This is a genomic window from Myxococcales bacterium (assembly GCA_016706225.1).
Classification (GTDB): Bacteria; Myxococcota_A; Polyangia; order Polyangiales; family Polyangiaceae; genus JADJKB01.
In genome coordinates this window covers 401594-516936 of the sequence record JADJKB010000024.1, presented here as the reverse complement: position 1 = coordinate 516936, position 115343 = coordinate 401594, and the positions used below count along the sequence as shown (strand labels likewise).

Here is a 115343-nt window from a genome sequence, read left to right as displayed (position 1 = left end):
CCGAACAGGCGTCGGCGGAACCGGGGTTGCCCTTCGTCGAGCAAGCGCTCGGCTCGAAGCGCTCATACCAGTGGTTGTGGCTGGTCATCACCACGTCGACGTGGTGTTTGTCGAACACGGGGATGAGCGCCGCGTTCTGTTTTTCCTCGTTCGGCGCGTGGGAAATCGAGAACGCCGCAGCCGTCGTGTAGTTGGGCTTGTGGTAGTAGACGAATTTCCATTTCTTGGGGTTGTTCGTCAGGACCGAGTCGAGCCAGGCCGCCTGATCGGCGAAGGGAATGCTGCCTCCCTTGAAGCTCTCGGTAGAGAGCGCCACGAAGATCGCGTTCGCGTAGGTGAAGAAGTAGTAGTCCTCGGTGCCGCTGGATTTGGGCCCCGTCGAGCGGGGCAGCGCGAAGATCTGGTTGTAGTTTGCGGTGTCGCCGGCACCCGGACCGGTGTCGTGGTTGCCCATGGCCGGCATGAAAGGAATGCTCTTCGCGACGGTCGTGGTCCAGCCGAGCAGCTTGAGCCACTGATCGATCTTGTCCCCGTCGATCACCAGATCTCCGCCGTTCAACATGAACGCGGGCTTGTGCTTGGCAGCCTGATCCATGATCTGCGGCCAGTTGTCGCCTCCGCCAAAAATGGGGTCCGGGCGGTTGTCCGCCAGGAACGCGAACTTGAGGCTGCCGCAGCTCGGATCGGGGCTCGGCCCCGTGACGAAGCTCGCTTCGGCGGTGAACCCGTCGCTCGTGCTGCCCGCGATGTAATAGTACTTGGTCGAGGGCGCGAGACCCGTGATTGAGGCTTCGTGGATGTAACCCAACCCGGCGGTCGCTTGGTTGGAGGTGGCGGTCACGACCTTCGAATAACTGCCTGCGCTCGTGCCGTAGTGGACCTCGGCGGTCGTCGCTGCGGTCGTGTTCCACGTCACCGTCATGTTGGTGTCGGGTGCGTCGACGTACGAGAGCCGCGCGTACGTCGGTGCGGCGCGCGCCGGCAGTGACGTCAGGGCGGCGGACAAGAGCACGGCTGAGGACAGAGTTCTTCGCAACATTGTGGCCCGTTCGCGCCGGCGGAATGCGACGCCGATGCCGGAGCAGTGTCGCACGAACTCGCGAGCGAGGCACGCCCGCTGATTTCATCCAGGGAGCGTGGCGCCCCGGGCGGTCGCTGCCACGGCGTTCCGGGCTTGTGCGGTGGCGCTCGTCGCCTCATCCCCCGCGGCGAGCGCGAGCGCGCGCGTGGGCAGCTCGAGCCGGCGCTCCAGCACCCACACCGGGGCGCCACCTCGCTCGGCGTGGAGCTTGGTTGCGCACTTGGGCGTCGTGAGCCAGACGTCGAGACCGCGCGCCAACCCGGCGGGCATGCGCGCGTGGTCGGCGTGAAACTCGACGCGAATGGGGTTGATCCCGTGACCGGCGAGCTCCGCGAGCACACGCTCGGGTCGCGCGATGGCGAGCACCAAGCCGAGCCGCGTTCGCGCCAGCTCCGACAGTGAGACGAATCTGCCGGATGGCGTCCGGGCGCCGCGGACTCGAGCACGAAACCAGAGCACGCGGGAGACGTCTTTGCTGGATGTCACGTGATGCATTGGCTCGCCGCCGGGCCCGAGCAACACGCTGTCGCAGGCTGCGAGTAGCAAGTCGGGACTCGCCCGCAGATCACCGGCGGGCGGACAGCGCCGCGCACCCCACGGCGCGGCATCGTCGAGCACCAGGAACGAACAGGCGAGGCGCTCGGGGGACGTCTGGAGGAGACCGTCCACGATCACCACCTGCGCATCCCGCGCGGCGCACGACAGCGCGAGCTCCCGGCTCGGCCCGACGAACACTCTCACGCTCACGTCGGCGAGCGCTCGCGCGAGCCACGCGGCCTCGTCTCCGACATGCTCGGCGTCGTCGCTGGGCTCGACCTGTCGTGTGCTCCGCGTCCGCGCGCGGTATCCGCTCGCGACGACCGCCACTCGATGCTTCGCGGCGAGAGCACGGGCAAGCGCGAGCACGACCGGGGTCTTGCCGGAGCCACCCAGCGTTGCGCCCCCGACACCAACCACCCGCGCGCCGGGTGGCAGACGCACGGGGCGCACGGGGTTCGAGCAAGCTGCCCAACCCCGCCCGAGCAAGCGCGCCGAGACTCCGTCGAACACCCCCTGTTCGAGCGCGCGGGCGACGGCGCGCCGGAGCATCAGGAGAGCCTGAGCTCGCGCCCCAGCTCCGCACCAAAGCGGGCCGCCTCGGCTTCACTCGTGGGAAACGCAATGCGGGCTTCACGACGCCGCAGCTTGGTCCCGTCCGGCTCGGCCAGGAACCCGCGCAGGTAGAGCTCGTCGCCCGAACGGATGGAGTAGGCGGCGACCGGCATCTGGCAGCTGCCCTCCACGGCCTGCATCACCCCGCGCTCCGCCGCCACGCAGATGGCGGTCTCGCGATCGGCGAGCACCGAGAGGATCGCCGCGGTGCTCTCGTCCCCGGTGCGCATCTCGACCGCCAACGCACCCTGGCCCACTGCCGGCAAACACACCTCCGGCTCGATGATCTCGGTGGCCCGGTCGGCGAGGCCAAGCCGCACCAGCCCCGCTCGTGCGAGCACGATGGCATCAACGACACCCTCGGCGCACTTCCTGAGCCGGGTGTCGACGTTGCCGCGCAGGGGAACAATCTCGAGATCCGGCCGCGCCAGCCCCAGCTGAATGGCCCGCCGGAGCGACGACGTGCCGAGTTTTGCGCCAGAAGGCAGCTCCGCGAGCTTCTGCCCGCTGCGGGTCACGATCACGTCGCGCGGATCCTCACGCACCGGAATGCACCCGATGGTCAGCGAAGGCGCCAGCTCCGCCGGCACGTCCTTGAGTGAGTGGATGGCGACGTCGGCGCTGTGATCGAGCAATGCCTCCTCGATCTCTTTGATGAACAGTCCCTTGCCGCCGATCTCGGTGAGCGGGCGATCTTGGATCCGGTCGCCAGTGGTCACCACGTGTTTTTCTTCGATCAAGAGGCCGGCATGCTGCTCGGCGAGCAAGCGCAGAAAAGCGCGGGCCTGGGCCAGCGCTAGCTGACTCTTGCGCGTAGCAACAACGAGCTTCTTTTCGGTCATTTTCCGTTGGTTCCAGTGGCGCGCCGCGCCTCGTCCTCGGCGCTCGGGGCAGGCTCATTGGCCTCGGCGGTCGATTCGGGGGATGCCGGGCGCGTCGACGGCACCGACTGGAGCGAAGCAGGCTCCGCATCCAGCTCGAACAACTCGGTCAACGCGACGACGAGCTGCTCGACCCGGGGGCTCTCGTAGTCCTCGTCGCTGACCACCTGACGCAAATGCGTGGTCGGAGCGTGCAGCATCTTGTTCAGCGCTGCCTCCAGCATCGCCTCCAGCGCCGCGCGTTCGGGCTCGCCCAGGTGTTTGAGCTTCGTGCGCAGGCTGCGCTCCAGCTCGGCGTGCAGGAAGCGCTCGAGCCGAGAGCGCAGCGCGACCACCACCGGCGTGACCTGTGCGACCTCGGCCCAGCGTTGCCAGCCCGCGGTCTCCTCGCGCACGATGCGCTCCGCCGCCTCAGCTTCTCGCTGCCGGCTCTGGCGCGATTCACTGACGACGCGCTCGAAATCGTCGATGTTGTAGAGGAACACTTCGCCCAGCGTCTCGACCTTGGGGTCCACGTCGCGGGGCACTGCGAGGTCCACGAAGAACAAGTTTCGCCCGCGGCGCTTGCGGCGCAGCTTCGCGATGGTCTCGTAGTCGACGACGAACCCTGGCGCGCTGGTGCTGGTGATCACGACGTCGGCGTCAATCAACGCCTCGGGCAGATCCGCCCAGCCCCGCGCCTCGCCGCCGACAGCGGCGGCCAGCACCCCGACGCGCGCCTCGTTTCGACCCACGACCAAGAGCCGCGTACCGGCGTGATGCAGGAGCTTGGCGACCGTCTCGGCCATCTCGCCGGAGCCGATCAAGACCACCGTGCGACCGCGCAGCTCTCCGAAGATCTGCCGGGCGAGATCGACGGAGACACTGGGCACCGAAATTTGCCCGACCCCGAGCTGGGTCTCGGTGCGCACGCGCTTGGCGGCGCGCAGCGCCCGCGGCACGGTGCGATGCAGGCAGCCACCCACCGTGCCGGCTTTTTTGGCCGTCTCGAACGCGTCCTTGAGCTGGCCCAGGATCTGCGGCTCGCCCAGCACGATCGAATCGAGGGACGACGCCACACGAAACAGGTGGCTCACGGCCTCGCTGCCTTCGTAGACATACAGGTGCTCGCGCACGCCGGGCGCCAGTCTGGACAGCCCGTCGAGGGCGGCTCGCCCCACCTCGGCCGTATCCGACTGCGGACCCGAGCGCCCCGCTGCGACCAGCTCCACGCGGTTGCAGGTCGAGATCAACATCGCCTCGCCGAGCTCGGGTCGCTCGACGAGCTGGCCGAGCACACGAGCAATGTCTGCCTTCGGCAACGCGATCTTCTCGCGGACCGCTACTGGCGCGGTCCGGTGCGACAGTCCGACGACGACGATCATCCGCGACCTCCGCCGATGCGGAATGCGTAGAGCAAGATCACCGTAGTGACGCAGATGACACCGGCCAACGTGCCATAGGCCGAGCGCCGTCCGCGCCAACCCACCGCAGCCCGCAAGATCAGCACCGCGGCGAGCACCACCCACGTTCCATATCCAAGGGCCGTGCGCAGCATCTCGACGCCCCCGGTCACGCCGCCCCGACTGGCGAAGAAGCCGCCAGTCACGACGCCGAAGGTCAGCAACGGAAAACCGATGAGCAAGAGCCGGTGCTCGGTGCGATCGAGCGCGTCGAGCGGCGGCAGCTTCGCGGTCAGCCAGGTCGGCCGCTTCTCCTTGAGGCTGCGCTCTTGCACGAGATAAAAGGCGCCCGCGGCCCCGGCGAGCAGGAAGAACCCCACCCCCATGAGGTTGGCCGTGATGTGCAAGATGAGGAGCGGCCGCGAGACTCCGGCGATGCTGCTCTGCTCCGCACCCACGAACTGCGCGCCAATCAGGAAGGTCAGCGCCAACGGCGCGACCACCGCACCGATGGCCTGCAGCTTGAAACGCACGCGGAGCGCCAGGTACATGCCGGCCAGGATCAGCGCCGACAAGCTGAGGGAGAAGTGCAGCGACTCGACGGGGCAGATGCGGGAAAAGAGGCTGCCAGTGACCACATGGACGGCGTGCAGCAGCGCACCAAGGGCGAGCGCGATGGGAGCGGTCCGAGCGGCGGACGCGGAGCCTTCGCGGCGCGAGAGGTCCAAGAAGAACAAGATCGCGGCCGCCGCGTAGGCCGCGGCACCGAAATAGAAGGCCAGGGTTGCGGCTCGTTCCATGTCACCCGAGGTGGCCGGCGAGATACTGCGCCAACATCTCTTCGTCCGAACAGGGGATCGGGCCGTCGCCCGGCGGAGTGCTCACGGCGCGATGTTCGGCAAAGCTGCCGATCGGCGTGCCGGCGAACCCAGGCACGATGTCGTACGCGAGGTCTCCGAGCACCATCGACGTGTCCAGGAGTTCGGCGCCCAGCTCCTGCATGAAGCTGACGGACTTCACCTTGCCCACGAGCTCGTGCAGGTCGACACCGCCGGTCACCTCTTTGACGACCCGGATGGCCTCGACCACGTGGTACTTGCGTCCCTCCGCCCGAATCACGAGCTCGTTGCCCACGAGGTCGACGCGGTCCTTGCCCAGCCACAGATCGAGGGCTCGTTGGGGGAAGAAGACGCGGTTTTTCATGCGCGACTTGGGATCTTACACGGGGAAAAGCGAGGGGACGACTCGCAGGCGTGTTGCCCGCGAGTCCCACTACGCGGCCGCGTGAGGGTCGGCAAGCGATCCCCGCACGAAAGCCGATATTTCGAACGATTTTGGCCGCTCGGCACCAGAAATTGGGGGCACCGCTAACATTCCGCAGTTCCGCCACGTCCAATCCCCGTGAGACCCCGCTTGGCCCGGGCGGAACCAACCGCCGACGCTCCGACCGAACCGCGCGTCGAACCGGCGCCACCGTTCGTGGCCATGGTCGAGCGGGCCCAGGCCGGCGACCGCGCCGCCTTCGCCGAGCTGTACGCACAATTCGAACCCACCGTGCGCGGCATCGCCCTCTCGCGAGTCTCACCGGCAGAGGCCCGCGATGTGCTCCACGACGTGTTCGTCACTGTGCTCGGGCGCATCGGCTCGTTGCGGGTCGCGCTCGCGTTCCCGACTTGGCTCGCGAGCATCACACGCAACCGGGCCACTGATTACGCACGCCGTGACAAGCCAAATCGCGAACCCGATGAGCTCGCCCTCGGAGTCGTGTCACTCGACGAACGAGCCCTGGGGATCTTGCGGGAGATCCAGGCGCTGCCCGAGAGTTACTCCGAGATCCTGGTGCTCCGCTTCGTGGAAGGCATGACCGGTCCGGAAATCGCCGAGCGCATGGGCATGACGGAAGGGTCCGTGCGAGTGAAGTTGAGCCGGGGCATGAAGTTGCTCCGAGCGCGGCTTCAAGATCGAGGTGAGCATGTCGGATGACTACCTGTGGGACCGCGCGGGCACGCCGGCGCCCGACGAGCTCTTCCTGGAGCGGCTGATGCCTCGCCTGCGGGACCAGGTTCGGCGCGCCGCGCCGAGTGAGCTCGAACCTCCGTTCGCGATGCGGCGCACGCAGCGTCGACCCCTGCTGTTCTTCGGGTTGGCAGCGACGCTCGTGTTGGCGGTGGGGGCCGTCGCGGCGCACGGCTACCTGGGCTCATCCATTCCGATCGGGATACGGGGTGAACCACCCACCAGCAACCCGGCGGGAGCTCCGATCACCGCGAGCGCCGAAGTGGCACCCACCACCCCCACGACACGCCTGGTGCCGTCACCGAGCGCGGCGCATGCCGCCCGGGCGATTCGGCCAAACGAAGCGCCGAGAGCGCCCGTCGTACCCCAACCGCGAAGCGATGAACCCGAGAAGCCCGCGCCGGCTGCCATCCCGAGTGTGAGCGACGCTCCGCCAGCGACGGCCGCAGAACCGCAGGGCAACCAGCGGGGGCACGCGGAGATCCAGGCCGTGATCGCCGGCCATCGAAGCGAGGTCCGCCAGCGATGCTGGGAGCCGGCGCTGGCCAAACGCAGCGAGCACGCCGCGACGACGGTGCGCCTCACCGTCCGCTTCACCATCGAGGCGAACGGCAAGACCTCGGGTGCGAGCGCTGGACCGGCCAGTCCGGACTACCCGGCGCTGGCTGGATGCATCGCAGCGGAGACGCGCGGCTGGCGCTTCGGACCGGCCGCCTCTGCCATCGCCGTGAACGTGCCGTTCGTGTTCACCGAGGCACGCTGAGCTGGCAAAAGAGCACCGAGGCTCAGCCGGCGAAGATCCCGCGGCGACGCCGGCTGCGTCAGAAACCCTTGCGCGCGACCGCACGGTCGCCCGGTTCGATCTCTCGGTGTGAGACCGTCACCAGACACACCGAGCTGTACTTGTTCGCTCGCAGCACCCTGACCTCACCCACGATCTCTTCGGGGAAGTCCTTCTCGTTGCCCTTGAGCGGTGTGGTCTCCACACTCGCACTCTCGGGCACCTCGATGCGCAAGCGGTCCCGCGCCGAGCGGGTCGCCGTCTTCAGCGAAGCGCGCCACGCATCACCCTTGGCAACGATAAAAAGGCGATTGCCAGAGCTGAGACCGTCTTCGGTGCCGCGGTCGATGAACACGACCTGGTTTTGTCCCATGAGCTCGTGGGGGTAGACACTCGTGAGCACGCGCGCCCAGCGGTTGACCCGCGACGGTTTGGGGGGAACCACGTCGATGCGACGACCGACGTCGCCGATCAGCGCGCCGCGCTCGATGACGTCCGTCGACTCGACGATCTCGCCGCGAGCCAGGCGTTTCTTGTCGTCGAAATGATCGATGCGAACGGTGCCCTTGATGGCGATGATCTGCCCCGGCGGTCGCCGTGCGCCCTTGACCGCCGCCGGCTTCCTGATCGCGGTGAAGATGGTGAGCTTCTGCCCAGGGACGACGTTCACCCCTTTGCGGATCTTCAAGTAGACGTGGTTGCCATCGGCCAGCAGCATCTGATCTTCGCGGGAGCCGAGCAGCTCGCCCCAGACCTGCCGCTTGGGATCATCGATGTAGCCGGTGCTGCGCAGGAACACGGTGTTGCGCGGCACCGCCGCGCGCCGGTCGACCAGACCGCCGCCGTCGCCGAGCGTCCCGCCGTCGCGGAAGTCTCCCGCGCCACCTTGTTTCATGCGCACCTGATCGCCGGGATAGATCCAGTGCGGGTTTGTGACCTGTGGGTTGTAACTCCACACCTTCGGCCAGTTCCACGAGTTACCGTAGTAGTAACCGGACAGCCCCCAGAGTGTGTCGCCGCGGCGCACGGTGTGGAACGAAGGCACGCGCATCGCTCCGCCGCGGCCGAGCACCGCGCTCGACCCCTTCGTGCCGCGAATTGACCCGCCCGCCCCGGAGCCGCGACTGAGGTCGAACCCGTCGCCCTTGGTCGGGTCGGTGGTCGGTCGCGAGCTCGACGGTAGGTGTTCGTTGGGATCTCCCGCGCCCGGTTGAGGGAAGCCAGGCGGCGGTGTGCTGTAGGTCGTCACGTTGGTCTGGCTTGGCGCGACCTGCACCTGTCCGCTGCCATCACCACCGGCGGGGGCGCCTCCACTCTCCTGGGCTAGCGCGAGTGGGCTCACGAGCCCCGCTGCGACGAGCGTCGACACGCACCAGTAAGCCCTCGGTCCCTTGCGCATGGTTTCAGGTCCCTTGTGGAGCAGCGGGTTTCCCCGGCTTATTCTGGCCCATTGGAGCGCCGATCGCACGGCCCGCAGGCCGCCAACCGAAGGGTTTTGCGGCTCCGGGTTTGGCGCCGTACTCCTTGAGCACGGGTCGCGGCCCCTTCTCCTCGGCCGCCGGCGCTTCTTCTGCCTCGGGTTCGGCAGGAGCGGCCGCTGCGCCGGGTCCCAGCTTGACCACCTTCAGGGTCGGCCGGGCAACACGCGTCTCCTCCGGCTCTGCGGGCTGTGACGGAGCTTCCGCCGTCCGCTGCCCTCGCATGCCGATGATTTCGAGCGCCTGCATGCGCTCTGCCAGGCGGTCGTTGGTGTTCTGCACCCGCGTCAGCTCCTCCTGCATCGTCGCGACGCGTTTCTCGAGGGCATCGCGGTTGCTGCCGCCGCAAGCGACCGCAAATAACGCGCAGGGAACGACGACTAGGCCGAGGGCCGAGCGCCGGGCTAGGGACAGAAGGCTCCGCATCGGGGAAAGTCTAGGTTTCACTGGCCGGCCGGGCCAAAAACTCCGGGGTTCGATCCGCGCTAGAGCTGGCATGGATGTTGGCGCAGGTGCGCCTACACGCCCCAATCTGGACGGGCCGGACCTCCGAAGGTAGGGTCGAGGACGTGAAGCTGAGGGCCCGAAAGGGAGGGGAACGCCGCAGGCGTTTGGACCTCAAGAAGACGTTATTCGTCCTGCCGAACATGATCACCATGGCGGCGGTGTTCTGCGGTTTCAACGCCATCCGGCTGTGTGCCAAGCCGGGCGCGGAGATCGAGGACTATCACCGCGCCGCAGTGCTGCTCATGTTCGCGATGCTGTTCGACATGCTCGACGGCCGCGTCGCTCGCCTCACCAAGACCCAGAGCGCGTTCGGCCTGCAGCTGGACTCCCTGGCAGATCTGGTCTCGTTCGGCGTCGCACCAGCCCTGCTCGTTTATCAGTGGGTGCTGCACCGCCACCCGGTCCCGGGACTCATCGTGGCGTTCATCTACGTGGCCTGCGCCGCCGCACGCCTCGCCCGGTTCAACGTGCTCTCGTCGGCGCCCAGCGGCGCCCCGGTGAAACCCGGCAAATACATCGTAGGTTTGCCGTCGCCGCCGGCTTCGGGCGTGCTCATTTCGCTGGCGGTCGCCGACTCCGCCGTCGGTGGCTCTCTCGGCGCGGAGCAAAACACGCTCGTCTTCTTCGCGGTCACGCTGATCGTCGCGCTGCTCATGGTGTCGAACGTGCGCTTTCGCTCGTTCAAGGATCTCCGGCTCAACCCGGCGACGATCTTGTTCGTGTTGTTCGTGATGGGGTCGTGCCTCGCCGTGTCGCAGATCTGGAAACCCCAGTTCGTGCTGGTCTGGTTGCTCGGCGTGTACATCACCATCGGCGTGGTCGAGTCGGCCCGCAGTCTGGCTCGCTGGTTGCTGCGCGAGCGCCCGCGGGACACTTTGCCGCCGGCGGAGTGAGGCGTTCGTACCCGGGAACGCCGGGGCCCGACCGAGCCGCTTGGCAGTTGGCCGAACCCGCCTGCCGGCCCCCCTGAATCGCACTTAAGAGCTCCCCCACGGAACCGTTGGGCTCGAGCAGTGGCCCACCAGTGGAAATTCCATTAGCAATCTCGCCCCTTGCCCTTGGCGACGCCGCGATCGCAGGCGCGGCGCTGGTGCTGACCACGTACGAAGCGTGGCTGTACGCGCGTCGGCGGCAGAACCCCGAACACCTGTGGATCGCGGCCATCTGCGCGTCGGCGGTGGCCTACGCCGGGCTGATGGCCATCCACTACAGCGTGGGGCAGGAGGCCGCCGTGATCCTGTCCAGGCTCGAGGGAGCGGCGCTTGCAACGGCAAGCTGCGCAGCCCTGGCTTGGGCCCTGGTGCTGGGTAGCGCGGCCTCCGTCAAAAATATTCGACTCCTGCTCATCACCTGGGGGGTGCTCACCACCCTGGTGCTGTCCCCGTGGGTGATCACGAGCACGTATCCGGTCGAGCCGTTCTTGGGCCACTCGCTCTTCTGGCGGCGGATCCAGACCCCGCTGGTCGCTGCGTTCCAGGCGACCGGACTCGTGCTGGTGGTCGCCGGATTGTTCGTGTCGATGCGTGCTCCGCCCGAGCGTCGCTCGGCGGCCCGTCACTTCCAGGTGGGCGCCGGACTGTGGGGCGCGGCAGGGCTCTACGCGGCTGCAAGCGGGCTGTTCCATCGTGCACCCTCGTTCTCGGTGATCGAGTACGGCTTCTGCGCGTTCGCCGTGAGCCTGGTCGCGCACGACGTCCGGCGATTCATGTTGGCGCTGGCTTCGAGTGAACGCGCCGCGGACACCGCTGAGCAAAAACACCGAGTGCTCGAGGCGCTCCACCGCGACGTCGTGGCTTCGGTCGGTGACGGCGTCGTGTTGCTCGACGCCGACGGGTGTGTGCGACTCTGGAACCCGACCCTGGTGCGTCTGACGGGAGTGACCGAGGCCTCGGCCCTCGCCCGGCCCCTGTGGGATGTGCTTGGCCTCGACGACCCCGACAGGCGCCTCGCACAACAGGGGCTCGACGCGGCCATGCGGGGCGAGACCTTCACCACGGCGCCGATCGCGATCGGAAATGGCCAGCATCGGGTGAGCACCGTCTGGACGGTGGCGCCGTTCGACTCTGACTCGACCCGAGGCGCCATCGCGGTGCTGCACGACGTCACCGCCGTGGAGGACGCGCGCGCGGCCGTCGTCAAGAGCGAGCGCAACCTGAAGGCGCTGATCGAGAGCCTGCCGGATGCCATCGCGGTGCTGTCGGGACCGAAGATCCTGTACATCAACGCGGCGCTCAGCACGCTGCTCGGCCTCGAGCCCGCGGAGAGCCTGGGTGGCCTCAGCGCGAGCCGCCTGGTTCACGCCGCCGATCGGCAGCGACTGCAGGAGCTCGAAGCCAACGGACCGACGGTCCAGCTGCGGTTGAACGCCAGGCACCGGACGCTGGTCGCCGAGGTGCAGAAGGTTGCCATCGAGTTCGACGGCGCGCCCGCCGAGGCGCTGCTGGCCCGCGACGTCACCGAGCGCAACGACGTGACCGCTCGAATGATGGAGCTCGACCGAATGGTGGCGGTCGGAACCCTCGCCGCGGGTGTGGGTCACGAGATCAACAACCCCCTGGCCTACGTCGCGGCCAACCTCGAAGAGCTCCGATTCAAGCTGCGCCCTCCGACCCAGGTCGACGCCGAGACCCGCAGCCTGGTCGAGGACTCGCTCAAGGGCACCAAGCGCATCCGGGACATCGTGCAAGCCATCTCGGCCTTCTCGCGCTCGGGCGCGGAGCGCCACTCGACCAGCCTGGCCGAGGCGGTGCAGTCGGCCGTTGCCATGGCGGGGAACGAGATCAGACACCGCGCGCGGCTCGAGCTCGATCACCGCGGGGAGCTCTACGTCGTTGCGAACGAAGCTGAGCTGGCTCAGGTGATCCTGAACTTGCTGGTCAACGCCAGCCAAGCCGTCCGGGACGGCGGGCCCGAAAGCAACCGAATTCACGTCCGGACCTTCGGTCGTGATGGGCGGGCGATCTGCGAGGTGACGGATACAGGGATCGGCATGTCACCCGAAGTCGTTGCGCGGATCTTCGACCCGTTCTTCACGACCAAACCCGTCGGTGAGGGGACCGGGCTCGGGCTGAGCATTTGCCGGCAGACGCTGCGGGCTCTGGGCGGCGAAATCGAGGTCGAGAGTCAGCCCGGAGTCGGTTCGACATTTCGCATGGTGCTCCCGGTCTCCGAGGCCGTCACCGAGCCGATCCGCCTGGTGAAGACGCCATCCGAGCCGATGACACGCAGGCTGAGGGTGATGCTGGTGGACGACGAGTCCGACCTGGTGCGTGCGCTGGCCCGACCGCTTCGCCGCGAGTTCGAGCTCACCGAATGCGCCTCTGCCGACGATGCGCTCGAACATCTGGCGCGGAGCGCGGACTACGACGTGATCGTCACGGACCTGATGATGCCGGGCAAGTCCGGCATGGATCTCTACGCTCTGATCAACGAGAACTACCCGCGCCTGGCCCCGCGCGTACTCTTCACCACCGGCGGAGCGTTCACAGCCGAGGCCAAGACGTTCTGCGCAGAGATGGCAGGGCGCGTCCTGTCCAAGCCCGTGGTGGCCGCCGAGCTCCGGCATCGGATTGCCGACGTCGCGGCGCGGGCTACTGCCGACGAGGCCAAACTGAGCTCGGCGGACACGGGGACCGGAGAGCCGGGTCGGGTTTGACGGGCATGAGGCGGGCGGTCGCGCGACGGGCGCCTACGCCCGCGCCACACGTGTCAACGTCGCGGCGACCTCGAGGTGCTCGGTATGCGGAAACATGTCGAACGCATGCACGGCCTGAAGTCGGTAGTCCGACGACATTCGCCCAAGATCACGCGCCAGAGTCTCCGGGTTGCAGGAGAGCAAGAGTAGCGTGTTCGAGCCCAGACGCCTCAGCGCATCCGTCACGCTGCCCAGCCCAGCGCGCGGGGGATCGGCGATGACGAACGCACGGGGCTTCGAGCTGAGCTGTTCCAGGGCCGACTCCACAGTCGTGTGAAGCACGCGCAGGTTGTCGAGTCTCGCGCGGCGCGCGCCAGAAGCGAGAGATTGCGCCGACACAGCGGACGACTCAACCGCCGTGCCCGACAGGCCTCGTGCACCCAGCGGCAACGCAAAGTTCCCGCAGCCCGCGTACAGATCCACGAACTCATCGGCCTGGGCGCGGGTCGCTTCGCCGAGCACGTGGTCCACCAACAACCGGTTGATGGCGTGGTTGACCTGCAAAAATGCGCCCGTGGCCACGGCGACCTCGACGCCACGCGAGGCGAAGCGCTGGAGCGGCGGCTCGGTTTCGCCGAGCACACCAACCAGAAAACGCTCGCCGAGCTGGCGCCGGAGTGCGCCGCGAGCCAATTCGATCGCGTCGGGCACATGCTTGGTGATGGGAATCGTCGGGGCCAGACACACGGCTTGAAAACCGTGAGAGTCCACGCCGCGCACCTCCAGCCAACTGAACGCGCGAAGCAGCTCGGGCTCAGCCGCGGCCGCGAGTCCGAGCTCCGTGATTGCTTGGCGCAGCTCGGGCTCGAGCACCAGGCAGCTCTCGTCCTTCTCTGGATTGAAGAACAGAACGCGCCCGTCGGTGATGCGCAGCCGCAAGCGATTGCGATAGTCGCGGTCGCGCCCGGCTACCCATGCAACCTCCGTCCGAGGAACGCCGGCTCGTTCGAAGACCGCCGCGAGGCGTTCGAGCTTGATGCGCCGCTGCTGTTCCGGCGAGATCGCCATGAGCGGGCATCCCCCACAGCGCTCCCAGACGTGACAGTCGCCGGTCTGCACTCCCCGGGTCTCGGTCGTCTCGGCGGCGTGTGTCATCGGGGGCCTGTCATTGCGGGACTCCCCTACAGGGCGCCCGTCTCCCGATACCAGGCCACTGCGTCGGCGAGGGACTGCGCGAGCGGTCGCGACTGATACCCGAGCTCCGCTTTGGCCTTCGCGCTCGACAGGCGCACCCGAAAGGCCGATTGCACCGCCATCTCCCGCGACAGCAGCGGCGGCCGACCCGTCAGGTCGGAAACCACATCCAGCGAGCGCCCCAGGCCCACGATCAGCGTGTCGGGCAGGGTGAACGTCGGACGCGAGCGCCCCAGAGCCTGCCCGACCGCGCTGAAGAGCTGCCTCACGGTGACCCACTCTCCACCCAGGATGTAGTGGGCGCCGCTCTCTGCCGATGTCGCAGCGACGACGTGCGCGTGAGCCACGTCGCGCACGTCGCAGGTGGTGCGCATGCCGTTGGGAACCGGCAGCGGCGCGCGGCCGCGGGCGGCTCTGAACAGCGGGAGCAGGTTGTGTTTGAAGTCCCAGGGCCCGAAGATCGCAGCGGGGTGCGTGGTCACGGTGTCGAGCCCGCGCGCCGCCGCGTCGGCAACGGCGCACTCACCGAGCCATTTGGTGTGGGGATACACCATGGCCTGCGCGGCCAGGTTGTACTCGGAGCGCTCGTCGACCAGGGTTCCAGACGGTGCGTCGAATGGTTTTCCGATGGTGGCCGCACTGGAGGTGTACACCAACCGCTCGACCTGCGCGCGGAGCGCCGCCTCGGCCACGTTCTTCGTGCCAATGACGTTGGTCTCGACGCTCTGGCTCCAGCGTGCGCGCCACATGTTCACGTCCGCGGCGACATGGAACACCAGCGAACAACCGCGCATCCCGTCACAGAGTCGTGCGACGTCCCCGAGGTGGCCGCGAAACACCTCGGCGCCCCGCGCGGACAGGTCCCCGGCAAGCGACCCGGTCCGACTCAGCGCCACCACCGTGTGTCCAGCCTCGAGCAGCTCCCGGCCGAGCGCGTACCCAAGAAAACCCGTAGCGCCGGTGATGAAGACCCTGAGCATTGTCGTCGCGCGGCTGCCACGAGGGGGGCGGCCATCCCAGCGCCGGAGAGAAAGTATCATCCTTCAGCTTGACCGGCGCGGGGGGTTGACGTGACTCCAGTGCGGCGTCCCACGTTTCTTCCAGCGAGCGGCGACGTCTAGCCCAGGCAGAGCGATCGTGCGAAGTTAGCGGAGAGGCCGGGCTAGACGCTCGCCGACGGAGACCACGCATGCCCGCGAAACGCCAGAAGCTCGTTGTCCGATGTCTCATGATGTCAGTGGACGGCTTCGCCGCGGGCGTCGACCAGCGACTCGAGCAACCGTTCGGAGACCACACCAAGGGCTTCACCGACTGGGTGTTCGCGACCCGCTCTGGATGCCAGATGCTGGGCATCGATGGGGGCGAGGTCAACGCCGACGACCACTACGTCGCGCACAGCTTCGACGACATTGGCGCGACCATCCTCGGCCGCAACATGTTCGGACCGTCGCGCGGCCCGTGGACCGACGACGGCTGGAAAGGCTGGTGGGGACCCAACCCGCCGTATCACGCTCCGACGTTCGTGCTCACCCATCACCCGCGCGCACCGATCCCGATGGACGGTGGCACGACGTTCCACTTCGCCACGCAGGGGATCGACGACACCCTCGAGCGCGCGTTCGCCGCCGCCAATGGCATGGACGTCCGGCTGATGGGCGGCGCCGCGACCATTCGCCAATACCTGGCTGCCGAACTGATCGACGAGCTCCACCTCGTCGTCGTGCCGATGCTCATCGGTCGCGGCGAACGCATCTTCCCCGAGTCCTCCCCGCCGCCCGGCTACGTCTGCGTCGAGCACACCGCCACGCCGGCCGTCATCCATCTCCGCTTCGAACGTGCCCCGACACCGCTCCCGGCCGGGTGAATTGGAGCCCCGCCGCGCGACGTCCCTCGACAGCTAACGCCCGCAGGTTCCGGCGACTGTCCGCGGCACGCTAAACGGGACCTTCCCACTCTCACGGGACCCGACTAAACATCGTGGGCTGGAGAGGGTGGTCATTGATGGCGAAGACTCCGTTGTTCGGCAGGCTGAGGCGTGTGGCGCGTGAGGTCCTCGACGGGCAGGGTCGCGCGCCAGGTCGGCGCAGCGTGGCGATCGAAGGGCTACCAAGGCGCGATTTCGTGAGCTTGGCTCTCGCGCTCGGCGCGACGAGCCTGCTGGGCACACCCGGCTGCAGCGACGACGAGGGCGTCACCCCCAAGCCCGGAGGCAAGCGCATCGCCATCGTCGGCGGCGGCGTCGCGGGTCTTCACTGCGCGTATCGACTGAAGCTCGCCGGCGTGGCGTCCACCGTATACGAGGCGTCCGATCGCGTCGGTGGCCGCATGTACACCGGCCGCGGGCTGTTCGACGGCGACCTCTTGTGCGAGCTCGGCGGAGAGCTCATCGACACCAACCACCTCACCCTCTTCGGTCTCGCCGACGAGCTCGGGATCGCCCTCGACGACCGCCTGAAGGACGCCCCAGCGGGATACAAGACGGATGTGTTCTTCGTGAACGGCAAGGAGGTACCCGACACCACCATCCTCACCCAGTTCGCAAAGGTCGCGCCGCTGATGGCCACGGCGGTCACCGACGCCGAGGCGGACGACGCCAAGTTTACCGCGCTCGACGAGACCAGCTTGGCTGCCTGGCTCGATCAGAACGTGCCTGCCGCCACCTATCCGGAGCTCCATGGCGTGCTCTCGACCGCCTATCGTGGAGAGTTCGGGCTCGAGAACGAACAGCAGTCAGCGCTGAACCTCCTCTATCTGATCGACTACGAGACGACCGACCCGTTCCACATCTTCGGGGACTCGGACGAGCGCCACCACACCCACCTTGGCAATGACACCTTCACGACCAAGCTCGCCGAGGCCATTCCGGGCCAGATCGAGCTCGGGCACAAGCTGATCCAGGCGGCGGACTCCGGGGGCGCCATCAAGCTCACGTTCGCCAAGACCGCAGGCGGGGAGCTCGAGCTGAGCGTGGACCACGTGGTCTTTGCTCTGCCGTTCACGCTGCTGCGCGAAGTGAACCTGGATGGCCTGACACTGAGCGCAGACAAACGCACGATCATCGCCGAGCTCGGCTACGGGACGAACGCGAAGGTGATGGGCGGCTACAAGACTCGCCCTTGGCTCACCCAGCACAACGCGAGCGGCAGCGTCACCACGGACCTGCCGTTTCAGCAGACCTGGGACAGCAGCATCGGGCAAGCCGGCACGGCCGGGGTGCTGACCAACTTCCTCGGGGGCACGCAGGGCCTGAACAGCGGCCAGGGCACACCCGAGGCCTGGTTCGCCCAGGTGGCGACAGAGCTCGATCAGGTGTTTCCGGGATCGAAAGCCGAGCACGACGGCAAGGCGGTGCGCATGCACTGGCCCACCGTCCCGACCATGAAGGCCAGCTACACGTGCTACCTGCCAGGACAGTGGGCCTTCTCCGGCAGCGAGGGGCTGCGCGAAGGCAATGTCCACTTCTGCGGTGAGCACTGCTCGCTCGACTTCCAGGGCTGGATGGAAGGCGGGGCCGAGACGGGTGGGCTTGTCGCCGCCGAGCTGCTCGATCAGATGGGCGTGAAGAAGCCGGCAGCCCACGAGGCGTTCGTCGCGCTCAAGACCGTCGTGCCGCAGTCTTGCTATCGCGCGACGGACCGACAGGCCCTTCGCTTCCGCGCTCGCAGGCAGCTGTTGCGCGAGGCGAGAGCCGCGCGGCAGCGCTAGGGTGCGAGGTCCTTGGCGAGATGCCTAGGACCGGCGTTCGCGTTCCACGCTGGCGGGATTCGCTTTCGCCAGCGCAAGTTGCTCGGGGCGGTCGACACGGCTAGATCTGGCCGCGGCAGCACCAACGGGACAGAGCGATAGCGCCGTAACCAGTCCGTGAACTGCGTGCTGGGCGAAGGCTGACTCCCGTGGTTGGCGCGTGCTGCGGGGTGAACCCCCCAAAAGAAAAGGCAGCGCCCTCTCGAGCACTGCCTCTCCGTCAGCCCTCTCGGGCTAGCTCACCTCAGCTCCAGCTACGCGGGGCGCCGTTGCCGGTCGCGTGGGTGGGCGGCGAGATGTCCTTCGCGCGGTCACCGAGGATGGTGGCGCGGTGGTTGATCCAGCGCTCGCGGTCGTAGTTGTCGAGGTTCTTGTTGAGCACGACCTGGAAACAGGCCGCGTTGCCCTGGCGCGCGATGATCGATGACCACGCCAGGAAGAAGTTCCAGATGCGGTACCAGCGGTCGCCGTAGGCCTTGAGGACTGCCTCTTTGTTGCTGACCCAGTTGTCGTGCCAGTACTTGATCGTCCAGCCGTAGTGCGTGCTGACGTTCTCGACGCTGTGCGTCTCCCAGCCGGCCTTCTCCATCGCCTTCAGCATCGGCGCGGGCGGCAGGCTCGCGTCGGCTCCGGGGAAGATGTACTTGCCCATGAACATGATCCAGATCATGTCCTCGGCGCGCATGCCGCGACGCAGACCGGTCCACTGCAAGAGGAACAGGCCCTCGTCCGTCAACAGGTCCCGGACCTGCTCGTAGAACGTCACCAGGTTCTTCACGCCGACGTGCTCGACCATCTCCAGGCTGACGATCTTGTCGAATTTCTGGTTCGGGATGTCGCGGTAGTCCTTGCACAGGATGCGGGCCGTCTTCTCGAGACCCCAGTCCGCAATGCGCTTGTTGCCGAACTCGGTCTGGTTCTCCGAGATCGTAACGCCGGTCGAGTCGACGCCGTAGTGTTTGGCGGCGTGGCGGGCGAGGGTTCCCCAGCCGCAGCCGATGTCCAGGAGCTTCTCGCCCGCGTCCAGCTGGAGCTTGCGGCAAACCAGGTTCATCTTGTTGTCCTGGCCCTGCTCGAGGGTCTCGTTCCGGTTCTCGAAGAACGCGCAGGTGTAGACCATGCGCTCGCCGAGGAACCAGCCGAAGAAGTCGTTGCCGCGGTCGTAGTGCTCGCGGACGATGCGCTTGTCCTGCTCCTTGGAGTGGATCAGCGCTTCCGGCACGAAGTGGGTGAAGGCCCACTTGAAGTGATCTTGGGTCAGCGTGTTGGTGACGTACTGCTCGCGGTTCTCCAAGAACGCGTAGATGTCTCCCGGAATGTCGATGTCTCCATCGAAGTAGGCCTCGTACAGGAGGGCCATCGGCATCCTCTTGTTCGCGTACTTCGCTGCGAGCTTCTTGTCGTTGAATACGATGTGATCAGTGAGCTTGGGCATGGAGAGCCTTTCGGGGAGGGCGCGGACCATAGTCGGGAGGCGCCGGGGCGCACCCAGGAAATGCGCCTTTTTTGCACACTCCGAGGAAACCCTTGGAAATCGTCTCGGTTTTTTCTTGGACAATTTGCAGACTCGGGGACGCGGCCAGGCCGTTTGGCCGGGGTGGCGCCGGTTGGCGCCGCCCGCGCCGGTCACTCCGGGGCGACCTCTCGGGCGTCCCTCCGGGCCAAACCCAGCGTGAGTCCACCCAGCACGAGTACGGCGATCACGATGGCCGCCCACAGCACCAGATCGGGGGCGGGTGGACGCGGCCGGATGTAGCGCGGGTTCGGCTCGACGGGACCCAGGGTTGCCGCGCCCACGGGAACGGCGAGCACCAGCCCGCGAGCTCGCTCCAGCTCGTAGCGTGCCGGCTCTCTGGCCGAGTCGCCGAACAGCATCGAGTAGGTCCCCGCCGGCGCTACCAGGTAGACGTCCGCCGCCGTGACGTGCGCGCTGGCGCGCTCCACCTGGAACGGTGCATCGCTGCCGTCGTCGATCACCAGCGTCAACGTGGTGAGCCGTGCGGCATCGAACGCGAGGCTGAGCGGTCCCGTTACGCCGGGTCGCCGGCTGAGTCGCCCGCGGAACAACACTCTCCGCTCGCCGCTCTCGGTGGTGCCCACGAGCTCAGCGGCTCGATCGACGTACTCGGTGCGACTCGCAAGCTCGATCCGATCCAGACTCAGGGGTGACCGAGGCAGCTCGAGCGCCAGTTGCGATTTTCCATTCGAGCTGACCGCACGGATCCCGAGCTCGACATCCCGCGCGACGCCACCACGCTCGACGACGTAAGGCCACTGCCGTCCGTCCCCGTCGACGAAGCGCAGATCCGTCTGGTCTGCGTTCGCCCGCGACAGCTCGTCCGGTCCGAGCGAGATGCGAGTGAGGCCTTCCGGCGCCGACTCGACCATGACCCGGCGCCGGTGTGAGAACCGACTCGTGTCGACGCTCGGGCCCGGACGCATCCCGAAGGCGAGCGCAGGTTTCGGATCGAACAGCGGGTTGTCGCGGCGGTCGCCGAGCACCGCTTCCGTCGCTGCCCGCTCGATCACCGCCTGCCCGAGCGCGGAGCCCTCGAAGCGCTGCACGTCGTAAGCACTCGGCGCCGCGCGCCCACCCCCGAACCGCAGCAAAACACCCTTGTCGGCCGCGAATACCAGCATGGGCTGGCTCACTACGGCCTCGAACGAAAGCTCCTCGAGCGGCGGGCTCTCGCCGTCATCGATGCTCAGCGCGATGCGATCGCTGCGCGGCGCAGTGTCGAGCCTGATCTCGTCGTCGCCGGCGTCCGGCACGCTCTCGGCACGAATGAAGCTGCCCTCCCCCAAGAGCCGATCCTCACCGCCGGGGCCAGCATCGCGAACGGTCACGGCTCGGTGAAAGGTCCGGGAGCGAGAGACGAGCCGCAAGCGGTCCGGCACCACTCCCCGGGGACGCGCCAGCTCGACGCGCGTGTGTCCTCCGGAGGTCTGGCGCGCGATCTCCACGAGCGCGATGCTGAGCCGGCGCTCCGGTGCCCTGGGTTCGCGCGAACGCAGGGCAAAGGTCGGCGACAGGTACTCCCCCTCTCCCTCGATGCTGACCTCGAGGTTCGCGGGCAGGTTCGCCGGCAGCGCCAGAGTTCGCCGTTCGCGTCGGGGGTGCTCGAGGCGAAACACGGAGCCGCTGGCAAGGAGCGGTGTGACGGACGTCGAGCTGGCATCGCGTACGACCAGCGTACGCACGAACTCCGGCTGTGAGCTCTCGAGCACGAGCTCGTAGGCTTGCGACGCCGGCAAGGCATGCGGCATCGGCACGCGGTAGACCTCCGTAGAAACGTTCGCGAGTCCGGGGCGCGCGCGGCTGTCACGACTGACGTTGACGGGCTCGAGCCGCTGATCGTGGACACGCGCCGAGGTCGGCAGCACCGGTCGCGCCGCGCTATCGATCAAGAACGGCACCTCTCGCCCCGCCGCGTCGAAGACGCGCACGTCGCTCAGGTCGGACGCGGTCGCTCCGAGCACGTCGCTGGGCAAGAGGAGACGCGCGAGGCCGAGTGGCGCCGCCGGTGTGATCACGGCTTCGCGAGGAAAGAGCCGCACCAGCTCCTCGCTCCCCTGTGCCTGGGCCACGCCCGCCGAAAGCACCGCGAAGAGTCCGCAGAAAATCGCAATTTCACGTCGCATGCAGTCCCCAATCTCGGTTGCGGAAAACGAAGCGCTGATAAGACAGCGAGACCACGATGAGTGAGAACGCCAGGCCTACCAGCGAGGCCACTCGGTACAGGTCGGCGAGGTGCGACAGGTCGTACAAGAAGACCTTCGCGCAGGTGACGAGCAAGAGCGCCAGGCTCAGCGCGCGCAGGCCCAGGTTCGCGCGCCACACGCCGAGCGCAAGCAGCGCCAGCGCATAGACCGCCCAGGCGACCGACAGCGTGAGGTCACGTGCAGGCCGATGCTCGAGCGCAACGCGCAGGGTCGGCCCGGTGGCAAACAGATCGATGATGGTGAGGTTGAGCCACACGAAGCCGATGGCGATGGCGAACGTCACCGCGAGGCGCGCGACCAGAGGTTGCATGCGCCCGGGAATGAAACGCTCGGCCTCGCGCAGACGCACGACCTCGAGATCGCGCACCAGCCACCACGCGCCGAGCATGGCCAGGGCCGGCACCAGATAGGTGTACGAGAGCCAGCCAAACACCGGCACGGGCCCGCGTGCATGGTACTCGAGGACCGCCGGGTTCGCGATCAACCGGAGCGTGGCGGCGCCGAGCAGCGCCAGGGAGAAATACTTGAGCCCCAGGTGGTCGATGCGCCGCCAGAGGGCCAGCGTCAGCGCACCCTGGAGCGCCCAGGCAATCGTGACCCACTCGTTCTTCAGCTGCAGCGGGATGGCGGCGGTCACGAACGCGAGCGTCGCGGCGCCGAGCCAGACACGTGCAGTCCTTCGCACCTTCGACTCGGTCGGCCCGGCATGACTCACCGCGAGGCTGAGGAGAAGGCTGAAGACCGCGAGGCTGATCGGGACGATGGCGATGGCAGCGTCGCCGAGGAGCCCGACGTAGAGGTGGCGCAGCGGGAAGAAGAACGCCGGACCGATCAGGGCGGCGGTTCGCCAGGTGGTGCCGGTGTTTTTCAGCTCCTTCGGCAGGAGCAGCGCCCAGCCGCCGAAGGCAAATACCGACAGGACCTGCAGGCCGAGCACGGAGCTCCGAAGTGCAGCGGGCGCCGCGTCGAGCTGCCAGGCGAAGCGCGTCTGGATCAGCGCAGTGCCGAGCACCGCAGACAGGAACCAGAGGCTCGTCCTCGAGCGCAACGACGCAATACAAATCAACAGCCCGAGCACGAGCGTGCCGGCGAAGAGCTCGGTCGGACGCAGACCGAGCTCACGCGACGTCGAGCCGTAGCCGACGAGCATCAACGCAATCGAGAGCGCGGCTCCGTGGGCCGTGAAGCGCCGACCGCGGTCGGTCGAACGCAGGAGCACGACCGCACACACACCTGCGCCGAGACCGAGCACGCTGAAAAGCATGAGCGGCGGGGTAGTGAAGCCAGGCTCCGCTGCGTGCGTCGCCGTCAACAGCCCAACCGCGGCGCCCAGGGCAGCCAGAGACACCGTGGCGAAGCCCTCGCGCTTTTGCCTCGCGGAGAGTCGCAGCGCAAGCAAGCTGAGGCTGGAGAAACCAACCAGCCAGGGCCAGGCGGCGATCGCCGGGCTCGCTACCGCCCAGATGGCCGTCGCAGCGAGCGCGCCGAGTGTCCAGACGAGAGCCAGCGGTGAGCCCTTCTCGGCTTCACGCTCCGCGAGCCCCAGGAGCGCGACCGCGAGCACGCTCACCACACCCATCACCTCCCACGCCGTTGCCAGCGTTGGTGCATGCGTGGCGAGCCACGCGCACAGCGCACCCAGGGCCGCTGCAACAGCGCCGAGGCCGACAGCGCGCGCCTCGGACGGCGCAGGATACCAGGCCGCACCGAGCACGATCAGACCGAGGTAGGCACCGGGCAAGAGAAAGTGCTGGGACAGCTCGGCGTTCAAACCGAAGTAGAGCGCGAACAAGAACGGCAGGAGCAGGGTGGCCAGGCGCGTCAGGCGCAGCACCACACTCTCCTCCTCGTCTCGACGCCGCGTGGCGAAGGCGAACAGCCCGGCGAACACGAGCAGGATCCCGATCCCCAGCCCGAGCCGGTCTGCTTCCATCCGACCCCCGATCCACAGCGCTTGATAGAGCGCGGTGCCAAGCAAGCTGAACAGCGCGAGCGCAGGCCAGCGGCGATGGCGTGCGACCGAGAGCAGCGCGACGTCGAGCACCAGCAGGTAAGCAAAGAGCGCGACGGGGCGATCACTGCCCGTCGACAACAGCAGCGGCGTCGCGAAACCACCGACCAAACCCAGGAGCGCCACCGCCACCGAGCGGCGCTTCACCGCCAGGAGACACGACGTCGCGGTGACGAGGATCATCAACACCGACGCGAGCGGCACCGACACCAGGCCATACAGAGCAGCGGCGGCCCAGAAGCTCAGATACAGGAGCGCGATCCCCGCTCCAGCAATCCAGTGCGACAGCGGCTGAAAGCGCCGGCGTAGGGTGGTCTCGGAGAGAACCAGACAGCCGGTCCCGAGCAGCGTGCCGAGAGCAACACGCAGTGCGGGAGTGATCAGCCCTTTTTCGATCGAATAACGGAAGAAGTAGAGACCCGCGATCACCAGCACGATGGCGCCGAGAGCCGCGGCACCGCGTACCCCGATCCACTGCTCGAGGCCGGGGCGCGCGGGTTCCGGGGCGCCGAGGCCCGGCGCGGGAGAAGGTGGCACGAATGGCGGTGGGGGCGGCGCAGAGGCAACGTCACTCGGCGCGGCGACTGCCGACGCAGCGGCTACCTCGCTCGTTGCTGCGCTCGGCGGCGCACTCGCGGAGGTGACCTCGCTCGCGGCAGGCGCCACGTCCGGAGCCGCGGCATCCGCAGCGGGCGGCGGCGCCGCTCCATGAATCGTACGCAGCGCTTCCCGCGCGGACTCGCGGCGCGCCGCCAGGTCATCCTCCGTCGCGCTCGCAGGCGCATCCGCAGCGGGCGCTCGCTGCGTGCCCGGCATCGCGACGCTGCGTACGTGCTCACTCAGATGCACGAGCTCGGCGCGCAAGCGGTCGTTGTCGCGCTTGAGCGAGAAGCACCAGACCAGCGCCGCGGGTCCGCTGATGAACAGCAGAACGACGACCGTGAACAGCAGAAGGATCAGGCTCTCCATGCAGGGACTTCCGCCGCGCTCCGAGTGCATCGGCCATGCCTCGAGTGCCCGACGGGTGGCACACATCCTGCGCGCAGGGGAACCGCGCCCGTTTCCGCGACATCTCAGCGTTCGGCCCACAAAGTGCAGCGGTCGCCCTCGTTTGCTCTCTCGCATAACCTCCTTCGCAACGCCGCGCGTAAGGCCGTACACGTGAGGGGCGCCACGCGCAGCGCGCTTCTCCAGCTGCTACCCTCGGCCCACATGCTCCCCCCGGGCCCGTCCTTGCCAGCCGCTTTGCAGACCCTGCTCTGGATCCGTCGACCGATCGAGCTCATGCGCTTCTGTCGCGCGCGCTACGGCAATACGTTCGTCTTGCGCATCGCCGGCACGGGCAACCTCGTCGTCACCAGCGATCCCGAGAGCATCAAGCAGATCTTCACCGGCGATCCGGAGAACCTGCGCGCCGGTGAGGTCAACGCCGTGCTCGAACCCATCGTCGGTGAACACTCGGTGCTCACACTCGACGGTGCTCGTCACCTGCGCCATCGCCGCATGTTGCTGCCCCCGTTCCACGGCGAGCGGATGCGCCTGTACGGCGTGGAGATGATGCAGATCACCGAACGTGATCTCGACACCTGGCCCAGCGGCTCGCCTTTCTCCCTGCGCAACCACACTCAGGACATCACGCTCGAGGTGATCTTGCGCACTGTCTTCGGCGTGGATCAGGCCGGCGCGCTCACCGAGCTCCGTCGCCGCCTCGAGAAACTGCTCTCCATTGCCGACTCACCCTTGGGTGTGCTGGGCATGATCCCGGCCATGCGCCGCAACTTCCCGCTCTCGCCCTGGCGGCGATTCCTGAACGATCGCGCCTCCGCCGACGAGGCCATCTACGCCGAGATCTCCCGTCGACGGCGCTCCGGTACCGAGGGTCGCAACGACGTGCTCTCCCTCATGATCGACGCGGTGGACGCGGACGGCAAACACCTGGAAGACGTCGAGCTGCGGGACGAGCTGATGACACTGCTCGTGGCGGGCCACGAGACCACCGCCACAGCCATGTGCTGGGCCTTCGAGCGCATCCTGGACTCGCCCGGAGTGCTCGACCGGCTGCACCAAGAGCTCGACGACGCCACCGACGGCAATCCCTTCGACGTCGCGCACGCAAACAACCTGCCGTACCTCGACGCCACCATTCAGGAGGCGCTGCGCCTGCGCCCCGTCATTCCCATGGTCGGACGGCGTTTGCATGCAGAGTTCACGCTGGGTGAGCTCGAGATCCCCAAGGGGTGGGTGCTCGCGCCCTCGATCTACCTGACCCACGTCAACCCAGCGCTCTACCCCGACCCCGACGCGTTCCGCCCCGAGCGCTTCCTCGACAAACGTCCCGACCCGTATGCCTGGCTGCCGTTCGGCGGAGGGATCCGGCGCTGCCTGGGCATGGCCTTCGCGCTCTACGAGATGAAGATCGTGATGGCGACCATTCTGAGCCGGCGACGCCTGGAGTTGGCCCAACCGGCGCCGGTCCCCACCGTTCGCCGCGCCATCACGTTTTCACCGAAACACGGCACGCTGGTGCGGGCGTGGGGGCGCTCTCCGAAGACGCGGCCCCGCGCCGCGTGAGCCTCACTCGAGCGCGGAGAGCTCGGTCTCCAGGGACTCCCACTCCGCGGTCAGCGCCGCGAGCTGTGCCTCGAACGCCGTGCGCTCGGCTTGCAGGCGCGAGACCACATCCATCGGCGTCTTGTCGAAGAAACCCGGCGTGGAATAGGCCGCGTTGATCTCGCTGAGTTTTGCCTCCACCGCCGCGATCTTGTCGAGCACCTCGTCGCGCTTCTTCGGCAGCGCCTTCTGACGGTTCGTGCGCTGCCCGGGCGGCGGCGGGGCCACCGACTTGGACTTCGCGCTCTTGTTCGCCTTCGCGCGCAGCTCCGCGTAGTCGGCGTCCAGGTGATCGTCACCGAGCCGCTCCAGATACTCGCGGTAGGTCCCGTTGAAGTCGTTCAGGCCGTCGCTCTTGATCTCGATCACCCGCGTCGCGAGCCGTTCGACGAACCAGCGATCGTGGGACACGAAGAGCAGCGTGCCCTGATAGGCATCGAGGGACTCGACCAGCGACTCGATGGACTCGAGGTCGAGGTGGTTGGTGGGTTCGTCCAGCACGAGCACGTTCGGCTTCTGGACCATCAAGCGGCTGAAGATCAGGCGCGTCGCCTCCCCTCCACTGAGATCCCCGACCGCTTTCTCTACGTCCTCGCCGGAGAACAGCAGGCGCCCCAGCACGCCGCGCACGAAGCTGGTTCCCTCCTGCGGGCAGGAGTCCCACAAGAAGTCGAGGGCAGTCTGCTTGGGGTTCGTCAGCTGATCACGGTGGTCCTGAGCGAAGTACCCGACGTGGGTCTCGTGCCCCCATTTCACGCTGCCGGCATCGCGAGCCAGGTTTTCCGTGACGATCTTGAGCAGCGTGGATTTTCCGAGACCGTTGGCGCCAATCACGGCCACACGCTCACCCCGGCGGATGGTGAGCGACACCGACTTCAGCACCTGGTTTTCGCCGTAGGCCTTGGAGACCTCGTCGATCTCGAGCACGTCCTTGCCGCTCGGACGCTTGAGGTCGAACTTCAACTTGGGGTAGCGCCGCGAAGAGGACGCGAGGGTCTCGACCTCGATCTTCTCGATCTGTTTGACCCGACTCTGGGCCTGGCGCGCCTTGGTGGCCTTGGCCCGAAAGCGCTCCACGAAAGCCTTCTTCTCGGCGATGATCTTCTGCACCCGGGCGATGGCGGCTTCCTTCCGCTCCCGGGTCGCGACCTTCAGCTCGTGAAACGCCTCGTAGTTGCCGGGGTACTCGATCACGGTCCCGTAATCGACGTCCAGGATGTGCGTGGCGATGGTGTTCAAGAAACGTTGATCGTGACTGATCACCACCGCACAACCGCGGTAAGAGTTGAGGAAGCGCTCGAGCCAACGGATGCTCAGGATGTCCAGATGGTTGGTCGGCTCGTCGAGCAACACGGCGTCCGGGCGGCTCACCAGGACCTGCGCCAGGAGCACCCGCAGCTTGAATCCGCCGCTCAGGGTCCGCAGCGGTTGGCGGATGGCGCTCTCCGGAATGCCCAGCCCCATCAGCACCTGCGCGGCCCGGGCCTCGAGGGTGTAGCCGTCGTGCGCCCGCAAGATCTCGTCTATTTCCGCGATGCGGTGCGGGTCCGGCTCGTGATCGGCGCTCAGCCCGTCCTGCTCGGCCAGTGCCCGGTGCACGATCTCGTCGCCCATCATGGCAACGTCTAGGATGATCTGATCGTCGCTCTCGAAGCGATCCTGACGCAGCACCCCGATGCGGGCGTTCTTCGCGAACTTTACCTCACCGCCGCTGGCCGGCTCGCTCCCGGTCAGGATCTTGAGCAGGGTGGTCTTGCCCGAGCCATTGGCCCCGACGAGCCCGTAGCGGCTGCCGGCGTTGAGCTGCAGCGTCACGTCCTCGAACAGGGTCTGGGGGCCGAAGCCCTTGCTCAGATTGGAGATGCCGATCACAGCGGCAGCCACCTAGCACGATCAGAGGGCGCCGGGGCAGCGTCGAGGAATTCGGGAGCATCATGGCCCCCGCGCGGGCAGCACGGGGCGCGCGCTGCTCACTTCGGGCGCCTGGGTGGACGCATGCGACGCCCGCGCTCCGTTGACGCAGGTAATGGTCGGCGCGCCCGCGTGGGGGTATCGTCCCCCGCACGGCGATGACGATTCACGCGCCCGCTGACCTGGTTCAGGACGCCCAGCTCCTCGAGGCCACTCTTCGTCCTCGGCTCGAAGCCATCGGGGTAGAGAGCGTGGACATCGTCGTCCAGGGCAGTAGGAGCAAGGCGGCGTACTACGTGGGGTACCGGCTCCGGCCCGGAGCCACCTGTTCGGCGAGCGACATCAGCGAGGTGGTGAGCCTCTACTTCCCGGCGGCCGTCTCGTACTTCTCACTGCAAGTGCTCCGCGCCGAGCGGTTACCCGAGACGGATCCGAGCGTGCTCGAGGCGCAGCGCAAGCTCCGGCGCCCCACCGCGTCGATGCTCATCTTCTTCGGTGTGTTGCTGGCGATCCCTTTGGTTCTGGTGCTTGGCCCAGCGGTCTCCGGTCGCGGTGACTTGCTCGTGACCGCAGGACTTCGCGGGGCTGGCAGCGCCGAGGCGAGGTTCGTGGCCAACGGCAAACCCATCGCGCTCTGGGCATCGCTGGACGGCTCCTGGTCCAAGTCCTCCAGCAGCAAGACCCTGCGCAAGATCCTGCCCGTTCACTACGAAGTGGACGCCTTCCTCGACGGCAAGCTCGTGCACCACTGGTCCATCGACACCCAGACCGGTCGAACCCAGCAAAAACTCTTCTGCACCATGGCGCCGGACTGCGAAATCTTCCTCGAAGAGACGCCGCCCCTCGGGCCCGGTCCGGTGCTGTTGAAGGTGACCGGAACGCCTCGCGACGACGTGGTACGGGTGGACGACATGTCGCTCAACGTGAGAAAGGCGACCTTCTTTTGAACGCTACGCTCGGCTCGGGCCTCGCTGATCGCGACGCGCTGCTGTCGACGCTGACGCGGGACTTCGCGCTACGTGCGCCCGACTTCCTGTCCTTCCATCAGTGTCATGAGTGGACGACGGCCGTGTATCGAGCGCGCGAGTCCTGGACCCCCGCCTTCGACGGCGAGCAGTTTTCGCTCGGGCGCGCCTGGTACACTCACCTGGAGGAAGATCTCCCGGACGACTACTTCGAGAACGCCGCGGCCTCCAACCAGCTGGTCGAGGAGACCCTGCCAGGCATGCAGCAGCAGGTCGTCGAGGCGGTCGCGAAGCTGACCGGAGGCCACGCGCAGCGACGCGAGGCGTGGTGCGGCCCAGGCGTCCACGTGTTTCCGAATGGTGAGTTCGTCTCGCGGCGCGGAGGCGTGCTGCACTTCGACACGGAGGGGCTCACCGAGGAGCACGTTCGTGAGCGGAAGCCAGCGCTCTCGCTGCTCGTGATGCTGCAGGCACCCCAGCGTGGCGGTGGCATCGCCATCTGGGACGCGCATTACTCCGGGGCCGACGAGGCCTCCGACGAAGACGTCGAGACAGCAAGCACGATCATCGAGTACGGCACCGGAGAGCTGTGTGTCTTCGACAGTTACCGCCTGCACCAGATCCAGCCCTTCGGAGGTCGCCGTGATCGCATCGGCATCACGGCCCACGCGGCAGAGGTCGAACCGGACAAATGGGAAGTCTGGTTCTGACTCCTCACTTGGGGAGCCTGAAATAAACCGTCGTGGCGTGCGCGGGCTCAGGCAATCGGGCGGAGGTACTCGAACTTGGGCAGCGCCAGATCCTGCGGAGTCAGCGCGAACGAGTCGTCCCCGGGGATCAGATACACCACGTCGGCTTGCACGTCCGCGAAGTCCATCGAGGCCACGGCCTGCACGATGTAACCGAAGACGTCGCGTCGCCACAGGTTCTCTTGTGGGATGTTGCAGCGCTGGGCAATGGCTCGATCCGTGGGTGAGCCGTGGACCATCAGGAACGCCATGGTGAAGGTCAGATAACGCGGTGGCCCGTCGTACGCGGGCCCTTGCCGCGCGCCTTCTTCGGTGATCATGCCCTGGCTCCACATCTCGAAGTCGGCGATGGCCTTGTCGTGATCCGGAAAATAGTCCCAGCAGCCGCGCTCGACGTTCGCGAAGTGCATGCCGAGCTGCTGGGCGGCCTGGTAGTAGAGCTGGCGCTTCTGGATCTGTGATTGTGAGGCGGCCTGCGTGTGAATGAGCTCGTGCAAGCGCTGGCGCAGGGGGTCATTCGGATACGTCCGCGCCGCGATCTCGATGGCAAAGATCGAGTTCGACATCAGCTCCACCCCGAGCCCGACGAACGGCCGAACGAGCCGCTGCGTCCGCCGCTACGCGAGCCGCTGGTGCGGCCGGTGCCGTAGCGCGTACCGAGAACGACACCGGTACCCACGGCGACCGCGATTCCGGTCGTTCCGAGGGCGACCTTCGCGCTCTTGCTCATGGACCCCGTCCCGTCGGCATTCGCGCTCGACGCCGACGTGCTCGACCCGAAGGGCGTCGCGCGCGACGTGGGTGCCCAGCTCTTGAACGACGACGAGCGCCGATTGCTGGCGAGCTTCGTCGGGCGAGGCCTGGTGGTGCCGGAGTCCCAGCCGTAGTCCGACCAGAAGCCGTCGGAGGAACCCTCGTCCCCGCCGTAGAGATAGGGCGGCCACTCACCCGCCTGTTCGAGCTTTTGCTGCTCGTCCGCCGGGACCTTGGGGGTGCCCGGAGTGAGGTCCGTGGCCGCCAGCATCTTCACGTCGATTCCGGCCTTCTCGTACTCGACGAAGTCTTGGTTCAAATCGTCCAGCTCGGACGTCTCGGCACCGCCCGGAATGACGTAGAGCAGGCGTTTCACGCCCAGCTTCTTGAAGGCCTCCGCCGGAGGCAGCTTCACGACGTAGCGGTTGTCGAACTGTCGCGTCTCGTCCGTGTATTGGGCCAGGCGCTTGCGATCGAGCACGAACACGGGCAGCGCTGCCAGCGTGCGGCGCTGCTGGGCCTTGGCGAACAGCGGCTGGTAGTACGCAGCTGCGCCCAGCGTGAGGTGGGCGGGCACGACTCCGCGCGGGTGGGGCCAGTTGTCGAACGTCGCGACCGGCTCGAAACCCTCGGCCATGCCCGCGGCCATCGCCACGGCCTCGGGCCCCGGCAAGTCGACGAGGACTGCGGTGTCTGGCGTGGCCTTCTCGAACAAACGCGCGAGCCCCTTGCCTCGCCGGTACGCGGTGTCCATCAACGGCGTGAACACTGGCTTGAGCACCGCCGAGAGCGGTGTGGTCGGAGACTCGCCTTCGATGGGAGTCTTTGGCATGGCCGTGGCGGCCTCGAACAGCGTGGGCCAGTAGAACGGGCGCAACTCACCCTTCACGGGCATGAGCTCACTTCGAAGCCGGGCCAGCGCCGTGCGGTCGAACGGCGTCTTCTGTTCGCCATCGAACACCAGGTTCTCGGTGATGGCGCCGAAGTTCCAGCCGTAGTTGCGCTGCGCTGCGAGGGAAGCCTGGTCGATGGTCTTGAACTCGACCTCGTCGTCGCCGGACGCGGCGACGCCGCAGATGGCCAGGGCGGTTCCGATGACTGCGATGCCACCAACGGCTACGATCAGCGCCGCAAGTGCCGACCGCCGTGGGACCGCAACGGCGGTCTGCTCGACCAGGCCGTCCTGCCACCACTTGGCGCCGACGATGCCTGGTTTCTCGACGCGGTGCAGCTCGCGAAAGCTTGGATCGTTCTGATTCACTCTGTACCTTGCATCAGCTCGGGTTGGCGACTCTGGAGCGCGCGCAGAAAGGCCGGTTCGAACACGCCATCGACTCGGATCGAATAGCGGAAAACCGGTGAGCTTTCCACACCGTGGTAGTCGCTGTCGTTGAACCAGAACGCACGACGCTCGATGAAGAGTTTCTCCTTCCGGTCCTCATCCCACAAAAACAGGCGTTTGTCGCCGGCCGGGCAGAAACTGATGAAGTGGTCGACCGTGGGTTTTTGTTTCGGATCTCCGTCCAGGTGCACCGTGCCGTGGTCGTGCGAGCGAAGTCCCATGACGTTGCAGCGCCCGATCTGCGTGAAGGGCAAGGCCTCGACGAAGGCAATGGTCTTGGGAAAAAACGTGCGCGCTTCGCGGGTGAACGCCTTGCCGTCGGCGCTGCTCTTCTGGTCCCAATAGTGATTCGGAATCATCTCGTAGTAGACCTTCCACGGGAAATAGACGCCGTGGCGGTACTCGAGCCACGACTGTTGGCGCCGCGACAAGGTCCGCGCTCGCTCTTCCCCGAACTCCAGCGCGTCCTCACCGCGCGCAGCGATGGGGTCGTCCGCCAACGCCAAAAAAACCGCGCGCGCGCTGGCCGAGAGTCCCCGGAGCACGGCCCCGTAGTCGACGATCGCGCTGTCTGCCAGGGACGGTGGCATGATGCCCATGGAGCGGTGGCTGCCACCCGTGTAGCTGACCGGCACCTGAGCAAGCCCGAGGCACACCTCGTCGTGGATGGCATCGAGCTCGGACAAGTCCAAGACCGGCTCGAGGTCGATGTAGGGCTGCCCCCAAATGCCGTGAATCACCTGAGCGCTCGAGCCTAACCCGGGCGTCCGTCGTGCTCAAAGGCTTTCGCGTGAGTTAGGCTCGTGAGTGAGCCATGAGCGACGCTTCCTCTCCGAGCTACGACGACTTCGCCGCGCGAGTGGCGGAGTCCGGCATCGTCACCGATCCCTGGCTCCGCGGTAAGCCGCGCTTCGGCGCGAAACCAGTGCTGCTGTCGTCGCAGGAGCTGGCCGCCCTGTACCGCGCTACCGAGCAGGTTGCCGGCGTCTACAACGACGTGTGCCAAATGTGCGCGGACAATCCGGACCTGCTCGACTCGTTCTTCGGCCTGACCCCGTTCCAGAAGGCAATGTGGGAGTCATCGCGCCCCATGTGGCACGGACTCGCGCGTGCTGACGTGTTCGAGACCGACGAGGGTTACGCCTTCGCGGAGCTGAACAGCGACACCCCCACGGGGGAGGCCGAGGCAGTCGTGCTCAACCAGGTGGTCCACCCGCAATACCCGGACACGCTGGACCCCAACGCGGCGCTCGCTGCGACCTACTGCGAAATGGTCGAGGGGCTCGCACGACACGTGCTCGGTGACGACCACCCGCGCGTTGCCGGGCTCGTCTACCCGACGGAGTTCACCGAAGACCTCGGTGTCATCCGTTTGTTCAAGCGTTGGTTCGAGGAGCGCGGCTGGGGTGTGGTGCTCGGCTCGCCCTACAACCTGACCCTCGACGCCCAGGGGCACGCCTGCCTGTTCGACGTGCGCTTCAGCGTCATGCTCCGTCACTACAAGACCGACTGGTGGGGCGAACGGGTGAGCGCGTGGGACGACGAAAACGTGCCCGACGTGGAACCGCTCCGGGAGCCCATGGGCATCGCCCTGGCGGCCGCGCTCGGCGGCAAGCTGTGCATCGTGAACCCCTTCGGTGCCGTGCTGCCGCAGAACAAACGCAGCATGGCCTTCATGTGGGAGCACATCCACCGCTTCGGTCCGGCCGCACAAGAGGTGATTCGCCGCCACATTCCAGCGACTTTCCGCCTGGAGATCCTCGAGTCCGCTGTGCTGGTCACCCAGAAGGACGACTGGGTCCTCAAGAGTGACTACGGCTCCGAAGGGGAAGAGGTGATCATCGGCAAGCTCGCGCCGGCGGCCGACTGGGAGAAGTGCCTCGCTCACGCGCGCCCCGGGCACTGGGTGGCTCAGCGTTACTTCGAAGCGCGGGCAAACGCCGACGGTGAGGTCGTGAACTACGGCGTCTACGTGATCGCCGGCTGCGCCGCGGGTATCTACTCGCGCAAGCACAAGGGCGCGACCACGGACGAGGCGCTCAGCGTGGCGACACTGGTGAAGAAGCCCTGACCTCGCGGCTCACTCGTTTCACGAACGCAGCATCGAGCTTACCGTCGATGCGAATCGAGTAACGGAAGTACGGATCCGACTCGACGCCGTGGTAGTCCATGTCGTTGAACCAGTACACACGCGAGTCGACGAAGGTCTGCCGCTCGCCCTCGGGGTCGATCAAAAAGAAGCGTTTGTCGCCGCGCGGACAGACGTTGACACACTGGGCGACCCCCACACTCGTGCCGGGCTCGCTGTCGCGGTGCACGGTGGCGTGGTCGTTCGGCAACAGACCGAAGATCAGGCAGCGGCCGATCTCCGTGAAGGGCAGCGACTTGACGAACGCCACGGTCTTCGGGAAAAAGCGCAGCGCCTCTGGGTCCCACTGCTTGCCACGCCCGCTCTGGTTGTCCTCCCAGCGAAAGTTCTCGAGCAGGTGGTAGACCACCTTCCAGGGAAAATACACGCCGTACCTGTACTCGAGCCAGCGCACCTGTCGCTGGGACAGCGGATGGTCCGTCTCGTCGCCAAAGCTGAGGCTCATGAGGCGCTCGGGGTCGTAGGCGTTGGGGTCGTCGGCGAGCGAGACGAGGGTCTCGCGCTCTTGCCGGCTCATGCGTTCGATCACCCAGCCGAGATCTTCGTACGGATCGTCGAGCACCCAGGGCGCCGCCACGCCCATCCACTTGAGGCTACCTCCGGTGTAGCCGACCTCGACCTGGGGCAGACCCAGACAGATCTCGTCGTCGAGCTCGGCGAGCTTTCCCTGGTCGACGTAGGGCTCCAGATCGAGGAACGGTTGGCCCAGGATGCCCCACAGCTGACTCATGGGTCCGCCTTCGCTTCGAGGTGGTCCAGGTAGAAGCTCGCGACGCGGCCATCAAAAGCGTGAGTCCCGTCTTCACTCGATGCGTAACGACCTCGGGTGTAACCGCGCGAGGCAAGGCCGAGCTGCTGGCTCTCGCAGATCTCGCGGTCTTCGCGGTTCGTGATGTCCCAGAACTCGTACACGTCCCGGGGCTCGAAACCGTCCACGAAGGCCGCAGGGTGAAACAGCACGTCGGCGATGACTCTGCTCTTCTCCGGCGACAGCGGCCAGACACGATAACTCAACAGATAGTCCGGCTGTGCGCTGAGGAGCAGGTTCGGCCAGCAGAAGTAGTCGTAGACCCTTCGGCGATCGACCTCGCTGGTTCCACCGAGCAGCGGGCGCTCGTGCCGGCGTCCGTCCATCGACACCGTCTCGGCTTCGTCGACGAGCTCCATCGTGCCGCCGAGCCAGGCGCCGTCCGCCACGAAGCTCGAAGAGCGCTCGCACGGTGTCCAGCGCTCGAGCGAGGCGTGCACACGGGAGAAATGATGCGACTCTTGGAAGTTCTCGATCAGCAGCTTCCAGTTCGCAGACACGTCATGCTCCACCCGGCGGCCGAGCCGCAGCTGGCCTACGTGCAGGCGATCGAGGTGTGCCGGGACTGGAGCGAGTGCGTCCGCGAGGGGCGCCGCCTCGGACCACAGATTGACGAACACGTTGCCCTTCCACTCTGCGACGCGCACGCAGCTGAGCCCGTGCTCGGCGGTCCGGAAACCGTCGAGGGCGTCGGTCCCCGGGGCGCTCGAGAGCCGACCGCTGAGCTCGTAACGCCAGCCGTGGTAGGGGCACACAAACGCTTCGCAGCGCCCGACGGGCTCGCGGGTCAAGAGTGCGCCACGATGACGACACACGTTGAAGTGAGCGTAGAGACCGAGATCGGCGCCTCGCGTGACCAAGATGCCCTCCGGCGTGACCGGCGCGAGCACGAACGACCCGGGCGCCTCGACCTCTTCGCTGCGGCAGACCTGCAACCACGCACGATCGAACAGCAGCGTCCGCTCCAGCTCGAATACGCTGCCGTCCAGGTAGGCAGCCTTGGGCAACAGCTCGGCTTGCCCCAGGGGCGCGAGCACCGAGCGGAGCTCGGTCGCCGAGAGCGGGAAACGAGTCACGAGGCTCCGGGAGAAGCATCATCCGTCCCGCAGACGAGAGTCAAGGCGCTGCGCGAGCCGTGATAGCCTCGCGGTGCCATGAACCCCGACAGCCCGCTCTACCGCCTCGCCTTCGTGCTCGGCGCGACGCTCGTCCTGCTACTCCTGTTCCAGCTCGGCCTGCGTTTGTTGTCCCCGAAGCAGACGCTGAAGGCCGACCTGGAGCAGGGCAACGCTGCTCGTGCGCTCCTGCATGGCGGAGACGTGTTCGGGATCTTCCTGATCGCCGCCAACATTGCCACCGGCAGCATGGAAGAGAAGAGCTGGCGTGCGGACGCACTGTGGGTCTCGACCTTCGGCGCGGCGGCCATGCTCCTGTTCTTCGTGAGCTCCCGCGCCGGCGTGCGTGTGCTGCTCAAGTCGCGCATGAACGCCGAAATCGAGGCGGGCAACGTGGCAGCCGGCATCGCCGGCGGCGCGCACTCGCTGGCCACTGGCATCATCGTCGCCCGCGCGGTCGCCGGCAGCGACCTGAGGACCTTGGGGCTGTCCCTGGTGTTCTTTGCGTTGGCGCAGATCACGTTGCACATCTTGGTGCTGCTGTTCCGCCTGTTGACGAAGTACGACGACTCCGCCGAAATACAGTCTGGAAACGTGGCCGCGGCGCTCAGCTACGCCGGCCTCACCATCGCTGTGGCCATCATCGTGGGCCAAGCCGTCGAGGGTACGTTCACAGGCTGGGGCGACTCGCTCTTGTCCTACGCCAAGGCACTCTCCTGGGGTGCTGGCCTCTACGTGGTGCGACAGCTCATCGTGCAGACCATCTTGCTCGGCTCCTTCTCGCTGCGGGGCGGCACCCTCGACACCGAGATCGCTCGCGACAAGAACGTCGGCATGGGCGCCATCGAAGCCATGGCCTACGTCGCGACGGCGTTCGCGATCTTGCGCATCGGCTGAGAGCCGTACTAACCCAGCTCCCCCACCGCGTTTGGATCATGCGGCGGCGCCGCCGCGCTGACGACGCGCAGCAGGTCTTCGAGCGCATCGACTACCTGCGCGCCGATCTGCGTGGGCTGGCCGAGCTCGCGCAGAGTGGCGAGACCACGCTGGTTGGCGGTGATCACTTCGTCGCGCCGGCGCACGAAGGCCGGCGTCCGGGTCAGCGGATGGTCGAGCTCGGCCAAGCGTAGGTGGAACGCCGCGACGGGCACGAACGCGTGCACGGCCAGGAGCACACCAGCGAGCGGACGCAGGTCCGGCCGGACCGGCGACTTCGTCCAGGTCGAGTCGCCGTTGACCAGCACCGGGTCGAACCAGCGCAGCACGTTCAGCTTGCCATGTTGAGTCTCGTGGATGATCGCTTCGGCCAGCGTGAGCGCGGACGGGTGCAGCGTCATGTACACGAGACCCGGCGCCTCGCGGTACGACGCGGACAGGTGTCGCTCGGGCTCGAAGCCGACCGGCACGATGCACTGCAGCGACGCACCGATCTCGGCGCGCAGCGCCGGCAACGTGAGCTCGACCAGCCCGAGCGCCTCGTTCAGCGCATTCTGCCAGGCTTCGACCGAGCTCCCCCCGAGATCGGTGCGATTCCCACTCTTGTCCGGGTGCTCCTCCAACATCGAGAGCGGGTTGCCATCGGCGAGGGCCAGCCGCGTCAGTTCGCCTTCGCGTAGGCGATGGTAGGCGTGTTCGAGTCGCACGCCTTCTGGCAGCTCCGGCTCGAGCCCGCGCGCGAGGCACAGGGTGGCGCCCGAGGCCGTGCGCAGCTCGGCCGCGGTGCCGTCGAAGTAGATGCCCTGCGTCGGCGCGTCGAACGACAGCGCGCGCTCGCCGGCGACGTCGAAGAGCTGCGAGAACGGGACGTCCCAGAGCACGTCGTCCACTCGCTGCCCTCCGGTGAGCTCGCTGGCGAACGACGTCAAGAGCGAGGGGATCGCGGTCTCGAGGGCCAGGTACGGCGGCAGCGCACCGCTGCGGATGGCAAGCAAGGGCGCCCGCACGTCCACCGAACGCAGCGCAGCGCGCAGCGCCGAGCGCGCCGGACTCTTGGCGACGGCTTCGAGCCAAACTCGCAGCCTGGTGTGCGCCCGAACGTGCTTGTGCACGCGCTCCGCCGGAAGAGTGAGCAGGGTCTGGAGCAGCAACAGATCGAGCTTGCTCTCGAGCGCCGGGAGCGTGCGTTCGCCACTGCGCGGGAGCGCCAGAAACCCGGTGACGACCTGCGAGGGCACGGCGAGTTCGAGTGTCCCACACTCGGCGCGGGCTCGGTAGGCGTGCGCTCGGTCTCCGCCTGCTGTTCTTGCGCCACCCGCGCCGCTCAGGGTTGATACTCGTACGCGCCGGAGTCGCAGGCGCCGACCCGGGGTTTGCCTCGCTGATCGAGCTCGGGACACCCCTTGCCAATGTCGATGGCGGGGCTGCCCGCCGGCAGCGGAAGCGATCAAGCGGAACCGCGGCGCTTCGATCGTGCATCCCACCGGGCCCGCGCAGCGGGAATCCCGCTCCGGACGCTGCTGAACGGCATGATCAAATCGCCGCGGATTTCGACGATCGTTTCCAGGCTTGGCGTCGCACGCGAGACGCGCGCGCAGCCCAGGATCCGCGCCCACCGATCAAACGCGAGTCGAGGAACTCGCTGGCCTTCGATGTCGTCGACGTGCATCGCCCGACTCGCATGTTCAAAACCGCGCCTAGGCCGGACCGTCGCCATACTTCTCGCACGGTCGAGGTAGCGCGTAGCCCTGGGGCCGGGGTCAGAAGGGGACACCTCGACAAGGCGGGGCGGCTTCGTTGACGCGGAAGACACAAAGTGACACCTTGAAGTCATGGTCGGGCATCGGGCAAACTTTTGACATTGAGCGCACTGCTCTCGCACGGCTTGATTGCTTGTGCGCCTGACGGAACGGACCCCACTTCTGGTGGCGTTGACGGCTTGCTCTCCACAGCGCCCTCGTCGTGTCTAAACGGCGTGTTCGTGACAGACCATCACCGATTCGAGTACATCGGCGCTTCGGTGACGCGCCTCTTGTGCAAGCCTGGAGGCCTCGAAGCGCCGACGATTGTCACGCTCGATTCCAAGACCGGTGCGGCCGTGGAATTCACACAGCTTGCCGACGCCGATCGAGCGGCGTTTCATGGCTGGCACGCTTCCGTCGACCCGGCGTTCCGTGAGATGCTCGAACAGAAACCGGCGGAGCCGGTCGAGGCCTACCTTTGGTTCTACGTCGACGAGAGCGACGCTCCCAACAAGGAGTGGCTGGTCGCTGAGCCTTCGGCAGCGACGGTCGCAGTGTCGTTGCGCGAGGTCCGAATGCGCTCGGCCGCCGCTGCGCTCGCCAAGAAGTTGCAAGCCTCGCCTGACGTCGAGATCGCGACCGACGTGATCGCGCCCGAGGAGTACGGCATCCCCATCATCCGTGTGCGCGCGAAGCTCGCCGATTTCGAGCAGATCGGGGCCTGGCCGGAGGTATGGCGGATCGACCCCGTGCCCACGCGGTTCACGCCGCAGTCGGATACCTACTACTACACCACGCTCGACAGTTACCTGGACGGACTCTTCGGGCACGACGGCACCGGACAAACCGTTGCGTTGTTCGAGCAGACGCGCCCGGATTCGTGGGCCAACCTCACCGGCGCGGTCGCGGGGTCCTGCGCGGACGACTTCGGTGCCCAGAAGAAGTGCCATTGCGCGGCGGGGGCAAAGCACTCCCACCCTCGATATGTCGCCGGGATCATCCGTCGGTCATCCGGGATCCTTGGGATGGCGAACGAAGCCTCGACCATCGCCGCGAACCACTTCGGTGGTTGCCAGACCAACGGTCCGGACTCGATCTCGAGCGCGCTGAATTGGGCGACCACCAACGGCGCTCGGGTGATCCTGACGACGGACTCGACTGGCCCAGGGACGGCCCTCGACTTCTTGTTCGACTACAAGGCCAGCGTGTCTCCCTACCCGATTGTGGTCGGCGTGGCCGGAAACAACTCGGCGGCCGACGTCGCGTCCCACCACCGGAACGGCCTCGTCACAGGCGGAGCGCTGGAGTCTCCACCGGGAAGCAGCAACAGAGCCTCGGTCACGACGGATCCGGCGAAGTCATGGCGGAACCCCACCGGGACCGCGGGCTTCGAGGTGCCGCACATCGCCGCCATCTCCGAGGATGTCACCGGATACTGTCACGACCTCTGGACCGTGACAGTATCCGGAGGGACGAGCGCCGCGGCGCCGCAGGTCGCTGGCGTCGCAGCCTCGCTCCACGAGGCGAACTCGGCGCTGGTGTCCTGGCCGGAGGTGATGGTTCCCGGATTGATGGTGAGCGCGAACCAGGATCTCGACAACACGCCGCTCAATCTCCACGATGGCTGGGACGATCGCGACGGCGCTGGCCTTCTGAACGCATACCATGCGCTCCTCGTGCTCCAGTCCTCGTCGCGGGTCCACGGAGGCAGTCCAGCGCGCCGCGCGGCTCACGACTACCATGTCCTCACCTCGTCTGGGACGCCCGAGGGAACCTTCTATATCGAGGAATACGCCGCGCGCGTGCCGGCCGGAGTCGAGCTGCGAGCCGAGGCGTTCTTGCAGACCCGGCCCACCTGCCCGCAGAACCCCGGCTCCGGCTCGTGTACTGCCGACCCGTATCCGTTCTTCGGGCTGTTTGTCTACGATAACGCGACACTGGTGCGCGCCGCGTTGAACGCGAGCAGCAACTACCAGTACATCTCCCACTTCAACACGACGGGCGTCCAGAAGGACTACACGGTACGGATTTACATGGGCGGCTGGAACGGTCTCACCCAGACGACGTTTGGGCTCGCGTGGGATTCGTACTGAGGAGGCGCGTGGCGCGAATCGCCAGGATTTGGGTCGCCGGTGTGTTTCTCGCAGTGCTCGGCGCCAGCTGTGGGGACAACGCCAAGGAACCAGGGCCCGGCGGAGTGGGCGGCACTTCTCCATTGGACGGCTCTGCGGAGGCTGACGCGGCGATCTGTGCCACAGAGCAATGGGACCTGATCGCCTTTGTGAAGGCGAACAAGGCGTGCACAGCGGATGCCGATTGCGTGTTCGTCCCAGTCAGGTCGGTGGTGAGAGAAGTTTGCCCGAGCCCGAGCGAAGAGGCGGACGCGGCGGGCGGATTCTATCTGAACGCGGCCCACGACCAGGTCGAGCTCGACACACTGGCCAAAGCCCTCGACGCGTGCCTGCCCCCGCCGCCGCCGTACGCGTGCGGAATAAGCCCCTCCCCGCCCGTGTGCTGGCATGGTCAGTGCTTCGGGAAATTTGATGTCGAGTCGAAGACTCCGTGCCTCGCCGACCTCGGCGGGGAAAATGCGTGCACCCAGTGCGCGTGTGGAACATGCATTTACGATTGTCAGGGCCTTCTGGAGCGCCCCGTCGTCCTGTGCGCGATCAAGGCCGGGTGTCTCGGCACGGCGCAGTGCGATCCGTTTTCCCCCGACTTCCCATGCAAGAAGGAGATGGCGGAGACCGGGGGCGGGACGTATCGTTATTGCAATAACTGCATCGCGGACTGGCAATGCGCGGCGGACTGCGCTGCCGGCAAGTAGCGACGTCGACGGGCGCGCGTAGGTAGGATGAACGCCCTCCCGCGCGGCGCTCGGCCACGATTGCAGGGCGCGACGGGGCACGCGGAAGGTGCGTTCCGACCGGTTTCGGTGTGAGCGCTACCGCGCAAGGCAGCAGCGTGGCGACCCCGGGGCGTTCGGCGGCTCCGCGCCGGTGTCCAGGCGCAACTCCGCGCGTGCGACGCGCGTCAGCGCGCGTCTCGTCGCAAGCCGAACCAGGAGCGCGAGCTGGTCGAGGTCGAGCGCGAAGGTCCCGTCGCTGAAAGGCCTCTTCAGGACCAGGCGCACGACGTCGTTGCCGAGAAGCTGGACACGCTCCTGCGCGATGGGCGGGAACAACATGTACTTGCACAATGCCTCTCGTCCCGCGGCGTCGCCGGCGCTCGCAGTTGTCGCCGCGTGCAACGAGAAGCCGTGCTCGACGGCGACGCGCTTCGTGATCCCCGACGGGGGGCACAGGGCCTTGGTGTGCAGGAGCTCCGCTCCGCTGCCGAGCTTGATGGGGTCTCGACGGCGCGGCGCTGGACCGGCGGGTGCGGTGCCCAGGGTGGACGCTACTGCTCGGCGAGCGCTGGCTCCTTGTCGGCGAGGGCGGAGCCGCTCGTGACGATGCTCGCGCCGCTCGCGTCGTCGTCCGCGATCACGCCCTTGCGCCGCAAGAGCGCGACAATGCGCGCGCGGGCGATCTCCAGCACGTCGGCGACGTCATCGTTGCTGAGGAAAGGCAGCGGGTGGAACGTCAGTTCGGCGTCGGCAAATCCGACGACACGCGTTGTACCGCAGTGACGGCGCCGCTCCTGCCGCCCGAGATGGCGCCAGGAACCCGGTGACGACCTGGGAGGGCACGGCGAGTTCGAGTGTTCCACACTCGGCGCGGGCTCGGTAGGCGTGCGCTCGGTCTCCGCCTGCTGTTCTTGCGCCACCCGCGCCGCTCAGGGTTGATACTCGTACGCGCCGGAGTCGCAGGCGCCGACCCGGGGTTTGCCTCGCTGATCGAGCTCGGGACACCCCTTGCCAATGTCGATGGCGGGGCTGCCCGCCGGCAGCGACAGCGTCTCCGTGGGACCACCGTTGTCGGCCAGCGCTCCGAGCTTCGGATCTGCGAAGACGATGCCTGCCGCGCAGGGCTTGTCGGCGTTGCCGTTGTTCTTCTTGTCGGGCCACTGCAGGTTCCCGCCGCCGTCTTCGAAGGTCTCGTGGCAAGCCAGGGCGCTGAACTCGTTCGCGGTGGTGTTGTTGGCAAACACCACGTTGGTCAGCTTCACCGCTCCGCTCTGACCCTTGAAGATGACCGGCCCGTAATCGGCGTCGTTCGCGGCGAACGTGCAGTTGGTCACGTCGACCTTGCCGTTGCCCGCCCAGAGCGCGCCGGCGTTGCCGGGGGTCTTGTTGTGGTCGAAGCTGCAGTTCTCGACCTTTGCGTCGGTGCCGCCGCCGAGGAACAGCCCGCCTGCGTGGGCGCCGGTGACGTTTCCCGAGAAGGTCGAGTTGATCAGCAGGAGCGGCACGCCCTCGTGATACACGCTGCCGGTGCCGCCGCTCTTGCTGCCGGCCATGTCGTTGTCCTTGAAGGTGCAGCGATCGAACGTCGCGCCGCTGCCCTCGAGGTTGTAGGAGAAGAAGGCGCTGCCGTGCACCTTGGCGTGGTTCTTCTCGAACACGCCGCCGCAGATCACGAAGTCGGTGGGAGCGTCGAGCCACATGCGGTCGATGTAGAGACCTCCGCCGTTGCCGTACTGGCCGCTGTCCCCGTCGGTCGTGGCCGAGTTCCCGTAAAAGACGCTGTTGACCACGCTGAGGTTCGTGCTGCGACTGAGCACGCCGCCGCCGGTCGAGCCGCTGTTGTTGCTGAAGGTGCAGCCGGAGAGCACGGCCTTGGTGAGTCCGCCCGCGTAGATGGCGCCGCCGCCCACATCATGATCGACGCTGGCGCTGTGGTTGTTCTCGAAGGTGACGTCGATGGCCTCGAGCGTGCCGAACCACGGGTGCAAGAGGCCCGCTCCACTCTCGTTCTCACTGCCTGCGGCGACAAATCCGTCCTTGATCGTGAGCCTCTGGACCACGAAGTCGATGTGGTGGTCGAGCTCGATCACACGCACGGCGTTGCCGCCGCTCAGGGTGATCTCACCCCCGCCATCGATGATCATCTTCTTGGAGACGAACGCGGACTTCGTGAGAGTGATGGTGTGCGGTCCGCCGCAAAAGAACAGCAGGGTGCCTCCTCCGGCGACGGCGTTCAGCTTTGCGAGCGTGTCGTGCAGCGCTTGCTCGGTGCAGCTCGCTGCGGTGCCGTCGCCGACGGTCTCCACCTGTCCGGTTGGCTTCTCGGGTTCGAGCTTACCCGTGCACGCGACGTTGGGGTTGGTGCCGGTGTACCCGCCGGTGGACGAAGCGCCAGTGCCGCCCGACGACGTTGCGCCGGTTCCGCCGGAGCCACCGCCACCGCCCGAGCCACCAGCGCCGCCAGCGCCACCGGTGCTGCCGCCGTCGTCGCCACCGCCACCACAAGCCGTCAGTGCCAGCGTCAACACGAACGGCGAGAGCGCCGCCCATCGCCCCGTCTTCATTCTGCTCGAGCTCACGTAGCTCATGTTACGCGAGAAGTGGCGCGCGGGGGAGTGAGCTGCCAGACCTACATCAGCGCGTGGCGACCGCCCGAATCACTTGTACTTCGACACCAGCTGCGAAAACACGTAGCGAGCTCCCTGGGCTTCGCTGAGGCCCCAGAGCTCACCCGTCGACACGTCGATGTAGAGATCTTCGGGTGCATTGGTCCAAGCGTAGGTCGATGAGCTGCCCACCGCGGTGCGGTAGAGCGCTCCCTTGCCGTTCGCTGGGGCGCTCGACGAGAGCAGCCAGCGCCCGTAGGCAGGCACCGCGCCTTGATTGTTGTTCTGACCCGAATAGAACGCTTCCTTCGGCACGAACAGGTTTCCGCCAGCCAGGCGCCCTGTGGCGGGGTCGAGCGACCAGCGGTACAGGCGCCCGTTCGGCTGACCCGCCACGTACTCGCCGGAGACGAGGCTCGGCGGGGAGGTCGCGCGATCCAGCGCCGCGAACGAGAACACCGGGACGCACGCCGATTCGTGTTTGTACGCGCCGATCTGCGGGATGACGTACTTGTACTTGTGCGCGCGATACACACCCGCGCCCGAGCTGTAGCCGATCGTGTCCGCGTCCGTCGCGACCTGCAGGATGCGGGACATGTCGAACACCCGGAAGCCCTGCGAGGTCTGCGCGACGTACAGGTAGTTTCCGTACCAGGCGATCCCGCCCGCGTGCGAGACGAAGGCCTTGAAGTCCGGGCGCGTGCCGTTCATGTACGGCTCGACGAGCAACGCGAAGCGGTACTTCTTGGTCGCCGCGTCGACGAAGGCAATCCTCACCCCTTTGTCGGGCGAAGCACCGTCGTAGTACCAGCTCACCAGCACGATCGATTTGCCACCGATGGGCGCCGCGATGGAGTCCCCGCTGCCGCTGATGCCCTGGGGGATCCAGTAGGTGACGTTCACGTCACCGGTGTCCCAGCGCATACCGCGATGCACGCTGGAGAGGCCGGGCACCGAGGACACCGCGACACCCTGGCGGTTCGCGTCACCCACGACGTACGAGACGCTGCGCTTCGTCAGCACCGCGGCGAGCCCCGAAACGATCGCGCCCTGGGCCGTCCAGACATTGGTGTCGGCCATGGGGAAGGCGCAGGTGTTGATGGCCTTCAGCCCACCCCCCTCTTTCACACCGGTCGGCGCGGGACAGGCGGCCACCACACAATCCGCGGGGCAGGTGGCGCAGCTCTCACCGGTTTCGCAGGAACCGTTGCCGCACGTCGGCAGGCAGGCGCCGCAGTCCAGAGAGCACGTCGAGCAGCTCTCACTGCCGTTGCACGCGCCATCGCCGCAGGTGGGCGGGCAGGCGCCGCAATCCCCGGGACAGCTCGAGCAAGTTTCGCCGGCGTTGCAGCTCGCGTCGCCGCAGCTGGTCGGACAAGCGCCGCAGTCGACGGAGCAGCTTGCGCAGCTCTCCCCGGCCGAGCACACACTGTCACCGCAACCGGGGAGATCCGAGTCGAACACGCCCGCATCGGCGCCGGCACCGGAGCCGGCGGCCCCGGAAGAACCCGCCGCGCCGCCGACCCCCGTGGACCCCGCCTCCCCGGCGATGCCACCAGCGCCCGCCCAGGCATCGGAGGTCGAGGCGTCCTTGGCAGCCGCGCCACCTGACGCCTTGGGCGCGTGGGACTCGATGCCGTTACTGTCCGAGCACGCGGAGGTGACGAGCAGAGCGAGCAGAGTCAGGCCGAGTGCGCTTCGGCAAGATCGGGGCGCCATCGTGATGGATTCTACACGAGAAGGGACGCTTGGCGATTGCGGGCGACGCTCGACGGGTCAATCCCGCGTCGCGAGACTCGGCGCGCTCACTTGTACTCCCAGGTGTCCCCGGCTTGCCAGAGTCCTTCACCCAAGAACCCGCCGAACATTACGAGCGACTGACGTGTCGTGTCGTAGGCGAGGCCGCACATGTCTCGCTTGGCTGGCTTGGTGGTTTGGGGTACCAGTTTCCAGTCAGAACCGTCGTAGTACCAAAGGTCGTCGTAGTAGGAAGTCGGATTAGTGCTCCGGTTTTCGCCACCGAACAGCACCACCACCCCGCGGTCGACGTCGTAGGTCAGATCCGTCACGTCGCCACCTGCAGCCGGTGTGGTGTGTGGCGGCACCGTGGACGTGGCGATCTTGGACCAATTGGTGCCAGCCCATTCGAAGGTCTCTCCCGTCGTCCACGTGAATTGCACCGTGACACCGCGCTTGGAGTCGAAGGCCATCCCTCCGCTGCTGGTTGGGGTTGTCGTCGGCGTGAGTTGGGTCCAGTTGATGCCGTTGTATTCCCAGGTTCGATAGGTGGTGGCCGGATACGTCGGCCCGAACAGCACGGTGACGCCGCGTTTGGAGTCGAAGGCGCACTTGTTGCCAATGGTGTTGATGCTCGTCGCCGTGGTTGCCTTGGTCCAGGTGCTGCCGTTCCACTCCCACGTGTCGTAGAAGAAGGTCGTTGCGTTCTGGCCGCCCACCAGCACGACCCGCTGTCGAGCGCTGTCGTACACCATGCAGTGGCTGTAGCCAGCAGGCGGGCTCACTGCGGGGCTCAGCTTGGTCCAGGTCGTTCCGTTCCAGGTCCAGGTATCGCCATTGATGACGTTACCCGCGCCATAACCGCCGTACAGGAGCGTGTAGCCGTGAGCTGCATCATAGGCCATGACGGTTGCGCGTTTACCCGGGTTGGGCGACGGGTTCATGTTGGTCCAACTGCCCACCGCGCCGTTCGGCGTTGGGTCGATACCGTTGCCGATCCCGTCGCCGTCGAAGTCCGGGTAGGTCGCGAGCTTCGCCCAGCTGACCCCGAGCGGGTAACCACCGACGCCGAGCGGGGTAGCCGTGCCAGTCGCGATGTTGATGGCAACGATTTGGTCCTTGGCCCCCGCCAGATACCGCTGCGCGTACAGCATCGTGTCGTTCCGACCGAACGCGGGCTGGTAGAAGGTGGCGCCGGGCGTCGGGTCCGAATAGACCAGAGTCGGCGTGCTCAGATCGTGGACGTACAGATCCTTGCCGTTGGCGTACGCGAAGCGCGACCCGTCCGACGCCCACTGCGCACCCCGCGCCTTGCCCTGGGGTACGCTCGGAAGCGCGGTCACGGTCTTCCCGGGCAACGTCAGCAGGCGATCCCAACCCCCAGAGGCACACGCCTGCTCGTTGAAGAGGATTTGGCTGTTATTCGTGGGGCGGACCCCCGGATCCGACGCGATACCGCTCACATCGTACAAGGTCGTCGGCGAGCCGGCGTTGACGGCGTCGAGCCGCACAATGTTCTCCGAGCACGTCGAGTGCGGTGAGTAGAGGATGTGGGTGCTGTCGCCCTCCCAGCTGTAGGCGAAGGGGCCGGCGCCGAGCGACGCCACGTCCGTCACTGCGCCTCCGTCGGGGTCGAGCATCCAGAGCCGCCACGCTCCCGACGCCCACGCACCAGGCCCGGTTCGTTTCGAGACCACCGCGAGGTGCTGTCCATTCCAGGAGAAGCGCGGGAAGAGGAGCGCGTTGGTGTCGGTGTTGTTGTTCGAAAAGTCGTTGGTGACGCGGACCTTGTGACTGTCATCGTCTTTGGCGAGCCAGAGCTGATAGGTGCCGCTCTCGTCGGAGACGTAAGCGAGCCAGCCCGGATCGCCGGTGACTCCACCCGTGCCGCCGGTTCCCCCGGTCGCTCCGCCCGTTCCACCGGTCGCTCCGCCGGTTCCGCCAGTGCCACCGATCCCGCCGCCCGTTCCGCCGGTCGCGCCGCCCGTTCCGCCGGTCGCGCCGCCCGTTCCGCCGGTCGCGCCGCCCGTTCCGCCGGTCGCGCCGCCCGTTCCGCCGGTCGCTCCACCCGTTCCGCCGGTCGCTCCGCCGGTTCCACCGGTCGCTCCACCGGTTCCACCGGTCGCTCCACCAGTGCCGCCGGTCGCTCCGCCGGTTCCACCGGTCGCTCCACCGGTTCCACCGGTCGCTCCACCAGTTCCACCGGTCGCTCCACCAGTTCCACCGGTCGCTCCACCGGTTCCACCGGTCGCTCCGCCGGTTCCACCGGTCGCTCCGCCGGTTCCACCGGTCGCTCCACCAGTTCCACCGGTTGCTCCGCCGGATCCACCGGTCGCTCCGCCAGTTCCACCGGTCGCTCCGCCAGTGCCACTGGTACCTCCAGACGAAGCATCGACGCCGGCGTCACCCGCGTCCCCGCCCGTTCCCGAACCACCCGCGAGGCCCCCCGAACCTCCGGCTCCACTCGAGCCACCGCTGCCAGAGCTACCCCCGAGTCCGCTGTCCGTCGGTTCGTCGTCGAAGCACGTTCCTTCGACACACACTTTGGCGCCGGGGCAAGCATGGGTGGCGTCACACCCGGCGCGGCAGTTGCCGTCCGCACCGCAGTACAAACCGGAAGGGCAACTCGTGGGTGAGCAGCCCTTCTCAGCGGGAGTCGTGCAGACGTTCACGTCCGGGTCGCCGCTCGAAGGCACACACGCACCGCCGGGGCAATCCTTGTCGAGCTGACACTCGGGACGGCAACGCCCATACTCGCAGAGGTACGGCTCGCGGCACGCTGAGCTCTCGTCGCACGTCGCGCCCAGCCCACGCCCGAGCTCACCGTCGTGACAGCCATTCGTGATGAGCGTCGTGCCGGCCAACATGAATACGAGAAGTCCGCTTCGCATGAATCACTCCTTCGGACGCGCACCGCGAGTGCGCCCAACTTGATTGCACGACGACACGCTCGAATCTTCCACTGGGGACAGCCCCAATCCGGCCGCGCTCGCCCGAGTTGGCCGGAGTCGGTGCTCGCCTTCACCAGCGGCGCGTGAAATGCAGTCGCGCGCCATCGCGACCGGCGCTCTCCATACTCAGCCCGTCGTATCGACCGGGATCGTCACCGGTGACCCACAGCACGACACCCGTGGCGAGCAGCGCCCCGCCAGCGATGCCTAGACCCACCACACCCTTGTCCCAGGCCTGGATGGAGCTCAGTCGGTCGTCATTCTCCTGCTGCCGCTGCGAGAGATCGGGGGGATGCGGGGGCGACTTCGACCACTCTCCATCGAGAGCCGAGTTTTCCCGCTCCCACTCACTGAAGCGCCCGTCATTCCAGATGAACGTTCCCACCGCCACCGCCCCAAGCGCGAGCCCCGCCCCACCCGCAACCCAAGCCAGGGTGCGCTGCGTCTTCGCGCGTGACTTGTAGTCGCGCAGCGTGTCCGGAGTCGGCACCAGCTGAGCTCGTACACTACGGCGCTCGCCCGGCGACAACGCGAGATCGAGGGTCCACGAGCGAAATCCAGCTCGGGAGACCTCGAGGCGATGCGGACCGACGGGCAACATGCTGTCGGCAGTCACCGGCAAACCGTTCACGAAGACCTTCGCACCCGGCTCGCTCGCGGCCACGCTGACGTGCGCGGCAAGGGAATTGGGCAGCCGAGTCTGGGGCGCAATTTGGCACTCCACCGGATCGGTCGCGCCATCCAAGACGGTCACGGCGGAGCGGCTCGTCGTGTATCCGGGTCGGCGAAACACGACGTCGTGAACGCCTTGCGGCACCAGCAGGGGCGCCGAGAGGGGCGTCTTGGCGAGGACGCGGTCATCCACGACGACGTCCACTCCAGGGATGCCACAGCGGAGCACCAGTTGTCCCACACCGGCAGCTCCCCGCGGGCTGTCTGTCCGAACGAGCTCGATCCGAAGGCTGGTGCGCTCCTCACCGGCTACCGTGATCGAACGATCGATGGGCTTGAAACCATCCTTCCGAATGCTGATCTCATGCCGACCAATGCCCAGGCGGACTGGGGATTCCAGAGGCGTCAGCGCGAGCGGAACGCCATCGAGCAGCACCGACGCGCCGTCTGGTTTCACGGTCACCGTGACCTCGGCAATGCGGGCTCTCTGGCGACCGAGATCCGCCGTAACCTGAGCTCGCCTGGTCTCGGCGATTTCGGCGCCTCCTTCAGACAGGTAGCGTTCGAGGGCGTCCACCGCCTCGACCGGCCGGCCCAACCCCACGTAGGCCATCCCGAGGTTGTAGAGCACCGAATAGTGCGGGCTGATCTCGTAGGCACGCCGAAACTCGACGACCGCCTCGCGTAGCGCGCCTTCGTCCGTCAACTCCAGCGCTCGATCGAAGTGCTTGCGCGCCTGAGCTTTGTCATCATCGGCCCAGGCTGCAGCCCCGGCGCACAGCGTCGCCACCGCAAACAAGAGGGCGACTGCGAAGCGGCGAGACGGCTTGCTCCAGTCGAGAGTTCGAGATGACATCATTGCACGACTACCGGTAGGGGTTTTCTCGATCGAACTTGGGCGGCGGACGGCCCGGCTTCGTCACGGGGGCGGTCGTCACCGGCGGTGGCGAGATTGGGCTGGGCGCGGCAGCATCTGGCGCCTTGCCCTTGGCAACGAGCGGCCCCGAACGGCTGCCCTTTGCGCCCGGCGTGACCAGCGCGTTTTCCGGCTCATCTGCCCCGGCGTCCGGAGCTTGGGGCGAGCCGCTCTCCGCTTCTTGGACCGCGGGTTGCGGGGGCGGCGCCGGCGACGTGTCCAGCGCAGTCGTTGACAGTTCAGGCGCCGCGTTCGGCGCGCCCGGATTCCGAGCGGTCGCGCGAAATACGACGAAGGCCGAGATCGCGACGAATGCAGAAGTGACGAGGCCAATGGTCTGCCAGCGGCGCCGGGGGCGCATCGCGCTTTGGCGGATCCCCGCGGCAACCAGAGCTTGTTGGGTTTCGTTGCCCACACCGCGCTCCGTCGCAGCTGCACTCGCCTCCGAAGACAGTCCGGCAGCGGAGGCCGGTGAGACCAACGCGGTCTCGCCGGCGCCGAAGACTCCCGAGTCCGTTATCGTCTCGACGAGTGGGGCGGACACTTCGGAGGGCTCGACACTCTCCGCCGGCCGCAGCGATTCGAGAGGCGTGATGTGACGGCCCGCGAACGGGATGAGCGCGCGCGCAAGCTCATCGACGCTCGCGTGCCGCTCATGCGGATCGTGGGCCAACGCTCGGCTGATGGCCTCGGCAAGTCCACTGGGGACATCCTGTCTCAGCGCCGCGAGCGGAGCGATCGCCTCGTGCAGGATGTGGTAGATGATGACGTGCACCTGCTCGCCGGGGTGAGGCACTTGCCCCGACAAGAGCTCGTACAGAATCGCGCCCATCGCGTAGATGTCAGCTCGATGGTCGATGTCCTTGGCACCGCGGATCTGCTCAGGCGGCATGTAGAAGAGCGTGCCCATCATGACCCCCGCCCGGGTCGACGCGCCGCTGGTCACACTGCCGCGTAGCTTCGCAATGCCAAAATCGAGGATCTTGAGCAACTCGCCTCCGTCCCCGCGGTGCGTCAGGAACAGGTTCTCGGGCTTGAGGTCGCGATGGATGATCCCCCGGGCGTGCGCCGCGGAGAGACCTCGACACGCCTGGATCACCAGAAAGACGGCTCGCGTGACCGAGAGGCGCCCTTCGCGCGTCAAGACGGACCGCACGTCCTCGCCGGCCAGGTGCTCCATCACCATGTACGGTGCCCCGTCGTCCGCAAAACCGAAGTCCGTGACGGCAACGATGTTCTCGTTCTCCAGCGCCCCAGCGGCCTGCGCTTCGCGCCGGAAGCGCGCGAGCATGTCCTCGCTCTTGGTCAACTCCGGGTGCAGAAACTTCACCGCGAACCGCCGGCCGATCAGCTCGTGTTTGGCCTCGTAGACCGCACCCATTCCGCCGGAACCGAGCTCACGAACCAGCCGGTATTTGCCGGCTAGCAAATCACCCTCCCGAGTGACCAGGCTCGGTCGCTCGCCGCTCACCGTTCCACCGTGCCGGCAAGCCAACCGTTGTTGAGAATTCGTGCAGACACTCGCTCAACCACACATTGGACCGCCAGCGCAGCGCGCCATCTACTGGGGAGACCCCCAAGTGTCGGCAGGCGGCAGCGTTGACGCTGCGGACCTCGATTCACACCCCGCGCAGCACCGCTCTGAGAGGTTCGCAGAGCGTTTCTTCTCACGCCCCGGGGAGCGTTCACGCTCGCTCAGAATTGGGGGTTGCCTCGATTGCGCGCGTCAGGCCTGTGCGAGTGGATCTCGACATGAGCTCCCTCACAGTGTTTCTGCGTGTTTCTGTCCGAACCCTCACGATGGCTGCGCTGCTCGCTTCCTGCCACCCCCCACCTCCGCAACAGTCGGGACCATTCCAAGAGCAGCGCGTGGCCGGCCTCGGGAATCCGGAAATCGTGATCGTCAACAAGGCTCAGCTGGTGGTGCGGCTGGTGCTATCCGGGCCCGAGTCGCGGACGATCGAAGCGCAGGCCGGCGCGACCCAGTCCGAGCGACTCGCGCCGGGACAGTACAGCTTCGAAGCCTCCGCGCCGGGGGTTCAAGGCGCCAGCGGGACCAAGGCGTTCGACGTCGACCATCGGTACCTGTGGACCTTCGACGTGGTCGAGGTCCCACAGGGAGCCCAAGCCGGCGGCCCCGCCGCCCAACGCGCGGCCAGCTGAGCTTGCGCGTGCGCTCCAATCCGATGCTCTCCGCCGCCGAAAATCTTCCCTAGGACGAGAACGGCGTTGAGCGCAGCTTTTGGATGAAGCCGGAGGCTCACCCGCCGTCCCGAACCATCAGCTCCGCCATCAGCTCCGCACGACTCTCCACCCGGGCCCTCGTGAGCAGGCGCGTGACGTGATACTCGACGGTGTTCTCGGCGCACTGGAGGGTCGCGGCGATGGTCTTGTTGGCCTGCCCGCGCGCGAGCAGCCTCAGCACAGCCGCCTGTTTGCTCGTGACACCCCAGCGACGAACCGCGAGCTCGACAGCGAAACCAGCGTCCGCCGGTTTCGGGCGGGACACGACCAAGTAGCGCGCAGGACCGCCTTGAGAACCCAGGCGTGTGAGGCGAAACGACTCACTCTGTCCGAAGCGGGCGGCTTCGACGATTGAACGTCGTAGCTCGCTTCCGTCGCGCTGAAGCTCGAGCAGGGCGACCGAGTTGGCTCGATGCACGACCCCGCGGGCATCTACGACCAGAGCCAATCCGGGGATCGCTTCGAGCGCCGCGCCGAGTGCTTCGCCGACCGCGGCAGAATCCGCCAGCTGGCGGGATGCCGCGAGCCGCTCTCGCAGGGTCGGCACGAGCCGTCGCAGCATGCGTTGGCTCCCACGCTCGAAGCGCCGGGGCGAGAACGTAAATAGAACACCCAGTACCTCTTCCCGCTCACACAGGACCACGCGCAGCTGATCGTGGTGGGCGAGCTCCGACCGAGCAAACACCTCCTGTTGTATCGGGATCGATTCGACTGCCATGCGGCGCGCGACGGCAGCACGACTCGTCACGACGTTACGATCTCGTAGCGCCGGGCAGAGCGCATTGTAGCTCGCGAACCGAGCCGGTGCGCTGCGGAGGAACTCACGAAGCCGGGACTCGAAGGCCCGCGGCGCACTCAGTCCGCTCGAGTCGAAGCGCTCCACCAGCCACCCGTCCCTGACGCGGCGTGGCTCGAAGAACACGGCGCTCGACGCGCCCGCCGCACGCATCGCAAACGGCAAGGCGCTCTTCGCGCACCAGCTTGCCGGGACGAACTGTTCGCACAATTCCGTGCACGGCCCGTCCCGGCCACTTGGCCCGTCTGCCTCGACTCGGCAGTGCGCGTCCTCGTGTCGTTCGTCTGCGCTCAATCGACCATTCGCGTGGAGCAAGGCTGTCCCTCCCGGCACCAGCGAGGGAGCAATTGGTGGGCCAGCGCAGAATCGAGCGGGATGGTTCGCGCTCGCTACCTTGGGGGAGCCCCCAAGGCCGTCCACGGTCGTCCGGCGGACGCCAGCGGACACCACCCCGTCAAAATCGCCCGCGAACCCCGACCCGGGCGGCGCCGGGGGACCAACCAGCGACTGGGGTCGCGGCGGTCGTGCCGCTCCCGAGCCAGAGGGCTCCGCCCGACGCCAACATCACCCCGCCGGTGATCGCCAAAGCCACGGTCCAACCGTCGACGGTCTGCACAGAGTCCAGCAGATCAGCGTTCCGCCCGCGTCGCCCCTCGAGCGCGGATAGGTCGTTCTGCGTGGCGGAGGGCCAAGCGCGATCGATGGCTGCCTTTTCACTCTGATAGTCCGAGTATCGCCCGCGGTTGTAGAAGTACAGCCCGCCCGAGGTCAGTCCCATGGCCAGACCGGTTCCTCCAAGCACGTAAGAAACCGTGCGCCAGGTCGACGCGTCGTCGGCCCGCACCGGCGGCCCCGCTCCCCTTGAAACAACCGGTTTTGAAGTCGCGCCCCGGACGAGCGCAACGTGCAGCGTGCGTTCCTCCCGCCCGGTCAGGTGGACGGAGAGCTCCTGAGCTTCGTAACCGGCGAGCCTGACGCGCAGGCGATGCTCTCCGACCAGCACACGATGCGGGGCGTCGAGAGCCGCCGCCGGAACTTCGCGGCCGTCGAGGGTGACCGCCGCTCCCATGGGTCGCACGTCGAAGCGCACAACGGCGACCCGCATTGCCTGGCCCTTCACCAATCGTTCCACTTCGTCGCGCCTGGCCGTGTCCAGCCCGCCCGCCGCCTCTGCCTCTCGGAGGTACCTCTCGAGCGTATCGACCGCAGCGATTGGATCCCCGAGGGCGATCTGCGCCAGTCCAACATTGTAGAGGGCGACGGGGTGTGGGCTCTCGCGATAGGCCTCCTGGAACTCGGCGAGGGCGCGGGCGTACCGCCGCGCATCCAGATGTTCGAGCCCCAAATTGAAGTGCTCGCGCGCCCGAGCCTTGGCTGCCTCGTCTGCTGCCACCGTGTCACTCGGTTCAACCGGAGGCGGCTCAGCACCAGCATCGTCCGCGGGCTGTGCTCGCGCCTCACTCGAGATGATCAGCAGCGCACAAAGCAAGAGCGCGCTTGCGCGGACCACGCCCATGAATGCGCTTTGCATGGCTCACTCGTAGGGGTTGTGGCGCTCGAACTGCAGGGGCGCGCTCGCGGCAGGCACGGGCTTCAATTCCAACACCGGCGCCTCGGCCTTGGGCGAGACGAGCGAAGCCGTTGGGGGTGGAACCTTCGCAAGAACACGCGGCGTCTCCGCCCTGACCGACGGCGGCGCAGGCCTGCTCTCCGCAGCTGCCGGCTCCACGCTCGGCGGGGGAGGGTCCACCGCACCGCGCGGCGCTGCGCTAGCAATTGCGGGATTCGGAACGCTCCCGCCGACGCTTGGGGAAGACCGTACTGCGGCCTCGCGGGGCGGCGCTGGAGCTTCGCTGCTGCCGCGTCTTCCCGCCCAGACACCGAACCCGAGCGCGCACACCAGCAACACCGGCCACCACCAACTTTTGTTCGAAACCGGCTGCGCCCCGACGACGTCGGCCACCGCGCTCCCGCCTGCACTCGACTGTGACGCCGAGAGCGAAGCCCCTGCACTCGCTGGCGCATCGGTCAGCGTGGCATCGTCCGCTCCGAGCACCGAACGCACCGGCTCACGATCCCGGTGCGAGCCGAGCTGATGCGCGGCAATTTGCTCCAGCTCTTGCAGCAAGGCTTCGATGTTGGCGCTGCGCACTCGCAGATCTTTTTCGGTCGCCCGCTCCACGGCCTCGAGCAGCTCGGGCGGCAGATCAGGCCTCGCGTCTCGGAGCGGCGGAGGTCTACGGTGGAGGACGTGGTAGAGCACTTCGTGTGGTCGCGCGCCGAAGTGTGCGCGCTGTCCGGTGAGCATTTCGTACAGGATGCAGCCGATGGCGTAGACGTCGACACGGCCGTCCAGATCGGGCTCGCCGCGGACCTGCTCCGGCGCCATGTAAGAGAGCGTGCCGAGCAGCGCACCGGATTGGGTCTCCGCGCTCGTCACAAGCTCACCATCCAGCAGCTTGGCAATCCCGAAATCGAGCACCTTCACCCAGTCCGTGCCGTCGTCTCGACGCGCGACGAACAGATTCTCCGGCTTGAGGTCCCGGTGCACGATGCCGCGAGCATGCGCGGCGGCCAGCCCTCGACAAGCCTGAACCGCGAGCTCCACAGCCCGCCGCGTCGGCACCGGCACGGTTCGCGACAAGAGCGCCCGCAAGCTCTGGCCTCGCAAGAGCTCCATCGCGATGAAGGGAGCTGCATCGTCCGCGTGGCCCACATCCCGGACAGCGACGATGTGCTCGTTGTCCAGGGCTGCAAGGATGTTGGCTTCGCGACGAAACCGCGCGACCGAGCTGGCACGCCCAGCCAGCTCGGGGTGCAGGAACTTGATGGCGTACTTGCGTGGGTCGCCGCGGCGTCGTGCCTCGAACACGGCACCCATGCCGCCACGACCGATGAAACGTCGCACGCGGAAGCCTCCGGGAAGCTCCACGCCGAGGCGCGAACGAATCGCTACGTCGGCTTCGAACGACGCATCCGACTCCGCGCCCAGCTGGCGATCCTGGTCGCTCATGTTGGCGAGCGCTTTCCGCGGCCGTTGGTGTTGCGGCGGATCTCGCTGAGCAGCGCGTCGTTGCCCTCCAACATCCGATACGCTCGCTGCCGCGTCACGCCGAGCGAGACCGCGGCGCGCGAGACGTTGCCATCGTGCGCACGAAGCGAGTCGACGAGTCGCTCCAAGCTCGGCTCCTCCGTCCGGTCCGCGCCCGCCCGTTCGCGAGAGAGCGGATCCCGCAGATGCTTCGGAAGGTGAGCGCGACGGAGCAGGGGTTCTTCCCCGTGCAGCGCCAGTATCCGCTGCACGAGCAGCGCGAGCTCACGAACGTTGTAGGGCCAATCATGACAGCAGAGCGACTCGAGTAGCTCGGCCGAAACGGCGGGGGGCCGCCCGCCGCTCTCTGCCCGAAGGATCTCCGCGAACAGATACGGCACGTCGCCGTGGCGCTCGCGCAGTGGAGGCAGCTCGACGACGAGCCCCGCCAGGCGCGCGTGCAGATCCCCCCGGAATCTTCCGTCAGCCACGGCCTCGGCGATCGGCGCTTGGCTGGCACACACGACGCGAACGTCAATCGGCTGGGGGCAGGACTCACCCAATGCCACGACGGCACTTTCCTCGAGCACGCGGAGCAACAAGGCCTGCAGCGGCAGCGGCAACTCGAGCACCTCGTCGAGGAGAAGCGTGCCGTGATTGGCCGCGCGAAAGTGGCCTTCGCTCGCTTGCGTCGCGCCCGTGAACGCCCCGCGGCGATAACCGAACAGCTCGGCCTCCGCCAGTGACTCCGGCAGGGCAGCGCAGTTGATGGCAACGAACGGACCCCGGCGTCCGCTCCAATCGTGGATGGAACGTGCAACGTACTCCTTGCCGGTTCCCGTCTCGCCCTGGAGCACGATCGGCAGCTTGGACGCCGAGGCTCGCTCGACCGGCCCGAGCACGGCGCTGAGCAACGCACCACCGAACACCCCAGGCGCGATTTCTCGGTGCGTCGAGGTTCCGTCGGCGTTCGGCGGCGCGGCCACGACCCCGACGCAGTCGCCGAGTCGGATCACGTCGCCGGGAGCGAGCGGGCACTCGTGCGTCTTTCGACCGTTGATGTAGACGCCGTTCTTGCTCCCGAGGTCGCGCACGATGTGAATCGGACCGTCGCTACGGACGTCCGCATGGTGTCGGGAGACACGCCGGCCCTCGAGTGGCGGCGAGCAGTCCGGATCGCGCCCCAAGCGAATCAACTCACGCGTGAGCACGCTGCGGGTGCGCCGCCCGTCGTCGTTCACCCACAGAATGGCGAGCCGCGCCCCGCCGCGTCCACCCGCGGTGCTGCTTGCGTCCCTGTCGGTGCTGTCGAGTGTAGAGAACACCTTCCCGTCCCCAATCCCGGGCAGATTACCATGTATTTTCAGCTCAAACCGTCGAGAACCGCCACCCGTCTTGCTGGTGACCCCACGAGCCGATTGGTGTCCGCGGACAGCTCTAGAAGTGTCTGCGGACGGTACACCCCGGAGAGGTGTCCACGCTTGTCCGGCGGCGCTAGGATGCCGAAGCAGGACCCAGGCGGGGGGCATCGACGGGCTTGGGAGAGAGATCGCTCTGATGCGCCGCGGGTTTCGACTCTGCTTGCCAATTCTCGCCCTCTTGGCGGACGGGTGTCACTCGAACGACGCTCTTCTCGGCCTCGGGGCCCCCTGTTCCACGACGGACGAGTGCGTGGCCGAGCTGTCTTGCGCGCACGGACGCTGCCGCAAACCTTGCGCGAACGACGCGGTGTGTGGCCCCGGTGTCTGTGCTCTGACGGCGGCTTCCACGATCGGCGCGTGTTCGCTGCCCGGTGAGAACGGCTGCACGGCGGGGCGATGCGCGACCGGTCTGATTTGTGCCGCGGACGACATCTGCCGCTTGCCTTGCAGCTCAGCGCTCGACTGCGCACCAGGTCACCTCTGTTTGCAAGGCGCGTGCTTCAACGGTCTGCCCGGCTCCGACGACGGCTGGCTCGTGTTCACCTCCAACGCAACCGGGCGCGCGGAAGTGTGGGCTGCGCGAGACGACGGTTCGCAGGTCGTGCGCCTCACGGACCAGATGGGTGGGTCAGCGGGAGCCGCCGAGGGCTTGCACTACCCGCTCGCATCGCCGGACGGCGAGCAAATCATCTTCGCTTCCAGTCGCAATCCGAGCTCGGGTGAGCACGACGCACTCGCCCACCTCTACCGCGTCGCGCCGGACGGCACCGGGTTGGCGTTCTTGTCCGACCAAGGCAGCCAGGCCGCCGCGAGCTTCGCGGGCGCCGCATGGGAGTCGGACAGTCGTCACCTCGTCGTCGTCTCGGCGGGCGCGTGCTCAAACCGACTGCTGCGCATGGACGCCATCGACTCGAGCGAGCCCGAGGTGCTGTTTGATCCAGCGACTCCGAACGGCCTGCCGCTGTTGGTCCCCAGCTTCCCGGTGGTGCACCCCAAGAACGCGCGTGAGCTCTTCGTATGGGAACAGCCCTGCGGAAAACTGGGTGCACTGCGGCGCGTGAACCTGGACACCGGCTCGGCGGACGACGTCACCGCCATCGATCCCGCTGAGAGCCCGGACTTCCTGGCCATCTCGAGCTCCGGCTCCGAGCTCTCGTTCAGTCGGGACGGAGCGATTCGTGAGCTCTCGACCAGCGATCTGTCGAGCTCGGAGTTGCTGTTTTCGGATCCGAGCGCCGTGTTCCAGCGCCCGACCTTCGGAAACGACGACACGCGCCTCTACGCCAAGCGCAGCAATGCAGCTCCGAAAGACCAGCCGCTTGGCATCCAGGTCATCGATCGACACACCCGCAGCGCCTGGCTCCTCGACGTCGACGCCCGCTCTGACGACCCGTTTGTAACCTGGGCCCGGTTCAGCACGAACATCGACCGCGATCGCGACGGGATCGCCAATGGGCTCGACCCAACGCCGGATGGAGTCGAGGGCTGCGCGATTCAACCGGGCGACTTCACGGTTGGACTGTGGTGTTTCCGCGAAGGAGGCGGCAGCGTTTCCGCGAGCCAAGTGGCAGGGGCTCCCGACGCGACGGGCATCAAGCCGGACGAGTGGAGTGCGGGGGGCTTGATGTTGCACGAGTCCGCCGTGGTCATCCCCGACGCAGACGTGCTCGAGCTCGAGCCGCCCTGGACCGTGCGGGCCGCAGTCACGTTCGACGAGCTGGGGCCCGCCGACGCAATGGTCGTTGCGCGCGCGAGCTTCGCCCCGGGCAACCCCATCAGTGGGGCAAGCGTCTGGGTCGCACTCTCCGTGAGTGCTGCCGGCTCGATCTTGTGCCGCCTGACCGAGCTCGGTTTGGAGTACTCGGCCAGCGCCGAATCCGCGCAGGGGCTCGTGAGCCCCGGCACGACTGTGGAGCTTGGCTGCCATCGTTCAACCGACGGCCGGTTGCACGCCCTGTGGAACGGGCGGGACGTGACGCTCAGCACTTCGTCCAGCTTCGTGGCCGGTACCGGCGCCAAGAACGCGCCGTTTCTCGTCGGCTGGATCGACGCGCCGACCGCCGACCTGCCGTTTTCGCCTCACTACGCCCGGATGTTGCTGAGCGCTCTCGCGCTCGAAAGGAAATGAACATGCGTCTCCCGGTGCTGGTGCTCTTGGTACTCGTCCTCGGGGGATGCAGCAGCAGTGAGGACGCCGCGGGAGCGCTCGGTGCACCGTGCGCGTCCCACGGCGACTGCGACAGCGCGCTGAGCTGCGGCTTCGGGCGCTGCCGGTCGAAGTGCGACGCCAACGCCGCGTGCTCGACCCACGCCTGCCTCAGCGACGCGACGCGGCCCGGCGTGTGCGCTCTCAGCGGCGACCAGGGCTGCACCGCCGGGGGCTGCGGCAGTGGACTCGTGTGCGGCGCCGACGATGTCTGCCGACCAGCATGTAGCGACGCGAGCGAGTGTGCCCTCGGCGCGAAGTGCCTCTCGGGCGCCTGCTTCAACGGCCTGCCCGGCTCGGAGGATGGCTGGCTGCTCCACGGCTCGACCAGGACCGGACGGCTCGAGCTGTATGCGACCCGCGACGACGGCTCGCGGAGCGTTCGCCTGACCGACGGCCTGACCCAGAACACCGACCAGGATGGCATGGTTCGTAGTCCCATCGCCTCGCCCGATGGTAAGCACATCGCGTTTCAGTGGGGCCGAGATCCGAACACGGGCGCGATGGACTTCATCGCTCGCGTCTATCGCATGGACCCGGACGGGGCGAATTTGACCTTCCTCGTCATGTCCGAGCAGGCCGGCGAGAAGTACGCGCTGACGGGAGTCTCGTGGCTGCCCGATTCGAGGCACATCGTGTACGGCCAGCACGTGCCCTGCGTGGACTCCCTGGCGAAGCTGGATGCGATCAATCCGGGCACGCCCGAGACCATCTTCGATCCGGCGGCTACTTCCACCGAAGATCCGCTGCCTGCCGTGGGCAGCCCTGCCATCAACCCCGTCGATCCTGACGACCTGCTCTTCTCCAACGCTCCGTGCGGCTCCGGTTCTTACACCCGACGAGCCAACCTGAAGACGCAGCAAGTCGTGGAAGTTCCGGCCACGGCGGTCAGCAAAGTACCCCAAGATCCCTGGGCGCCGGACGGCACGGAGTTCGTCATCGCTTTCGAGAACCGCGTGTCGGTCATCTCGGCGGGCGACCTGTCCAAGAGCGAGACGCTGTACGTCGAGCAAGAAGAGGACGTGACCCTGAGATTCGCCACCTACGGCAACGATGGGCGCCGCATCTACTTTGTTCGTGTGGCTGGGGGCGCCGCTCTCGACGTGACCGTCTACGAGCGCGCCACCGGCAAGAGCTGGTCGCTCGGCATCACGGACCTGAACGCTTCCCAACCCCCAGACTGGACGCGCCTCCCCATCGACCCGGATCGCGACGGCGACGGGCTCGGCAACGGGATCGATCCCACTCCGGATGGCTGAAGCGTTTCCCGCTTCAAGGCCCAAACTCGTACACGCCGCGATCCCAGCTGGCGTCCGCGCCGCGGGTCTTGCCGTCGGGGTCCAGGTCGAACGGCGCAGTGAGCGTCTTTCCGGGTTTGGTCGTGGCCTTCAAGTGAAAGTCAGCAGCCAGCGGGTCGGCGACGGCGTTCACGAACGGGCTGTCGGTCTCGATTTGCGCGTTCGATTCGCCGGTGGCGCCTTCGGCGTCTTTCTCGCACACGGGTGAGCAACCTTCGACACGGCGGTTCTTCGAGAAGTAGTTGTAGTCGTGGGTGATGCCGCCGAACGAGAACGTGTTCGCGATGTTGTCGTACCAGATGTTGTTCATCGCCTGGTTGTTCGCGCCCTTGTCGATGGCAAGGGTGCCCACCGAGACACCGGGCATGCCCACGATGACGTTGCCGTAGAACTCGAGGTCATCCATCGTCTGCAGGTTCGTCGACGACGGCTCGTTGTAGTAACGAATCGTGGTCACGCTGCGCGAGAACACGTTGCCGTGGATCTTCCAGGCCTTCGACGCCCCCGTGTTCACGCCGGCGAAGACGGCGGTGCCGCCGATGCGGTCCCAGAGGGTGTGTCGGATCTGAATGTTGGTGTTGGTGCCGATGGAAGAGATCCCCTCGGCGTGCCAATCGGAGCAGAACGGATCGCCGGCGCCAGTGCTGCGCACATCGGCGAAGTAGCTCTTCTCGATGAGGACGTCCTTCCAGTCGCCAATGTGGAATGCGGGCCCGAACGTGGTGTGCACCGCGCAGTAGCGGAACTGGAGATCGGAGTTGCCCCCGGTGCCCTTCACGCCGTTGATGGGGAAATCGTTCTTCGACCCATGAGCACGGGTGTGAGCGACCGTCACGTGGGAGACACCCGGCGAAAACCCGATCAAGCTGCCGTTGTCCTTGCACGCGGCGCCCTCGGCCACGACCTCGAAACCGTGCCCGCTGTTCCAGGCGCTGGGTCCGCCGCCCTTCGCGCCCTCCAGCAGCCAGTACGAGCTGCCGAACCCGATGCCGGTGAAGCGCGCCACACCATCGCCGAACTCCGCCTGCCAGCCGACCTCGCTGCCGTGGCTCTCGACCGTGGCCTTGCGTACGGTGATGAGCTCCGTTCCCGCGCTTGCGTCGTCGAAGTCGACACTGCCATAGTCACCGTCCGCGATCAGGTACACGAGACCGCGCTCGAGCACGTCCGGGACTGCGGAATGAGCGTCGTTCCAATCCGCACCATTGCCTTGACCCGTTGCCCCCGCGCGAATGTAGCGACACTGAGTCGTGCACGTGATGGGCGGTTCGACGGGACCGCCTCCGCCGCCACCGCTACCCGCCGCGCCGCCGCCGCTGCTACCGCCGCCACCGACAGCTGTTCCTGCGCTGCCGCCGCTCGGGCCGCCGCCGGTGTTCGAGCCGCCGCTGCCTCCGCTGTTGGGTGCGCCGCCCGCGCTCGAGCCCGAGTCCGAGTCGTCGCTGCACGCACTCAGCCCGAGGACACACCCCACCGCCCAACACGCTGCAGCCAGTCGTCCCATGGCGCAAGGTTAGATCGGCGCAGGCGATTCTCCCAGTCGCCGCGGTGCAGTGGCACTCCCGATCGGTTCTCGGTGCGCCGGAGCCACGGCGGGGGCGGTGGTCAGGGCCGGATGAGGCCGGGGCGGGATCTGTCAAAGAGCGAGGCGGCGCGAGGCCTGGGGTCGGACTACGCGGGCAGCGAGGCGAGCGGGTGCCGGCGCAGAGCGGCGAGCTGTTCGGTGGTGGTAGTGACGGCGGCCAGGAAGATCTCGCGCATCACGTCGCGCCAAGGCCGCGCGCGTTGCTCGTCGCTGCGCAGAGTCACGCCGCGCCAGAGCGTGAGCAAGGTGTAGGCGATGCGACGTAACACCATCACCACGGCGGTGGCCCGAGGGTTCTGCTCGATCCAGGGGTGGTCGTCTGCAGCGTCAGACATTCGATGAATCAGCCCAGCGCCGCGACGAGCGCGGCGCCGGGCTGAGCGCTCAGGCGCCGACCAGGCGGACGAGAGTGCCGATGATGCGATTGAGCTTGGCGATGAGAGCGGGGTCGAGCGCAGCGATGTAGCCGAGAGCGCAAGCGACCTCGAGGCACGCGAGAGTCTCTCGCGCTGACCCGAGAGCCGTGTGATAGCGCACCTGCCGGAGCTTGCCGCGCGACCCCATGCCTTCGCCGACGTTGAGCGCGATGCTGGTCGCACAGCGCCGCAGCTGACGGGTAAGATCGGGATCGCGACGTTCGAGCTTTGCGATGAGGGCGCGGAGTTCGCGGAGGACTTCGAGAATGAGCGGATAGATACGCAACATGGTTCTTCTCCTTGTCGGCGCAGCCGACGGCCAAGGCAGCCTCGCCGCGCACAGCGCGGGTCAAGGCTCGCGCGCGAGAGCGCGCGACCGCGGCGCAGCCGCGGCTTGGCCTTGATGCGCGCGAGCACGGCGAGAGAATGAGAAAGCCGAGCGAGCTGTTCCCTCGCCCTCGCCCTCGCCCTCGCCCTCGCCCTCGCCCTCGCCCTCGCCCTCGCCCTCGCCCTCGCCCTCGCCCTCGCGTCTACACACCAAACGCGATTGCGAATTTGCGCCTGCCGCCGCGACCCCCACCGCGCCGCGCCCAACTGATCGGACACGCGTGCCTTCTCACCGCTCAGCCGGCCCGACTACCGAGCGGGGCTGGGCGCAGTAGTTGGACAGCACGCAGGTACGGGGTGAGCTTTGTTGCGGAGCGGCACGACCTCCGTCTACGGTCGGCCGAAGTGAACCGCCTGCTCCGCTGCTCCGCTCTAGCATTGGCGCTGGCCGCCACGGGTCACCCCGCGATGGGAGCGGAGAGCGAGCGCCGGGAGCACGCCCAGGACCCGCCGATCGCCGCAGGACAGAAGCGGACACTCCCCGACTACGACGGGCGCGGACCAGAACCGACCACCGCCGGCGACGTGCTCATCTGGGTGCCTCGAGTCGTGCTTTCCCCGCTCTACTTGGTGAGTGAGTTCGTGATTCGCCGACCGCTCGGCTGGGTCATTTCCACCGCCGAGGAAGAGGAGGTCCCCCAGAAATTGGTGAACCTCTTCACGTTCGGGCCGGAGAACAACATCGGCATCGTGCCGACAGGCCTCGTGGACTTCGGCTTTCGCACGAGCGTGGGGCTCTACTTCTTCTACAACGACTTCCTGGCGCGCGAGAACGACCTCCGCGCGCGCGCCGCCACTGGTGGAATCGACTGGCTGCTGCTCAACCTGGCGGATCGCCTCACCGTCGCTCCGGGTCAGACGCTCGAGCTGCGCGCGGAGTACGGCTTCCGACCCGATTGGGTCTTCCACGGCCTCGGGCCGGAGTCGGGTGCGGACGCCGCACGCTTCAAAGCAACGCGCACCGAAGCGGGACTGCGCCACGACGCGAGCCTCTGGCGATCGAGCTCACTGACGAGCTTCGTCAGCTTGCGCGACGTGCGCTTCGACCCGACGGTCGGCTCGGCCGACGACCCAACGGTCGCCGACGAGATCGCCCGCGGTCGTTACCTCTCCCCGCCCGGCATGGCCGATGGTTACACCGTCTTCATGCAAGGGCTGAGTGCCTCCCTCGACACTCGCCCCCGCCGCCATCTCGAAGACGCGCCCGAGGGGAGCGACTTCGTTTCGCCACCGGGCAGTGGACTGCGCCTCCAGCTTCGAGGGGAGCACGCCGCCTCGGTGCGTGACACACCTCGCGTCTCGTCGATCTCACCGCCCCGACAACACTGGGCCAAATACGGCGCGACGGTCGGGGGTTTTGTCGATCTGACCGGTGACCAGCGCGTGCTCGGCCTGTCTCTCGTCGCAGACTTCGCGGACCCGCTGAGCAGCGGCAGCGAGATCCCCTTCACCGAGCAGGCGTCGCTCGGCGGCGCGCGCCCCATGCGCGGCTACCTGGAGGGACGCCTGGTAGGTCGCAGCGACGCCGTGGCCCTGCTCGAGTACCAGTGGCCGGTCTGGGTTTGGTTGGACGCCGCCATGCACTATGCCGTCGGCAACGTGTTCGGCCAGCACCTCTCCGGTTTCGAGACCGGCCTCCTGCGGCAGTCTTTTGGGATTGGCCTGCGCAGCACCGGTCATCGAGATCACAGCTTCGAGGCACTCGTGGCGTTCGGCACCGACACGTTCGAGCGCGGTGGCGAGATCGAGACCGTACGCTTCGTCGTGGGGGCAACCAGTGGCTTCTGAGCGAGCGTACCGACGGGCGACATTGGCCGCGGCCCTGACGCTGCTGACGGCTTGTGGTGGTGGGTCACTGCGACCGTTCCCACTGACAGACCCGCTGTGGCGAGACCCGGATCAGCGCACGTTCGAGCAGGAACCCGAAGAGTACTACTCGCCGTTCGTGTGGGACGCGACGAACCAGACCGTGTTTCGCCCCATCTCGCGCTTCTTCGCCGTCGACCCCGCGGGCGAGGCCGTGAACGTCAACGCACTGGACGAGGTGCCCGACTCGAGCTGGTTCGTGAACCGCATCGGCCGCCATGGCCTATCGCCCGCGGAGGCGGCGGATGGCCCGTGCAACATCAAAGCCCCGGACGTGTTGGGGCCCTGGATCATCAAGGCCGCCAAACCGAACGGCTTCAACCCGGGTTTTTTCATGAAGGCGTCGGACGGACGCCGCTACCTCACCAAGTTCGACGGTGTGACCGAGGGCCCGCGCCCGACGGCGGCCGACATCATCGCCCCGAGACTGGCGCACGCCGCGGGCTACTTCGTACCGTGCAACCACGTCGTCCACTTCGATCGCTCCATCTTGCGCATCGATCCCAAGGCCAAGAGCGAGTCCAAGGGCGGTGACAAGGTCGCGATGACCGAGAAGGATCTCGACCAGGTGTTGTCCAAGGCGATCCGGCTGCCGGACGGGCGCTACCGGGCGAGCGTGAGCCTGTTCATCGAGGGCAAGCCGCTGGGACCGTGGAAGTACGAGGGGCGACGCGCCGATGATCCGAACGACGTGATCGATCACCAGGACCGCCGCGAGCTGCGCGGCCTCGAGGTCTTTGCTGCCTGGCTCGGCTGGACCGACACACGAGAGCAGAACACGATGGGCACCTTCGTGAAGCAGGGGGCGGGCGGTTACGTCCGCCACTACCTGCTCGATGTCGGCAACTGCTTCGGCAGCCTCTGGGAGCCGCCCATGCTGGGGCGCCGTATCGGGCACTCGTACTATCTGGACATCCCGTACATCACGGAAGACCTCGTGACCTTCGGCACGATCAAGCGCCCGTGGGACGACTCGCGCTTCGGGCCGACGGGCAGGACGTTCGGTTACTACGACGTCGAGCATTTCGACCCGGAGGTGTTTCGCTCCGGCTACCCGAATCCGGCGTTCGTGCGCAAGAGTGAGCGGGACTCGGCCTGGATGGCGCGCATCATCGCGCGCTTCGGCCAAGAGCACCTGCGCAGCGTGTTGAAACGAGCCGAGCTCGCCCCCGAGCTCGAGGCGCGCTTGCTGTCCGTCCTGATCGGTCGGCGCAAGAAGCTACTGGAACGCTACTTGACGCGGCTGTCTCCGCTCGCGTGGCCCGAGCTGCTTCCGGCCGGCCCGAGCAGCCACCTGTGCCTCGAGGATGTTGCAGTGACCACCGGCGTTGCACCCCTCGCCTCGCGTAGTTACGCGACCCAGGCTTGGGCAACGACGAAGCTCGAGCCGGTCCCGGTCGTGGCCGGGCGCGCCGAACGAGGTCACTTCGTCTGCCTGAGTCTGCCCAAGGTTGCCGGGGCGAACCCGCGCTCACCTCGGTATCTGGTCGTCGACGTCGTGGCGAAGACCGAAGGCAAGGCCGCCACTCTCCCCGCTCGGGTCCACCTCTATCACCTGGGGGGTCGCGACTATCGCGTCGTGGGCCTCGAGCGCCCGTACACGGACTCACCTCCTCGGGGATGAAGCTTGGCCAACGCGACCAAACCAGCGCGCGACGCTAGAAGCGCCGTCGAGCGCGCCCTGGGGATCGTCACTCGCGTCGAGCCGGGCGAAGGCACCTCCGCGCTGTTGCTCACGCTCAACGTCTTCCTCTTGATGCTGGCCTACTCGTCGATCAAGCCCGTGCGCGAGGGCCTGATCCTGGCCATGAAGTCGGGCGCCGAATACAAATCGTACATGGGCGCGGTGATCGCCGTCGCGCTCTTGATCGCGGTGCCGGCCTACGCGCGCATCGCCGACCGCCTGCCGCGCAATCGACTGGTCGTCGGAGTGACGCTGTTCTTCAGCGCGAACCTGGTGCTGTTCTGGCTCGGCAGCGCGCTCCCGGCGGTTCGCGCGCGCATCGGGCTCGTGTTCTACCTGTGGCTCGGGATCTTCAACATGATGGTCGTGGCCCAGTTCTGGGCCTTCGCCAACGATCTCTACCGCGAAGCGCAGGGCAAGCGCCTGTTCCCGCTGCTGGGTGTGGGACAGACCGTGGGCGCGGTGTCGGGTTCGGCGCTCGCGGCGGTCTTGTTGCGTTACCTCGGCGTGTATCAGCTGCTGCTCGTCAGTGCTGGAGTCCTGGCGCTCACGGCCGTCCTGACCCAGGCGGTGTACCTGCGCGAGTCGCGCACACCGACCCGGGCGACACCGGAGAAAGAAGCCGCACCTACGGACAAGAGCGGGGCGTTCGCTCTCGTGTTTCGCGATCCGTACCTGCGCTACATCGCCGCGTTCACCGTGCTCTTCACCTTCGTCAACACGAATGGGGAGTACATGGTCAGCAAGCTGATCGCAGACGCGGCCGGTGGTCTCGTGGCCAAAGGGGAGCTCGCGCCGGACGGGGTCAAGGAGTGGGTGAGCGCGGCCTACAGCCGTTATTACTTCTTCGTGAACGTGGCCACCGTGGTTCTGCAGACGCTCGTCGTGTCTCGGCTGGTGCGCCTGGGTGGAATGCGCATCGCGTTCTTCGTGCTGCCTGCCATCGCCTTCGTCGACGCGCTGGGCGCGAGCGCTTTTCCGGTGCTGGGAGTGCTGTTCGTCGGCAAGATCGCGGAGAACGCCACCGACTACTCGCTGAACAACACCCTGCGCAACATGCTGTGGCTGCCGACCACGCGTGAGAAGAAATACAAAGCCAAACAGGCCATCGACGCGTTCTTCGTGCGCATGGGCGACGTAGGCTCCGCACTGGCGGTTTATGTCGGAGCCGGGGTCCTGGGCTTGGGGGTCAGGGCGTTTGCCCTCGCAAACCTGGTGCTGGTCCTCCACTGGTTCGTCGTGGCGCGGATGATCGTCAAGCGATACGAGCTCTCGAGCGCTCAGGCTGACGCCGACGCCGCGACCTGATGGGTCCGCGCGGTAGCGCGCTCGGCGCGAACCGCGATCTCGCGCATGGCAAGGCCGCGCTCCCGCGCCATATACGAGAAGACCGCCCGCATCAGATCGAAGTGATCGTCCGCGATGTCGAAAAAATCGTCTTCAGCAACGGACAGCACCAGCGCGTCCCACTCTGCAAACAGCGTGACGTCGGAGCTCTCGGCCCCGAGGAACGAGAGGCCCACCGCCAGGCTCCCGGGGGCAAACTGCGCGCGAAGCTCGGGCTCCTTGCGCTCGGCGGAGAGCATGCCCGCGCCGACCAGGTAGATCCCCCGCGGTCGCTCACCGACAGCGAGCAGCGTTTCGCCGCGTTTCAGGCGCCGCACCTGAGCCACCCGCGCGAGGCTGGCCACCGCTTGAATTCCGGAGCGCTCGAAGCACGGCGCTTCACTGAACATCACCATGCGCTCCACGAGACCGACCTCGTCACCCAGATCTGGCTGAACGAGCGCTGCCTCGACCGGCGCGAAACCCCCATCCGGCGCGAGCTCCGCGAATTTCGCCCGCACCGACCGGGCGTGATTCATGATCGCTCCGCGGCTGAGCTCACTGTGATCATCGAGGACGTCCATCCAATCGTCCACGGAGAAAGCCAGCGCGGTCACGTCAGTCAGCGCCAGCGCGGTGCGGGCGTGGGGCTGATCTTGCATTGCGTCCTGAAAGCCGAGCCCGTCCCTGGGACCGAAGGTCCAGCGCGGTTCACCCGGCGCATCCAGCGCGACATGGCCGTCGACGATGAAGTAGAGGTAGTCGCTGGCCTCGCCCTGACGGTAGATGGTCATGCCGGCACGACAGGTCACCGTGCGCATCATGGAGCCGATGCGTTCGACCGCGGTGAGCACCGCCGAGTCGCCGAACAGCGAGCGCAGAAAGATCGCGCGCAACACGCGCTCGCTGGCCGAGTCCTCACGCTCCATTCAGACCTCCGAGCTCAATGCCTAGCTCGCGATCGAGTCCCATCCAGCCGCGCTGGCTCATGACTTGCTCGGCTTCGAGCACCAGCGCGCCGCCGCCGAGCGCGCGCGCATGGTACGCCACCACGGTGGCGAGGGAGTCGTCCGAGTCCGTCATCAGCTCCGCCAGGACCGTCTCGACATCGGCGGGAGGTTGTCCGACCCACGCCCCGGCGCGGGCCGCCGTCTGGTCCGGTGGCAGGTCGTCCGCGACCAGGCGCAACATGGCCCGCAGATCCTCCTCGGCTCGGAGCGTCAGCGTGTCGACGAACTCGAGCGCGTTCGCGCGCACGCGTTTGTCCGCCGACTGAAGCGCAAGGTGCACGGTGCGCAGATCTTCCGCTCGGTATTGCAGCTGAAGTAGCCGGAACACACGCTCGCGCGCCTGACGCATCTTGTCCTTCAGGAGCCCGATCACCAGCCGCGCGCTGGCCTGGGCGCGACCGGACGGCAACGGACCTTGCTGGAATGGCGCGAGCTGCCCGGCGCGCGAGAGGAACTCCCTGAGGTTGCGCCGGAGCTCCGCGTCGACCGCGGCGGCGTCGACGCGCGCGCCATGGTGGGTGACCAGGTGCCCCAGCGCGCGGAGCACGCGATAGCGCAGCAGTCCTGACACATCCGCGCTCAGCGCGCGAGTCAGCACGTCGGCGGCCGGTTGGGAACCCAGCTCGGCGATGGCACGAGGCACCTGCAATCGCACACGGAAACTCAGATCGGCATCGACGAGCGCGGCGCCCAGGCGGTCGAGGGCCGCTCCCTCGAAGCTCGCCAGCGCCTCGCGCGTCGCGGCCCGGCCTCGACGCACGGGCAAGCGCTCGATCAGCAGGCCGATGAAGCTCTCATCTTTCACGGCGGCCATCGCCGCAGGCAACGCCGTGTCCTGGTGGGGACCTTCCAGCTTGGCCAGCGCCAGGATCACCTCCACCCAGCGCGGCCCGGGTTGGTCCACCACGGCATCCAGGATCGCCTGGCGCGCCGCCTCACACTCGGGTGTGGTGCCGTCGATGATGCCGCGGACATCGTCGTCAGCCAGAGGTTGCAGCGTGTCCGCGTTGCGAAACCGCTGCACCGCCAGATAGGCCCGGACGACACCGGTCGCGGGCTTGCCACGCGGGTCCAGCTTGCCGTGACGTGCGAGCGCACGTACCGCCGCGAGCCGTACGACCTCGGACGCGTGCCCGAGCAGACGCTCCGTGAGCGGCACCCAGTCGTTGCGGCGCGGCTCGGGCAAGATCGCCAAGGCGCGCTCCAGCACTGGTTCGGCCTCGTGATACAGGATCAGCGCGGGGATCAGGCGTGTTCGACCAGCGTCGGCCAGCAGGTTCATCGCTGCAATGACTCGGGTCGCATCGGGGCTCGATAGCGCTTCGGTCACGGTCTCGACGGAGGAGAGGTCGAGATCGTCGAAGCCGATGCGCGGGTCATCGAGCCCACCCCGGGCGAGGGACGAACGAAAGGCTTCCAGGTATGGGCCGCGCAGAGAGATGGCGACGCCGATCCACGCACCCGCCAACACGGCCAAGATCGCCGCCAGCGCGCGCGGCGAATCCAGTTCGAGCGCAACCAGCCCCAGGATGCCAGCGGCTGCCGCGGCCTGCGCGACCCGCGCCAGAACGGAATCGATCAGCGGCTTGACTCGGTCACGCAGCGCCCCTTGAAGCGGCACGTAGAGGAGCTCGCTGCCGACGCGGTGCACGGAGTGGCGCAGCGCGCCGTCCGCGCCCTTCGCGAGTAGAACGACCAGGAAGCTGCTTGCCAGAAACAGGGAGCCGGCCGCGCCAATCACCAGGGCGAGCGGCAGTAGCACGAGCGCCGCCGTCACTCCCAGGCGCCGGACCAACCGCGAAGCAAAGACCACCTGCATCACGAGCGACAGCGCGTTCAGGACCGCGTAGTAGCGCGCAAAGAACGGCCCCAGCTCGCCCGCGGACAGGCTGGCCGCCGCGCGAGACTTGAAGAAATAATCGAGGACCAGGAGCGCGAGCGTTGAGAGCACGACCAACGCCGCGACTCGCGTGAGGTACGGATCCTGTCGCAGAAGCGTGACGCGGCCCGGTGCGGCGACGGGCCCGCCAGCGCGGAGGGCCGGGGTCGGAGCGTCGGTTCGGTCGGGCGCCAACGTGACCACGACGGCCGTCACCACGAGGGTGATGGCGGCCGCCAGCAAGAGAGAGCCAACCGGGAGATACCCGAGCAGCAAGATCGCGAGTCCCGAGCCAGCCAGCGCGCCGACGACGCCGCCCGCGGAGATCACCGGGTAGAGACGCTTGCTCTGCGCCGAGGTGAACGATTCTCCGGCGACGAGCCAGAACTGGACGACGGCGACGGAGCCGAGCAGCGCACTCCACACGTACAGCGTGAAGGCCAGAACGGGACTGGCGGGCCTGAAGTAGAGCAGCGTCGTGCCCACGGCAGCCCCGGCGAGAGTCACGACCAGGCTGTTCCGCCGCCCGAACCGCCGCACGAGCTCCAGGTTCCGACCGGTGACGAACAGCCCGAGCGCCGCTACGACGACGTACACTAGCGCGAGGCGATGAGCCGGCAGCTTGGCCAAAAAGAGGGTGTCACGTGCAGTCTCCAGCAGGCTGAGGGCGGCGACCACGCCAAATAGAGTCGCGAACGAGAGCGCAACTTCAGCCCCCTCACCGGCGCGGAGATCGATCAGCAGAGCGCGTCCGGAGGCCGGAGGGCGGTCCGTGACCGTGTTCGTGTTCGTCGCCGAAGCCATGACCCCTCCCGCCTCTGGCGGGAGCGCACTATACTTGGGTCCATGGACGCCTGGGCCAAGCCCACCGGTAATCTGAGCCCCAACTGCAGCGCCAAAGGCCTCCGGGCCGGCATGCTCAGCCTCGCCGTTGCCCTGGCCGCGGCGGTCGCGCTGCGGGAAATGGGGCTGGCCGTTGGATGGCGTTTGCTCCTGGTCTTGCCATTTTACGTCGCGGTCGCGGGGCTGACCAAGGGGCTCTTCGGCGTCTGAACGTACCGAGCTTCGCGCGGTCAGCGCGAGACGGACGATGGAGTCGAGCCGATGATCGACCCGAAGGAGCGCAACCGAGTTCGAGACTTCGGTCGCCGCTTGGCGCTGGGCAGCTGGCTCGTCGCCATCGTGCTCGCCGCCGCATTCGTGGCCGCGGGCTGAAGCAACGCACACTCTTCGCGCGGCCGCGCAGAGCGCACGGTGTGACGGACGACGGGGATTACCTGCCGCCCAGGGTTGCGGACTCGGGCAAGACGCAGCGGAACGCGGCGACCTTGCCGATGTCGTCTTCCGGGTGACGCGCGAGCGGCTCCGGCGGCCGACACGACAGAGCAAAACCAATGATCGACGGTTTCGCGGCGGGACTTCGCACCGCGCAGGGCAGACGACCGGCGCCAGCATCCCAGGAGAAATCCGGTGCAGGGCAGACCTCGCCGATGGCAAGCAACGGCACTCCGGCGTCGGCCGAGAGTGGTGTGCCCTCGCACGACGCGAGCGTGCTCCAGGCAATCGGTTCGCGCGGCCCGCTCGGGAACGTCGCCGCCGAGCACTTGCTGGCGTTCGGTGTCTGGCAGGGTGTCTCGGTCACCCACTCGGCCAGACGCAGGAAGCTGAAGTTGCGCGGCGAGCCGGCGGACTCCGCCACCATCACACTTGCGAGGCCCATCGTTTCTTCGGCCAGCGCGCGCTCTTGCCGCGTCGGAATGCGCCCGGCGAAACGCATGTAACAGACGCTCTGGGCGAGGCTGGGCTCGACCACGGCGGCCAGGGTGTTTGCAGCCATCCCGGGCGTCCGCGCCTCTCCCGCCGCGGGATGCTGCAGCGAGGTCACGCTGGGACAGGCGAGTGAGTCGTGCTCGCCGGCAGAACAACCCAGCTGATGGGCGGAGATCCAGAACGGCTCGAAGGTCGCGCCTGCGGCGGCCAGATCTTGCGGACACACCTTGACGAACGGGATCCCGAGGTGCTCCCCGGTGCGCGGGGTGCACCGGGCAGATGAGGGTGCGTCAGCAACACCCGCCGCGTCGCCGCGCGAACCGGGCGCGCTTTCACACGCCCGGCAGCCGGGCAGTCCCACACCCAGAGCGACCAGCAGACAGAGACCGACTCGCACCTCAAGCCTCCGAGGCCGACTCGGTCGCCGACGTTGGAGGAGGAAGCCTGGCCTTGCGTGCCCGGCGACGCCCCTCCACGAGGTGGTAGAGAGTGAGCAAGATGACGCCACCCGCGAACGCTGCGATCAAATAGGAACCAGTGGCCGGAGCGGCCTGGGTCGAGAAATTGCCGATCTGTTTCTCGCCCCAGATGGCCGGCATGAACGGCTCGACCTTGATGGGAGCGTCGGGTGCCAGGTCGTGACCGTACGACTTGAGCTTGAACACGAAGCGGAACACCGAAAAGCCGCCGAAGTAGGCGACGAGCGCCGACAGGTCGACGAGCGCGCGCACGTTGCCGAGCGCAGCGACACGGACCAGGAGCAGCGCGAGCGCACCGAAGCCGAACGGAAGCCAGTCGAGCTCCGTGAGCGCCGCGCGATCGAGCTTCTTCATGCCGATGTAGTGGTTGAGGATGTTGATCTCGAAGACGTCGCGCCCATCGTGCCCGCCCTCCAGCTTGTACGCATACACGTCGAGCGAGAGTCCCTTGGGATACTGAGGCGCCTGCATGTCGAGATGCCACAAGGGCAGCGTGAGCCCGATCGCGAGCGGGACGAGCAGCAAGAGCAAGATTGGCCGCGTCCACAAGAACAACGGCTTGTCGACGAACTCGTAAAACCCCTCGAGCGCGCGTGTCATCCGGTTGGCCATGCGGACGACATTACCAAGGCGTGGCGGGGGGCGGGTGTGGGCCCGCCCATCGCGCCGCAGCTGGCGCGTCAGCCTGCCGGGCGGGCGGGTACTCGAGGGCAATGTGCTGCCAAAACCGCCGGACCCGGAGCTCCGCGAGGCCAGTGTCGCGCGGGCGAGCGCGCGCAGCCGAGCTGCGATAGGGTAAGGCCCAGGAACCCATGAGCTTCGAAGAACTGCAAGAACGCTTGAAGGCGGGGCGCAACGACCCCTGTCCGTGTGGCTCGGGCAAGAAGTACAAGAAGTGTCATCGCGCCGAGGACGAGCAGGCCGTGCACGTCGAGCTGAAGCGCCGCGAGCAAGAGGCCAAGGACGCAGCGGCAGCGGCGGCGGCAGCGGGTGAAGACGCTGAGGGCGACGAGGCGGCGGCCAAGGACGGCGGCGCCGGCGCCAAACGCCAGCGCGCCGGCGATCTCGGACGCCAGCAGAGCGGGGCGAAGGATCGCTCCCTGAACACGCCCGCAAAGAACCTGCCCCGCCGCAAGGCGGTCTAGGCTGAGAGCACACGTGCGGGGCTGGCCCGCGACCGAGCCCCCCCAACGCGAGCGATCAGCGCAGCTTCAGCTTCATCGACGCACTCTCACACACCGGCTCGCAACCGGGCCCGTTGGGTTGCACGGTCTGAAACGTTGGCGTGAGGTTCGCGGTGGCCTGCAACGCTCCGCCATGTTCGATGACCAGCGACACCGCCGTGGCTTCGCTTGCCGTCGAGCTGAGCCCGCTGATGGCGTGTTCGCTCGCAGGCAGGGCGCAGCCACTCTCGGCAATGCGAAGTGACGCGTCGGAGCACCGGAACGATGCCCCTGATCGCAAGGTTTCAGCGGGAGCTCCCCGTCACAGCTCGCCGACTTGCCATCGATCCTCAGCGTGATGCGATAACTGCCGGGCGGCCAGGGAGAGGGACGGACGAACTCGAGCTCGAGCCCGCTGGTGCAACCCATGTCGGTACAGGTCCTCTCGCTGGCGACCTTCGGTCCGGGCGGCGGAGGAGTGCTCGTGCAGCTGAGTGGCGAGAGTGCAACGAGTAGAAGCAGGCGAGTCTTCATGACAGGCACTCGCCAATAACCCAGGCGCCCCTCATCGGAAAGCAGCGAGCCGAAACGCGCGCTGAGCGGCCCCGAAATCGTGGCCGACCGCCCCGAGTCAGTAGCAGCAAGTGCCCGTGGACCACAACGCCGTGCTGCCCTGGTAGATAACGACGTTTCCGTCGTCCTGAACGGCCAGGTAGGCACCCGAGGAGCCGGCGGTGTTCGACCACCAGAGCGGTGTGCTCCCGGCGTACACCACGAAGTTTCCGTCGCCCTGCATGGCAGCGAAGTTGTTGCTGCCGGTGCCGGCGGTGTTCGACGACCAGAGTGCGCCCGGCGGGCCGTAGACGACGAGGTTCCCGTCGCCCTGCATGGTGAGTGTGACGTTCCCCTTGCAGTTCGTCAGGGAATCCCCCGCATTCAACGACTGCCCCGGCTGCAGCGTGGCGTTGCACACACAGCTCGAGCCGCTGCACGACTTGCCCGAGGGGCAGGTACCGCACGAGCCGCCGCACCCGTCGGGGCCGCACTGTTTGCCGCTGCACTGCGGCGAGCAGACACAGGTGCTGCCGGAACACACCTGCGTCCCGGAGCAGCTACCACACGAACCGCCACAGCCGTCGGGTCCGCAGCTCTTGCCTGAACACTGCGGCACGCAGGTGCAGGTGCCGGAAGAGCACGTCTGTCCGGCCGCACAAGAGCCACAAGAACCTCCACACGCGTCGGCGCCACACTTCTTGCTGCCGCAGGCCGGATCACAGGCACAGACACCACCAGTGCAACCTTGCCCGGCCGGGCACGTGCCGCACAGCCCGCCACAACCGTCTGAGCCGCAGCTCTTGCCGGTGCACGTCGGCGTACAACTCGAGCCGCAGATACCGCTGGTGGTGTTGCACACCTTGCCACTTGGGCAGGTGCCGCAGGTCCCTCCGCAACCGTCGGGGCCACAGGCCTTGCCGCTGCATTTCGGCGCACAGCCGGCGTTGCACTGACCGTTGATGCAAGCTTGCCCGGCGGGACAGGTGCCACAACTCTCACCACAACCGTCGTCACCGCACTTCTTCGTTCCGCAGCTCGGGGTGCACGCCGTCGTGCATTTGCCTTCGACGCAGTACTTTGGGCAGGAGCCACACGAGCTGCCGCAACCGTTGTCGCCGCACTCCCTGCCCGTGCACGACCCCACACACGTCGGCTCACACAGCTTGCCGTCCGCCGAACAGAAGGCATCGCCCCAGCAGGCGCCACACAGGCCGCCGCAACCATCCGAGCCGCAGGCCTTGTCGAGGCAATCCGGCGTGCAGATCGGCCCGCCATCTCCGGCATCGATACCGCCCCCGTCGGACTTCGGCACCACGGGCTCTGCGTCGTCTCCCGACGAGGCGCAGCCGCTCGTCAAGAGCAGAAGGACAAAGCCTACCAGCACCCGCAGCACGGGGTAATGATACACCGACGGAAGCAACCGCACGAGGCGCCGTGCTTTCCGCGGAGGAGAGGCGCGGAGACCCTGGCGAGCATGGGCCTCGGCCCTCGTGTACGATCCCCACTGCCATGAGCATCAGCCCGGCTCGGCGACTGCCGCTGATCTCCGATGATGGCCTCGCCCGGGGCGAAGCTCACCATCGGACCAAGGGGCTCCTGCGCATCACCATGGCGTGCAACGAGCGCTGCCCATTCTGCAACGTGCCGGTGGAGGACTACGCACGGCCGACTCCTCCGCCCCAGGAGCTCGAGCGAGACCTGCTCGCGTTCCTGGCGTCCGGCGAAAAGACGCTGACCATCTCCGGCGGCGAGCCAACCCTGTATCGCGAGCGACTGCTCGGTGTGGTCGCGCGGGCGAAGAGCGCGAGCGTACCCTGGTCGGAGCTGCAGACCAACGCGGTCTTGATCGATCGGGGCTACGCCGCGGCGCTCAGCGAAGCCGGGCTCAGTTCCGCGTTCGTGTCACTGCTCGCGGATCTTGCGCCATTGCACGACGAGCTGTCGGGCCTGCCGGGCGCGTTCGACAAGTGCCTCGCGGGCATCGACGCGCTGCTCGACGCGGGCATCACCGTCACCTTGAATCCAGTCATTGCCAGCCAGACCCAGAGCCGGGTCACCGCCTACGTCGACTTCGTGGCGAGCCGCTTGCCGCGCGTGCGCTCGATCTCCTTGTCCGCAGTGCAACCCCACGGGCGCGCAGCGAGCCAGCTCGAGCTGATGCCGGACTACGCCGTGCTGGGCCCCGAGGTGCGGCGTGCCCGCGAGCGCGCGAAGCAACATCAGCTGGAGCTGCTCAACCCTTACTGCGGGCTCCCACTGTGTGTGGGCTGGGAAGCGCACTTCGCTTCTTCCGTCGAGGCCATCGAGGCGGCGGCGGCGCGCTCGGGCGGCGCACAACACGCCGCTCACGGCGTGCACAATCGCGGCAACAAACGCCATGGCGAACCCTGTCTTCGCTGCGCGCTCCGAACCCGCTGCGGCGGCGCCTGGCACGCCTACTTCTTTCACCGAAAGGGCAGCGGCCTCGCGGCACCGCTCGAGCGACGCGAACCCTGGGACGGGCCCGCCGCGGATCCTACCGGTCAGACCGTGGTCGTCGCACGCGAGGGCGTCGACGATGAAACGCTGGCGGCGCTCCGGAAGAGCTCGACGCCCACGCTGTGGCTCTTGGCTCCGCGCCTTCGGGCCGGCGACGGCGTCCGCCTGCGCGACGCGGGCGTGACCGATCTGGCGCTCCGGACCCAGGCCCCGGGCTTGCTCGAAGATCAGGCGTGCGTCGCGGAGCTTCGAGCGATCGCAGCAGCCAACGCCACGCTCGATCCGCAGCTCGCGCTGCGAGTCTGCGTCGGTTTCACGCGACTCGGCTCGTTCCGCGCCGCGTTCGACGCGCTGCGCTTGTGCTCGGCCTCGGGTGTCGAGTGTGTACGGCTGCTGGTTGAGGCGGACGGGCGCCACGCACGCTTCGTCGCCGCCGCCAAGCGCGAGCTGGGGCTCGAGGTCAGCGTGTTGGAGCAAAGAGCGTGACCATGGTGGAGGTCGCGCTGATCGTCACCGCGCGCGTGCGCGGCGGAGAGCTGTTGAACGAGCTGCCCTCCGACACGCCGCCGGACCCCGAACTGCAATCGCTGATCGACTTGCTCGCCGGGACAGAAGAACGCGTCTGGCTCGCGGGCGGCGAGCCGAGCCTGCGGGCGGATCTTCCCGAGCTGATCGGCGCGGTCCGCGCCCGGGGCCCCCGCGTGGGCCTGGTGTCGGACGCGCTCCCCCTCGCCCGGGACGGTGCCGCAGTTCCCTTGGTCGCGGCCGGCCTCGATCGCGTGCGGGTCGTGCTGCACGCTGCGCGCCCGGACGCCCACGACTGGCTCGTCAGCAGGCCCGGCGCGGCCCGTCTCGCGGTGCGCGCGCTGGGCCGGCTCATGGCGCTCGGTGTTGCTGTCGAGGTCTCCGCCACGGTTACACGCTCGACGCTGCCATTGCTCGGCGAGCTGATCGAGACTGCAGCCGCGCTCGGCGCCCGCACGGTTCACCTGCGACGACCCGTTGGGCGCGGGCGCGTGGCTCGAGAGCTCGTCCTGCTCTCCCCTCGCTTCGGCCTCGCGGCCCCTTACTTCGAACAAGCCCTCGCGGCCGGCGCCCGCCGTGGAGTGCGGGTCACGTTCGAGGGTTTCCCCGAATGTGTCATGCCCGAGGGCGCGCGCGCCGGATCTGGAGCTCTGCTGGCGCTCACGCCGACCACCCCGGCGTGGGACGCGGTGCGAGCCGCCGTCGCGCTGCCGCCCCACGAGGGAGGGTGCCCGCGCTGTCCCGGACTGCCGCGCTGTGCGGGGGCGCCCCTCGACTACGTGACGTGTTTCGGCCGCGCGGAGCTGCGCTCGGAACGGGCCGCGACGCACGCCAATCAGCTCACCCCCATGCCCTCACGACCCGTCCCCGGAGTTCCAGTCGACGCGCCTCCGCCGCGCCATGGCCGAGAGCCGATCACGCGTCTGGCGATGGTCCATCAGGTGCTCGGCAAGACCCTCGACGGCGACCCGCTGGCGCTGCTCGCGGCCGACCCGGTGCCAGAGGTGTTGCGCTTGTGTTTTGCCGCGCCGTCTCGGGTGCGCTGCGAGGTGTGTGGCGATCATGCCGAAGGCAACAGCGTCGAGTCGACGCGCAGCGCACGCGCGCGGTTGGTGCGCGCAGCGCAGGAAGGCGCGCGCGCGCTGCGCATCGCCTCCACTGGCAGCCTCGCGCATCCGCAGGCAGCGTCCCTGCTCCGCGAGACCACACTGCTGTCCTTCGAGCGGGTCGAGCTGGCCGGGGAAGCCAGCGCGCTGGACGAGCTGAAAGACTCCGACCTGTTCGCGCTCCGGGGGCTCTCGCGCCTCGACCTCGCGCTGTACGGGCCAAACGCCGAGAGCCACGACGCACACGTCGGACGGAGCGGCGCATTCGCCGCGTCGCTCTCCGCAGGCTCACGCCTGGCGGAGCTTGCGGGCGCCGAGCTGGGAGCGTTCGCCGTGCTGCACGACGCAGACGCGGTCGCCGACTTCGCCCGCGCCTGGGAGGCCGGAGCACTGCCCGGCGAGCCGGCGTTTCGCCTGTCGAGCCGCGGCGGCTCCCTCGAAACCCTGGCCCGGGCGGCGAGCGCACTCGCGGAAGGCCCCGCCCGTCGCGCGCTCGCGCGTGTGCTTCCGACCTGCCTCTTCAGCCGTGACGCGGCAGTTTTGCCGTGTCCGGACCCTGGAGTCGCGTTCGAAGACACACTCACTCGGGACCGCCCACCGAGCGGGTCCGACCGATATGGTACTTTTGTGGCCTGTGTCTGCGGCGGACAGCACACGCCGCATTGCCCCGGGATCGCAGTGGGTTGGCAGAGCACGATCGAGCCATGAGCGACGAACGCGACATCGAGCGCATGCTCTGGCGCGAACGCGTCGCCAATCGCCCCAAGCACTGGGTGCGCGCGGTCACGGCCTGCAACAGCCGCTGTGTCTTCTGCCTGGACTCGGACACACCGCGCAACGTCTACCTGCCCGTCGACGAGATCAAACGCGAGCTCGACCGGGGTCTGGACGAGCTGGGCGCGGACAAGGTCATCATCTCGGGCGGTGAAGCCTCGCTGCACCCGGCCTTCGCCGAGCTGGTGCGTTACGCCAAAGAGCGCGGTTACGACCGCGTCCAGACCGTGACCAACGGTTACCGCTTCGCCGACAAGGAGTTCTTCGAGTCCGCCCTCGCGGCCGGCCTGGGCGAGATCACCTACAGCTTGCACGGTCACACGGCCGAGCTGCACGACCGACTCACCGGGACTCCGGGGGCGTTCAAGCGCATCGTCAAGGCCATCGTGCGGTCCTTGCGCGACGGGCGTCCAATCGTCAACGTCGACGTCGTCATCAACAAACAAAACGTGGCGGTGCTCGACAAGATCGTCGAGTTCTCAATCTCGCTCGGCATCACCGAGTTCGATCTGCTGCACGTCATTCCCCAGGCGGCGGCCTTCGACAATCGCGCCGAGCTCTTTTACGACGTGCGCGACCACCTGCCCGTGTTGCAGAAGGTGTTCCGACTCAACCGCCATCCACGCTTCGTGGTGTGGACGAATCGCTTCCCGGTCTCGTTCCTGGAGGGGCTCGAGGATCTGATCCAAGATCCCCACAAGATGCTCGACGAGGTGAACGGGCGACGCTTCCAGGTGCGCCGTTACCTGGATGAAGGCAAACCGCTCGACTGTCGCCACCCGGAGCGCTGCCCGGAGTGTTTCATCGAGCCGTTTTGCACCACCATGGATCGAACGGTCGCCCGGCAGAACGCCGGCGGTTTCGATGTCTACTGGCTGGGCACGCGGGCCTACGCCAAGGAAGCCCTGCCCTTTGGCACGAGCCTCGTGGGGGTCGAAGTGGAGCGGTTCTCGGAGCTCGCGAAGTTGCCCTCCGAGCTCGGTGTCTACGTGCGCACGGCGACCGACGAGCAACTGCCACTGGATTTCGGCTCACGCCGCGTCGTGCTCGTCGCCACCACGGCGAGTCAGCTCGACGCCTGGCTTGCGACGGGCTCGAACCCGAACGTCGAGCTCGACATCGAGCTTGGTCAGGACACCGCCGGGTGGTTGCTCGAACACCGTGAGCTCCTGGCTGCGAACGCCGACCGCCTGCGCCTGCACCAGCCGAGTCACGAACACCTGTCCGAGGCAACCGCCCACGACCTGCGCGATCCCCGCGCGTTCTTCCAGCAGCTCATGCTGCCGCTTCGGGTGAGCGGCCTGCCGGCGTGTCTGGCACCGGGCGCAAACTGGTGCGAAGAGCGAGCCATCTTGGAGGCAGCCTGGTTCGATGCCGAGAGCGGCCGCCTGGACATCCGAGAGCTCGCGCGTTTCCACATTCGTGCGCGCTACGGGGCCAAGAGTGTGCGCTGCGCCGACTGCGTGGTGGAAGCGCGCTGCGAAGGAGCGCACATCAACTGGGTGAGGGACCAGGGGCTCGGCAAGCTCACGCCCCTCGTGGAAGGCGCCGAAGCCGAGCGTGTGGCCCAGCGCCTCGAACAGCTCTACCCGGTGGCGCCCCCGCGTTTGAGCAAGGCGTCACCACCCGAGCCCGTGGCCCCGAGCCTGCCGGGATTTCCCGAGCCGACCGCCGCGCCGATGGATCCGCTCGCGGCCATCGCCCTCGCACAACAAGAGAAACGGGCGAAGCGGAACCTGCCGCTCGCGAAGGTCTGATTGGCGTGGCGAACCTCGGTTATCTCCAGCTGACGCGCGGATGCCTGCAGGCGTGTCGTTTCTGCAGCAATCCGCCCACCGGCGTCGAGCTGACCGAAGACGAGATGAAGCGGGAGATCGATCAGCTACAGGAGTTCGGCTACGACGGCGTGATCCTGACCGGCGGCGAGCCGACCTCCTCGCCGCTGTTGTTTCCGGCGCTGAGCCACGCCCGCGAGCGCGGTCTCTACAGCCGCATGATCACCAACGGTCAACGATTGTCGAATCACGACTTCTTCCGCCGCGCCGTGGACGCCGGGCTGAGCCACATTCACGTCTCGATCCACAGCCACCGCCGCGAGGTGCACGACTTCATCACCCAGTACCCGGGCGCCTGGGACCACCTGGTCACCACGCTGGCTCACGTACCGGAGATGGGCATCACTTGTGACATCAACACGGTGATCAACACCTACAACGCCGATCACCTGCACGAGGTGGTGATCTGGCTCACGGATCGCTTCCCGTTCCTGCGTCACTTCGTGTGGAACAACATGGACCCGGACGGCAACCGCGCCGAAGAGAACCCCGACTGCATCGCCCGCCACCACGAGTTCCTGGTCTCGCTCGAGCTGGCCATGGAGTACCTGCACGCGAGCGGTCGCACCTTCCGCGCGGAGCGAGTCCCGTTGTGTTTCATGCGCCGCTTCGCCTGGGCCTCGACGGAGAGCCGCAAGATCATCAAGGAGGAAGAGCGCTGCATCCGCTTCCTCGATCAGAAGGGTTTCATCCGTCAGCTCGAGTTCTTGCACGGCAAGGGCAGCGCCTGCGACTTCTGCCGCTTCGATCCGATCTGCGCCGGCATGTTCTCGATGGCCAAGACCTTCGACGAGCGCGAGCTGTCGCCGGTGTTCGAAGATCCGCTGCCGGTCATTCGCCGAGTGCTCGGCCACGAACCGGACGCGGCCCTGGTGGAGCGCATCCGAGCCCGTAGAGGCAGGCGCTCCGGGTCGGAACAACCAAGTGACGAACAACGGGCGCGGGCGCGGCTCCGGGTCCTCTGACTCGTGTTTCGCGCTTTCGGGCGAAACACGAGGCTACAGACTTCAGGCTGCAGACTTCAGTGGGTTCGCTCGACCGGTGGGGTTCAGTGCATGCTGCAGATGACGATCTGGGGGGCGTCGAGGTTGTTGCAAGTTCTCGGAAAGGTTGAATGGACAGGGCTCGAAGCGATGGCAGCACTCGGCAGCAAGAAGCGTCCCAGCTGCGTGCGGGGCTGCGCCCAAGAAGTGCCGTGTCACGACAACCTCGTGCTGAGCGTGATCTCACGATGAGCCGAGACCATCACAAGCTGAAAGTCTTCTCGATGGCGGACGAGTTGGTCGTCGAAGTCTAGCGTTGGACCAGGGACTTCCCGGTCGAGGAACGCTACGGCCTTCAAGCACAGTTACGCCGCGCCGCCGTCTCCGTCCCGACCAACATCGTGGAGGGCTCCGCGCGTCGGACAACGCGTGACTACGTGCAGTTTCTCGTCACTGCGCGCGGCTCCGCTTCCGAAGTCCGATACCTGCTTGGTCTCGCGCGTCGGCTCGAAATCCTCGCGCCACCGGCTCATGAACGGCTCGAACCCGCGTACGACGAGCTCGTCCGTGCACTCCAGGCCTGGAGCCTGACCCCTGGAGCCCTCGTGTTTCGCCCGAAAGGGCGAAGCACGAGCCAGACACGCAGACTCCGTGACCTCGTGCCGTCGCTGCGGCCGCTCCCTGGGCTCTCGGAGGATCGGTCCGCTCGCGCCGGGAGCGCAATCACGCAGCTATTTCCGCTGGCCGCGTCACGCTGACGCCGCCTCAACCCAGTCCCGGCACCACTCGCCCCACCCGCGCACGCACGATGTCGCGAACGTGCTGCCAGATCGCTGTGCGGTCTTCGGCCTCCGCCAGCAGTCCCAGAGGCAGCTTGAACCCTCCTTTGTCGGAGCGCCCGCCACCATACGGGCGACCGCTCGGATCACAGCCGAAGGCGTTCTCGAGAAACGACGCCGGGTCCACACTGGGGCTCGACGTACGCAGTGACCCGTCCACGTGATCTCCGACGATTCCGTAGACCAGCACCGTGTCGATGTCCTCGCGGCGCAGGATGAAATCAGCCGCCTCGCCGATCGCATCGCGATCGCCCGGCGCCACGGCCCCGACGCCGGAGAGGGCAAAGTCCCTGACGATCTCCAGATCCCCAAGCGCGCGCGACAGGGTGTCCATGCTGACGGCGGCCACCACGCGGCGCCCCAAGCGCCGGAGCACACTCATGTCCGCCAGCGACTTCAGGTACGCCGCGGCCTGGAAGTCCTCCGGTGTCGCGAAGATGAAGTCGTCCGTGTCCGCGCGAATTCCGCAGAGCAGCGCGGTTGCCACGAGGGAATCGTCGCGTGAGGTCCCGCCAAATGGGACGACTCCGTTCTCGAAGTACTGAGCGTAGATGGTCGCAGTCGCACCCAAGCTGGGGCGGATGTCCTTGAAACGCGCCTCGGCCGCGGCCCCGCGGTGGTGATCGACGATGGTCAAGATCTCGAGGCCAGCGGGCAGCGGAATGGAGGCCTCCGGGACGGAGGTGTCCACCAGCGAAACATATCGAAACGATTCGAGCTCGCGCGGAGAGCTCACCCGCAGCATCTCGACCCCGAGCAGCTTCACGAGTGCGCGGTTCTCGAGCCGGGACACCGGGTGGGCGTGTGCCAGGGTCGCCTCGACGCCGACGTGCTCGCAGATCCGTCGATGCGCCAGCGCCGAACCGATGGAGTCCGGATCCGGGTGCCCGCTGAGCAACACGACCAACTTCTCACCCTTCGCCGCCGTCAGGGTCTCGACCAAGTTCGTGCTCGTCGTCACCCGGAAACTCTAGGGCAAGCGCGCGCGTTGTCGAAGCCCGCTCGACTTGCTTACCCGAACTCGGGCCCCGGTCGAGGCAGCGCGAGGTTTATCGACTAGACTCCGGCGCATGAAAACCCTCCGGTCATTGGTCCAGACAGGCACGCTCCTGGTTCTGATCTCGGGCCTCGCAGGGACGAGCGAGGCCCAGGTTCCCGGCGGCGGGTACCAGCAGGTCCGGCTGCCGAGCCGACCCGGCGCCGGCGATCCCGTCGAGGAAACGCTCCTGCTCGAGACGCCGTACACCAAGGTTGCCACCATCACGCTGCGCAGAGGAGCCGAGCTTCCAGAGCGCTCCTACGCCTCGCCGGTCACCATCCAGGCGCTGCACGGCAGTGGGACGCTGAAGCTCGCGTCCGGAGAGGTCCTGCGCATTGGACCAAGGACGATGCTCTCTTTCGCATCGCGAACGAGGCACGCCGTGCGACCGGGAATGAATGGCTACCTGACGCTCCTCGTGCAACACACCAAGGTCCCTGGTGCGTAGCTGCACCCAACTTTGAATGTCCGAACTGCACTACATCGGCCTACTCTTGGGCCTGTTCGTGGTGCCGCGTGCACTGGAGCGGTTCCGCATTCCTGCACCGGTGACTAGCCTGGCCGTCGGCGCGCTCTTCGGCATCGGGTTCGATCTCTTCCGACAGGATCCCACGATCCGAATGCTGTCGACCCTGGGGATCGCCTCGCTGTTCTTGTTCGCCGGCCTCGAGCTCGACTCGGCGGCGCTCCGCAAGGGGCTCTCGGTGCTCAGTGTGCACCTGCTGGTGAGGACTGCACTCCTGGGTGCGACGGCGGGAGCGCTGGCCGTGTGGCTCGAGCTCGGACTGCGGCCCGCGGCGCTGTTTGCGCTCGCGCTCTTGACCCCGTCGACCGGCTTCATTTTTCAGGCGATCAGCCGCTTCGACCTGTCCGAGGAGGAGCGGTTCTGGGTCAAGCTGAAAGCGATCGCCGCCGAGCTCTTGGCGCTCGGTACGATGTTCGTGGTGATTCAAACCACTACGCTGGCTCGTTTCGCGGTGTCGGTCGTCGCGCTCACGGCGATGATCGTCGTCCTGCCGATGGCGTTCCGATTCTTCGCCCAGAAGATCGCGCCGTTTGCCCCCAAGAGCGAGTTCGCGTTCTTGCTCATGCTCGCCGTCGTGTGCGCGTTCTTGACCAAGAAACTCGGCGTCTACTACCTGGTCGGTGCGTTTCTGGTTGGTGTCGCCGCGCAGCGTTTCCGCAAGCAGCTCCCGGCGATGGCCTCGGAACAGATGTTGAACGCCGTCGAGCTATTCGGTTCGGTGTTCATCCCTTTTTACTTCTTTGCTGCGGGGCTGCGGCTCGAGAAGGCGGACTTCGGTCTCGGCGCGCTGCTCCTCGGCGGTGGGTTTTGCCTCCTGTTCATTCCGCTTCGTGTCTTCCTGGTAGCGGTGCACAGAAGGACCGCGATGCGTGAGCCTGCCGACAAGGCGGTGCGCGTGGCGGTAGCACTCTTGCCCACCTTGGTCTTCGGGCTGGTCATCGCTGGCATCCTGCGGGACGACTTCGGTGCGTCGCCGACGCTGACCGGGGCCGTCATCGTCTACACCGTCATCACCACGCTGGTCCCGGGGTTGCTGTTCCGGATGCCACCCCCGGAGTACGCCCCCGATCCCACAACGATCGAGGCGCCCCCAACCAAGAACACGTACGTCTGACGCGGAGCGCGGGCGGGCCCCCGCCGGACTTTGACATCTCCCCCGCCCCAAGCGAATCTTTCCCCCGCACCCTGCGTCTCTGCGTCTCTGCGTCTCGGCGTCGGCACCTCCAGGAGTTTCAGAAATGAGCCTAATCTTCAGCGGTCCCGGAGGCTCCACCGAGCGACGCTGGATCACCTACGCACTCCTGCGCGACAACTTGCAGCATCACCTCGAAGACGGTGAACCGGGCAGCAAGTTCCCCACGATTCACGCCCTCGCCGACGCACTCAGCTCGGTGAAGGCAACGGTTTCGTCGAAAGCACTCCGGCAAGAGATCGAGCGCGCACAGGCGCTGTGTGCCCGGCCTGCCTCCGACCTCGCACTCAGCGCGCGTACCGTCGCGGTCATTTCCCACCGCTGGCCCATGCCGGACGACGTCGCGACCCGTCCCGCTTCAGAGTGGGGAATCGATCTCCCCATGGCACACGGAGCAGAAACGCTGGGCGACGTGTTCGGGGGCTTCCTGGAAGATCTGCAGCGCATCGTTGGCACCGAGGGGGACGCCCCGGTCGAGGTCATCGACAACTGAGCGGCCCGCCGTCCGCCGCGACTGCGGGGCGAGCCCTCCCGAAGTTTTCGATGGAGCAGGGTGAGCCCGAATCCACGCCAGACGACGAGCACGCGCGAGTGCTCGACCTACTGCGACGGTTCGGGCGGAACGCGACGTCATTTCAGCTGCTGGAGCGCGGGTTTTGTTACTGGTTCGTCGACCCTGACGCGTGCGTGGCGTACGTGGACACGGGTTCCGCCTGGGTCGGCGCGGGTGATCCCGTGGCTGCGGAAGCGCGCGCGGCGGAGATCGCCAGCTTGTTTTTCGCCCGCGCGCGCCGAGCCGGAAAGCGCGCATGTTTTTTTGCGTCCGAGAGTCCGGCGCTGCACGCCGATCCAGGTCTGAAACACCTGCTCGTTGGCGAACAACCCGTCTGGGACCCGTCATGCTGGAACGATGTCCTGGCCGCACACCCCTCACTCCGATACCAGCTGCGGCGCGCCACCCGCAAAGGCGTCAGTGTCCGTGCCGTCGACCCCAGCGAGCTCGACGCGGGCTCGCCACTCAGACTGGCCATCGAGAGGCTCATCACTCTCTGGTTGTCCTCGCGCAGCATGGCCCCCATGGGTTTTCTGGTCGATGTTCAACCGTTCGAGCACCGGGCGGAGCGGCGCTATTTCGTCGCCGAGCGCGACGGCAGAACCCTGGGATTTCTTGCCGCGGTTCCAGCCTACGGAAGGGCGGGCTGGTTCTTCGAGGATCTGTTGCGTAAACCGGCTTCGCCGAACGGCACGGCCGAGCTGTTGATCGACTTCGCCATGCGCAGCGTCGGCGGCGAAGGAGCCCAGTTCGTCACGTTGGGCCTCGCGCCGCTCCGCGGTCCAGTGGAGCCCTGGATGCAACGCACGCGATCCGCTGCGCGACCGCTCTACGATTTCTCCGGGGTCGCTGCATTCAAGGCCAAGCTGCACCCGGCGCGCTGGGAGCCTGTCTACCTGGTCGTGGAACGGAGGAGCTCCCTCCTCATCGGCCTGCTCGAGTCATTCCGCGCGTTTGCACACGGAAGCCTGCTGCGTTTTGGTCTGCGCACGCTCCTCAGGGGTCCCACTCCGGTGTTGTGGGCACTCGGTCTGGCGTTGGTACCCTGGACGCTGGGCCTGGGGCTGATGGATGCGCGCTGGTTTCCGGCGCCGTGGGTGAGAGACGCCTGGCTCGCCTTCGACTGCCTGCTGGCGCTCGGGCTGGTCCTGCTGGCGCGCCGTTACCGCCACTCGCTCGCGAAGGTTCTCGCCTTGGTCATCACGGCGGACGCAGTAGTCACCGCGATCGAGGTGTTGAGCTACAACGTGGAGCGACTGCAACGTCCAACCGACGCGCTGTTGCTCTTCGTTGCTTGTCTCGCCCCCACGCTTGCCGCTTGTGTGCTCTGGGGCACACTGTCCCGCCGCGCGGTATGAGCGTCAGCGGGTCCCTCCAAAAGAACACCGGGTGGTGTTGGGCGAGAGCGCCCGTCTCGACGACAGGCGCTCGCCCGCACACCCAAGGTTCAGATCACCTTGACGTTCTCGGCTCTCGGTCCCTTCGGGCCCTGGCCCTCAGTGAACGAGACTCGCTGACCCTGCTGCAGGTCCTCGAAACGAACGCCTTCGACCGCCGACATGTGAAAGAACAAGTCTTTCCCCGAGCCGGTCTCGATGAAGCCAAAACCCTTATCCGTCAAACGCTTGATGGTGCCTTCAGACATGCATTCCAACCTTTCCTGTATTGAGTCGTGACAGCGATCGACAGGAACGGGTAGTTTCTCTCGAGGGTCACCGGGGGGCGACCCTAGCACGCTCCGCGGGCGCAGCTAGAGGGTCAGAACAGGCCCCCCGCAAACCCGCTCCCGCAGCTGGCGGGGACTCGGGGAGCGGCTCCGAAATCCGCGTTTACACGTCGTTTTGTGGCCGACCGGGCCCCGCGGACAGCGTCGCCTCCCCGGGCAAGCGGCACCGCCACCGCTGCCGAACGGCCCCCGGAGCCGCCAGGACCGACGGTCGGACGGAGCTTCGGCATCCGTCTCGAAGCACAAGCAGGTCCGCTGACTGACCTGACGCTCTCGGGGCGCGCATCGCGCCGCGCGCGCTGTCTCACTCGACATCGCGGGGCGCGGCACGCAGCAGCCCGCTCATCATTTGCTCCACGGTCGCGAACTTCTCGCGGACCTTACCGGTCGCTCGACCTGCGTCGACTTCGAGCGCATCGATTCGACTCCAATCGGCGTAGGTGGTCACGCTGATTCCGCGTCGCCCGAGCAACGTGTCGATGGCATCGCGTGCGGCCTCGGGCCCCGGGGCAGGCAGGGTCGCAACGTCTTCGGTCATCCGCTCCGCAACCGCCTGGGCGTCCGCCTTGTTGGTTCCGATGACCCCAATGGGTCCCCGGCGAATCCAGCCGACTGCGTAGGTGCCCGGCAAGATCTCGTTGCCGGCACCGCTCGTGACCCGGCCATCCAGATTGGGAATGACACCCTTGGTTTGGTCGAACGGCGCGCCGACGAGCGGCATACCCAGGTAGCCGATCGAGCGAAACACGAGCCCGGCTTCGAGCTCGTGGAACTCGCCGGTGCCAACCGCACGCAGACGCCCATCCGTCCCGGGGACCAGTCCCGTTCGTTCGATGCGCACGGCGCGCACACGTCCAGCTTCGTCCCCGAACAGTTCGACCGGCGCGGCGTTGAACTCGAGCCTGAGCACCCGCTCCGCCGACTGCGGCTTGGCCCGAGCGAGCTCCAGCATCAGCTCCAGGTTGCGCTTCTGCCGCGCATCCAGCCCGCCCGATCCGGAGAGTTCGTCCTCGACCGGCGCGGCGTCGACGTTCACCCGTACACCCGTGAGCCCCGCGATGTCCTCGAGCTCACGCGGTTCGAACGCAACCTGCGCTGGACCGCGCCGGGCGAGCAGCACGACCTCGCGCACACGGCTCGCCCGGAGCGCGGTCAGCGCATGATCGGCTATGTCCGTCTTGGCAAGCTCGTCTGGGCTCCTGAGGAGGATCCGAGAGATGTCGAGGGCGACATTTCCGACGCCAACGACCACCGCCCTTTCGGCAGCAAGATCGAAGGGAAAATCTCGGAAGTCCGGGTGAGCGTTGTACCAGCCAACGAACGCCGTCGCGGCGTGACAACCGCCGAGCTCTTCACCGGGGATGCCCAGACGCCGGTCACTCGCACTACCGACCGCAAAGACGATCTGATCGTAGTGCTCTTGGAGCTCCGCGACGGAGAGGTCCTTGCCGATCTCCACGTTGCCGAAATAACGAAAGCGCTGGTTCTTCGCAGTGCGCTCGAAGGTCTTGGTGACGGCCTTGATCTTTTGATGATCCGGGGCGACTCCAGCGCGAACCAGGCCGAACGGCGTGGGCAGACGCTCGAACACATCCACGGCGAAACTGGGAGACTCGGAGCGAAGCAAGAACTCCGCGGTGAAGAATCCGGCCGGGCCGGCGCCGACCACCGCCACTCGAACGGGGCGTTCCGCTGAACCGAGGCGGGGCGTGCTGGTCACGGCCGAACCTTTAGCACTCCGGCTGGCCCGCGCCGGGCAGATCGTGGCGTTCACGCGCGCGAAAGTCCGCAGAGCTTGCGCGTTCGCGCCCCCCGTTCCGGTGCTCGAGAGCACGTCACCCGGAATCGAGATTCAGACCCGCGCTAACCTACCCGAGACCCCATGCGTGAAGCTCTCGCAGTCCTGCTCTTGACCCTCGCGGCAGGCGGCTGCTCGAAAGAGCCAGCGCCTGCCGCCATCGAAAGTGTCGACGGGGCATCCACCAGCAGCGCTGCCCAGCGCCCTTCCGACGCAGGCCCTCCAGCGGGCGACGCTCGGGCGAAGCCCTGGCCAGCATTGCCGACCGAGCTCGACGACGCTCGGGCGCTCGTCGAGAAACACACGACAAGAGCCCCGGTGCCGGAGTCCGCGCTGACAGCGGATCGGGTGGAGCTCGCGCTCGCCCGCGCCGCGGGGAAGAACGAGCTTCGGGCGGGGTGGAGCGCCATCTCGGCAATGCTCCGGGAACGCGCGCGGAAGTCCTTCACGGCGGGCCGCTCGAGCTTCGTCCTCTTCGGCACGCTGCACGACGCGCCGGTCCAGATCGCCGCTTTCCGACAGCTCGCGGGGGTGCTGGGGTTCGGCGCCACGGACGCGGTGCTCGAGCAGTTCCAGGCCGACGGTCACTGGGGTGGTCTCAGCTTCGACGTTCAGCGCGGCGACTCGTCGACCGTCGAGAGGTTTCACCGGCGAGGTGACCGCGTCGCGCTCGAAGAATTGCTGGCCACGCAGCGCGATCACAACCACACCGCGTGGAAGTATGACTATCTCGAGGAGTTCGCGGCTTCGAGCGCGGCGCTGCGCGCCAGCAACGTCGAGCTGGGCGCGTGTGACATGCCGTCGTTGCTCCAGGCCCGCATCCGCCCTCTCGGCGACGCCAGCGTGGAGCGGCTGCGGGAGCTTCACTGCGCGTTGGCACTGGGAGAGCGGCTGCACGCACGAAACGCCCCTGCGACCGTCGCTATGTTGTGGGGCGCTCGCCATGTCGAGAGCGACGGGATCCGGCGGTTTCTGCCGACCGACGCTGGCGTCACGGCGATCGTGGTGCTCGGCGGGCGCAGTGAGCCCGGCTCGCTGGAAGTGCTTCTGGCGGCGCGCATCCGCCTCGGCGAACCCGTGCTCTTCCCGGTCGAGGGCAGTGACCGGTTCGTGTTGATGCTCCCCGAACGAGAGTTGCGCGCGAACGTCGACCGAGCTCGGGTGGGGCGAACCGACGTCGAAAGCGAGCGCGACGGTAAGCTCGAGATCGGGAGCGAGGGCCCGCTCGAGCTCGTGATCGCCGGCAGGCAGCTGCGGCTCGGGACCAAGACCGTCACGCTCGCTCTCGGACCCGGCGAGCATGCGTTCATCACTTCACCGGCTCGAGGCCCCCGCGTCGTGGGCGTTGTCCCACTGCCGGCGCAGGGGTTCGCCGAGCTCAGCTTGAACGCACGCGCCGCCCAGATCCGATGGGTCGTACACGAGGCGAAGTGAGAGCCGCCGCCTGCTGCTGATTCACGCGGCACGTGCCAGCGAACGCGCCGGCGCTCCGACCAGCAAGGCCTTCAGCCGCGGCGCCAGTCTGGCCTGCAAGTTCCGCCGCGCGTCGCTCACGAACACGTCGTCTTCGGCTGCGAGCACCAGCTCCTGACACTCCGCGAACGCTTCGAACGCCGCGTGCCTCACCGCATCACCGCCTCGTTCGAGGCACCAGCGGAGCGTGGCCCAACCGAGCTCCGCGTGCCGCGTCTCGTCGCCCGCGATCATATGCAACACCGTGTGCACGACCGGGTCCGTCTCCACCGCGGCCCGCAGCGCTGCGAGCTCGGCGGCGACGCCTTCGCCGAAACATCCGTCAAGTACCGCCTCCTTCGCCAGCGTCGACAATGACACGGGGGCGGAACGCTCGACCGACGGTAAGACCCCGGGGCCCTGGGCGTATCCGAGGTACGCGGCCGCGAGCCCAAAACAGCTGCGGGCGTGCTGGATCTCGTCCATCGCCGCGCGCCCTGCGGCCTCGACCAATTCGAGGGGCGCCCCGAGTGTGAGCAGCTCGAGCGTGAGCCGGGCAAAGGCGGCGACGGACGCGTGCTCATCGAAGCCCGCCTTCAACCAGTGTTCACCCAACGCCTGAAGTCGCTCAGGGCTCGCACCGCGACCGTCGACCTCGCGTGCCTCGCACCAGGCGTCCCCGGTCACGACCGCGGCGAACGAGGCGCAGCCGTTCGACCACAGCACGCGACCGTGAGGCACGGTGAATCGCCCTTCGCGATACGCCCCCAGACACAACGAGGCTCCGCCGATGAAACCGCCTCGAACGTCGCCACCCAGCCCTCCGCCCGCGAACAGCTCCAGGGTGAGCGTGGTGGCGTCGTCCGAGAGCGCCGACTCGAAGGCGAACGCTGGGCCGCCGTTCATGCCCAGGTACGAGCCCGTCAGGCCACTGACCAGAAATCCCAGGCGCGGACCGGCGACGTATCCCCACCCCGAGTCGGAGTCCACTTGCATGTAATCCCCGCCCGTCTCGAGCGCGACGATGGACTGGCCGTTGTCCGGGTGCGCTCCGGCGCTGAGCGTGAGGGGAAAGGTGATTTGTTCGATGCCGCCGGAGATCGTCGCCTTGCCCTCCACGACCGCCCGCTGCTCGACCATTCGCACCTGAGGCCCCGCCCTGAACCAGCTCGAGCACGCGGTGGCCGAGAGCGCCAGCGGCGCAAGCAAGATCCCTGACCAGCGCATTGAAGCAGCATACTGCCATTCGCTGGAGCTGCCGAGCCGACCGGGACCCCCGGCGAAGCGGTTCCGCATTAGCCTGCGGTCCCATGGCTGATCGACCTCACGTGTTTCTTACCGGCGCCTCGAGCGGCATCGGTGAATCCATGGCCCGAGCATGGCTCGCAGCGGGTGCGGCGGTCACGCTCCTGGCCCGCCGCGAGAGCCCGCTCTTGGCGCTGGCAAGTACGGCTCCGGAGCGCAGTCACGTGATCGTCGCGGATCTCTCGCAAGACTTCTCACCCGGCGCGCTGTTCGACGAGGCCGAGCAAGCACTCGGGCCGTGCGACGTGCTGGTGAACAACGCTGGCGTCCAGATCGTCGAGCCGGCACACGAGACGAGCTGGGAGCGCGGAGCGGCGGTGTTGACGGTCGATCTGCTGGCACCGCTGCGGCTCACCCAGGAGGCACTGCGGCGCATGATCCCGCGGCGGCGCGGCACCATCGTGGACATTGCTTCCATGGCCGCGCTGGCGCCGACTCCCGGGATGTTCTTCTACAACGCAGCGAAGGGCGGTTTGGCAGGGGCGTCGGAGGGGTTGTGCGTAGAAGCACGACGCCATGGCGTGCACGTCGTGACGGTGTACCCCGGACCGGTGACCAGCGCGATGGAAGCGGCGGGCAGAGCAGCATTCGAACCTTCCACCGCCGTCAGCCTCACTCCCACCGGCAACTCCGACAGCCTGGCCCGCCTGGTGATGGCTGCGGTCGAGAGGCGGCGCGCGCGGGTGATCTACCCGCGGAGCTACGCGCTGGCGCGAATGTTCCCGGGGCTGACGCGCTGGTTCACGGATCGCCTGACGCCACCGCTCAAACAACTCCCGCCCTGAGCGCAAATCGATGCCCGGGTTTCGGCGGTCAACGTGCGTCGGTCTCGCCGAACAGATCGTCGAACCGGGAGAGAGCGTCCACCAGCGAGTCCACTGCGGGATCCGTGTCGCCCTCGCGCGCTGCTTGGACGGAGACCGAGCTCGAGCGCGGCCAAGGCCCCTGCTTCTCGATCAAGGCCTCGACGTTCGGCACGAAGACCCAACGCAGCCACTGGACGAAGGCCATGGTGTTCATGCCGAACGGCCCCATGTCGCCGTAGGCTGCGCCGGACGGCTCCTCGACGTCCCAGACACCGGCGTGCTTCATCGCCTCGATTACCGCGTCGAGTCGCGCGCGCACCTCTTCGTGTTCGACCCTCGGCATGACTCCCGCTCCAGCCACTCACTTCACGGAATAGTCGGTTCCCCACGCGTGCGCCGTCAGCAATCGTTCCGCCCGGAGGCGCAGCTCCGCGCTGAGCTCGTGTTTTCTCGCGGCCCTCCACGCCACTGCAAGCTCCTTGGCCGACGCGAGCCTCAGGTCCGCCTTTTTTGCCAGCGCGAGCGCGAGCACCGATTCCACGTCCGAGTCCACGGGCACCAGCTCTCCGGGTCGCACGGGCTGGTATCGAAGCGCCGCGTATACTGTCGCGGGGCCGGAGGTCCCCTGGAACGCCGGGCGTCCGGTCAGCGCGCGATAAACGACGGCGCCAAGGGAAAACACGTCAGCGCGGCGATCGACGCTCGAGCCAAGCGCCTGCTCTGGAGCCATGTACGCCGGCGTTCCGATGGCGCCACCCTGGGTCAGTGTGCCGGAGTTGCTCATGATCATCGACACGCCGAAGTCGAGCACCTTCCAGCTGACGCGAGGCTTGACCGTCAGAAACAAGTTCTGCGGTTTGATGTCGCGATGCACGACGGAGGCCTCGTGAGCGGCGTGCAGCGCGAGGCAAGCCTCTTCGACCAGCTGATCGATTTCGCCGAGCGGTAGGGAAGCGCGCAGACGCAGATCCGCTGCCAGATCCAGACCCTCCAGCAGCTCCATTACCAAATAGGGAGAACCATCCGCGTCCGTTCCAGAGCCAAACAGGGTCGGGATGTAGGGCGACTTCAGCCCGCCGATGATCTGCGCTTCGCGCAGGAAACGCGTCACCTGGCCCTCGGATTCGGCGAGGTGCGGGTGAAGTACCTTGAGCGCGACGGGCTCTTCGGAGTCCACCCGGGCGGCGCGGTACACCTCGCCCATGGCGCCGCGGCCGATCAGGTTGAGCACCCGCAGGTTGTCGACCCGGCGCCCGGTCAGGCGCCCGGCGCGCGCGCCGGCCACTACGCGGTCCAGATCTTCCCGTGCTTCGTCCAAGAGCACGTCGCGTTGGCGTAGCTCGCGCCGTGCGCGGTCCAGCGCGGACATGGCTTGCAGCGTGGATACGCGGCTTCGATGCGACAACCAGTAAGTCATCCCGAGCAGCGTCGCGATACAGAACCCCGAGACCAGAATGTAGACACTTCCAGCGAGAGCGTCGGCGGGGATCAGTCCGGTAGGACGAACGACACCCGCGGCGGCCAGCAGCGTGAGCAGGGCATGCCCGCCGATTGCAGTTCCGGCAACCCAGCGTCGCCGCGCCTTCGAGTCCCCGAGCCCGTAGTAATAGACGACGGTCGGCAGGACGATGATCGGTCCGCCAATGACCCCGAAATACAGGCACGAACCCAGAGCGAGCAATATGACGGTGACGCCAATCACCGTGGAGACCCGCACGCCGTAGGCGTACGTGCCGCTGAGAGCGAGCAGGGTGCCAATGACAATCGCGGCGGCGCAGTAGACCGCGATGATCACCCAACCGAAGGTCGTCTTTTCCGGAATCGCCGTGGTCGAGACGACGTAGATGACCAGCGCGATGAATAACGCTCGCAGCGCGCCTTTGCGTGTGCGCATCTCCTCGTCGGCCAGCACCGTTTCGTCGACGTCCGTCGAACCCTCGCGAGCCTCCCGCAGCGCGTCGACGGTGGGCCTGACCAGCGTCGGAGCTTCAGTGGCCCCGAGAAGCGTGTCGTCTTCCGTCACGGCGCGACACTGCCGTGGAAGGTCACCGCGGACAAGCGGTCGGTTGCGTCGCTCAACCCCAAAATAACCGTTGGTTCAGTCGTTACGGGCAATCCCAACGCAGTCCGAACACTGGGTAACCGCGGTATCGGCAGCGACAGTAGTTACCCGCGTAGGGGCAGACGGCGTTTTCATCGCTGCAGCCGGCTTCGTCAGCAGGCTTCGGGCTCGGACAGCTCACGCAATGCCAATCGTAACCGGAAGAGACGCCGGCCCAGGCGCAGCCGCAGGCATTACCGGCGTAGTTGCACGACGAACCGCTGCTCGAACAACTGCCGCCTTCGGAGGGCTGGCCCCCGGGACAGGCATTGCAATGCCACTGGCCGCCCCAGCACGTGCACTGGTTCGCGCCACTGGAGTATTTGCAGACCGCACCCGTTGCGCTGCAGCCGCTGTAGTTCGAGGGTTGGCTCCCGGGGCAAGGACTGGAGGTGGTGCCGCCTGTGCCGCCGGTTGAAGTCGTTCCACCCGTTGCGGTGGTGCCGCCGGTTGAGTCGTGCCGCCAGTTGCGGTCGTGCCGCCAGTTGCGGTCGTGCCACCCGTTGCGGTCGTGCCGCCCGTTGCGGTCGTGCCGCCCGTTGCGGTCGTGCCGCCGGTTGAAGTCGTGCCGCCGGTTGAAGTCGTTCCACCCGTCGCGGTCGTGCCGCCGCCGCCGGCTGCGCCACCTGACGCTGTCGTGCCTCCGGTGCCTGCTGCTCCCCCGCTGCCCGCTGCTCCCCCGCTGCCGGCGATGCCCCCGCTGCCGGTCGTGCCGCCTCCGCCGGCAGCACCGCCACCGCCCCCACTCGAGGTACCGCCAACCTGCACGCTCCCGCCGCTTCCTCCACTGCCGCCCGACACGCCGCCATCGGAGCCTGCAGCACCGCCCGTAAACAAGCTGCCCTCTTCGTCGACACCACACGCAGTCAGTGCGGACAGCGCGCAGAGAACCGAGAGGCTGACCATCAGGCGGCGCATGAACCAAAGAATAGCCGGTCCGAGCCGCTGCGGCCACCGACAACTGGCGTCAGGTCGACCGCAACGGCGAAGCGCGGTCGTGCGCCCACAGCGCTGCTGCTGGCAAAGACCACCAAGGGCATTCCGCGCACGCCCCATTTGCAGGGGGGGCGTGCCAGCAGCGTTTCAGCGCTTGGTGTCGCGAAGGAAAGCGCATCGACTCGGCGAGTTGTCTGGACACGATCGGCAATCACGCTTCGAGGAGGCGCTGCCAACGCAGCGCTCGGCTCGGGGAGATCCGATCAAGACTGGCTTGCGGGCGGCGCCGCTTGACCTTCACGCGAGAATGCCGTCGCATGAGCGTGTGAAGACGCCGTCTGGATCGTGTCGAGCATCCTGGCTCGGGGGTTTGTGCCTCGCGCTCCTCTCCGGGTGTGGTTCATCCGACGACGGCGGCGGGACCGGAGGCTCTGCCTCTGGCGGCGGAGGCTCGGGCGCCGTTGCTGCGACGGGTGGCACGACCGCGACTGGCGGCACGACTTCAACCGGCGGCACCACCGCAACGGGTGGAACGACCGCGACTGGCGGCACGACTTCGACCGGTGGCACGACCGCAACCGGTGGTGGCGGCGGCTCGGATCCGAACGCGGCTGCACGCCAGGCTTGCATCGACCACATCAACGAGTTGCGCGCTGGCAAGGGGCGCAACCCGTACACACGCTGGACTTCTGCAGAGTCGTGTGTCGACGACGAGGCGACCTACGACTCGACGCACGGCCCTCACGCTGCCTTCATCGGCGGCAACAACTGCGGGGCGTACGGACAAGGAGAGTGTCCGGGTAGCGGTCCCAGCTCGGTGACAAACTGCATCGACCTGATGTGGGCCGAGAAGAATCAGGCAATTTGCTCCGGCTGCGACCAATGCCCGAGCTTGAACGACGGCTTCGCGGGCAAGTGCCCCAACTGCCAGGTCACCGCGTCGAATCCGACTTGCGGACACTACCTGGCACTGGTCAGCCCTGCATTCACGATGGCCGCCTGCGGCTTCAGCACTGGCAGCCCGTACACCGCCATCAACTACAAGTGACAGGCCGCACACCCCGCGTCGGCGTGGCCGCCGGGGCGCGCGCCTGACTCGTGCACCAATGACGGCCTCAGCCGTCGTCCTCTTCGTCGTCTTCGCTGGCGGCTTCGGCTTCGGCTTCGGCCTCCGCGTCGGCCTCGGCCTTGCCGGCGAGGTAGGCGTCCTCCAGCGACTTGCCACGCCGGATCTCGAGCAAGCCGGCGTTCATGTGCAAGAGATACGGGATGATCGCGGTGTTGATGGTGGCCGCTGTCCAGCTGCCCGAACCCCGTGCGATCAGCGTCTTGCCTTCCCAGGTCATTTCGAGCTCCGGATGCGCTGTTTCGAGGGCCCGCAGATCGACCGCTGCTTCGACCGCGTAGCGCATGACTAGACCTTGCTCGGTGACCTCGGCCATCGAACCGCTGCGCATACAGCGCCCGCGCTCGATGAAGATCACGTGGTCGCAGAGCGCCTCGAGCTCGAGCAGGTTGTGTGAGCTCACGACCAGCGTGCGTTGGCCGCGGTGCGAAGCAAAGACATCGCGCATGCGGACCACCAGCTCGGGATCGAGTCCGCTGGTCGGCTCGTCGAGCAGTACTAGCGCAGGCGACCCGAGCAGCGCCTGCGCGATGCCCACCCGCCGCCGCATGCCGTGCGACAGACTCTTGATGCGCGCTTCGGCGCGATCCACGAGGGCAACCTCTTCGAGCCGCGCGTCCACGTCGCGCGTGGCCTCGCCTCGGGTGAGCCCCTGGAGCTCGGCGTAGTGCGTGAGCAGCTGCCGCAGCGAAACGTGGGGGGAGAGCTCGCAGTCCTGCGGCAACATGGTCAAGAGCCCCGGCCGAGTGTGGGGCTTCAGTGGGCCATGGCCGAGCACATCGACCTCGCCGGAGTCCGCCCGGATCAGACCGCCGGTGACACCGAAGGTGGTCGTCTTGCCCGCCCCGTTCGGACCAATGAAGCCGCAGATCACACCCTTGGGCACACTGAGCTCGAGTCCGTCGAGGGCGACCGTGCGGCCGTACGCCTTCCTGAGGCCGCGAATCGCGAGCGCGTCGGTCATGCGTCCCTCGTCGAGAAGCGCCAGAACCCCAAGGCAAAAAACGCGAGGCCGATGCTGATGAGCCCAAACATGGCGGAGCCGCTCTGGACGAGGCCCGGGTGCCAGAGCGCCAGGTGGTGCCCCGCTGGAACGAGCTTGGAGAGGACTCGAAACAATCCCGGCGCCTGCTCGACGACCAGGTCCGCCTGAAAGATGCTGCCTGCGAGGGAGGAGACGAAGGTGAGCAAGAGCGCGAGTCCGCCAGCGCGGGCGTTGGTGCGGGTGAGCTGCGACGCACACATCACCATTCCGAGGTAGGCAAAGCTGTAGATGATGGCGCGCCCGGATATTCGGAGCAGCCACACAGCGGAGTCGACTGGGGGCATGCCATCGAGCCAGATCATGCCGGTCGCCCAGCACGCGAGGGCTCCCACGAGCACTCCGAGCGCCATCAGGCAGGTCTGGCCAATCAACTTGCCGATCGCCCAGCTCAGCCGGTCGGTGCGGAACAACGAGTAGCGCACCGCGCCACTCGCCACATCGCCCGAGATCGCGTCTGCCGAGGTAAACAAGACCAACAGCGGCACGAAGTTCATCGCGAGCCAGCCATAGAAGATTGCGATGGGCGGAATCGAAGCGACGGCCCGCCCGACCTCCGCGTCGCCCGTGAGGGACCCGAGCAGCCGCGCCATGCCGGGGTTCTCCATCAACATCTTGGTGTCGATCGCCTGCCCGACCTCTTCCGCCAGGCGCTCTCGCACGATTCCGAGCAGGCGAATGAAGATGCCGGACGCGCCCAGCGCGCCAACCATGTAGAGCGAGAGCAGCACCACGGCCTTGCGCGACTTCAGCGACTCGAGCAGGTCGAAGCTGGCGACGAGGCGGATGCTGTTGGAGTATTTCATGCGTCGGAGCGGCGCGGCGCTGGCGGTCGGCGCCACAATTTGGGGGTCAAGCGATCATTTCCGTGCACTCGCGCCGTCGGGTCCTAAGCTCTTCTTGCCATGCTGAACTCAACCAAGGACCGGAGAGGCCTCCGCTACCTTCTACCGCTCGTCTGCGCTTCGGCCTTTGTGGTCGGAACCGTTGCGTGCGCTACCACAGTGGACGACGGTGCCCAACAGAAACGCGAGATCACCGCCAAAGAGCTGCGGGCGCGGGCTGGGCAGGGGCATCGGGGCTACGTCGGGGTGGTCCTCGATACGGTCCGGGCGCGGGGCAACCTGAGCGCCGAGCAGGCTGTCCGCCTGGCCGCCATCGAGGCGGACCTGAAGGACGATCTCGGAGGCCGACGCGAGCTGGGCGACAAACTGCGGGCGTCGGCCGTGGCCGTCGTGCGCTCCGGCAGCGCAGACTCCAACGACTTCGATCAATCCGTGGCGCTCGCCACCGGCGCGATCGCGGAGCGCATGCAGCGGAGCGTCGACGCGCTCGACGAGGTCCACGCGGTGCTGCTCACCGATCAACGCAAGGCCGTCGCCGTGGCCCTGCGCGCGCGCATCGATGAGAAGTTCGGCGCCAAGCGCGACGACGCACAGTACAAACATGATGGTTTCGGGCGCTTGGCCAAGAAGCTCGTCCTGTCACGCTTGCAGATCGACAAACTCCAGGCGATGAAGAAGGAGCTGATCGGCGAAAAACAGCAGCTGCGTCCCAGCCGCGAGGAGCTGGATCAACTCGTCGACGCCTTCGAGGGCGAGGACTTCAGCGCCAGGCTGGAGAGCTTCCGCGCGAAGAAGGCGAAAATCCTCCGCGCGCGCATTGCGGAAGCCGGCGAGCGCACCGACAGCGTGCTCGGCGTGCTCTCCACCGAACAGCGCGACGTGCTCGCGGATCTGATCGAGGGCGGCCTGTACCAGGTGCTGCTCGGACACAAGCCTGCCGAAAAGTCCGCCGACTGAGCCGGCACGGCCCGCACGCCGGATGGACCGGCGGGGTTTGCTTGGCCGCATCGCTCGTGCATACTCGGCGCAGCGTGCCCGATTCATTGTTCGACCAGCTCCGCAAGATGACCGTCGTGGTCGCCGACACCGGTGACCTCGCGTCGATTGAGAAGTTCAAACCGCGCGACGCCACCACGAATCCGTCTCTCATCACTGCAGCGGCGCAGATGAAGGAGTACGCGGAAGTGGTGGACGACGCCCTCGAGTTCGCGCGTCGGGAAGCCGGCGCGGGTGCCTCACCTCGCGCCATCGTCGCCCACGCAATCGATCGCCTGAGCGTCGAGTTCGGGCTGCGTATCCTCGGGATCGTGCCCGGCCGAGTCTCGACGGAGGTCGACGCGCGACTCTCGTTCGACACGACCGGCACGATCGCCAAGGCTCACCAGCTGATTGCGCAGTACGAGGCTGCCGGGGCGTCACGGGAGCGAGTGCTGATCAAGATCGCCTCGACCTGGGAGGGCATTCGCGCGGCCGAGGAGCTCGAGCGCGAGGGGATCCACTGCAACCTGACGCTGCTCTTTGGCATGCACCAAGCGGTGGCGTGCGCCGAAGCCAAGGTCACGCTGATCTCCCCGTTCGTCGGTCGCATCATGGATTGGCACAAGAAGGCCACGGGCAAGGACTACGTCGGCGCCGCAGATCCAGGCGTCATCAGCGTCACGCGCATCTACGAGTATTACAAACATTTCGGGTACACGACCGAGGTGATGGGCGCGAGTTTCCGCAACATCGGCGAGATCGAAGAGCTCGCAGGCTGTGACTTGTTGACCATTGCGCCGAAGCTGCTGGACGAGCTCAAAGCGGCGGAGCGCCCGCTCCCGCGAAAGCTGGACCCCGCGCTGGCGCGAGATCAGAAGGTCGAGCGCATCACGGTGGACAAGCCGAGTTTCGAGCGCATGCACGCCGAAGACACCATGGCCCGGGAGAAACTTGCGGAGGGCATCGAGGGATTTTCCAAAGCCATCGAGGCCCTGGAAAAACTCCTGGAGGCGCGCCTGCAAACCACGGCGAACGAGACTCGCCTCTCGGGCGTCGCCCGGGACCTGTTTGGCATCTACGATCTCGACGGCGACGGCGCCATCACCCGCGAGGAGTGGGCCGGCACCCGAGCGGTCTTCGACGCACTGGACCGCGACGGCGACGGGCGCATCACGCCCGAGGAGCTGGCTGCCGGCGTCGGGGCGGCGCACTGGCTGAAGACCTGAGCCGATCGTGCGGACGCCCCCACCCGAAAAGTCGCTGCGCCGATCGTTGTTGGCCTGCACCGCCCCGCGGCCGGCCTCGCCCTGAGAGCCGCGCCTCGGGGTGCTGTCGCACGGCGCGTGGCTGCGCGGCCCGAGGCTACTTGGGCACTTCCGAGCAATCGGCCATCGAATAGTAGGCGTCGATCTGTGGATCCTTACCGATGACGTGCCAGGTCGGGACGTTGACGTTCTGGAATTGTGGATCGAACGTCACGCGCACGGTCTTCGTGCCGGTCAGGCCCTTGGCCGCGAGCGCGCCGACGACGCGTTTGATGCTGCACGCCGGGGTCACCGGTGGGATGACGTTCTTCCACTGATTGGTCGCGTCCCACTGCTTCGAGAAGTCGACGCCGGAGGGACCGAAGCTGAACTTCTTGATGCTGTCCTCGCGGACCTTCTTGCTCGCGCTCTGCACCTTGCTCGGGGACACGTATTCGACCTGCGCGCCCTCACCGAGCACCACCGTGCCGTCGGCTCGCACTGCCTGGTAATTCACGGACCACCAGACTGCATCCTTCTTCCACTTGGTCGCGTAGCCGCCGATGGACGTGATCATCTTGTCGCCATCGGCCGCCTTGGGATCGATGCCGATCGCGCCGTAACCCGCCTTGCCCTTGCCACCGCCGCCGAGGAAATGTGACTTCACGTACCAGCCGCCGATGGAGAGCACACCGAGCGCGAGCGCGCCGCCGAACGCACCGAAGATCTTGCCAATGGGCATGCCACCCGTCGCCATCTGAGGCATGGCGTACGATTGCTGCGGCATCGGATAACCTGGCTGACCCTGCGGCGCTCCGTAACCTTGAGGCGCCGCTACTTGGGGACCACCGACCAAGTTGTTCTGCCGGTGGCACGAGGGGCAGATCCCCATGCCGGTTGCCTGGGCGATGTAGACCATGGTTCCACAACCCGAACAGGGTTGCTGGACGAAGCCGGGAGCTTGCATGCGATGTCCTTGGGGACGAAATGGGTGCCGCCCCCGAGCGCGAGGCTAGACGAAGGCTCGGGCTCCGGCGAGGGGGCAAACGCTTCGACCCCGACCGCCCACGCTCGCCCAGCGCAGGCAGACGACGCCCGTGCGTAGCTTTCGCTCCTTTCCCCACAGCTGGGCCCCGCCCCTCACCCCTTCACGGACGCGACAGCTCCCTCCCGGGCAGCCAGCCCGCAGGCACGTCGGTCAAACGCCAGCGCGAGATGTCGAGCTCTACTCCGACCAGGTTGGGTAGGGCGACCAACGGCGCCGCCGCGGGCGTCTTCTCGGCGATCGCATCGCGGATGGCAGCGTGCCGTTCATCGACGAGCCTGGCCACGCCTTCGGCCTGGGCAAACAACGCCATGGCGTCGCCGTGTTCGATCATGACCGCCACGCGCGGGTTGGCGCGCAGGTTGGCGAGGGTACGGCCGGTGGCCTCGATCAGCACCGTCAACTTGAACGGGTCGGCCGCCGCGAAGTAGGCCGTCGCCAACCAGGGCGCCCCTTCTTCACTGACCGACCCCAGCTTGATGCTGGCGTTCTCGGCGAGCAGCTTCTTCAATGCGGCTTCGAGCATGTCGCGGTGGTGTGCAAGGCTCATTCCCAGGCAATCTCTCGCTCTACGAGTCGGGCACCCTGCACGGCTTGCCGAGACGAAGGAAAACCGCGCACTGCCTGCGTCGGCTCAGGGCGCGACCAGGCGGGCCGACAGCTCCACGAGATCCGCGATGGAGTGCACGTCGTGGTCGAGCTCGTCCACGCGAACGCGCAGCAAATCTGGGGGTAGTTGCTGCTGAAAAGCCGCCCAGTCTCGCGCCTCGGCGTGTGCAGTGCGAACCGCGTCGCCGTGCGTGCGACGAAGCCAGCGGATGCACTCCGCATCGAACCCGTCGGCCGCAAGCCTCGCTAACGACGCCTCCGCCTCGGCACCGTTCCCCACTTCGACCAAGGGATGGACTCGATTCTGAACGACGGCGCTCAGGGTCATGCCGAGCTCCTCCAGCGAAGCGCCCAGCGCGCGGGCTCCAACGAGCAGCTCGGGCTCCGGGCCAGCGACCAATACGAAGGCCGTGGTGTCACTCGAGAGCAGCGCCCGTGACTCGCGGGACCGCCGCCGCACGGCCCCGAACAACCCCTCGAACGACGACGCCAACGTCGACACCTCGTCGAGAGTTCCGGCTCCAGCGGCACGCCGCAGCATGCGCAAAATCCGCGAAGCGATCGGCGGCGGACGAACGAGCACTCCCAGCACCTCCGGGTCCAGCAAACGGTCGATGCGCGACGGGGCACGCACGAAGTCGAGGGCGTGGGCAGCAGGCGGCGTGTCGAGCACGATCAGGTCGTAGCGCCCTGACTCGTGGAGCCGACACAGCTCCTCGATGGCAACGTACTCGGTCGAGCCCGAGAAGCTGCGGGAGAGTTGCTTGTAGAAGCCGTTGCTCAGGATCGCACGGGCCACGCCGCCGGCTGGAGCGTGCCGCTCGACGAAGGCGTCCCACGCGCGGGCTGGCTCCAGCATGCCCGCCGACAGCTCTCCGCCGGGTGAAAATTCCAGGCTGCTGGAGCGCTCGGCGTCGACGCGGGCCAGCTCACCCGTGAGCTCTCCAATGCCCAGCGCTCGGCCAAGGGCCCGCGCGGGATCGATGGTCAGCACCGCAGCCTTGCGGCCGGCCACCGCACCGGCGAGGGCGATGGCGGCCGACAAGCTCGTCTTGCCCACACCGCCGGTGCCGATGCACACGACCAATCGGTGTTGCGCGAGCAGCGCGCGGAAGCTCACGTGCCCTCCACGAGGAGGCGGCCCAGCGTTCTGAGCTCGTTCACTCCGAATCCGTCCGTGACCAGGCGCGGGAGGCGAAGTGCCACCAGACCGCAGGCGCGTTCGAGCCGCTGGATGGCTCGCTCTTGGATGCGCTCCCACCCGAGCGCTCGTCGAGCCGCGGTCACGAGCCCGGCCGACCCGGGGGTGTGTTCCAATCGCGAGAGGCAAGCCTCCACGCCCTCGGGTGCTGGCGACAGACAGCGGTTGACGATCACCCGACCGAGCGGCAGGCCGAGCTCGTACCGGATGCGCCGACTGGTCTCGGCCGCCTCCAAGATTGGCATCTCCTCCGCCGTCGCCACGACGTGAATCGACGTCGTCTTCGGGTCGGCCAGCACACCATGCACCCGCCGCGCCTCGCGCTGCACCCGCCCGCGCCGAAAGGCGTGTGCCGCGGCGCCGGGCATACGCAGGTGCTCGAGCGCACTGCCGCTTGCCCCGCCATCGACCACGACGACGTCCCAGCGTTTCTGCAGCACCAGCTCGTCGCGTACTTTGCCGATCGCCAGGAGCTCCCTCACTCCTGGGGCTGCTTGGACGAACGCCGCATACAGCGGGTGCTCGAGCACGACATCCGTCAGGCGCCCGAGGTGCACCTTGCGCCGGAGGTACTCGGACAGGGCGGCCGCGCCATCGAAGTAGGTCAGGACCACTCCGGAACGGCTGTGCACCAGCGCGCCGGGAGTGGTCAACGCCTCGCCGAGAGCACTGCTCGTTCCGCCGGGTGCATCGAGCTCGATGCAGAGCACGCGCGCGCCTTGCTCGCGCTTCGCCAGGGCGAGCGCAGCAGCGACGGTCGACTTGCCAACACCGCCTTTGCCGAGCACGAAGTGGAGACGCTCAGCCAAAGATCGAGATCCCTGCGCCGGCGCCCAGCGAAAGGAGCACGAAGGACAGCAGCGTCCAGCCCTGGGCAGGCACGATCTCCTGCGGATGATCGTGGTGCTTTGCCAGCCGCATGGCCGCGCGCACGGAGAGCGGCAGCCCCAAGAACCCGCCCAGCACGCCCAACGGCAGGCCGAGCAACGGCAAGAGCGCGACGCCGAGATACGTGACCCCGACCAGACCGGCAAACACCCGCGCAGCTCTCGCCCGCCCCAGCCGCACGACGAGCGTGCGCTTGCCGGCCTCGGCGTCCGCCCGCGCGTCCGGGAACTCGTTGATCCACAGGAACCCCATGATGGCGAGCCCCAGGGGCAACGACGCGACCATGACCGCGAGCGAGACATCGTGCCGCTGCACCAGATAGGTGCCGCACGCGATGACGGGTCCGTACGCGAGCGCAACCGCGGCCTCACCCAGCCCTCGGTAGGAGAGGGAAAACGGCGGCGCGTGATAGAAATATGCAAGCGCGACTCCCACGACTCCCAGCGCCATCACGCTCGGCTCACGCAAAAGGACGATGGCGAGCCCGGCGCCAATGCCCAGAGCGTAGAAGACCGCAGCCATGATCGCGCACTGACGGCGGGTCATCAGCCCGTCGACCAAGACCCGCTTGCCGCCGCTGAACGGGGTGCGTTCGTCTTGTTTCAGTCCTTGATCCGCGCCCGAGTCCCAATCGAAGATCTCTCCCGACGCGTTCTTCGCCGCCTCGATGCAGAAGATGCCGAGCACGGTGACGGCGAGCCAACCCGCGGACAGGGGCCCTTGCCACGCCGCGATGCTGCCGCCGAGGATCATGGCCGCCACTGAAGCGAGAGTGATCTTGGGATCCGCGACCCGCCAGATGCCGGCGAGAATGTTGTCGCGTCGGGCAAGCCCGGGACTTTCCGCTGCCGTGTTCGTGCTCATGACCACACCTCCGCCAGCGCCCACACCACCGTGGGCACGATCAGGTTGTCGCTGCCGCGGGGCGAGAGGGCCTCCGCCAGCGCAGCCCCCAAGCCAAGCCCTGCGGCCTTCGAGAGCTCGACTTTCGCGCCGAAATACCAGCCAGCGAGCAGCACGCCGAGGGTGGATGCGACCAGCACGACCAGCGAGCCTTCGAAGCTCTTCTGTTTGCCACCCGGCGCGCGAAACCTCCGCTTCCCGAAGCGGCGACCCACCAGGCCCCCCACCCCGTCGCCCAACGACAACGCCAAGAGGCCCGCCGCTGCTGGGAACGGCGCCCTCACGAAACCGAGCAGAGTGAAGACGGCGTAGGCGAGAGTGTAGAGCGAGAGACCACGCCAGTGCTCGTCACCACCGGCGAAGGTATCGTGTACCCGCTGCGCCCAGCCGCTTCGACCGGCCACGAGCGGTACACTGACGGTCAGCAGCGCCGCCAAGGCCACGATCGCCAGCGGCGCGACTCGTCCATCGAACCACGGCCACGCGAACACCCAGACGCCGGTGCCGACGTGCAGGAGATCGCGCACGTAGGTCGTCGCGAGACCGAGGTGATGTACGAGCACGCACCCGCCCAGCCCCATCGCGAGGACGCCGACCGCAATCAGGGCAGCGATGAGGTCGTTCATGCTGCCCTCCGCGCCGACGCGAGGGACTCGATCGCCGCCACTGCTTCGAGCGCCGAGACGGTGGCGAGCTCGGTCCCGATGCCGCGACCGCCGGCGCCGTCGCCCGCGAAGAACAACCCCGGAACGGGCGTCACCACCGGGAGTCGCTCGGCACCCACTTGACCCGGCCGTTGACCATTCGAGATCGCGGCGTTGTTGCTCTTGCCCATCCAGAGGCCAACCTCGGGCACCGGGCTCCACTCGACCCATTCGAGCTCGTCCCAAAATCCGGGCAAAATGCTGGCAAAAGCCGCCAGAATCCGCTCACGCCAGCGCTCCGGAGGATCGGCGGGGTCGCTCCGCACCGGGCCGTAGATGCTGGCGACGACGAGCTGCTTCCCGTCGGGACCCAGGGACGGATCGTAATTCGTCGGTACTGGCGCGTAGATGGCCATCGGATCGGAGACCCGCCCGTCGTCGATCGCGGCCACGGTGTCCCTCATCAATTCGAGACTGAGGTCGGCGAGGGTGTGTCCACCGAGTGAGACGCCGGCAATCAAACATCCCTCTTCGATCAGCGGGCGTCGCAGCGCAAACTTGATCTGGTGTGCGTTGCCGGAACCTTGCACGCCCTCCACCTGGCTCACCCAGTCCTTCGGCAGGCTCATCCCCTCGAGCAACGGCAAGCTGTCGCGCGGAGCCAAATTGCACACCACCACGGGCGAGCGATACTCGGTGCCATCCTCCGTCGCCACCGAGAGCCCCCCTCGGTGCTCCGCGATGGAGACAACCCGCGCTTCGGTGACGATCTCTCCGTCGCCTGCCGGCACGAGGCCGAGCAGCGCGTGGATGATGCTGTCCATCCCGCCCTCGACGTACGAGAGGCTGTAGGCGCGGATCACCCAGCGCAGACAGCGCACCGCTTCGCCCGCAGACACCTGCCAGGGTGGAAGCACGAAGAAGATGCTGGCGAGGAAACTGAACAAGAAGTAGGCGCCGGGGTGCTCGGTGTGTTCGCGCACGAACTCGTCGAGCGTGCGCCCATCCCAGCGCCGCAGCTCGGGCTCGGTGAGGGTAAAGACCTGGAACAACATGCGCGCGAGACTGGCCATTTCTGCCGCAGAAAGGCCCAGTTTGCGCGCCGCCTCCAGGGCGTACGCGGGAAGCTGAAGGCGCTTCTCCGGCGCCGCCAGCTCGAACATGCCGCGCGAGCGCACGGGGATGCGGTGGGTGATGAAGCGGGGCTTTGCCAGACCCAGTTCGGAGAGCACGTGCCCGATCGGGCCCTTCTCTCCACGAGAGATCAGATGACTGCCAACGTCGATCTTGAATCCGTCGCGGGTGTATGACGCGAGGATGCCACCCAGCGCGTGGTTCTTCTCGAGCACGAGCACGCGGCGGCCGCGCTGCGCCAGCACGCCCGCAGCCACCGAGCCACCGATGCCGCTGCCCACGACGATCACGTCGTAGTGCAGCTGACTGCCCTGGGAACAGGTCGGTGGGATCGGGAGCAGGGTCATCGCAACCTCGTGCCTAGTTCGGATGCGAGCGACGCAGATGTTGCGCCGCTGACTCCGTGGCCTGGCGCTCTGCGAGCTGAAGAGCGAAGGGCGTGCCAGCGTGGACGCGAGCGGATTTCACCGTTGCGGCGGCAGTCGAGCGCAGGCTCATCGCTGCAATCGCTGCATGGGTTATCTCGGAGGACGACGAGATTGCCGGAAGCCTGCGCCTGGAGCCCCAATCCGAGCCGGGTACGCCTGGCACGGTCCCTGCTCGCTCTTTTTCACTCCAGGAGGTTCAACATGGGAGTGAGGACTTGGAGTTTCGGTGACGAGCTCGAGGCTCACGGGGTCGGTCGTAGGGAGTTTCTCGCCTTCTGCTCCGCGGTCGCGGTGACACTCGGACTGCCGGCGTCGGCCAGCGCGCAGATCGCCGAAGTGCTGGAAAAGAAGCAGAAACCCATCCTGGTCTGGCTCGAGTTTCAGGACTGCGCCGGCAACACGGAGTCGTTCCTGCGCTCGAGCAAACCGTCGGCCGCCGACGTCGTGCTGGACGTGCTCTCGGTGGACTACCACGAGACCATCATGGCCGCGGCGGGTCACCAGGCCGAGTCGGCCCTCGATGCCACCGTGCAGGGACACAAGGGCCAGTACATCGTCGTCGTCGAGGGTTCGATCCCAACCGGGGCAGGCGGCGCCTACTGCACTATCGGCGGAAAGTCCGCGCTCCAGATCGCCCGCGAGGTTTGCGGCGGAGCGCTGGCCACGATCGCCGTCGGCACCTGCGCCGCATTTGGCGGTCTGCCCGCCGCCTCCCCGAACCCGACCGGTGCCGTCAGTGTCGCGGACGCCGTCCCGCATCTGAAGACCCTGATCAATCTCCCCGCGTGTCCAGTGAACGCCGAGAACCTGACGGCTGTGCTGGTTTGGTTCCTGACCTATGGCAACTGGCCGCCCACCGACAACCTGAAGCGCCCGCTGTTCGCCTACGGCAAGTCCATTCACGATGCTTGCGAGCGCCGTGCGCACTTCGACGCGGGCCAGTACGTCGAGCAGTTCGGCGACGAGGGGCATCGCGTCGGCTACTGCCTGTACAAGATGGGCTGCAAGGGCCCCGTCACGTTCCAGAACTGTCCGAACGTGCGCTGGAACGAAGGGACCAACTGGCCGATCGGCTGCGGGCACCCGTGCCTGGGCTGCGCGGAGCCGCACTTCTGGGACCGCATGACGCCATTCTACGAACATTTGCCGGGAATTCCGGGCTTCAGCGCCGCCTCGAGCATCGACAAGGTCGGCCTCCTCGCCACCCTCGGTGTCGGCGCGGCGTTCACCGCACACTCGCTGGCTCAGCTGGGAGCACGCATGGTCCGGAACCGCCCAAAGACGACCCCGACCGAACCCCCGCCGGCGGCCGCCGACTCCAAACCCGACGCGGACGATGAGTCCGAGGAGAGCCAGTCATGACCCACATCGTCGTCGATCCGGTCACTCGCATCGAAGGCCACCTGCGCATCGAGGCCGAGGTCGAGGACGGCAAGGTCGCGAACGCTTGGTCGAGCTCCACGATGTTCCGCGGCATCGAGATGATCCTGAAGGGGCGCGACCCTCGTGACGCCTGGGCCTTCACTCAGCGCATCTGCGGCGTGTGCACGACCGTTCACGCAATCGCGTCGATCCGCGCGGTCGAAAACGCCATCGGCGCCGAGCCGCCGCCGAATGCGCGGCTCCTGCGCAACCTGATCATGGCCTCGCAGTGCGTGCAGGACCACGTGGTGCATTTCTATCACCTGCACGCCCTCGACTGGGTCGACATCGTCTCGGCGCTGGAGGCCGATCCCGGCGCGACCTCCGAGCTCGCTCAGAGCATCTCCGACTGGCCCAAATCGAGCCGCAAGTACTTCGAGGGCGTCAAGGCTCGCCTCAAGGGGTTCGTCGACCGCGGACAGCTCGGCCCCTTCGCCAACGCGTACTGGGGTCACTCGGCTTACAAGCTGCCGCCCGCGGCGAATCTGCTGGCGGTGGCTCACTACCTCGAGGCGCTGGACTGGCAACGCTCGTTCATCAAGATCCACGCCATTTTGGGCGGAAAAAACCCGCATCTGCAGGGTTTCTTGGTCGGCGGCATGGCGACCCCGGTGGACCCGAACCAGCAGGCGTCCATCAACATCGGAACGATTGCCAACATGCAGAAGCTGATCGCCGAAGCGCGCGACTTCGTCACGCGGGTGTATCTGCCCGACCTCTTGGCGGTGGCCGGGTTCTACAAGGATTGGGCGAGCTACGGCGGCGGCGTGGGCAACTTCCTGGTCTACGGCGAGTACCCGGAGACGGATGGCGCAAACGCCAAGCTGTACATCCCATCGGGAGTGATCCGCGACAAGAACCTGAAGCAGGTGGAGGCGTTCAATCCGGACAAGATCACGGAGCATATCAAACACTCCTGGTACACCTATGCGGGTGGCGACGACCAAGGACTGCACCCACGGCAGGGTGAGACCCAGCCGAACTACACGGGCCCCAAACCGCCGTTCGATCGCCTGGACACCAGCCAGAAGTACAGCTGGCTGAAATCACCTCGCTACGACGGCTTGCCGATGGAGGTGGGTCCGCTGGCTCGCATGTTGGTCGCCTACGCCTCTGGGCATGGAAGGGTGAAAGAGCTGGTGGGTGCCGTGCTCGCCAAGCTCGAGGTCGGGCCCGAGGTCTTGTTCTCGACGCTCGGTCGAGTGGCGGCCCGCGGCATCGAGACGCAGGTCCTGGTCGAGAAGATCGGCGACTGGGTGGACGAGCTGGCCAAGAACATGGGGCGGGGTGAGCTGCGCATCCACGACAGCTCGAAGTGGGATCCCGCGTCGTGGCCCAAGGACGCGACCGGCGCGGGCTTTCACGAGGCGCCGCGAGGAGCGCTCGGTCACTGGGTCCACATCAAGGACGGCCTGATCGACAGGTATCAGTGCGTCGTACCCAGCACTTGGAACGCCGGACCCCGGGACTCCGCCGACAAACCAGGCCCTTACGAGGCTGCGCTGCTCGGTACGCCGATCGCCGATCCGGAGAAGCCGCTGGAGATCCTGCGCACCGTGCACTCGTTCGACCCTTGCATGGCGTGCGGCGTCCATGTGCTCGACGCCACCGGCAGAGAGCTCTCGAAGGTGGTCGTCCGATGACCAGCTCGACGGTCGATCACGAGCGAGACCGCGTCGCGCACGCTGAGGCCGCGGAGTCCCTCGAACCCGTCTACGTGTGGGATCTCGTCGTCCGCAGCACGCACTGGTTGATCGTCTTCTCGATGGTCGTGCTCACGGTGACGGGGATCTACCTCGGAAGGCCGTTCTTGACCTCTCCGGGACCCGCCTCGAACACCTTCGTGATGGGCTGGTTCAAGGTCGTCCACTTCTACGCCGCCATCGTGTTTTCGTTGAGCGTCGGCGCCCGGCTGATCTGGATGTTCACCGGCCCGCGCTGGGCGCGCTTCGACCAGTTCGTGCCGACGACACGCCAGCGCCTGCGGGACATGCTCGGGACCTTCTTGTTCTACATCCTGCTCCGGCCGACCCCGCCGCCGACGGTTGGACACAACCCGATGGCTGGCGCGACGTACGTGGCGGTCTTCGCCCTGTACCTGGTGATGATCTTCAGCGGGCTCGCCCTCTACTCGGTCAGCGCGCACACCTCCTACATGAAGGTCTGGGGCGAGCTGTTGCCCCTGTTCGGCGGGGCGGCCGGCGCGCGCTGGCTCCACCACGTGGTGATGTGGCTGCTGATCGGCTTCTCCGTGCACCACGTGTTTTCGGCGCTCCTGGTGTCCCGGGTCGAGAAGAACGGCACCGTCGACTCGATCGTCAGCGGGTACAAGTACCTGCCCAAGTCCCTGCTCCAGGATCGGCAGGACCCATGACGGAGAGACCTCGGCTGCTCGTCCTGGGATTGGGTAACGTGCTCTGCAGTGATGACGGCGCGGGGGTCGCTGCGGTGCATCAATTCCTGGACCAGTACGAGGTCCCCGAAGGCGTGCAGGTGCTCGACGGCGGTACGCTGGGCATGTCGTTGTTGTCGGTCGTCGCTGACGCCGACGAGCTGGTGTTGGTCGACGCCGTGCAAGCCGGCGCCCCGCCGGGCAGCTTGGTGGTGGTCGAGGGTGACGAGGTCGTGCCGGTCATCAGCGAGCGTCTGTCGGCGCACCAGGTCGGTGTGCTCGATCTGCTCTCGGCCGCACAGTTCGTGGAGTGCTACCCGAAGCGCGTGATCGTGCTGGGCGTCGTCCCCGAGAGCATCGAGCTCGGACTTGCTCGCACTCCGCGGGTCGCAGCGAGTCTGCCAGCCCTGGTCGAGCGGGTGGCCGACGAGCTTCGTGGCAGGGGCTTCGAGCTGCGCCGGCGCCAGTGCCCGGAGGAAGGGAGTCGAGCGCGTGCGGCCCGTGTCCTCGGACTTTGAGCGGCGCGTCGAATCGCCAGCCAGCGCGGGCGGCGATCTGTCTGCCCGGGCGGGCGCGCGCATCGAGGTACGCGGAGTCGTCCAGGGCGTCGGCTTCCGGCCCTGGGTCTACCGGGTCGCACGCGAGCTCCGACTGGGCGGGAGCGTCTTCAACCAAGCTCGCGGTGTGACCATCGAGGCCTTCGGGCGAGCGGGCGCCGTGGACCAGCTCGTGCAGCGATTGCGAGGGCAGCCGCCGGGCAACATCCGCGTGCGCGAGGTCGCGGTGACCTCCATCCCGCCTGAGCCAACCAAGACATTCAGCATCGCCCCCAGCACGGATGGCGACCAGTGGGCGCTCTCCCTTCCGCCGGACCTGGCCACTTGCCCGTATTGCCTGGCCGAGATCCTCGACCCCGAGGACCGACACTTCGGTTACCCCTTCACCAGCTGCACCGCGTGCGGGCCGCGTTTCACCATCACGACGGGGATCCCCTACGATCGCCCGACGACGACGATGGCGCCGTTCGTGATGTGCGACGTTTGCCAGCGCGAGTACGACGACGTCGGCGACCGGCGGTTTCACGCGCAGACCAACGCGTGCCCCGACTGCGGTCCACAGCTCACCCTCGTCGATCTCGCAGGCCAGCCGATGGCGACGGCGGGCGCGGCGTTGTCCAAGACGGTGGAGCTCCTCTCGGACGGCGCCATCGTTGCCATCAAGGGACTGGGCGGCTTTCACCTGGCCTGCGACGCCACACGCGAGGATACGGTCGCTGCGCTCCGAGCGCGCAAACACCGCGACGAAAAACCCTTCGCGGTGATGGTCACCTCGCCGGCCGCCGCGCAGGCCCTGGCCGTGCTCTCCCACGCCGAAGCCCGGCTGCTGGAGAGCGCCGAGCGACCCATCGTGCTGACCCGTGCGCAGACAGGGGGTCGGCTCGCCGCCGGGGTTGCACCGGGCAGCCAGCGTGTGGGGCTATTTTTGCCCTACACACCGCTGCATCACCTGCTGCTGCGTGCCGTCGGTCGTCCGCTCGTCATGACCTCCGCCAACCCGGCGGACGAACCCATCTGTCGGGACGACGCTGAGGCGCGGCACCGCCTGCGGGGCATCGCCGACGCACTCCTGACCCACGACCGCGAGATCGCGACTCGCTGCGACGACTCGGTCGCGGCCGTGATCGCCGGACAACCGAGCCTGTTCAGGCGCTCGCGGGGCCACGTGCCCCACCCCATCGCGCTCGCTCGAGGCGTCGAGCATTCCGTGCTCGGCTGCGGCGCTCACCTCAAGAATACCTTTTGTTTGGCCAGCGGTGACAGCGCCTACCTCGGACCGCACGTCGGTGATCTCGACAGCATCGCAACTCTGGACTTCTACGAGCTCGCCATCTCGCGGCTCGAGACGCTGGTGCACATCCACCCCGAGGTCGTCGCTCACGATCTGCACCCCGGTTACGC

At 67.2% G+C, this 115343-nt stretch carries 95 protein-coding genes and 2 pseudogenes (2 of these 97 running past the window's edge); 40 read left to right on the top strand and 57 right to left on the bottom strand.

The genetic code is table 11. The features are described from left to right. The 6 genes from IPI67_38150 to IPI67_38125 all read right to left on the bottom strand — a co-directional run. Window positions 1–1039 carry the 5' portion of a metallophosphoesterase family protein gene (locus IPI67_38150; protein ID MBK7585997.1) on the bottom strand. 599 nt of this gene lie to the left of the window's left edge, so the window shows 1039 of its 1638 coding nt (coding positions 1–1039); it begins with the start codon at window positions 1037–1039; its stop codon lies off the left edge, out of view. An 84-nt stretch (window positions 1040–1123) separates the two neighbouring features. Further along, window positions 1124–2170, bottom strand: coding sequence for a tetraacyldisaccharide 4'-kinase (locus IPI67_38145; GenBank protein ID MBK7585996.1), 1047 nt, complete (start codon window positions 2168–2170; stop codon window positions 1124–1126). Then, window positions 2170–3075, bottom strand: a complete 906-nt coding sequence (gene hemC, locus IPI67_38140; GenBank protein MBK7585995.1) for a hydroxymethylbilane synthase — start codon at window positions 3073–3075, stop codon at window positions 2170–2172. Before hemC ends, IPI67_38145 begins: the two co-directional genes overlap by 1 nt. Beyond that, entirely contained in the window at window positions 3072–4478 is a 1407-nt protein-coding gene (locus IPI67_38135; GenBank protein ID MBK7585994.1) for a glutamyl-tRNA reductase, read from the bottom strand. The genes hemC and IPI67_38135 overlap by 4 nt, the downstream gene beginning before the upstream one ends. Beyond that, complete coding sequence (gene ccsA, locus IPI67_38130; GenBank protein ID MBK7585993.1) at window positions 4475–5296, bottom strand: cytochrome c biogenesis protein CcsA; 822 nt, start codon at window positions 5294–5296, stop codon at window positions 4475–4477. Before ccsA ends, IPI67_38135 begins: the two co-directional genes overlap by 4 nt. 1 nt (window position 5297) lies before the next feature. Continuing rightward, window positions 5298–5699 (bottom strand): hypothetical protein, encoded by a 402-nt coding sequence (locus tag IPI67_38125; protein MBK7585992.1) that lies wholly within the window; start codon window positions 5697–5699, stop codon window positions 5298–5300. 198 nt (window positions 5700–5897) lie between these two features. On the opposite strand from IPI67_38125, the gene IPI67_38120 reads away from it, so the two are divergent. Together IPI67_38120 and IPI67_38115 are read left to right on the top strand one after the other, a co-directional pair. Continuing rightward, the gene (locus tag IPI67_38120; GenBank protein MBK7585991.1) at window positions 5898–6479 is read left to right on the top strand and encodes a sigma-70 family RNA polymerase sigma factor; all 582 of its coding nucleotides are present in this window, start codon (window positions 5898–5900) and stop codon (window positions 6477–6479) included. Continuing rightward, window positions 6469–7275, top strand: coding sequence for an AgmX/PglI C-terminal domain-containing protein (locus IPI67_38115; protein MBK7585990.1), 807 nt, complete (start codon window positions 6469–6471; stop codon window positions 7273–7275). The genes IPI67_38120 and IPI67_38115 overlap by 11 nt, the downstream gene beginning before the upstream one ends. Window positions 7276–7333: 58 nt before the next feature. On the opposite strand, the gene IPI67_38110 is transcribed toward IPI67_38115, so the two are convergent. After that, window positions 7334–8692: a LysM peptidoglycan-binding domain-containing protein gene (locus IPI67_38110; GenBank protein MBK7585989.1), complete on the bottom strand. Its 1359-nt coding sequence runs from the start codon at window positions 8690–8692 to the stop codon at window positions 7334–7336. Between the two features lie 4 nt (window positions 8693–8696). After that, a complete protein-coding gene (locus IPI67_38105; protein ID MBK7585988.1) occupies window positions 8697–9197 on the bottom strand; it encodes a hypothetical protein in 501 nt (166 codons plus the stop codon). A gap of 74 nt (window positions 9198–9271) precedes the next feature. On the opposite strand from IPI67_38105, the gene pssA reads away from it, so the two are divergent. Continuing rightward, window positions 9272–10171 carry a CDP-diacylglycerol--serine O-phosphatidyltransferase gene (pssA, locus tag IPI67_38100; GenBank protein MBK7585987.1) on the top strand — a complete coding sequence of 300 codons (900 nt, stop codon included), beginning with the start codon at window positions 9272–9274 and terminating at the stop codon, window positions 10169–10171. A 131-nt stretch (window positions 10172–10302) separates the two neighbouring features. Further along, the gene (locus IPI67_38095) at window positions 10303–12933 is read left to right on the top strand and encodes a response regulator (protein ID MBK7585986.1); all 2631 of its coding nucleotides are present in this window, start codon (window positions 10303–10305) and stop codon (window positions 12931–12933) included. Window positions 12934–12966: 33 nt separating this feature from the next. Here IPI67_38095 and IPI67_38090 read toward each other — a convergent pair whose 3' ends face one another. Next, the gene (locus IPI67_38090) at window positions 12967–14067 is read right to left on the bottom strand and encodes a class I SAM-dependent RNA methyltransferase (protein MBK7585985.1); all 1101 of its coding nucleotides are present in this window, start codon (window positions 14065–14067) and stop codon (window positions 12967–12969) included. A 26-nt stretch (window positions 14068–14093) separates the two neighbouring features. Continuing rightward, window positions 14094–15086 carry an NAD-dependent epimerase/dehydratase family protein gene (locus tag IPI67_38085; protein MBK7585984.1) on the bottom strand — a complete coding sequence of 331 codons (993 nt, stop codon included), beginning with the start codon at window positions 15084–15086 and terminating at the stop codon, window positions 14094–14096. 209 nt (window positions 15087–15295) lie between these two features. On the opposite strand from IPI67_38085, the gene IPI67_38080 reads away from it, so the two are divergent. Beyond that, window positions 15296–15970 (top strand): dihydrofolate reductase family protein, encoded by a 675-nt coding sequence (locus tag IPI67_38080; protein MBK7585983.1) that lies wholly within the window; start codon window positions 15296–15298, stop codon window positions 15968–15970. A gap of 137 nt (window positions 15971–16107) precedes the next feature. Further along, window positions 16108–17811, top strand: a complete 1704-nt coding sequence (locus tag IPI67_38075; protein ID MBK7585982.1) for an FAD-dependent oxidoreductase — start codon at window positions 16108–16110, stop codon at window positions 17809–17811. A 283-nt stretch (window positions 17812–18094) separates the two neighbouring features. Here the strand turns inward: IPI67_38075 and IPI67_38070 are convergent, their stop codons facing one another. The 3 genes from IPI67_38070 to IPI67_38060 all read right to left on the bottom strand — a co-directional run bounded on the left by IPI67_38070 (window position 18095) and on the right by IPI67_38060 (window position 24553). Next, window positions 18095–19210 (bottom strand): class I SAM-dependent methyltransferase, encoded by a 1116-nt coding sequence (locus IPI67_38070; protein ID MBK7585981.1) that lies wholly within the window; start codon window positions 19208–19210, stop codon window positions 18095–18097. 266 nt (window positions 19211–19476) lie between these two features. Then, a complete protein-coding gene (locus IPI67_38065; GenBank protein ID MBK7585980.1) occupies window positions 19477–21492 on the bottom strand; it encodes a hypothetical protein in 2016 nt (671 codons plus the stop codon). Further along, window positions 21482–24553, bottom strand: a complete 3072-nt coding sequence (locus tag IPI67_38060) for a DUF2339 domain-containing protein (protein ID MBK7585979.1) — start codon at window positions 24551–24553, stop codon at window positions 21482–21484. The genes IPI67_38065 and IPI67_38060 overlap by 11 nt, the downstream gene beginning before the upstream one ends. Before the next feature lie 243 nt (window positions 24554–24796). On the opposite strand from IPI67_38060, the gene IPI67_38055 reads away from it, so the two are divergent. After that, window positions 24797–26155 carry a cytochrome P450 gene (locus IPI67_38055; protein ID MBK7585978.1) on the top strand — a complete coding sequence of 453 codons (1359 nt, stop codon included), beginning with the start codon at window positions 24797–24799 and terminating at the stop codon, window positions 26153–26155. A gap of 3 nt (window positions 26156–26158) precedes the next feature. On the opposite strand, the gene IPI67_38050 is transcribed toward IPI67_38055, so the two are convergent. After that, window positions 26159–28066 carry an ABC-F family ATP-binding cassette domain-containing protein gene (locus IPI67_38050; protein MBK7585977.1) on the bottom strand — a complete coding sequence of 636 codons (1908 nt, stop codon included), beginning with the start codon at window positions 28064–28066 and terminating at the stop codon, window positions 26159–26161. Between the two features lie 197 nt (window positions 28067–28263). Between IPI67_38050 and IPI67_38045 the strand changes: the two genes are divergently transcribed. Beyond that, window positions 28264–29052 (top strand): hypothetical protein, encoded by a 789-nt coding sequence (locus tag IPI67_38045; GenBank protein ID MBK7585976.1) that lies wholly within the window; start codon window positions 28264–28266, stop codon window positions 29050–29052. A gap of 86 nt (window positions 29053–29138) precedes the next feature. After that, window positions 29139–29780, top strand: a complete 642-nt coding sequence (locus IPI67_38040; GenBank protein ID MBK7585975.1) for a hypothetical protein — start codon at window positions 29139–29141, stop codon at window positions 29778–29780. 47 nt (window positions 29781–29827) lie between these two features. Here the strand turns inward: IPI67_38040 and IPI67_38035 are convergent, their stop codons facing one another. Genes IPI67_38035 through IPI67_38025 form a run of 3 tightly spaced genes read right to left on the bottom strand, consistent with a single transcriptional unit; the run spans window position 29828 to window position 32654 of the window. Further along, window positions 29828–30385 (bottom strand): hypothetical protein, encoded by a 558-nt coding sequence (locus IPI67_38035; protein ID MBK7585974.1) that lies wholly within the window; start codon window positions 30383–30385, stop codon window positions 29828–29830. Continuing rightward, entirely contained in the window at window positions 30385–31833 is a 1449-nt protein-coding gene (locus IPI67_38030) for a hypothetical protein (GenBank protein ID MBK7585973.1), read from the bottom strand. The genes IPI67_38035 and IPI67_38030 overlap by 1 nt, the downstream gene beginning before the upstream one ends. After that, window positions 31830–32654 (bottom strand): hypothetical protein, encoded by an 825-nt coding sequence (locus IPI67_38025; protein MBK7585972.1) that lies wholly within the window; start codon window positions 32652–32654, stop codon window positions 31830–31832. Before IPI67_38025 ends, IPI67_38030 begins: the two co-directional genes overlap by 4 nt. A gap of 74 nt (window positions 32655–32728) precedes the next feature. Here IPI67_38025 and IPI67_38020 point away from each other — a divergent pair, with 74 nt between their 5' ends. Continuing rightward, window positions 32729–33985: a glutathionylspermidine synthase family protein gene (locus IPI67_38020; GenBank protein MBK7585971.1), complete on the top strand. Its 1257-nt coding sequence runs from the start codon at window positions 32729–32731 to the stop codon at window positions 33983–33985. Here IPI67_38020 and IPI67_38015 read toward each other — a convergent pair. After that, complete coding sequence (locus IPI67_38015; GenBank protein MBK7585970.1) at window positions 33954–34793, bottom strand: hypothetical protein; 840 nt, start codon at window positions 34791–34793, stop codon at window positions 33954–33956. The two genes, IPI67_38020 and IPI67_38015, sit on opposite strands and share 32 nt — an antisense overlap. Next, complete coding sequence (locus tag IPI67_38010) at window positions 34790–35947, bottom strand: aromatic ring-hydroxylating dioxygenase subunit alpha (GenBank protein MBK7585969.1); 1158 nt, start codon at window positions 35945–35947, stop codon at window positions 34790–34792. The genes IPI67_38015 and IPI67_38010 overlap by 4 nt, the downstream gene beginning before the upstream one ends. 78 nt (window positions 35948–36025) lie before the next feature. On the opposite strand from IPI67_38010, the gene IPI67_38005 reads away from it, so the two are divergent. After that, a complete protein-coding gene (locus IPI67_38005) occupies window positions 36026–36883 on the top strand; it encodes a DUF350 domain-containing protein (GenBank protein ID MBK7585968.1) in 858 nt (285 codons plus the stop codon). Window positions 36884–36891: 8 nt separating this feature from the next. Here the strand turns inward: IPI67_38005 and IPI67_38000 are convergent, their stop codons facing one another. Continuing rightward, a complete protein-coding gene (locus IPI67_38000) occupies window positions 36892–38160 on the bottom strand; it encodes a hypothetical protein (GenBank protein ID MBK7585967.1) in 1269 nt (422 codons plus the stop codon). A gap of 209 nt (window positions 38161–38369) precedes the next feature. Next, window positions 38370–38591, bottom strand: coding sequence for a hypothetical protein (locus IPI67_37995; protein MBK7585966.1), 222 nt, complete (start codon window positions 38589–38591; stop codon window positions 38370–38372). Window positions 38592–38903: 312 nt separating this feature from the next. Here IPI67_37995 and IPI67_37990 point away from each other — a divergent pair, with 312 nt between their 5' ends. Next, window positions 38904–40757, top strand: a complete 1854-nt coding sequence (locus IPI67_37990) for a S8 family serine peptidase (GenBank protein MBK7585965.1) — start codon at window positions 38904–38906, stop codon at window positions 40755–40757. A gap of 8 nt (window positions 40758–40765) precedes the next feature. After that, window positions 40766–41491: a hypothetical protein gene (locus IPI67_37985; GenBank protein MBK7585964.1), complete on the top strand. Its 726-nt coding sequence runs from the start codon at window positions 40766–40768 to the stop codon at window positions 41489–41491. A 117-nt stretch (window positions 41492–41608) separates the two neighbouring features. On the opposite strand, the gene IPI67_37980 is transcribed toward IPI67_37985, so the two are convergent. The 7 genes from IPI67_37980 to IPI67_37950 all read right to left on the bottom strand — a co-directional run bounded on the left by IPI67_37980 (window position 41609) and on the right by IPI67_37950 (window position 51865). After that, window positions 41609–41914 carry a hypothetical protein gene (locus IPI67_37980; protein MBK7585963.1) on the bottom strand — a complete coding sequence of 102 codons (306 nt, stop codon included), beginning with the start codon at window positions 41912–41914 and terminating at the stop codon, window positions 41609–41611. Window positions 41915–42063: 149 nt separating this feature from the next. After that, the gene (locus IPI67_37975; protein ID MBK7585962.1) at window positions 42064–42432 is read right to left on the bottom strand and encodes a hypothetical protein; all 369 of its coding nucleotides are present in this window, start codon (window positions 42430–42432) and stop codon (window positions 42064–42066) included. A gap of 9 nt (window positions 42433–42441) precedes the next feature. Beyond that, window positions 42442–44091: a right-handed parallel beta-helix repeat-containing protein gene (locus IPI67_37970; protein MBK7585961.1), complete on the bottom strand. Its 1650-nt coding sequence runs from the start codon at window positions 44089–44091 to the stop codon at window positions 42442–42444. Between the two features lie 78 nt (window positions 44092–44169). Continuing rightward, entirely contained in the window at window positions 44170–45837 is a 1668-nt protein-coding gene (locus tag IPI67_37965) for a hypothetical protein (protein ID MBK7585960.1), read from the bottom strand. A gap of 86 nt (window positions 45838–45923) precedes the next feature. After that, window positions 45924–48746, bottom strand: a complete 2823-nt coding sequence (locus tag IPI67_37960; protein ID MBK7585959.1) for a hypothetical protein — start codon at window positions 48744–48746, stop codon at window positions 45924–45926. A gap of 130 nt (window positions 48747–48876) precedes the next feature. After that, the gene (locus IPI67_37955) at window positions 48877–50334 is read right to left on the bottom strand and encodes a PEGA domain-containing protein (protein MBK7585958.1); all 1458 of its coding nucleotides are present in this window, start codon (window positions 50332–50334) and stop codon (window positions 48877–48879) included. 10 nt (window positions 50335–50344) lie between these two features. Beyond that, window positions 50345–51865: a serine/threonine protein kinase gene (locus IPI67_37950; GenBank protein MBK7585957.1), complete on the bottom strand. Its 1521-nt coding sequence runs from the start codon at window positions 51863–51865 to the stop codon at window positions 50345–50347. Window positions 51866–52146: 281 nt separating this feature from the next. Between IPI67_37950 and IPI67_37945 the strand changes: the two genes are divergently transcribed. After that, window positions 52147–52557, top strand: a complete 411-nt coding sequence (locus IPI67_37945) for a hypothetical protein (GenBank protein MBK7585956.1) — start codon at window positions 52147–52149, stop codon at window positions 52555–52557. A 97-nt stretch (window positions 52558–52654) separates the two neighbouring features. Here IPI67_37945 and IPI67_37940 read toward each other — a convergent pair whose 3' ends face one another. From IPI67_37940 to IPI67_37925, 4 genes are all read right to left on the bottom strand, one after another. Further along, window positions 52655–53587 carry a hypothetical protein gene (locus tag IPI67_37940; GenBank protein ID MBK7585955.1) on the bottom strand — a complete coding sequence of 311 codons (933 nt, stop codon included), beginning with the start codon at window positions 53585–53587 and terminating at the stop codon, window positions 52655–52657. Window positions 53588–53888: 301 nt separating this feature from the next. Beyond that, window positions 53889–54965 carry a PEGA domain-containing protein gene (locus IPI67_37935; protein MBK7585954.1) on the bottom strand — a complete coding sequence of 359 codons (1077 nt, stop codon included), beginning with the start codon at window positions 54963–54965 and terminating at the stop codon, window positions 53889–53891. Between the two features lie 3 nt (window positions 54966–54968). Beyond that, complete coding sequence (locus tag IPI67_37930) at window positions 54969–56447, bottom strand: protein kinase (GenBank protein MBK7585953.1); 1479 nt, start codon at window positions 56445–56447, stop codon at window positions 54969–54971. Next, the gene (locus tag IPI67_37925) at window positions 56444–57790 is read right to left on the bottom strand and encodes a sigma 54-interacting transcriptional regulator (protein MBK7585952.1); all 1347 of its coding nucleotides are present in this window, start codon (window positions 57788–57790) and stop codon (window positions 56444–56446) included. Before IPI67_37925 ends, IPI67_37930 begins: the two co-directional genes overlap by 4 nt. A 232-nt stretch (window positions 57791–58022) precedes the next feature. Here IPI67_37925 and IPI67_37920 point away from each other — a divergent pair, with 232 nt between their 5' ends. Then, window positions 58023–60014, top strand: coding sequence for a PD40 domain-containing protein (locus IPI67_37920; protein MBK7585951.1), 1992 nt, complete (start codon window positions 58023–58025; stop codon window positions 60012–60014). A 2-nt stretch (window positions 60015–60016) separates the two neighbouring features. Continuing rightward, the gene (locus IPI67_37915; protein MBK7585950.1) at window positions 60017–61351 is read left to right on the top strand and encodes a PD40 domain-containing protein; all 1335 of its coding nucleotides are present in this window, start codon (window positions 60017–60019) and stop codon (window positions 61349–61351) included. A 13-nt stretch (window positions 61352–61364) separates the two neighbouring features. On the opposite strand, the gene IPI67_37910 is transcribed toward IPI67_37915, so the two are convergent. The 3 genes from IPI67_37910 to IPI67_37900 form a co-directional block, all read right to left on the bottom strand. Continuing rightward, window positions 61365–62894: a hypothetical protein gene (locus tag IPI67_37910; protein ID MBK7585949.1), complete on the bottom strand. Its 1530-nt coding sequence runs from the start codon at window positions 62892–62894 to the stop codon at window positions 61365–61367. Between the two features lie 167 nt (window positions 62895–63061). Further along, entirely contained in the window at window positions 63062–63310 is a 249-nt protein-coding gene (locus IPI67_37905; protein MBK7585948.1) for a hypothetical protein, read from the bottom strand. 49 nt (window positions 63311–63359) lie between these two features. Further along, window positions 63360–63680, bottom strand: a complete 321-nt coding sequence (locus IPI67_37900; GenBank protein ID MBK7585947.1) for a four helix bundle protein — start codon at window positions 63678–63680, stop codon at window positions 63360–63362. A gap of 443 nt (window positions 63681–64123) precedes the next feature. On the opposite strand from IPI67_37900, the gene IPI67_37895 reads away from it, so the two are divergent. From IPI67_37895 to IPI67_37885, 3 genes are read left to right on the top strand one after another with little or no spacing between them, the layout of a single operon-like run. Continuing rightward, window positions 64124–65566, top strand: coding sequence for a hypothetical protein (locus IPI67_37895; protein MBK7585946.1), 1443 nt, complete (start codon window positions 64124–64126; stop codon window positions 65564–65566). Further along, window positions 65556–67268: a hypothetical protein gene (locus tag IPI67_37890; GenBank protein ID MBK7585945.1), complete on the top strand. Its 1713-nt coding sequence runs from the start codon at window positions 65556–65558 to the stop codon at window positions 67266–67268. The genes IPI67_37895 and IPI67_37890 overlap by 11 nt, the downstream gene beginning before the upstream one ends. A 3-nt stretch (window positions 67269–67271) precedes the next feature. Continuing rightward, window positions 67272–68636, top strand: a complete 1365-nt coding sequence (locus IPI67_37885; protein MBK7585944.1) for an MFS transporter — start codon at window positions 67272–67274, stop codon at window positions 68634–68636. Here the strand turns inward: IPI67_37885 and IPI67_37880 are convergent. Both IPI67_37880 and IPI67_37875 read right to left on the bottom strand, forming a co-directional pair. After that, window positions 68609–69583, bottom strand: a complete 975-nt coding sequence (locus IPI67_37880; protein MBK7585943.1) for a cyclic nucleotide-binding domain-containing protein — start codon at window positions 69581–69583, stop codon at window positions 68609–68611. The two genes, IPI67_37885 and IPI67_37880, sit on opposite strands and share 28 nt — an antisense overlap. After that, window positions 69573–72347, bottom strand: a complete 2775-nt coding sequence (locus IPI67_37875) for a hypothetical protein (GenBank protein ID MBK7585942.1) — start codon at window positions 72345–72347, stop codon at window positions 69573–69575. Before IPI67_37875 ends, IPI67_37880 begins: the two co-directional genes overlap by 11 nt. A 42-nt stretch (window positions 72348–72389) precedes the next feature. On the opposite strand from IPI67_37875, the gene IPI67_37870 reads away from it, so the two are divergent. After that, window positions 72390–72596 carry a hypothetical protein gene (locus tag IPI67_37870; protein ID MBK7585941.1) on the top strand — a complete coding sequence of 69 codons (207 nt, stop codon included), beginning with the start codon at window positions 72390–72392 and terminating at the stop codon, window positions 72594–72596. A gap of 220 nt (window positions 72597–72816) precedes the next feature. On the opposite strand, the gene IPI67_37865 is transcribed toward IPI67_37870, so the two are convergent. Beyond that, window positions 72817–73710 (bottom strand): hypothetical protein, encoded by an 894-nt coding sequence (locus IPI67_37865; protein MBK7585940.1) that lies wholly within the window; start codon window positions 73708–73710, stop codon window positions 72817–72819. Between the two features lies 1 nt (window position 73711). Continuing rightward, window positions 73712–74404 carry a hypothetical protein gene (locus IPI67_37860; protein MBK7585939.1) on the bottom strand — a complete coding sequence of 231 codons (693 nt, stop codon included), beginning with the start codon at window positions 74402–74404 and terminating at the stop codon, window positions 73712–73714. A 200-nt stretch (window positions 74405–74604) separates the two neighbouring features. Here IPI67_37860 and IPI67_37855 point away from each other — a divergent pair. Next, window positions 74605–74706 (top strand): annotated as a pseudogene (locus tag IPI67_37855) (SEC-C domain-containing protein). Between the two features lie 286 nt (window positions 74707–74992). Here the strand turns inward: IPI67_37855 and IPI67_37850 are convergent. Continuing rightward, a complete protein-coding gene (locus IPI67_37850; protein MBK7585938.1) occupies window positions 74993–75256 on the bottom strand; it encodes a hypothetical protein in 264 nt (87 codons plus the stop codon). Window positions 75257–75586: 330 nt separating this feature from the next. After that, complete coding sequence (locus tag IPI67_37845) at window positions 75587–75913, bottom strand: lectin (protein MBK7585937.1); 327 nt, start codon at window positions 75911–75913, stop codon at window positions 75587–75589. A gap of 1106 nt (window positions 75914–77019) precedes the next feature. On the opposite strand from IPI67_37845, the gene IPI67_37840 reads away from it, so the two are divergent. The 5 genes and pseudogenes from IPI67_37840 (at window position 77020) to IPI67_37820 (ending at window position 83969) form a co-directional block, all read left to right on the top strand. After that, complete coding sequence (locus IPI67_37840; GenBank protein ID MBK7585936.1) at window positions 77020–78474, top strand: radical SAM protein; 1455 nt, start codon at window positions 77020–77022, stop codon at window positions 78472–78474. Next, on the top strand, window positions 78471–80327 hold the full coding sequence (locus IPI67_37835; protein ID MBK7585935.1) for a hypothetical protein: 1857 nt from the start codon (window positions 78471–78473) through the stop codon (window positions 80325–80327). The genes IPI67_37840 and IPI67_37835 overlap by 4 nt, the downstream gene beginning before the upstream one ends. Beyond that, entirely contained in the window at window positions 80324–82150 is a 1827-nt protein-coding gene (locus IPI67_37830; protein MBK7585934.1) for a radical SAM protein, read from the top strand. The genes IPI67_37835 and IPI67_37830 overlap by 4 nt, the downstream gene beginning before the upstream one ends. 5 nt (window positions 82151–82155) lie before the next feature. After that, window positions 82156–83193, top strand: a complete 1038-nt coding sequence (locus tag IPI67_37825) for a radical SAM protein (protein MBK7585933.1) — start codon at window positions 82156–82158, stop codon at window positions 83191–83193. A 338-nt stretch (window positions 83194–83531) separates the two neighbouring features. Next, a pseudogene (locus IPI67_37820) lies at window positions 83532–83969 on the top strand (four helix bundle protein). Window positions 83970–83976: 7 nt separating this feature from the next. Here the strand turns inward: IPI67_37820 and IPI67_37815 are convergent. Continuing rightward, window positions 83977–85011, bottom strand: a complete 1035-nt coding sequence (locus IPI67_37815) for a DHH family phosphoesterase (GenBank protein ID MBK7585932.1) — start codon at window positions 85009–85011, stop codon at window positions 83977–83979. Window positions 85012–85120: 109 nt separating this feature from the next. Here IPI67_37815 and IPI67_37810 point away from each other — a divergent pair, with 109 nt between their 5' ends. The 4 genes from IPI67_37810 (at window position 85121) to IPI67_37795 (ending at window position 88718) form a co-directional block, all read left to right on the top strand. Further along, window positions 85121–85537, top strand: a complete 417-nt coding sequence (locus IPI67_37810) for a hypothetical protein (protein ID MBK7585931.1) — start codon at window positions 85121–85123, stop codon at window positions 85535–85537. 16 nt (window positions 85538–85553) lie between these two features. Beyond that, window positions 85554–86729, top strand: a complete 1176-nt coding sequence (locus IPI67_37805) for a cation:proton antiporter (protein MBK7585930.1) — start codon at window positions 85554–85556, stop codon at window positions 86727–86729. Between the two features lie 124 nt (window positions 86730–86853). After that, entirely contained in the window at window positions 86854–87300 is a 447-nt protein-coding gene (locus IPI67_37800; protein ID MBK7585929.1) for a hypothetical protein, read from the top strand. 50 nt (window positions 87301–87350) lie between these two features. Continuing rightward, a complete protein-coding gene (locus tag IPI67_37795; protein ID MBK7585928.1) occupies window positions 87351–88718 on the top strand; it encodes a DUF2156 domain-containing protein in 1368 nt (455 codons plus the stop codon). A gap of 89 nt (window positions 88719–88807) precedes the next feature. Here IPI67_37795 and IPI67_37790 read toward each other — a convergent pair whose 3' ends face one another. Further along, complete coding sequence (locus tag IPI67_37790) at window positions 88808–89005, bottom strand: cold shock domain-containing protein (protein ID MBK7585927.1); 198 nt, start codon at window positions 89003–89005, stop codon at window positions 88808–88810. Window positions 89006–89390: 385 nt separating this feature from the next. Then, entirely contained in the window at window positions 89391–90806 is a 1416-nt protein-coding gene (locus IPI67_37785) for an FAD-dependent oxidoreductase (protein ID MBK7585926.1), read from the bottom strand. Between the two features lie 162 nt (window positions 90807–90968). Here IPI67_37785 and IPI67_37780 point away from each other — a divergent pair, with 162 nt between their 5' ends. After that, on the top strand, window positions 90969–92318 hold the full coding sequence (locus IPI67_37780; protein ID MBK7585925.1) for a hypothetical protein: 1350 nt from the start codon (window positions 90969–90971) through the stop codon (window positions 92316–92318). Between the two features lie 21 nt (window positions 92319–92339). Here IPI67_37780 and IPI67_37775 read toward each other — a convergent pair whose 3' ends face one another. Further along, window positions 92340–93563: a hypothetical protein gene (locus IPI67_37775; protein MBK7585924.1), complete on the bottom strand. Its 1224-nt coding sequence runs from the start codon at window positions 93561–93563 to the stop codon at window positions 92340–92342. A gap of 83 nt (window positions 93564–93646) precedes the next feature. On the opposite strand from IPI67_37775, the gene IPI67_37770 reads away from it, so the two are divergent. After that, a complete protein-coding gene (locus tag IPI67_37770) occupies window positions 93647–94426 on the top strand; it encodes an SDR family NAD(P)-dependent oxidoreductase (protein MBK7585923.1) in 780 nt (259 codons plus the stop codon). 28 nt (window positions 94427–94454) lie between these two features. Here IPI67_37770 and IPI67_37765 read toward each other — a convergent pair whose 3' ends face one another. The 3 genes from IPI67_37765 to IPI67_37755 form a co-directional block, all read right to left on the bottom strand. Beyond that, window positions 94455–94790, bottom strand: a complete 336-nt coding sequence (locus IPI67_37765) for a YqcC family protein (GenBank protein ID MBK7585922.1) — start codon at window positions 94788–94790, stop codon at window positions 94455–94457. A gap of 18 nt (window positions 94791–94808) precedes the next feature. Beyond that, window positions 94809–96470 (bottom strand): serine/threonine protein kinase, encoded by a 1662-nt coding sequence (locus IPI67_37760; protein MBK7585921.1) that lies wholly within the window; start codon window positions 96468–96470, stop codon window positions 94809–94811. A gap of 216 nt (window positions 96471–96686) precedes the next feature. Then, window positions 96687–97466 (bottom strand): hypothetical protein, encoded by a 780-nt coding sequence (locus IPI67_37755; protein ID MBK7585920.1) that lies wholly within the window; start codon window positions 97464–97466, stop codon window positions 96687–96689. A 325-nt stretch (window positions 97467–97791) separates the two neighbouring features. Between IPI67_37755 and IPI67_37750 the strand changes: the two genes are divergently transcribed. Beyond that, the gene (locus IPI67_37750) at window positions 97792–98532 is read left to right on the top strand and encodes a hypothetical protein (GenBank protein MBK7585919.1); all 741 of its coding nucleotides are present in this window, start codon (window positions 97792–97794) and stop codon (window positions 98530–98532) included. Window positions 98533–98599: 67 nt separating this feature from the next. Here the strand turns inward: IPI67_37750 and IPI67_37745 are convergent, their stop codons facing one another. Together IPI67_37745 and IPI67_37740 are read right to left on the bottom strand one after the other, a co-directional pair. Further along, window positions 98600–99574 carry an ABC transporter ATP-binding protein gene (locus IPI67_37745; protein MBK7585918.1) on the bottom strand — a complete coding sequence of 325 codons (975 nt, stop codon included), beginning with the start codon at window positions 99572–99574 and terminating at the stop codon, window positions 98600–98602. Next, complete coding sequence (locus IPI67_37740; GenBank protein MBK7585917.1) at window positions 99571–100458, bottom strand: ABC transporter permease subunit; 888 nt, start codon at window positions 100456–100458, stop codon at window positions 99571–99573. Before IPI67_37740 ends, IPI67_37745 begins: the two co-directional genes overlap by 4 nt. 99 nt (window positions 100459–100557) lie before the next feature. Between IPI67_37740 and IPI67_37735 the strand changes: the two genes are divergently transcribed. Together IPI67_37735 and IPI67_37730 are read left to right on the top strand one after the other, a co-directional pair. Then, window positions 100558–101454, top strand: a complete 897-nt coding sequence (locus IPI67_37735; protein ID MBK7585916.1) for a hypothetical protein — start codon at window positions 100558–100560, stop codon at window positions 101452–101454. 74 nt (window positions 101455–101528) lie between these two features. Further along, complete coding sequence (locus IPI67_37730) at window positions 101529–102701, top strand: transaldolase (GenBank protein MBK7585915.1); 1173 nt, start codon at window positions 101529–101531, stop codon at window positions 102699–102701. A 136-nt stretch (window positions 102702–102837) separates the two neighbouring features. Here IPI67_37730 and IPI67_37725 read toward each other — a convergent pair whose 3' ends face one another. The 7 genes from IPI67_37725 to IPI67_37695 form a co-directional block, all read right to left on the bottom strand. After that, the gene (locus IPI67_37725; protein MBK7585914.1) at window positions 102838–103686 is read right to left on the bottom strand and encodes a hypothetical protein; all 849 of its coding nucleotides are present in this window, start codon (window positions 103684–103686) and stop codon (window positions 102838–102840) included. 181 nt (window positions 103687–103867) lie between these two features. Beyond that, window positions 103868–104275, bottom strand: coding sequence for a pyridoxamine 5'-phosphate oxidase family protein (locus IPI67_37720; GenBank protein ID MBK7585913.1), 408 nt, complete (start codon window positions 104273–104275; stop codon window positions 103868–103870). 123 nt (window positions 104276–104398) lie between these two features. Then, the gene (locus IPI67_37715) at window positions 104399–105493 is read right to left on the bottom strand and encodes an ArsA family ATPase (GenBank protein MBK7585912.1); all 1095 of its coding nucleotides are present in this window, start codon (window positions 105491–105493) and stop codon (window positions 104399–104401) included. After that, on the bottom strand, window positions 105490–106383 hold the full coding sequence (locus IPI67_37710; GenBank protein MBK7585911.1) for an ArsA family ATPase: 894 nt from the start codon (window positions 106381–106383) through the stop codon (window positions 105490–105492). Before IPI67_37710 ends, IPI67_37715 begins: the two co-directional genes overlap by 4 nt. After that, window positions 106376–107326 carry a prenyltransferase gene (locus tag IPI67_37705; protein MBK7585910.1) on the bottom strand — a complete coding sequence of 317 codons (951 nt, stop codon included), beginning with the start codon at window positions 107324–107326 and terminating at the stop codon, window positions 106376–106378. Before IPI67_37705 ends, IPI67_37710 begins: the two co-directional genes overlap by 8 nt. Next, window positions 107323–107991, bottom strand: a complete 669-nt coding sequence (locus IPI67_37700) for a hypothetical protein (protein ID MBK7585909.1) — start codon at window positions 107989–107991, stop codon at window positions 107323–107325. Before IPI67_37700 ends, IPI67_37705 begins: the two co-directional genes overlap by 4 nt. Next, window positions 107988–109490 carry an NAD(P)/FAD-dependent oxidoreductase gene (locus tag IPI67_37695; GenBank protein MBK7585908.1) on the bottom strand — a complete coding sequence of 501 codons (1503 nt, stop codon included), beginning with the start codon at window positions 109488–109490 and terminating at the stop codon, window positions 107988–107990. The genes IPI67_37700 and IPI67_37695 overlap by 4 nt, the downstream gene beginning before the upstream one ends. A gap of 282 nt (window positions 109491–109772) precedes the next feature. On the opposite strand from IPI67_37695, the gene IPI67_37690 reads away from it, so the two are divergent. The 5 genes in view from IPI67_37690 to hypF are tightly spaced (at most 37 nt apart) and all read left to right on the top strand, a layout consistent with a single transcriptional unit that may run on beyond the window. Then, window positions 109773–110933: a hydrogenase small subunit gene (locus tag IPI67_37690; GenBank protein MBK7585907.1), complete on the top strand. Its 1161-nt coding sequence runs from the start codon at window positions 109773–109775 to the stop codon at window positions 110931–110933. Then, on the top strand, window positions 110930–112636 hold the full coding sequence (locus IPI67_37685) for a nickel-dependent hydrogenase large subunit (GenBank protein ID MBK7585906.1): 1707 nt from the start codon (window positions 110930–110932) through the stop codon (window positions 112634–112636). Before IPI67_37690 ends, IPI67_37685 begins: the two co-directional genes overlap by 4 nt. Beyond that, on the top strand, window positions 112633–113367 hold the full coding sequence (gene cybH, locus IPI67_37680) for a Ni/Fe-hydrogenase, b-type cytochrome subunit (GenBank protein ID MBK7585905.1): 735 nt from the start codon (window positions 112633–112635) through the stop codon (window positions 113365–113367). Before IPI67_37685 ends, cybH begins: the two co-directional genes overlap by 4 nt. After that, entirely contained in the window at window positions 113364–113903 is a 540-nt protein-coding gene (locus tag IPI67_37675; GenBank protein MBK7585904.1) for a HyaD/HybD family hydrogenase maturation endopeptidase, read from the top strand. The genes cybH and IPI67_37675 overlap by 4 nt, the downstream gene beginning before the upstream one ends. A 37-nt stretch (window positions 113904–113940) precedes the next feature. Then, window positions 113941–115343, top strand: the 5' portion of a protein-coding gene (gene hypF / locus IPI67_37670) for a carbamoyltransferase HypF (GenBank protein ID MBK7585903.1). The gene runs 883 nt beyond the window's last position; only the first 1403 of its 2286 coding nucleotides appear in the window; the start codon lies at window positions 113941–113943; the stop codon falls past the right edge of the window.

Coding starts and splice junctions, on each gene's coding strand:
- IPI67_38145 (MBK7585996.1), bottom strand. CDS start 2,170: ATGCTCCGGCGCGCCGTCGCCCGCGCGCTCGAACAGGGGGTGTTCGAC.
- hemC (MBK7585995.1), bottom strand. CDS start 3,075: ATGACCGAAAAGAAGCTCGTTGTTGCTACGCGCAAGAGTCAGCTAGCG.
- IPI67_38135 (MBK7585994.1), bottom strand. CDS start 4,478: ATGATCGTCGTCGTCGGACTGTCGCACCGGACCGCGCCAGTAGCGGTC.
- ccsA (MBK7585993.1), bottom strand. CDS start 5,296: ATGGAACGAGCCGCAACCCTGGCCTTCTATTTCGGTGCCGCGGCCTAC.
- IPI67_38125 (MBK7585992.1), bottom strand. CDS start 5,699: ATGAAAAACCGCGTCTTCTTCCCCCAACGAGCCCTCGATCTGTGGCTG.
- IPI67_38115 (MBK7585990.1), top strand. CDS start 6,469: ATGTCGGATGACTACCTGTGGGACCGCGCGGGCACGCCGGCGCCCGAC.
- IPI67_38110 (MBK7585989.1), bottom strand. CDS start 8,692: ATGCGCAAGGGACCGAGGGCTTACTGGTGCGTGTCGACGCTCGTCGCA.
- IPI67_38105 (MBK7585988.1), bottom strand. CDS start 9,197: ATGCGGAGCCTTCTGTCCCTAGCCCGGCGCTCGGCCCTCGGCCTAGTC.
- pssA (MBK7585987.1), top strand. CDS start 9,272: ATGTTGGCGCAGGTGCGCCTACACGCCCCAATCTGGACGGGCCGGACC.
- IPI67_38090 (MBK7585985.1), bottom strand. CDS start 14,067: ATGACACACGCCGCCGAGACGACCGAGACCCGGGGAGTGCAGACCGGC.
- IPI67_38085 (MBK7585984.1), bottom strand. CDS start 15,086: ATGCTCAGGGTCTTCATCACCGGCGCTACGGGTTTTCTTGGGTACGCG.
- IPI67_38080 (MBK7585983.1), top strand. CDS start 15,296: ATGCCCGCGAAACGCCAGAAGCTCGTTGTCCGATGTCTCATGATGTCA.
- IPI67_38075 (MBK7585982.1), top strand. CDS start 16,108: ATGGCGAAGACTCCGTTGTTCGGCAGGCTGAGGCGTGTGGCGCGTGAG.
- IPI67_38070 (MBK7585981.1), bottom strand. CDS start 19,210: ATGGCCCTCCTGTACGAGGCCTACTTCGATGGAGACATCGACATTCCG.
- IPI67_38065 (MBK7585980.1), bottom strand. CDS start 21,492: ATGCGACGTGAAATTGCGATTTTCTGCGGACTCTTCGCGGTGCTTTCG.
- IPI67_38060 (MBK7585979.1), bottom strand. CDS start 24,553: ATGGAGAGCCTGATCCTTCTGCTGTTCACGGTCGTCGTTCTGCTGTTC.
- IPI67_38055 (MBK7585978.1), top strand. CDS start 24,797: ATGCTCCCCCCGGGCCCGTCCTTGCCAGCCGCTTTGCAGACCCTGCTC.
- IPI67_38045 (MBK7585976.1), top strand. CDS start 28,264: ATGACGATTCACGCGCCCGCTGACCTGGTTCAGGACGCCCAGCTCCTC.
- IPI67_38035 (MBK7585974.1), bottom strand. CDS start 30,385: ATGTCGAACTCGATCTTTGCCATCGAGATCGCGGCGCGGACGTATCCG.
- IPI67_38020 (MBK7585971.1), top strand. CDS start 32,729: ATGAGCGACGCTTCCTCTCCGAGCTACGACGACTTCGCCGCGCGAGTG.
- IPI67_38015 (MBK7585970.1), bottom strand. CDS start 34,793: ATGAGTCAGCTGTGGGGCATCCTGGGCCAACCGTTCCTCGATCTGGAG.
- IPI67_38005 (MBK7585968.1), top strand. CDS start 36,026: ATGAACCCCGACAGCCCGCTCTACCGCCTCGCCTTCGTGCTCGGCGCG.
- IPI67_37995 (MBK7585966.1), bottom strand. CDS start 38,591: ATGCACGTCGACGACATCGAAGGCCAGCGAGTTCCTCGACTCGCGTTT.
- IPI67_37965 (MBK7585960.1), bottom strand. CDS start 45,837: ATGGCGCCCCGATCTTGCCGAAGCGCACTCGGCCTGACTCTGCTCGCT.
- IPI67_37960 (MBK7585959.1), bottom strand. CDS start 48,746: ATGCGAAGCGGACTTCTCGTATTCATGTTGGCCGGCACGACGCTCATC.
- IPI67_37955 (MBK7585958.1), bottom strand. CDS start 50,334: ATGTCATCTCGAACTCTCGACTGGAGCAAGCCGTCTCGCCGCTTCGCA.
- IPI67_37945 (MBK7585956.1), top strand. CDS start 52,147: ATGAGCTCCCTCACAGTGTTTCTGCGTGTTTCTGTCCGAACCCTCACG.
- IPI67_37940 (MBK7585955.1), bottom strand. CDS start 53,587: ATGCGTGCGGCGGGCGCGTCGAGCGCCGTGTTCTTCGAGCCACGCCGC.
- IPI67_37935 (MBK7585954.1), bottom strand. CDS start 54,965: ATGCAAAGCGCATTCATGGGCGTGGTCCGCGCAAGCGCGCTCTTGCTT.
- IPI67_37930 (MBK7585953.1), bottom strand. CDS start 56,447: ATGAGCGACCAGGATCGCCAGCTGGGCGCGGAGTCGGATGCGTCGTTC.
- IPI67_37920 (MBK7585951.1), top strand. CDS start 58,023: ATGCGCCGCGGGTTTCGACTCTGCTTGCCAATTCTCGCCCTCTTGGCG.
- IPI67_37915 (MBK7585950.1), top strand. CDS start 60,017: ATGCGTCTCCCGGTGCTGGTGCTCTTGGTACTCGTCCTCGGGGGATGC.
- IPI67_37910 (MBK7585949.1), bottom strand. CDS start 62,894: ATGGGACGACTGGCTGCAGCGTGTTGGGCGGTGGGGTGTGTCCTCGGG.
- IPI67_37905 (MBK7585948.1), bottom strand. CDS start 63,310: ATGTCTGACGCTGCAGACGACCACCCCTGGATCGAGCAGAACCCTCGG.
- IPI67_37900 (MBK7585947.1), bottom strand. CDS start 63,680: ATGTTGCGTATCTATCCGCTCATTCTCGAAGTCCTCCGCGAACTCCGC.
- IPI67_37880 (MBK7585943.1), bottom strand. CDS start 69,583: ATGGAGCGTGAGGACTCGGCCAGCGAGCGCGTGTTGCGCGCGATCTTT.
- IPI67_37875 (MBK7585942.1), bottom strand. CDS start 72,347: ATGGCTTCGGCGACGAACACGAACACGGTCACGGACCGCCCTCCGGCC.
- IPI67_37870 (MBK7585941.1), top strand. CDS start 72,390: ATGGACGCCTGGGCCAAGCCCACCGGTAATCTGAGCCCCAACTGCAGC.
- IPI67_37860 (MBK7585939.1), bottom strand. CDS start 74,404: ATGGCCAACCGGATGACACGCGCGCTCGAGGGGTTTTACGAGTTCGTC.
- IPI67_37840 (MBK7585936.1), top strand. CDS start 77,020: ATGAGCATCAGCCCGGCTCGGCGACTGCCGCTGATCTCCGATGATGGC.
- IPI67_37830 (MBK7585934.1), top strand. CDS start 80,324: ATGAGCGACGAACGCGACATCGAGCGCATGCTCTGGCGCGAACGCGTC.
- IPI67_37810 (MBK7585931.1), top strand. CDS start 85,121: ATGAAAACCCTCCGGTCATTGGTCCAGACAGGCACGCTCCTGGTTCTG.
- IPI67_37805 (MBK7585930.1), top strand. CDS start 85,554: ATGTCCGAACTGCACTACATCGGCCTACTCTTGGGCCTGTTCGTGGTG.
- IPI67_37800 (MBK7585929.1), top strand. CDS start 86,854: ATGAGCCTAATCTTCAGCGGTCCCGGAGGCTCCACCGAGCGACGCTGG.
- IPI67_37795 (MBK7585928.1), top strand. CDS start 87,351: ATGGAGCAGGGTGAGCCCGAATCCACGCCAGACGACGAGCACGCGCGA.
- IPI67_37790 (MBK7585927.1), bottom strand. CDS start 89,005: ATGTCTGAAGGCACCATCAAGCGTTTGACGGATAAGGGTTTTGGCTTC.
- IPI67_37780 (MBK7585925.1), top strand. CDS start 90,969: ATGCGTGAAGCTCTCGCAGTCCTGCTCTTGACCCTCGCGGCAGGCGGC.
- IPI67_37775 (MBK7585924.1), bottom strand. CDS start 93,563: ATGCGCTGGTCAGGGATCTTGCTTGCGCCGCTGGCGCTCTCGGCCACC.
- IPI67_37770 (MBK7585923.1), top strand. CDS start 93,647: ATGGCTGATCGACCTCACGTGTTTCTTACCGGCGCCTCGAGCGGCATC.
- IPI67_37765 (MBK7585922.1), bottom strand. CDS start 94,790: ATGCCGAGGGTCGAACACGAAGAGGTGCGCGCGCGACTCGACGCGGTA.
- IPI67_37755 (MBK7585920.1), bottom strand. CDS start 97,466: ATGCGCCGCCTGATGGTCAGCCTCTCGGTTCTCTGCGCGCTGTCCGCA.
- IPI67_37750 (MBK7585919.1), top strand. CDS start 97,792: ATGCCGTCGCATGAGCGTGTGAAGACGCCGTCTGGATCGTGTCGAGCA.
- IPI67_37745 (MBK7585918.1), bottom strand. CDS start 99,574: ATGACCGACGCGCTCGCGATTCGCGGCCTCAGGAAGGCGTACGGCCGC.
- IPI67_37740 (MBK7585917.1), bottom strand. CDS start 100,458: ATGAAATACTCCAACAGCATCCGCCTCGTCGCCAGCTTCGACCTGCTC.
- IPI67_37735 (MBK7585916.1), top strand. CDS start 100,558: ATGCTGAACTCAACCAAGGACCGGAGAGGCCTCCGCTACCTTCTACCG.
- IPI67_37725 (MBK7585914.1), bottom strand. CDS start 103,686: ATGCAAGCTCCCGGCTTCGTCCAGCAACCCTGTTCGGGTTGTGGAACC.
- IPI67_37705 (MBK7585910.1), bottom strand. CDS start 107,326: ATGAGCACGAACACGGCAGCGGAAAGTCCCGGGCTTGCCCGACGCGAC.
- IPI67_37700 (MBK7585909.1), bottom strand. CDS start 107,991: ATGAACGACCTCATCGCTGCCCTGATTGCGGTCGGCGTCCTCGCGATG.
- IPI67_37695 (MBK7585908.1), bottom strand. CDS start 109,490: ATGACCCTGCTCCCGATCCCACCGACCTGTTCCCAGGGCAGTCAGCTG.
- IPI67_37690 (MBK7585907.1), top strand. CDS start 109,773: ATGGGAGTGAGGACTTGGAGTTTCGGTGACGAGCTCGAGGCTCACGGG.
- IPI67_37685 (MBK7585906.1), top strand. CDS start 110,930: ATGACCCACATCGTCGTCGATCCGGTCACTCGCATCGAAGGCCACCTG.
- cybH (MBK7585905.1), top strand. CDS start 112,633: ATGACCAGCTCGACGGTCGATCACGAGCGAGACCGCGTCGCGCACGCT.
- IPI67_37675 (MBK7585904.1), top strand. CDS start 113,364: ATGACGGAGAGACCTCGGCTGCTCGTCCTGGGATTGGGTAACGTGCTC.